87 protein-coding genes and 10 pseudogenes are annotated in these 103,922 nt (G+C 69.2%); 53 read left to right on the top strand and 44 right to left on the bottom strand.

The window, feature by feature from the left end; all coding sequences use genetic code 11:
• From ACGF8A_RS25790 to ACGF8A_RS25770, 5 genes and pseudogenes are all read left to right on the top strand, one after another.
• A partial coding sequence (locus ACGF8A_RS25790) for an alpha/beta fold hydrolase (RefSeq protein WP_393112058.1) occupies positions 1–631 on the top strand: 631 nt, incomplete at its 5' end.
• 176 nt (positions 632–807) lie between these two features.
• A complete protein-coding gene (locus ACGF8A_RS25785; protein ID WP_393112056.1) occupies positions 808–1,188 on the top strand; it encodes a Sec-independent protein translocase subunit TatB in 381 nt (126 codons plus the stop codon).
• A gap of 187 nt (positions 1,189–1,375) precedes the next feature.
• Positions 1,376–1,645: a Sec-independent protein translocase subunit TatA gene (gene tatA / locus ACGF8A_RS25780; protein WP_393112054.1), complete on the top strand. Its 270-nt coding sequence runs from the start codon at positions 1,376–1,378 to the stop codon at positions 1,643–1,645.
• A gap of 92 nt (positions 1,646–1,737) precedes the next feature.
• Positions 1,738–2,576: pseudogene (gene tatC / locus ACGF8A_RS25775) on the top strand (twin-arginine translocase subunit TatC).
• A gap of 82 nt (positions 2,577–2,658) precedes the next feature.
• Positions 2,659–2,979 (top strand): hypothetical protein, encoded by a 321-nt coding sequence (locus tag ACGF8A_RS25770; RefSeq protein WP_393112052.1) that lies wholly within the window; start codon positions 2,659–2,661, stop codon positions 2,977–2,979.
• On the opposite strand, the pseudogene ACGF8A_RS25765 reads toward ACGF8A_RS25770, so the two are convergent.
• Positions 2,967–3,122 (bottom strand): annotated as a pseudogene (locus ACGF8A_RS25765) (transposase); the annotation flags it as partial. The gene ACGF8A_RS25770 and the pseudogene ACGF8A_RS25765 sit on opposite strands and share 13 nt — an antisense overlap.
• 553 nt (positions 3,123–3,675) lie before the next feature.
• Here ACGF8A_RS25765 and ACGF8A_RS25760 point away from each other — a divergent pair.
• The 8 genes and pseudogenes from ACGF8A_RS25760 to ACGF8A_RS25725 all read left to right on the top strand — a co-directional run bounded on the left by ACGF8A_RS25760 (position 3,676) and on the right by ACGF8A_RS25725 (position 10,456).
• Positions 3,676–4,875: an NAD(P)/FAD-dependent oxidoreductase gene (locus tag ACGF8A_RS25760; protein WP_393112068.1), complete on the top strand. Its 1,200-nt coding sequence runs from the start codon at positions 3,676–3,678 to the stop codon at positions 4,873–4,875.
• Between the two features lie 257 nt (positions 4,876–5,132).
• Complete coding sequence (locus tag ACGF8A_RS25755) at positions 5,133–6,029, top strand: RNA polymerase sigma-70 factor (RefSeq protein ID WP_393112050.1); 897 nt, start codon at positions 5,133–5,135, stop codon at positions 6,027–6,029.
• A 227-nt stretch (positions 6,030–6,256) separates the two neighbouring features.
• Positions 6,257–7,000: pseudogene (locus ACGF8A_RS25750) on the top strand (transposase family protein); the annotation flags it as partial.
• Between the two features lie 179 nt (positions 7,001–7,179).
• Positions 7,180–7,563, top strand: coding sequence for a hypothetical protein (locus ACGF8A_RS25745; protein ID WP_393112048.1), 384 nt, complete (start codon positions 7,180–7,182; stop codon positions 7,561–7,563).
• A 93-nt stretch (positions 7,564–7,656) separates the two neighbouring features.
• Complete coding sequence (locus tag ACGF8A_RS25740) at positions 7,657–7,998, top strand: ArsR/SmtB family transcription factor (protein ID WP_393112046.1); 342 nt, start codon at positions 7,657–7,659, stop codon at positions 7,996–7,998.
• 3 nt (positions 7,999–8,001) lie between these two features.
• Positions 8,002–8,508, top strand: coding sequence for an SRPBCC family protein (locus ACGF8A_RS25735; protein WP_393112044.1), 507 nt, complete (start codon positions 8,002–8,004; stop codon positions 8,506–8,508).
• The gene (locus ACGF8A_RS25730) at positions 8,508–9,128 is read left to right on the top strand and encodes a dihydrofolate reductase family protein (protein ID WP_393112042.1); all 621 of its coding nucleotides are present in this window, start codon (positions 8,508–8,510) and stop codon (positions 9,126–9,128) included. The genes ACGF8A_RS25735 and ACGF8A_RS25730 overlap by 1 nt, the downstream gene beginning before the upstream one ends.
• A 731-nt stretch (positions 9,129–9,859) precedes the next feature.
• On the top strand, positions 9,860–10,456 hold the full coding sequence (locus ACGF8A_RS25725; RefSeq protein WP_393112040.1) for a hypothetical protein: 597 nt from the start codon (positions 9,860–9,862) through the stop codon (positions 10,454–10,456).
• Between the two features lie 106 nt (positions 10,457–10,562).
• On the opposite strand, the gene ACGF8A_RS25720 is transcribed toward ACGF8A_RS25725, so the two are convergent.
• The 5 genes and pseudogenes from ACGF8A_RS25720 to aceE all read right to left on the bottom strand — a co-directional run bounded on the left by ACGF8A_RS25720 (position 10,563) and on the right by aceE (position 19,156).
• A complete protein-coding gene (locus ACGF8A_RS25720) occupies positions 10,563–12,920 on the bottom strand; it encodes a glycoside hydrolase family 65 protein (protein ID WP_393112038.1) in 2,358 nt (785 codons plus the stop codon).
• A pseudogene (locus tag ACGF8A_RS25715) lies at positions 12,917–13,650 on the bottom strand (HAD family hydrolase). Before ACGF8A_RS25715 ends, ACGF8A_RS25720 begins: the two are co-directional and overlap by 4 nt.
• A gap of 891 nt (positions 13,651–14,541) precedes the next feature.
• Positions 14,542–15,015 carry a VOC family protein gene (locus ACGF8A_RS25710; protein WP_393112036.1) on the bottom strand — a complete coding sequence of 158 codons (474 nt, stop codon included), beginning with the start codon at positions 15,013–15,015 and terminating at the stop codon, positions 14,542–14,544.
• A 738-nt stretch (positions 15,016–15,753) separates the two neighbouring features.
• A complete protein-coding gene (locus ACGF8A_RS25705) occupies positions 15,754–16,215 on the bottom strand; it encodes a MarR family winged helix-turn-helix transcriptional regulator (protein ID WP_393112034.1) in 462 nt (153 codons plus the stop codon).
• A gap of 238 nt (positions 16,216–16,453) precedes the next feature.
• Positions 16,454–19,156: a pyruvate dehydrogenase (acetyl-transferring), homodimeric type gene (gene aceE, locus ACGF8A_RS25700; protein WP_393112032.1), complete on the bottom strand. Its 2,703-nt coding sequence runs from the start codon at positions 19,154–19,156 to the stop codon at positions 16,454–16,456.
• 530 nt (positions 19,157–19,686) lie between these two features.
• Here aceE and ACGF8A_RS25695 point away from each other — a divergent pair.
• Positions 19,687–20,400, top strand: coding sequence for a hypothetical protein (locus tag ACGF8A_RS25695; RefSeq protein ID WP_393112030.1), 714 nt, complete (start codon positions 19,687–19,689; stop codon positions 20,398–20,400).
• A gap of 491 nt (positions 20,401–20,891) precedes the next feature.
• On the opposite strand, the gene ACGF8A_RS25690 is transcribed toward ACGF8A_RS25695, so the two are convergent.
• Entirely contained in the window at positions 20,892–21,629 is a 738-nt protein-coding gene (locus ACGF8A_RS25690; protein WP_393112028.1) for a nuclear transport factor 2 family protein, read from the bottom strand.
• A gap of 368 nt (positions 21,630–21,997) precedes the next feature.
• Between ACGF8A_RS25690 and ACGF8A_RS25685 the strand changes: the two genes are divergently transcribed.
• The 5 genes from ACGF8A_RS25685 to ACGF8A_RS25665 all read left to right on the top strand — a co-directional run bounded on the left by ACGF8A_RS25685 (position 21,998) and on the right by ACGF8A_RS25665 (position 28,562).
• Positions 21,998–22,132 (top strand): hypothetical protein, encoded by a 135-nt coding sequence (locus tag ACGF8A_RS25685; RefSeq protein WP_393112026.1) that lies wholly within the window; start codon positions 21,998–22,000, stop codon positions 22,130–22,132.
• Between the two features lie 131 nt (positions 22,133–22,263).
• Positions 22,264–22,863, top strand: a complete 600-nt coding sequence (locus tag ACGF8A_RS25680) for a hypothetical protein (protein ID WP_393112024.1) — start codon at positions 22,264–22,266, stop codon at positions 22,861–22,863.
• A 415-nt stretch (positions 22,864–23,278) separates the two neighbouring features.
• Positions 23,279–23,821 carry a hypothetical protein gene (locus ACGF8A_RS25675; RefSeq protein WP_393112022.1) on the top strand — a complete coding sequence of 181 codons (543 nt, stop codon included), beginning with the start codon at positions 23,279–23,281 and terminating at the stop codon, positions 23,819–23,821.
• Positions 23,822–24,883: 1,062 nt separating this feature from the next.
• Positions 24,884–26,383 (top strand): PepSY-associated TM helix domain-containing protein, encoded by a 1,500-nt coding sequence (locus ACGF8A_RS25670; RefSeq protein WP_393112020.1) that lies wholly within the window; start codon positions 24,884–24,886, stop codon positions 26,381–26,383.
• Between the two features lie 223 nt (positions 26,384–26,606).
• Positions 26,607–28,562 carry a multicopper oxidase family protein gene (locus tag ACGF8A_RS25665; protein ID WP_393112018.1) on the top strand — a complete coding sequence of 652 codons (1,956 nt, stop codon included), beginning with the start codon at positions 26,607–26,609 and terminating at the stop codon, positions 28,560–28,562.
• An 874-nt stretch (positions 28,563–29,436) separates the two neighbouring features.
• Here the strand turns inward: ACGF8A_RS25665 and ACGF8A_RS25660 are convergent.
• The 3 genes from ACGF8A_RS25660 to ACGF8A_RS25650 form a co-directional block, all read right to left on the bottom strand.
• A complete protein-coding gene (locus ACGF8A_RS25660) occupies positions 29,437–30,102 on the bottom strand; it encodes a DUF3152 domain-containing protein (protein WP_393112016.1) in 666 nt (221 codons plus the stop codon).
• Positions 30,103–30,753: 651 nt separating this feature from the next.
• Complete coding sequence (locus ACGF8A_RS25655; protein WP_393112014.1) at positions 30,754–31,500, bottom strand: hypothetical protein; 747 nt, start codon at positions 31,498–31,500, stop codon at positions 30,754–30,756.
• A 4-nt stretch (positions 31,501–31,504) separates the two neighbouring features.
• The gene (locus ACGF8A_RS25650) at positions 31,505–32,005 is read right to left on the bottom strand and encodes a SigE family RNA polymerase sigma factor (RefSeq protein WP_393112012.1); all 501 of its coding nucleotides are present in this window, start codon (positions 32,003–32,005) and stop codon (positions 31,505–31,507) included.
• 260 nt (positions 32,006–32,265) lie between these two features.
• Here ACGF8A_RS25650 and ACGF8A_RS25645 point away from each other — a divergent pair, with 260 nt between their 5' ends.
• Positions 32,266–32,529: a hypothetical protein gene (locus tag ACGF8A_RS25645; protein ID WP_393112066.1), complete on the top strand. Its 264-nt coding sequence runs from the start codon at positions 32,266–32,268 to the stop codon at positions 32,527–32,529.
• A gap of 7 nt (positions 32,530–32,536) precedes the next feature.
• Here ACGF8A_RS25645 and ACGF8A_RS25640 read toward each other — a convergent pair whose 3' ends face one another.
• Both ACGF8A_RS25640 and ACGF8A_RS25635 read right to left on the bottom strand, forming a co-directional pair.
• Positions 32,537–33,022, bottom strand: coding sequence for an RrF2 family transcriptional regulator (locus ACGF8A_RS25640; RefSeq protein WP_393112010.1), 486 nt, complete (start codon positions 33,020–33,022; stop codon positions 32,537–32,539).
• A 232-nt stretch (positions 33,023–33,254) separates the two neighbouring features.
• Positions 33,255–33,908 (bottom strand): hemerythrin domain-containing protein, encoded by a 654-nt coding sequence (locus tag ACGF8A_RS25635; RefSeq protein WP_393112008.1) that lies wholly within the window; start codon positions 33,906–33,908, stop codon positions 33,255–33,257.
• 60 nt (positions 33,909–33,968) lie between these two features.
• Here ACGF8A_RS25635 and ACGF8A_RS25630 point away from each other — a divergent pair, with 60 nt between their 5' ends.
• Positions 33,969–34,592, top strand: coding sequence for a TetR/AcrR family transcriptional regulator (locus tag ACGF8A_RS25630; RefSeq protein WP_393112006.1), 624 nt, complete (start codon positions 33,969–33,971; stop codon positions 34,590–34,592).
• 319 nt (positions 34,593–34,911) lie between these two features.
• Here ACGF8A_RS25630 and ACGF8A_RS25625 read toward each other — a convergent pair whose 3' ends face one another.
• From ACGF8A_RS25625 to ACGF8A_RS25600, 6 genes are all read right to left on the bottom strand, one after another.
• Positions 34,912–35,634, bottom strand: a complete 723-nt coding sequence (locus ACGF8A_RS25625; RefSeq protein WP_393112004.1) for a hypothetical protein — start codon at positions 35,632–35,634, stop codon at positions 34,912–34,914.
• A gap of 4 nt (positions 35,635–35,638) precedes the next feature.
• A complete protein-coding gene (locus ACGF8A_RS25620) occupies positions 35,639–36,139 on the bottom strand; it encodes a SigE family RNA polymerase sigma factor (RefSeq protein ID WP_393112002.1) in 501 nt (166 codons plus the stop codon).
• A 201-nt stretch (positions 36,140–36,340) separates the two neighbouring features.
• Positions 36,341–37,618 carry an ABC transporter permease gene (locus ACGF8A_RS25615; protein WP_393112000.1) on the bottom strand — a complete coding sequence of 426 codons (1,278 nt, stop codon included), beginning with the start codon at positions 37,616–37,618 and terminating at the stop codon, positions 36,341–36,343.
• Positions 37,619–37,794: 176 nt separating this feature from the next.
• Entirely contained in the window at positions 37,795–38,532 is a 738-nt protein-coding gene (locus ACGF8A_RS25610; protein ID WP_393111998.1) for an ABC transporter ATP-binding protein, read from the bottom strand.
• Complete coding sequence (locus ACGF8A_RS25605; RefSeq protein WP_393111996.1) at positions 38,529–39,989, bottom strand: peptidoglycan-binding protein; 1,461 nt, start codon at positions 39,987–39,989, stop codon at positions 38,529–38,531. Before ACGF8A_RS25605 ends, ACGF8A_RS25610 begins: the two co-directional genes overlap by 4 nt.
• Positions 39,986–40,924, bottom strand: a complete 939-nt coding sequence (locus tag ACGF8A_RS25600; RefSeq protein ID WP_393111994.1) for a hypothetical protein — start codon at positions 40,922–40,924, stop codon at positions 39,986–39,988. Before ACGF8A_RS25600 ends, ACGF8A_RS25605 begins: the two co-directional genes overlap by 4 nt.
• A 514-nt stretch (positions 40,925–41,438) precedes the next feature.
• Here ACGF8A_RS25600 and ACGF8A_RS25595 point away from each other — a divergent pair.
• Positions 41,439–41,585, top strand: coding sequence for a hypothetical protein (locus ACGF8A_RS25595; RefSeq protein ID WP_393111992.1), 147 nt, complete (start codon positions 41,439–41,441; stop codon positions 41,583–41,585).
• A 71-nt stretch (positions 41,586–41,656) separates the two neighbouring features.
• Positions 41,657–41,782 carry a hypothetical protein gene (locus tag ACGF8A_RS25590; protein WP_393111990.1) on the top strand — a complete coding sequence of 42 codons (126 nt, stop codon included), beginning with the start codon at positions 41,657–41,659 and terminating at the stop codon, positions 41,780–41,782.
• A gap of 147 nt (positions 41,783–41,929) precedes the next feature.
• Here the strand turns inward: ACGF8A_RS25590 and ACGF8A_RS25585 are convergent, their stop codons facing one another.
• The 3 genes from ACGF8A_RS25585 to ACGF8A_RS25575 form a co-directional block, all read right to left on the bottom strand.
• Positions 41,930–42,259, bottom strand: coding sequence for a hypothetical protein (locus ACGF8A_RS25585; protein ID WP_393111988.1), 330 nt, complete (start codon positions 42,257–42,259; stop codon positions 41,930–41,932).
• Positions 42,260–42,323: 64 nt separating this feature from the next.
• Complete coding sequence (gene msrB, locus ACGF8A_RS25580; RefSeq protein ID WP_393111986.1) at positions 42,324–42,791, bottom strand: peptide-methionine (R)-S-oxide reductase MsrB; 468 nt, start codon at positions 42,789–42,791, stop codon at positions 42,324–42,326.
• Between the two features lie 848 nt (positions 42,792–43,639).
• The gene (locus tag ACGF8A_RS25575; RefSeq protein WP_393111984.1) at positions 43,640–44,098 is read right to left on the bottom strand and encodes a cupin domain-containing protein; all 459 of its coding nucleotides are present in this window, start codon (positions 44,096–44,098) and stop codon (positions 43,640–43,642) included.
• A gap of 658 nt (positions 44,099–44,756) precedes the next feature.
• Between ACGF8A_RS25575 and ACGF8A_RS25570 the strand changes: the two genes are divergently transcribed.
• From ACGF8A_RS25570 to ACGF8A_RS25555, 4 genes and pseudogenes are all read left to right on the top strand, one after another.
• On the top strand, positions 44,757–45,737 hold the full coding sequence (locus tag ACGF8A_RS25570; protein WP_393111982.1) for an NmrA/HSCARG family protein: 981 nt from the start codon (positions 44,757–44,759) through the stop codon (positions 45,735–45,737).
• A gap of 105 nt (positions 45,738–45,842) precedes the next feature.
• A pseudogene (locus ACGF8A_RS25565) lies at positions 45,843–47,071 on the top strand (SDR family NAD(P)-dependent oxidoreductase).
• Positions 46,995–48,110, top strand: coding sequence for an amidohydrolase family protein (locus tag ACGF8A_RS25560; RefSeq protein ID WP_393111980.1), 1,116 nt, complete (start codon positions 46,995–46,997; stop codon positions 48,108–48,110). The pseudogene ACGF8A_RS25565 and the gene ACGF8A_RS25560 overlap by 77 nt, the downstream one beginning before the upstream one ends.
• A 358-nt stretch (positions 48,111–48,468) precedes the next feature.
• Positions 48,469–48,801, top strand: a complete 333-nt coding sequence (locus ACGF8A_RS25555; protein WP_393111978.1) for an ATP-binding protein — start codon at positions 48,469–48,471, stop codon at positions 48,799–48,801.
• A 33-nt stretch (positions 48,802–48,834) separates the two neighbouring features.
• Here the strand turns inward: ACGF8A_RS25555 and ACGF8A_RS25550 are convergent, their stop codons facing one another.
• The 3 genes from ACGF8A_RS25550 to ACGF8A_RS25540 all read right to left on the bottom strand — a co-directional run bounded on the left by ACGF8A_RS25550 (position 48,835) and on the right by ACGF8A_RS25540 (position 53,368).
• Positions 48,835–49,161 (bottom strand): IS3 family transposase, encoded by a 327-nt coding sequence (locus ACGF8A_RS25550; RefSeq protein ID WP_393111976.1) that lies wholly within the window; start codon positions 49,159–49,161, stop codon positions 48,835–48,837.
• Positions 49,162–49,257: 96 nt separating this feature from the next.
• On the bottom strand, positions 49,258–49,389 hold the full coding sequence (locus ACGF8A_RS25545) for a hypothetical protein (protein WP_393111974.1): 132 nt from the start codon (positions 49,387–49,389) through the stop codon (positions 49,258–49,260).
• Between the two features lie 457 nt (positions 49,390–49,846).
• Positions 49,847–53,368, bottom strand: coding sequence for a S8 family serine peptidase (locus ACGF8A_RS25540; protein ID WP_393111972.1), 3,522 nt, complete (start codon positions 53,366–53,368; stop codon positions 49,847–49,849).
• On the opposite strand from ACGF8A_RS25540, the gene ACGF8A_RS25535 reads away from it, so the two are divergent.
• Positions 53,367–53,774 (top strand): hypothetical protein, encoded by a 408-nt coding sequence (locus tag ACGF8A_RS25535; RefSeq protein WP_393111970.1) that lies wholly within the window; start codon positions 53,367–53,369, stop codon positions 53,772–53,774. The two genes, ACGF8A_RS25540 and ACGF8A_RS25535, sit on opposite strands and share 2 nt — an antisense overlap.
• 1,293 nt (positions 53,775–55,067) lie before the next feature.
• Positions 55,068–55,895, top strand: a complete 828-nt coding sequence (locus ACGF8A_RS25530; RefSeq protein ID WP_393111968.1) for a glycoside hydrolase domain-containing protein — start codon at positions 55,068–55,070, stop codon at positions 55,893–55,895.
• 416 nt (positions 55,896–56,311) lie between these two features.
• Here the strand turns inward: ACGF8A_RS25530 and ACGF8A_RS25525 are convergent, their stop codons facing one another.
• The 4 genes from ACGF8A_RS25525 to ACGF8A_RS25510 are packed head-to-tail and all read right to left on the bottom strand — an operon-like array spanning position 56,312 to position 60,626.
• The gene (locus ACGF8A_RS25525; protein WP_393111966.1) at positions 56,312–56,989 is read right to left on the bottom strand and encodes a hypothetical protein; all 678 of its coding nucleotides are present in this window, start codon (positions 56,987–56,989) and stop codon (positions 56,312–56,314) included.
• 12 nt (positions 56,990–57,001) lie between these two features.
• On the bottom strand, positions 57,002–59,146 hold the full coding sequence (locus tag ACGF8A_RS25520) for a glycoside hydrolase domain-containing protein (RefSeq protein ID WP_393111964.1): 2,145 nt from the start codon (positions 59,144–59,146) through the stop codon (positions 57,002–57,004).
• Positions 59,147–59,160: 14 nt separating this feature from the next.
• The gene (locus tag ACGF8A_RS25515; RefSeq protein ID WP_393111962.1) at positions 59,161–59,697 is read right to left on the bottom strand and encodes a hypothetical protein; all 537 of its coding nucleotides are present in this window, start codon (positions 59,695–59,697) and stop codon (positions 59,161–59,163) included.
• Positions 59,694–60,626 carry a hypothetical protein gene (locus ACGF8A_RS25510; RefSeq protein WP_393111960.1) on the bottom strand — a complete coding sequence of 311 codons (933 nt, stop codon included), beginning with the start codon at positions 60,624–60,626 and terminating at the stop codon, positions 59,694–59,696. The genes ACGF8A_RS25515 and ACGF8A_RS25510 overlap by 4 nt, the downstream gene beginning before the upstream one ends.
• A gap of 225 nt (positions 60,627–60,851) precedes the next feature.
• Here ACGF8A_RS25510 and ACGF8A_RS25505 point away from each other — a divergent pair, with 225 nt between their 5' ends.
• The 11 genes and pseudogenes from ACGF8A_RS25505 to ACGF8A_RS25455 form a co-directional block, all read left to right on the top strand.
• On the top strand, positions 60,852–61,880 hold the full coding sequence (locus tag ACGF8A_RS25505) for a MarR family transcriptional regulator (RefSeq protein WP_393111958.1): 1,029 nt from the start codon (positions 60,852–60,854) through the stop codon (positions 61,878–61,880).
• A 354-nt stretch (positions 61,881–62,234) separates the two neighbouring features.
• On the top strand, positions 62,235–62,807 hold the full coding sequence (locus ACGF8A_RS25500; RefSeq protein WP_393111956.1) for a hypothetical protein: 573 nt from the start codon (positions 62,235–62,237) through the stop codon (positions 62,805–62,807).
• Between the two features lie 141 nt (positions 62,808–62,948).
• Positions 62,949–63,473 (top strand): SigE family RNA polymerase sigma factor, encoded by a 525-nt coding sequence (locus ACGF8A_RS25495; protein ID WP_393111954.1) that lies wholly within the window; start codon positions 62,949–62,951, stop codon positions 63,471–63,473.
• 305 nt (positions 63,474–63,778) lie between these two features.
• Complete coding sequence (locus tag ACGF8A_RS25490) at positions 63,779–64,177, top strand: hypothetical protein (protein ID WP_393111952.1); 399 nt, start codon at positions 63,779–63,781, stop codon at positions 64,175–64,177.
• A gap of 339 nt (positions 64,178–64,516) precedes the next feature.
• Positions 64,517–64,755: pseudogene (locus tag ACGF8A_RS25485) on the top strand (cold-shock protein).
• Positions 64,756–64,972: 217 nt separating this feature from the next.
• Positions 64,973–65,503, top strand: a complete 531-nt coding sequence (locus tag ACGF8A_RS25480) for a (2Fe-2S)-binding protein (RefSeq protein ID WP_393111950.1) — start codon at positions 64,973–64,975, stop codon at positions 65,501–65,503.
• Complete coding sequence (locus tag ACGF8A_RS25475; protein ID WP_393111948.1) at positions 65,490–66,479, top strand: FAD binding domain-containing protein; 990 nt, start codon at positions 65,490–65,492, stop codon at positions 66,477–66,479. Before ACGF8A_RS25480 ends, ACGF8A_RS25475 begins: the two co-directional genes overlap by 14 nt.
• Complete coding sequence (locus ACGF8A_RS25470; RefSeq protein WP_393111946.1) at positions 66,476–68,692, top strand: xanthine dehydrogenase family protein molybdopterin-binding subunit; 2,217 nt, start codon at positions 66,476–66,478, stop codon at positions 68,690–68,692. Before ACGF8A_RS25475 ends, ACGF8A_RS25470 begins: the two co-directional genes overlap by 4 nt.
• Before the next feature lie 327 nt (positions 68,693–69,019).
• On the top strand, positions 69,020–69,904 hold the full coding sequence (locus ACGF8A_RS25465; RefSeq protein WP_393111944.1) for a GNAT family N-acetyltransferase: 885 nt from the start codon (positions 69,020–69,022) through the stop codon (positions 69,902–69,904).
• Between the two features lie 462 nt (positions 69,905–70,366).
• Entirely contained in the window at positions 70,367–70,618 is a 252-nt protein-coding gene (locus ACGF8A_RS25460; RefSeq protein ID WP_393111942.1) for a hypothetical protein, read from the top strand.
• Between the two features lie 65 nt (positions 70,619–70,683).
• Positions 70,684–70,821: pseudogene (locus ACGF8A_RS25455) on the top strand (hypothetical protein); the annotation flags it as partial.
• Between the two features lie 81 nt (positions 70,822–70,902).
• Here ACGF8A_RS25455 and ACGF8A_RS25450 read toward each other — a convergent pair.
• Positions 70,903–71,730: pseudogene (locus tag ACGF8A_RS25450) on the bottom strand (phosphotransferase enzyme family protein); the annotation flags it as partial.
• A gap of 176 nt (positions 71,731–71,906) precedes the next feature.
• A complete protein-coding gene (locus ACGF8A_RS25445; RefSeq protein WP_393111940.1) occupies positions 71,907–73,061 on the bottom strand; it encodes an aminotransferase class V-fold PLP-dependent enzyme in 1,155 nt (384 codons plus the stop codon).
• Between the two features lie 300 nt (positions 73,062–73,361).
• Here ACGF8A_RS25445 and ACGF8A_RS25440 point away from each other — a divergent pair, with 300 nt between their 5' ends.
• The 3 genes from ACGF8A_RS25440 to ACGF8A_RS25430 all read left to right on the top strand — a co-directional run bounded on the left by ACGF8A_RS25440 (position 73,362) and on the right by ACGF8A_RS25430 (position 78,221).
• Positions 73,362–74,426: a hypothetical protein gene (locus tag ACGF8A_RS25440; protein WP_393111938.1), complete on the top strand. Its 1,065-nt coding sequence runs from the start codon at positions 73,362–73,364 to the stop codon at positions 74,424–74,426.
• A 725-nt stretch (positions 74,427–75,151) separates the two neighbouring features.
• Entirely contained in the window at positions 75,152–75,451 is a 300-nt protein-coding gene (locus tag ACGF8A_RS25435; RefSeq protein WP_393111936.1) for a hypothetical protein, read from the top strand.
• A 1,045-nt stretch (positions 75,452–76,496) separates the two neighbouring features.
• The gene (locus ACGF8A_RS25430; protein WP_393111934.1) at positions 76,497–78,221 is read left to right on the top strand and encodes a VanW family protein; all 1,725 of its coding nucleotides are present in this window, start codon (positions 76,497–76,499) and stop codon (positions 78,219–78,221) included.
• Positions 78,222–78,320: 99 nt separating this feature from the next.
• Here the strand turns inward: ACGF8A_RS25430 and ACGF8A_RS25425 are convergent, their stop codons facing one another.
• Entirely contained in the window at positions 78,321–79,172 is an 852-nt protein-coding gene (locus ACGF8A_RS25425; RefSeq protein WP_393111932.1) for an NmrA/HSCARG family protein, read from the bottom strand.
• A gap of 375 nt (positions 79,173–79,547) precedes the next feature.
• Between ACGF8A_RS25425 and ACGF8A_RS25420 the strand changes: the two genes are divergently transcribed.
• Complete coding sequence (locus tag ACGF8A_RS25420) at positions 79,548–79,976, top strand: VOC family protein (protein ID WP_393111930.1); 429 nt, start codon at positions 79,548–79,550, stop codon at positions 79,974–79,976.
• A gap of 410 nt (positions 79,977–80,386) precedes the next feature.
• Here ACGF8A_RS25420 and ACGF8A_RS25415 read toward each other — a convergent pair whose 3' ends face one another.
• On the bottom strand, positions 80,387–81,256 hold the full coding sequence (locus ACGF8A_RS25415; RefSeq protein WP_393111928.1) for an alpha/beta fold hydrolase: 870 nt from the start codon (positions 81,254–81,256) through the stop codon (positions 80,387–80,389).
• Positions 81,257–81,477: 221 nt separating this feature from the next.
• On the opposite strand from ACGF8A_RS25415, the gene ACGF8A_RS25410 reads away from it, so the two are divergent.
• Positions 81,478–81,993 (top strand): CGNR zinc finger domain-containing protein, encoded by a 516-nt coding sequence (locus ACGF8A_RS25410; RefSeq protein ID WP_393111926.1) that lies wholly within the window; start codon positions 81,478–81,480, stop codon positions 81,991–81,993.
• A gap of 340 nt (positions 81,994–82,333) precedes the next feature.
• Positions 82,334–83,664 (top strand): annotated as a pseudogene (locus ACGF8A_RS25405) (APC family permease).
• Between the two features lie 120 nt (positions 83,665–83,784).
• Here the strand turns inward: ACGF8A_RS25405 and ACGF8A_RS25400 are convergent.
• The 5 genes and pseudogenes from ACGF8A_RS25400 to ACGF8A_RS25380 form a co-directional block, all read right to left on the bottom strand.
• Positions 83,785–84,573, bottom strand: a complete 789-nt coding sequence (locus ACGF8A_RS25400) for a DUF427 domain-containing protein (RefSeq protein WP_393111924.1) — start codon at positions 84,571–84,573, stop codon at positions 83,785–83,787.
• A 152-nt stretch (positions 84,574–84,725) separates the two neighbouring features.
• The gene (locus ACGF8A_RS25395; protein ID WP_393111922.1) at positions 84,726–84,995 is read right to left on the bottom strand and encodes a WhiB family transcriptional regulator; all 270 of its coding nucleotides are present in this window, start codon (positions 84,993–84,995) and stop codon (positions 84,726–84,728) included.
• Between the two features lie 316 nt (positions 84,996–85,311).
• Positions 85,312–86,175 carry an ABC transporter permease gene (locus ACGF8A_RS25390; RefSeq protein ID WP_393111920.1) on the bottom strand — a complete coding sequence of 288 codons (864 nt, stop codon included), beginning with the start codon at positions 86,173–86,175 and terminating at the stop codon, positions 85,312–85,314.
• Entirely contained in the window at positions 86,096–87,028 is a 933-nt protein-coding gene (locus ACGF8A_RS25385) for an ABC transporter ATP-binding protein (RefSeq protein WP_393112064.1), read from the bottom strand. Before ACGF8A_RS25385 ends, ACGF8A_RS25390 begins: the two co-directional genes overlap by 80 nt.
• Positions 87,029–87,078: 50 nt before the next feature.
• Positions 87,079–87,234, bottom strand: a pseudogene (locus tag ACGF8A_RS25380) (transcriptional regulator); the annotation flags it as partial.
• Positions 87,235–87,586: 352 nt separating this feature from the next.
• On the opposite strand from ACGF8A_RS25380, the gene ACGF8A_RS25375 reads away from it, so the two are divergent.
• Together ACGF8A_RS25375 and ACGF8A_RS25370 are read left to right on the top strand one after the other, a co-directional pair.
• Positions 87,587–89,206, top strand: coding sequence for a PP2C family protein-serine/threonine phosphatase (locus ACGF8A_RS25375; RefSeq protein ID WP_393111918.1), 1,620 nt, complete (start codon positions 87,587–87,589; stop codon positions 89,204–89,206).
• Positions 89,203–89,685 (top strand): B12-binding domain-containing protein, encoded by a 483-nt coding sequence (locus tag ACGF8A_RS25370; protein WP_393111916.1) that lies wholly within the window; start codon positions 89,203–89,205, stop codon positions 89,683–89,685. Before ACGF8A_RS25375 ends, ACGF8A_RS25370 begins: the two co-directional genes overlap by 4 nt.
• Before the next feature lie 29 nt (positions 89,686–89,714).
• Here ACGF8A_RS25370 and ACGF8A_RS25365 read toward each other — a convergent pair whose 3' ends face one another.
• The gene (locus ACGF8A_RS25365) at positions 89,715–90,734 is read right to left on the bottom strand and encodes a helix-turn-helix transcriptional regulator (protein WP_393111914.1); all 1,020 of its coding nucleotides are present in this window, start codon (positions 90,732–90,734) and stop codon (positions 89,715–89,717) included.
• Positions 90,735–90,870: 136 nt separating this feature from the next.
• Between ACGF8A_RS25365 and ACGF8A_RS25360 the strand changes: the two genes are divergently transcribed.
• The 3 genes from ACGF8A_RS25360 (at position 90,871) to ACGF8A_RS25350 (ending at position 95,544) form a co-directional block, all read left to right on the top strand.
• Positions 90,871–91,611, top strand: coding sequence for an NIPSNAP family protein (locus tag ACGF8A_RS25360; protein WP_393111912.1), 741 nt, complete (start codon positions 90,871–90,873; stop codon positions 91,609–91,611).
• A gap of 176 nt (positions 91,612–91,787) precedes the next feature.
• Complete coding sequence (locus ACGF8A_RS25355; protein ID WP_393111910.1) at positions 91,788–93,980, top strand: DUF4139 domain-containing protein; 2,193 nt, start codon at positions 91,788–91,790, stop codon at positions 93,978–93,980.
• A 4-nt stretch (positions 93,981–93,984) separates the two neighbouring features.
• Positions 93,985–95,544, top strand: coding sequence for a mucoidy inhibitor MuiA family protein (locus ACGF8A_RS25350; RefSeq protein ID WP_393111908.1), 1,560 nt, complete (start codon positions 93,985–93,987; stop codon positions 95,542–95,544).
• Between the two features lie 496 nt (positions 95,545–96,040).
• Here ACGF8A_RS25350 and ACGF8A_RS25345 read toward each other — a convergent pair whose 3' ends face one another.
• Complete coding sequence (locus ACGF8A_RS25345) at positions 96,041–96,478, bottom strand: OsmC family protein (RefSeq protein WP_393111906.1); 438 nt, start codon at positions 96,476–96,478, stop codon at positions 96,041–96,043.
• 775 nt (positions 96,479–97,253) lie between these two features.
• Here ACGF8A_RS25345 and ACGF8A_RS25340 point away from each other — a divergent pair.
• Both ACGF8A_RS25340 and ACGF8A_RS25335 read left to right on the top strand, forming a co-directional pair.
• The gene (locus ACGF8A_RS25340) at positions 97,254–98,966 is read left to right on the top strand and encodes a SpoIIE family protein phosphatase (RefSeq protein WP_393111904.1); all 1,713 of its coding nucleotides are present in this window, start codon (positions 97,254–97,256) and stop codon (positions 98,964–98,966) included.
• A 76-nt stretch (positions 98,967–99,042) separates the two neighbouring features.
• A complete protein-coding gene (locus ACGF8A_RS25335; RefSeq protein WP_393111902.1) occupies positions 99,043–99,579 on the top strand; it encodes an isochorismatase family cysteine hydrolase in 537 nt (178 codons plus the stop codon).
• A 162-nt stretch (positions 99,580–99,741) separates the two neighbouring features.
• Here the strand turns inward: ACGF8A_RS25335 and ACGF8A_RS25330 are convergent, their stop codons facing one another.
• From ACGF8A_RS25330 to ACGF8A_RS25310, 5 genes are all read right to left on the bottom strand, one after another.
• Positions 99,742–100,014 (bottom strand): DUF3253 domain-containing protein, encoded by a 273-nt coding sequence (locus ACGF8A_RS25330; RefSeq protein ID WP_393111900.1) that lies wholly within the window; start codon positions 100,012–100,014, stop codon positions 99,742–99,744.
• A gap of 78 nt (positions 100,015–100,092) precedes the next feature.
• A complete protein-coding gene (locus tag ACGF8A_RS25325; protein WP_393111898.1) occupies positions 100,093–100,995 on the bottom strand; it encodes an aminoglycoside phosphotransferase family protein in 903 nt (300 codons plus the stop codon).
• 206 nt (positions 100,996–101,201) lie between these two features.
• Positions 101,202–101,507 carry a hypothetical protein gene (locus ACGF8A_RS25320; RefSeq protein WP_393111896.1) on the bottom strand — a complete coding sequence of 102 codons (306 nt, stop codon included), beginning with the start codon at positions 101,505–101,507 and terminating at the stop codon, positions 101,202–101,204.
• A gap of 405 nt (positions 101,508–101,912) precedes the next feature.
• Positions 101,913–102,125: a hypothetical protein gene (locus ACGF8A_RS25315; protein WP_393111894.1), complete on the bottom strand. Its 213-nt coding sequence runs from the start codon at positions 102,123–102,125 to the stop codon at positions 101,913–101,915.
• A 223-nt stretch (positions 102,126–102,348) separates the two neighbouring features.
• Entirely contained in the window at positions 102,349–103,584 is a 1,236-nt protein-coding gene (locus ACGF8A_RS25310) for a BtrH N-terminal domain-containing protein (protein ID WP_393111892.1), read from the bottom strand.
• Positions 103,585–103,922: the final 338 nt, after the last annotated feature.

The following is a 103,922-nucleotide window of genomic DNA, read 5'->3' as shown; positions in this document are numbered from 1 at the left end:
GGACGCACTCGGTCACGACCGGTTCGCCGTGGCCGGCCACGACACCGGAATGATCATCGGCTACGCGCTGGCCGCGGACCACCCGGACCGCGTCGAGTACCTGGCCGTCGCCGACGTCCCCGGCCCGCCGAGCACCGAGGCCTCGCCGAAGCTGTTCGAGAAGGCGCCGCTGAACAACAGGCTCTGGCACATCCCCTTCAACCGGGTCGACCACGAACTGATCGAGCAGCTCGTCAGGGGCCGCGAAGAGGCCTTCTTCACCTACGAGTTCGACATCCAGGGCGGGGAGCGGCTGCCCGAGTACGCGCGGGAGTACTACATCCGCCTCCTCTCGGAGCGCGAGTCCCTGCGCGGCAGCTTCGGCTTCTACCGGGCGTGGGACGCCACAGTCGATCAGAACGACGACCGCGCGAAGACCAAGCTGACGATGCCCGTCCTGGCGATCGGCGGGGAGAAGAGCTGGGGCGCGTGGGTCGAGGGCGGCATGAAGCCCCTCGCGAACGACGTGCGCGGTGTGGTCATCCCCGGCGCCGGCCACTGGGTCGCCGAGCAGGCACCCCAGCAGATGCTGGCCGCGCTGACCGAGTTCCTGGCCCCGTACCGCTCCAAGGCATCCCGGTCGGCTCGCTAGAGCCGTAGCAGGCACCGGCTGAAGACGCCCGGACGTCGGGCCGTCCCTGACCCGTGGCTCACGTCCGGGCAGGACCTGCCCCCCACTCCCCCGGCGGGCGGGACCCAGACCGGTACGACCCGCTCTCCCGCGGGTCGTACCGGGACGGCCCTTTCACCACCAGACGGGAGTCTTAGATGTTCAACGACATCGGGCCGCTCGAAGTCGTCACCCTGGTCGTGCTGGCCGTCATCGTGGTCGGGCCCGACAAGCTCCCCAAGCTGGTGTCCGACGCGGCGCGTGTCCTGCGCAGGGTCCGTCAGCTCTCGCACAGCGCTCAAGCGAGCATTCGTGACGAACTCCCCCCTGAGCTGAGGGATCTGGATCTCCAGGACCTCAACCCCAAGACCCTCCCCAAGCAGCTGCTGAACGACGAGAGCCTCAGCCTCGACAATCTCGGGGCCGACCTCGAACCCGACGGCAACACATCCCGCCGCGCGGCGTCGAAGGCCCCCGCGAAATCGGCAACCTCCGCCGGACCGGGCTCGGTCGCCACGAACGGCGACCGGCAGCCCTGAGAGTCCCGCCACTGAGCACCCACCGGCCCCGCCAACACAGGGGCCACACCATCGCCACCCCACGGGGCCGGCATCTCCGTCAACGGACGGATCACCCACCACGACCGGGCCGCCGCATCCTCCGGCAGCCGGGCCGACGGCGCGGGAGCGCCGCTCCCGCGCCGTCGTCAGCGGAAAGGAAACGCCCATGTTCGGCAGGCTCGGAGCCCCCGAAATCGTCCTCATCCTCGTCGTCGTGATGCTCCTCTTCGGCGCCAAGCGCCTTCCCGGGATGGCCCGTTCCTTCGGTCAGTCGGTGCGGATCCTGAAGAGCGAGACCCAGGCCCTGCGCAAGGACCACGCCGACGAACCGCAGGCCGACACGTACGCCGCCGCCCCCACCCCTGCCCTTCAGCCGGAAAGCGCCCGTCAGCCGGCCCCCGAGGCCGCTGAAGCGGACATCCCGCACCGGCGCTGAGGCGCCGTCACCACCGGCCGGCACATGTGCGGCCGGTGCCGCACTTGAAGGGACTGTCCATGCCCAGCCGTACCTCGCACGACGCCGCGCGAATGCCTCTGGGGGAACACCTCCGCGAGCTGCGCAGCCGACTGATGAAGGCCGTCGGGGCGATCCTGCTCGTGACGATCGCCGCGGCCTTCTTCTACAAGGAACTCATCGGCTTCCTCATCGATCCCCTGCCCGGCTGCGCCCCGGGCGGGCTGACCGGTGGCAGCGACGGGGGCGCTGCGGTGTGATCTCCCTCAACGGCCTGCTCTCGCCCTTCTCCCTCGCGCTGAAGGTGGCGATCACTGCGGGAGTAGTGGCCGCGAGCCCGGTGTGGCTGTACCAGTTGTGGGCGTTCGTCGCGCCCGGTCTGCACCGGAAAGAGAAGAAGTACACGCTGATCTTTCTCGGGGTCGGTGTCCCGCTGTTCCTCGCGGGTGCCGCCGTGGCGTACGGGGTGCTGCCCACCACGGCGCAGGTGCTGATCTCCCTCACCCCGGACGGGGCGACCAACCTGCTGCCGGTCGACGACTTCCTGAATCTCGCGACCCGAATGGTGCTCGTCTTCGGTCCGTCCTTCGAACTCCCCGTCCTCCTGGTGCTGTTGAACTTCGCGGGTGTGCTCACCGCGCACCGGATGATCGGCTGGTGGCGGGCGATGTTCCTGGGCATCGCCGCGTTCGCGGCGCTCGCCACGCCGAGCACGGATCCGCTCAGCATGGTGCTGCTGGCCGTGCCGATCTGCCTGCTCTACCTGGGCGCGTACGCGGTCGCCTGGTGCAACGACAGACGCCGTCGGCGCCGCCGCGACTCCGAGCCGGACGCGGGTCTCCAGGACACGGAGGCCTCCCCCCTGGAGCTGACGCCGGTCGCTGCGGCGTCCGCCGCCGGTGACCTGCCCTGACGTGCGATGACCTGCTCGCTGGTAACCGTCCGTAACCAGTTCGGCATGGATCCGCAGGACACCGTAGGTGTGGCGGGAGGCGATGTGCAGCACGGTGATTTCATGTGCGAGCCGTCGTCGGCAGCCTGCCGAGCGGGCGGGCGGCCTCGCCGTCACGCCAGGCGTAGCAGGAGGAGCGGGCGACCTTCAACACCCGGCACAGCAGGACGATCGGGTTGTCGCCTTCTCCGTATGGAAGAACCGGTACAGCTCGCTCACCGGTCGTTCTCCTTCACGAAGAAGGCGGTCGGCCTTTCAGGATCTCGATCGTCTGCTGCTGTTCCTCGATCGTCTGCTGCTGTTCGCGGACCTCCTTGCGCAGCCGCTTGAGCTCCTCACGCTCGGCGCCGGTCAGCTCACCTGACTCGCCCCGCCCCGGTCCACTTTCATGCGGCGGTACCAGCCACGCAGGGACTCGGAACTGATCCCGAGTTCACCGGCGACGGCGGTGACCGTCCGGCCCGAGGACTCGACGAGAGCCGCTGCGTCCCGCTTGCACTCTTCGGAGTACCGCTTCGTGCACTTGACTTCCCACCTGGTGCTACTTCCTCTGGAACCTCAAGATCCCCGTCTCCAGGTTGTCCACCATCAAGGGGAAGCTTCATCGGGCACCACCACCACACTTACGGACTCGAGTCCTACCTTGAGCCCCGGGCCATCACCGTCTGCCTCATAGTGCGGATCCGCTTGCACAGCGCATCCGCTGGCATGAAACGGGCACTGGTCCAGCTCACGCGGAAGCCGAAGGCGAGCTGGATCAGTGCTGTGCGACTCCGCCATGAAAGGGGCCGGCGCCACGTCGTGCCCCTCGGCTCCATGAATGTCGCCCGCACGGCCACCACCGTGCCATGTCAGGCCGGCTACAGCGAGCCGGCCCACTCGCCCGCCACCGCGAGACTCCCCCGCCCCTGCCCGACCTCATCAGGGTCGCCGTTACGCCATTCGCGGAGGGGAGACGGCGTTTCACGGCATCTGATGTGTGCTACGTCTCATCCGCAGATTGTTACGCCGGACGGGCAGCTGGTGTCTCCATGTCGAGTCCACAGCACGAGGAGACATGATGAACGGAAACGTCGAGGTAGTCGTGATCGGCGGAGGGTACGGGGGTGTGACGGCGGCCAATCGCCTGGCTCGGCGCGATGGCCTGTCGGTGACCGTGATCAATCCGCGTCCCGAGTTCGTCTCGCGGATCCGCCTGCACCAGCTCGTGACCGGCTCCGATGACGCCGTCGAGGGCTTCGACAGGGTCATGGGCGGGAACGTCCGGCTGGTGGTCGACACCGCGACACGGATCGACGCTGCCGCGCGTCAGGTGTCGCTGGCGGGCGGTGCCACGGTCTCCTACGACTACCTCGTCTACGCGGTGGGCAGCGGCGCCACCGATCCCAGCGTCCCCGGAGCGGCGGAGTTCACTCACTCGGTGTCGGACCTCGAAGGGGCGCAGCGACTGCGGTCGGCGCTGGATACGACGCCCGCGTCGGCTCCGGTGACCGTGGTCGGGTCAGGACCGACCGGCCTGGAGACCGCCGCCGAGCTGGCGGAGGCGGGCCGCAAGGTCACCCTGGTCTGCGGCAAGGTGCTGGGCCCCTCCCTGCACGCCCGAGTCCGTCGCCCGGTCGCCCGCCGGCTCGCCCAGCTGGGTGTGACCGTCCTCGAAGGGCCCGGTACGAAGGTGGCGGAAGTGACTCCCGACGGCGTACGGCTCGGCGACGGCCGAGAGCTGCCCAGCGCGGTGACGATCTGGACCGCGGGATTCCGTGTCCCGGACCTGGCCACCCGCAGTGGGCTGCGCACCGACGCCGAAGGCCGTCTGGTCACCGACACGACGCTGACCAGCGTGGACGACGAGCGCATCGTCGCCGCCGGGGACGCGGGAGTGATGCCGGACCACCCCTTCCGGATGAGCTGCCAGGCCGCCACGCAGTTGGGCCCGGCAGCCGCCGACACGGTTCTGCGCCGGATCGCGGGGAAAACGCCCGCTCCCGTCCGGATGTTCTTCGCCGGGCAATGCCTCAGCCTCGGCCGAAACCAAGGCGTCACCCAGTTCTCCTACCCGAACGACAAGGTGAACGCGCTCCGCATCAGTGGGCGGACCGGTGCCGGCGTCAAGGAGATCGCCTGCCGGTTCACTCTCAACAAGTTGGTGTCCGGGGCACGCAAGGCCAGTGCCCGTGGATCCCACGACGACAGCACCGACCGCCTGGAAACACGTCAGCCCGAACACGCCACGACGCCGCCCGGCACCCGACGCGCGACCTAGTCGCCAAGTCCGTTCTCGGGCCGGATCAACCGGTCCTGCCCAAGAAGGTCCGAACCGGAGTGGCCAGCACGCAACGCCGCGGTCTCGTAGGCCATGTCCGGGCGCCAGGGCGCGCCATCCCACCAGCCCCCCCACCCCCCCCGTGGCCTGATCCGCGGGGAGACTGCTGCCGACACCCCGTCGTCGGGACCGGTACATGTTCTTCACGGCCTGCTTCCGGCACACGGGGCCAAACAGGAGAGAGCGAAGCGCACGACATGAACGACCACGTCACCGACCCCGCGACCGAGGCCTTCGTCGCCCACCGCGACCTGCTGTTCACCGTCGCGTACGAGATGCTCGGCTCGGCGGCGGACGCCGAAGACGTCCTCCAGGAGGCATGGCTGCGGTGGGTGAAGGTCGACCTCGACCAGGTGCAGGACCAGCGCGCCTACCTGGTACGGGTGACGACTCGTCAAGCACTGAACCGGCTGCGCACCCTCAGACGGCGCAAGGAGGCCTACGTCGGCCCCTGGCTGCCCGAGCCCCTGCTCACCGCGCCGGACGTGGCCGAGGACGTCGTGCTGTCCGAAAACCTGTCGCTGGCACTCATGTTCATCCTCGAAACCCTCTCACCGACCGAACGTGCCGTCTTCGTGCTGCGCGAGGTCTTCGACATCGGCTACGAGGACATCGCGGCCGCAATCGGCAAGAGCCCCGCCGCCACACGCCAGATCGCCTACCGCGCCCGCCAGCACGTCGAGGCTCGCCGGCCGCGCATCTCGGTTTCCCCGGAGGAAACCCGGGCAGCGTTGGATTCGTTCCAGTCCGCCCTCGAAACCGGGGACCTGCAGAGGCTGCTCGACGTACTCGCCCCGGACGTTGTCTTCGTCAGCGACGGCGGCGGCCTCAAGCTGGCGGCCCTGCGACCGGTCGTCGGCGCCGACAAGGTGCTCCGTTACATGGCCGGCAGTGTCGAGAAGGCCAGCGGAACCTTCACCAGTGAGCCCATGACGGTCAACGGCAACCCCGGGCTCGTCCTGCGCGTGGACGGCGTGATCGACGGCGTACTGGCCTTCCGCGTGGAGAACGCCCGCGTCACGGGTCTCTACTACGTTCGCAACCCCGAAAAGCTCACCCGCGTCGAGTCCGAGACCTCCCTCACCTCCCGATGACCGTCTCCCCGCGACACGGCCGACCGAGGGCCAGTGGCCCCGTTGACAGCTCAGTGGCTCGTCTCCGCGTTCGTCAGGACGAGGAGGGCGCAGGAGGATGGTGGCGTGCCGCTCGTTCAGGCGGAGCCTGGTGGATCGGGTGACGGGATCGGTGCCCGCAACGCACGAGGCTCCTGTGCTGTCGGGGGAGGTTTTCGAAGTCTCAACCCACAGGCACCGGAGCCGCGTTGGTTCCGTGCTCCGCCGCACTCGACCTGCCCCACGCCCCGGTCGAGGGGGGCACCATGCTCATCGTCACCCGCGGGGACGACCGTCGCCGCAAGCTCCCACCGCACCAGCGTGCCCTGGTCGGCCTCGGGTACCTGCGCCGGCACGACACCCTCACCCAGCTCGCTGCCGGTCCCGCATCTCCCTCGGCACCGCCACTCCTAGACGACAGCCGTCGACGACCTCCCCGCCGACCGAGCTCACGGCCTGCTGCATGCTCTGCGCAAGGCGGACCCGGACTACTTCCTGCTCGACGGCACTCCGGCAACGTACGATCGGGCCGGCGACGGCCGGGCCGACATCTCACACAAGCACCACCGACACGCGGTGAACGTGCAGATGGTGACCCACCCGCCGGACGGCAGCTGTCGCTCCCGCCGACGACGCCCGCCCCCGCGGACGATCTCACTGCGGCCCGCGCCCACCGCATCATCAGGATCTGTGAACGCCAGGCCATCCCGATCATCGCCGACCGCGCCTGCATCGAAGCCCGCCCATGGGTGACAACACCCCCTGACACGCCCGCCCGGCCATGACCTCACCCCCGACCCAGCCAACCGACAACCGAGCGCCGGACACAGCGCGGGCGCCGATCGAGCGCGCCGTCGCACGCGCTGAAGTCCTGGCCGATCTACAAGTCCCAGCGCAGTCCGAGCCGAATGCCATCAATCCCCGCGGCCGTGCTCACTCTGGAGCGGCAGCGCTCAAAGAGCTCACTGAGTGACATGCCTCGTGAAATCGCAAGGTACGGGTCTCGTGCGAGTGACGATTGGGGGACTCGTGCCCGTCGGTGGCTGTTGTCTGTGCCGTAGATCATCGGGCAGGTCCAGTTCCGACGGTCGGCCGGGTTCGGCTACGCCCGTGGCCGAACCCCACGCCTGAGATGCGCGGGCTCGGCGGCACGCAGTTGCAGGTCGAGCGGGAGGATCTGGCGATCGCGGAGCGTGTCGAATCGTTGGCCGAGCAGGCCCGTGCCGAGGTCGAGGCGGTCGCTCCGGTATCGGAGAAGGTGGCCGGTCGGGCGGTACCGCCGCTCCCGCACCGCAGCGACGCGGCCGACGAGGGTGCGTTGCCGGGCCATTACCGCAAGGCCCTGGCGATCCTGCCGGAGGCGTTCGGCCGGTGCAGGTCAGGGCGGTTGGCGAGCGGCTGGGCCTGGACGCGTCGGTGCGCGGCTGATGGAGCCGCTGCGGATGAAGATGACCAAGCTCGCCGACCGCGGCTGGTGCACAAGCGCCCTGCCGGGCGGTTCACCGCACGTCCATAGCTGAGCGGGGCCGGGCCTGCAATCGCCGTCCGACAACACTCGCCCGATTCCCAACCGCTTGACACATTCCGATATAGGCATATGATGGCCGCCATGGCACGAGCAGCGACGACGTCGGACGCGTTCAACGCGATCGCCGAGCCGCAGCGCCGGGACATCCTGGCGCTGCTGCGGGCGGGTGAGCGGCCGGTGACCGACCTCGCCGAGGAGCTGGGGATGAGCCAGCCACGGGCGTCCAAGCACCTGCGGGTGCTCCGGGAGGTGGGGCTGGTCCAGGTCCGCGAGGCGGGCAAGCAGCGCCTCTACGGCCTGGACGCCCGCGGGCTGCGGCCGATCCACGAGTGGGTCGGCGGATTCGAGCGGTTCTGGAGCGAGAGTCTCGACCGGCTGGACACCTACGTGCAGGACCTCAAGCAGACACGCCAGGAGGAATGACCGATGGCAGGGGCAAGGCAAGAAGCGGGGGCGGAGTCGGCGACGGCCGACCGGGAGATCGTGATCTCCCGGGTCATCGACGCCCCGCGAGAGCTGGTGTTCGAGGCGTTCACCGAGGTCCGGCACCTGTCGCGGTGGTGGGGTCCGGAGGGGTTCACCACCACCACGCGGTCCTTCGAGTTCCGCGAGGGCGGGGAGTGGGAGTTCGTGCTGCACGGGCCGGACGGGACCGACTACTCCGAGTGGATCCGCTGGCTGCGGATCGCCCCGCCGGAGCGGATCGCCCTGCTGCATGGTGAGTCCCGCGACGACCCGAACGCCTTCGAGACGGTCCTGACCTTCGTGCCGGACGGCGCGGCGACCCGGATCGTGATGCGCACGGTGTTCCCCACCAAGGAACTGCGCGACGAGGCGGTCGAGAAGTACCACGCGATCGAGGGCGGCCGGCAGACCTTGAGCAACCTGGCGGCCTACCTCACCGAGGTCGTTCAGAGGGGGGCGGAGGGCTGATGGCCGGGAAGGTCTTCTTCAGCGTGTCGATGTCGCTGGACGGGTTCATCGCGCCCGAGTCCCTCGGGGACTTGATGGGGCAGCAGTGGATGGAACTGCAGCAGTGGATCTTTCCGCAGCGGTTCTTCCGGGAGAACCTGAAGCTCGGAGAGGGCGGCGAGGAGGGTCGCGACAACGACATCGTGCGGGAGACGTTCGAGCGAACCGGTGCGAGCGTCATGGGCAAGCGCATGTTCGATGCAGGCGCACAGATGTGGCCAAATGAGGCGCCGTTCCACACCCCGGTCTTCGTCGTGACGCACACCAAACGTGATCCCTGGGAGCGGCCGGGTGGGACCACGTTCCACTTCGTCGACGACGGCATCGAGACCGCGCTCGACCAGGCCCGCGAGGCCGCCGGCGACCGCGACGTCCGCATCGCGGGCGGCGGCGCAACGATCCTGCAGTACATGAACGCCGGCCTGATCGACGAGTTCTCGATCGCGCTGTCGCCCGTGCTGTTCGGCTCCGGAATCCGCCTGTTCAATGCCGTCGACGCGTCCAGGGTCGCGCTGGAGCAGGTCCGTTCGGAGCCGTCGTCGAGGGTGACGCACCTGACCTACGCCGTGCACCCACGGTAGCCGCGCCACCACTCCACCCGAGCACCCACGGCGCACACACTTGAAGCAGCAAGCCACCACGGCGAACTGCGCGTAGCGGCGTGACTGGCATGCCCCAGACGGCAGTTGAGCTTGGTGTGAAGAAGGCAGCGGCCTCACCGACCGACCTGATACGCGACCACCTGAAGAAGATCGGCTCGCGGGGGCGGGCCCAGCCCGTGGCGCACTACGGCGTTGTGGTGAGGACGACCGCGGCCCGTGTCCTGACAAGGCCCGGTCCGGTCTGAGCACCACCAGGGGCCTCGTCCCGCGCCCTCGTTCCGCAAGGCAGGGACGGCAGGCAGCCGTCAGGAAGCGTGCCCGGACCACGACTGCCCCCCCTTTCGCCCGCGAGGTGAGGTGAGCCGCCACCGCCGGGACTTGGTGTCGACGACCGCGCCCCTCACTGCCGGCAGCCGGCCAGCGAGCAGGCCGCACCGAGCGCGAAGCGGACCGTGCCCGAGATCCGCCCTCACGCTGCACGTCTGGGCGCCCCAGGAGTCTCTGATGCGACTGGGCTGCGCGCTCATTTGGCGGCGCCACCTCGGGACTACATGGCTTCAGGACCTCTCACACCACCGGCGGGCCTTTCCGAACTCGTCGACCACTGCGGTCACACTCGGGGGATGAGAGAGCTCAGAAGTGTTGATGCCGGGAAGCCGCATGCGCAATTTCTGGCGGCTGAACACTGGAGTCTGCTGTCGACTCGAAGCATGACGTGGCAGGAGATCTTCAGCCGGACTGGGACGTATCTGACGGTGCTGTCGGCCGCGGTGGTGGCGCTGTCGCTGGTGGCCAACGCAACCCGCTTCGGGTCCGGGTTCACGACGTTCGCCTTGCTGGTGCTGCCGGTCGTCCTGCTCGTCGGGACCGGGACGTACTTCCGGCTGATCGAGGCCGACATCGAGGACACCTGGCTGATCATCGGCATGAACCGGCTGCGGCACGCATACGTCGAGCTCGCACCGGAGCTCGAGCCGTACTTCATCGCGAGCCATCACGACGACCCGCCAGGGATCTGGACGACCTACAGCTTCCGCCGACGGATCGGGGTGACGCACTGGCTGTCCGGCTCACCCGTAGTCATCGGCGTCATCAACTCCGTCGTCACCGGCGTGTTGGCCGCGGTGGCCTGCGCGGCCGTCGGCGCCGGGGACATCCTGCGCATCCTGGTCGCCGCCGCCACGGCCATCCTGAGCGCGGTCGTCCTCGGCTTTCTCGGCCTCCGTAAGGTGCACGAGGTATCCCGCAGCTATCAGCCGCGCTTCCCCAGTGCCGAGCAGGACGGTCGGCGGAATGAGCCGTCCTGAGTCCTGTGGGAAGGCCGGCCGCCCCCAGGGAGGCGCCGGCCCAGGCAGGGATCAGACAGGGACGCCGGTACGTGTCGTGGAACCGGGCACCGGCCGGGGACCACCGTCACTCCCGTCGGGGGCTGCCCCGCCCAGGTCGGCAGTTCGGCGGCCGGTCCGGCGACGGGGGGACAGGTGCGTCGGGTATCGGGCACCGCCTGGGCGAGCCGGGTGCGAGCATGACCACTTGGCCGTGGTGGCAGATCGGCATCGGCTCTCCTGCGAGCAGAAGGTACGTTGCGTCTTCGTCTGTGATCTCCACCCGCAGGCAGCGGCCCCAGATGTTGATGTGGAATGCCAGGCGGCTGAGCTTTTCGGGAAGCCTGGGTACGAACGTCAGGGTGTCCTCGTTGTGCCGCATGCCTCCGAAACCGCCGACCAGAGCCATCCACGTGCCCGCCAGCGACGCGATGTGCAGGCCGTCCCGAGTGTTCATGTGAAGGTCGTTGAGATCTATGAAGGCTGCTTCGACGGCGTACTCGTAAGCCATACGCTCGTTGCCCACCTCCGCTGCGACGACGGCCTGGCAGCAGGCGGAGAGGGAGGAGTCACGCACGGTGAAGGACTCGTAATATTCGAAATTGCGCGATTTGTGCTCCATGTCGAAGCAGTCGCCGCACATGTACATGGCCAGTACCAGGTCCGCCTGCTTGACCACCTGTTTCCGGTAGATGTCGAAGTAGGGGAAGTTGAGCATCAGAGGGTACTGGTCAGGGCGAGTGGCGGCGAAGTCCCACGGCTGGCGTTCGGTAAAGCCGGCGTGCTGTTCATGCACTTCCAGGTCGTCGTTGTAGGGGATGTGCACCGACTCTGCGGCGGCACGCCATGACGCGGCCTCCCGTTCGTCCGCGCCCAGCGCCGCCGCTTCTTGGGGGTATCGGTCGACGGCGTCGGCGGCCCCGCGAAGATTCCGCGCCGCCATGAGGTTGGTGTAAATGTTGTCGTTGACGATCGCGCTGTACTCGTCCGGTCCGGTGACGCCGTCGATATGGAATGCCCCTCGCCGGTCGTGATGGCCCAACGACATCCAGAGCCGGGCGGTCTCCACGAGCAGTTCCACACCGCTGTGGCGGGCGAAATCCTCGTCGCCTGTCGCAGAGACATAACGTACGACCGAATCGGCGATGTCGGCGTTGATATGGAAGGCAGCAGTACCGGCCGGCCAATAGGCGCTGCATTCCGAGCCGTCGATGGTCCTCCAGGGAAACGCGACCCCGCTGAGTCCGAGTTGGCGTGCACGGTCGCGCGCTGCAGGCAGCGTGTTCTGCCGCCATCGCAGCGCTTCAGCGACAGCGCCGGGCGCGATGTACGTGAGCAGCGGCAGCACAAAGGTCTCCGTGTCCCAGAAGGTGTGACCGTCGTACCCCGTGCCCGTGAGTCCTTTGCCGGGGATGGCGCGCCGCTCGGCACGCGCGCCGGCCTGCAGCACATGGAACAAGGCGAAACGAACGGCCTGCTGCAACTCGTCATCGCCGTCGACCTCGACGTCGGCCCGTGCCCAGAAGTGCTCCAGGTAGGTCCGCTGTTCCTCTGCCAGGCCCTCCCAGCGCGTGCTGCTCGCCGCCGCGAGCGCCGCTTCGACCTGGTCCCGCACTGCCGGAAGCGACCGCATGCCCGACCAGCCGTAGGCGACGATCTTTTCGATCCGCAGTCTCTCTCCGGCCGCCAGCTGCGACGTGACGGTCAGGCGTGCGACATCTGCGGTACTCTCGCCGCTGGTTCGTGTCCCGGCGGGTCCGTCGACGGTGTGGTCGGCCGCCGTCGCCACTCGGAGCTTGCTGCGGCGCGTGGAATGGACCAGCAGCAGCCGGTTGCCCGACGCGCGGTGCTCCTCGGACTCGAGCGGCGACTCCAGGCTCGCGGCTGCGCGTGGATCACCCGAGACCGCCGGCAGTTGTTCGTTGGCGATGAGTTCCGACTGGACGACGACGCGCACGGGGGCGTCGACGGCCTCGACCTCGTAGGCGACAGCTGCGACCGCACGCTGAGTGAAGGAGACCAGCCTGGTGGAATGCACACGCACCGTGGAGCCGGCGGGCGAGGTCCATTCGCAGTGGCGGCACAACAGACCGGCACGCAGGTCCAGTGTGCGCTCGTGGCTGTGGAGCCTGCCGTAGCGCAGGTCGAACGGCTCGTCACCGACGAGCAGCCGGATCACCTTGCCGTTCGTGACGTTGATCGCTGTCTGACCGGACTCCGGATAGCCGTATCCTCCTTCCGCGTACGGCAGGGCGTGTGCCTCGTAGAACCCGTTGAGGTAGGAGCCGGGTATCCCGTGCGGCTCGCCCTCGTCGAGGTTTCCCCGCCAGCCGAGGTGACCGTTGGAGAGCGCGAACACCGATTCGCTCTGCGGCAGCAACTCCAGTTTGAGCGGTGTCTCCTTCAGACTCCAGCGGTCCACGGAGAAGCAGGACTCAGTGATCATTCCCAATCCACCAGTTCCGAGAGGTCCCGCACGACGACGTCCGCGCCGTGGGCGCGCATGGCGTCCCCCTGACCCGCCCGGTCGACACCGACGGCGAATCCGAAGCGGCCCGCCCGGGCGGCATCGATGCCCGAGAGCGCATCCTCGAAGACGGCCGAGGTCGAGGCCGTGGAGCCGAGGTCGTGGCTGCCAGAAACATGTCGGAATGCGGTTTCCCGGGCAGTCCCCCTTCCGCGCCGACGAGCCCGTCGATGCGGACGTCGGACAGGTCCTGCGCCCGTATCGATCGCAGCACTTCGCGGCAGTTGGCGCTGGAGGACACCACAGCGGTCTTCAGTCCGAGCCGCCTCACCTCGCCGATGTAGCGCAGGGTGGTGGGATACGGCTCCACGCCCTCATGGCGGATCTTCTCCAACAGCAGTTCGTTCTTGCGGCGGCCCAGGCCACGGACCGTGTCCTGCTGCGCGCTGTCGCCGGGGAGGCCCTCCGGGATCTCGACACCGCTGGAGGCGAGGAAGCTCCGTACGCCGTCCGCGCGCGGTCTGCCGTCCACGTACTCGGTGTAGTCACTCATTTCGAACGACCCGAAGTCGGCTCCGTTCCGTCGGCGCAGGAAGGTGTCGAAGGCCTCCCGCCAGGCGGCCTGATGCACCGCGGCGGTCCTGGTGATGACACCGTCCAGGTCGAAAAGGCACGTACCGATCGTTTCCGGCAAACCGAGCTGCGTCATGGTGCGGCCCTCCCTCGGAGCGGGAGAGCCGGCATCCAGTGGGCAGAGACGAAGGACCGACCGCCGATCCGTCCGAGCGCCTATCCCACGATCCTCCCGACTGCGATTCGCCGCAACAGAGGAGGGAAGATCGCCAGAGCCGTCCGAGCGCATCGGTCGGCTCCCTCGCAAAAGGGGAGCCGCGTCCGGATCCGGCACGCGGCCGAGACCGCGCAAAGGGGCTCGGTCGGCGAAGCAGGTCACCGTCACCGGTTGAATCGCGACCTCAGTGTCTGGGCGAGAACCACCCACGCAAGTCGCGCCCATCGATTCGCAACCATGCCGACACCGGGACCGGTGCGCTGGACGGTCAACCGGCACGCGGCTCGTCTCGTGCGCCCGTGGTCGGCGATCGCCCCGACAGCCGGTCCCCGAACGCCGCGTGCATCGCCTTTGGGGAGTGCCACGTCCTAAGAGGCGGCGGTCACACCCCGGTCGTTCGTGCTACGGCAAGATCCGTTCGACGACGGACCCCAGTGTCCTGAGTCATGGATTGTCGGCAGTATGCGGCGACCTTGTCGAGGATCTGGTCGGCGCTCCTGGTCCAGAGCAAGGGGCTGGGGTGGTCGTTCCAGTCTGCCGGGCAGGTGCGGATCTCTGGTTCCAGAGCCTGCACGGACCGGTGGACACCGCGGCGCAGAATCATGCAGGTCGGCTCGGTGGACGAGCGCTCGACCAGGTGCAGCCAGGGTGCCCCGGTCGGCGAGAAGTGCCGGTGGAAGCATGGATGGACAGTCAGCCACTTCCTGACGGCTGGAGTCCTGTGGGTGACGTAGGCGTCCACAGGATCAGGATTCAAGTCCCCAGGGCTGAGCCGAGAACCACTGTGCGATGCCTTGCCGGTGGCGGCAGTCAGCGGCCAGGGAACCGTTCCGTGATCTCCTGCAGGACCCATCCGTTGCCGTCCGGGTCGGCGAAGGAAGCGTAGGAGGAGTAGGTATTGCCCTCCGGATGCCGGCCAGCCAGCCGTTCCTGGCCCGGCAGGGAATGAGTGACGTCTCCGCCCTCGTGGCCGTGGAACAGCACGCCGTTGGCGTCGTGGAATACGTCGCTGATGTCGATTCCCCGGTCCGCGAGCCCGGCGCGAGCCGCGTCGATGTCGGAGACGATGAGGTACAGGCCCTGCACTGAACCGGGCTCGGCGGCGGTCATCCCTTCGCCGAACATGATCGAACATCCTGAGCCGGGTGGGGTGAAGTGCACGCCCCGGAAGCCGTTGCCGGGACCGGTGTCGAGGTCCAGCCGGAAGCCAAGCTTTTCGTAGAAGGCTTTGGCCCGATCCGTATCAGAGACGGGCAGGACGAGCACTTCGAGCTTCAGATCCACGGGGTCGTCCTCTGTGTGTATGGGGGGGGTGTGGAGCTGTCCATACCGTGACCGACCGCCGCTCAAACTGCGACTCAGCCAATGACCGCGGCGGCGCACCCGCCCTCACCGCTCGGGGCGGGCCGGGCAGGGCCGGGCCGGTCGCTGTGCCGGCACTCACTCGAATGTCGCTGACCGCAGCGCGTGTTGCACCGGTCGGAGGACCGGTGTCATACGTGTGCGCTCTGCTGCCATGCCGGACTGGTCGCATGCAGACGCTCGATCGGGACCGCCACTGCAGGCCCGGGTGGGGGTGCGGATGCTGGTCGGTGGCGACACTCTTGAGCTCCCGGATCACTGGGCCCGAGGTCCAAGTTTCTGGCGCTCTGGTCAAAGCGCGACCGAAGCTTCGAGGCCGTCGACGCGACGACCTTCGGTACCGCCGCGGTCACACCGGCTGCCGTGCTACGTCTTGTGGAACCCCCCGATCGGCCGAGCGGGACTGCTCAGGGACGCGAGTGACCCGCGACACTTCACGTGCTGGATGCTTCTGGCGTCCCGGGTAACGCGTACAGACAAGGTGCTCCCCCACGGCACGCCGAACCAGTTGGCGCTGTCTGCGGCAGATCACACGCGGCAACAGCAGACACCCACGTTGCCTGACGTCGTCGGCCGCGGCCGCGATCTTCGCCAACGGCCGGCGCTGCGCGAGGGACCATGCCGCCCAGCGGATGGCGGCGCAGCACATCAGGATGCCGATCAGGGTTTAGGGGCTATGCGCTCCAGCACTACTGTCGCAGCTTCGAGGTCGCACCCCTCCAGGCGCGAGAAGACATGTCGTCGCATGCTGGCGAGGTTCGACGGCCACGCCTGCCTGAGGCGCGTCCATCCCGAGCCGGTCAGCACGGCGAGCCAAGCCCGGCCATCGTCGGGGCATTTGACGCGCAGCACGAGCCTCTGGCGCTCCAAGCGCTGCACCACTCTCGTCATGCCACTCAGCGACAGGCCGCACATGGATGCCAGCTCACTCATCCGCAACTGATTGTCCGGCGCCTCCGACAGATGGACGAGCGTCATGTACTCATTACCGTTTATTTCCTGCTCCGCCAGCATTTCGGCATCGACGACACGAGGCAGGAGACTCATCACCCGCCCCAGAGCCCGCAGGAATTCCTCCTCGTGGGGGTGAAGGGGCTCGATCGTCTCGGCATCGTCAGTCATGGGCACAGTGTAATAGGCCTCCAAGTGGACCAGTCCGGGCGCCGACCTCGGTCCGGAGACGTGTCCCACGAACGGCGATCGTCCGCGTTGCTCATGTACTCCTCAACGCCCGGCCTGGTCCTGCCTGCGAAGGCAGGACAGCTTGTTCGTTCAAGTGCCAAGAATGGCGCTCCGGGGAGCGTCCTCGATTCGGCAAGGAAGGCCTTCGGCCTCAGACGGAACATGCCACTCATCCGTCTCACGCGCCAGCTGGTGTCTCCTGGTCACGCCCGTACCGTGCTCGCGCTTCCCGTACAGTGTCCGGCTTGACCTGACCGTCGGCAGCGAGAGCGACAAGCGCCGCAATCACGATCGATTCGGGGTCGACTCCGAAGTGGCGGCGCACTGCTTCCCTGGTGCCGGACAGCCCGAATCCGTCCGTGCCCAGCGAATGCCACGGCTGCGGCACCCACTGGCTGATCTGGTCCGGAACCGTTCGCATCCAGTCACTGACCGCGAGCACCGGACCCGGGGCGCCGGCCAGTGCCCGTGTGACGTACGGCGTGCGCTCCTCTCCTCGCAGCCGAGCGGTGTCACATTCCAGGGCATCGCGCCGCAGCTCGCTCCAAGACGTGGCTGACCAAATGTCGGCGGCCACGCCCCACTCCTCGGCGAGCAGCCGCTGGGCTTCCAGTACCCAGTGGATTGCGGTGCCGGAGGCCAGGAGTTGCAGACGCGGGGCGTCGGCCGGATGGTGCGACTCGGCCTTCCGGAAGCGATACAGCCCCTTGATGATGCCTTCTTCCACGCCGGGTTCGCGTGGCATCGGGGGTTGGATCCTGGGCTCGTTGTAGACGGTGAGGTAGTAGAAGACATCTTCAGGGTCCGCCCCGTACATGCGCCGCAGCCCCTCCCGGACGATGGTGGCGATCTCGTAGGCGAAGGCGGGGTCGTAGGCGACGGCTGCCGGGTTCGTGGAAGCGATGAGGTGTGAGTGGCCGTCACCGTGCTGCAGGCCCTCGCCGGTCATGGTGGTGCGGCCGGCAGTGGCCCCTACGAGGAATCCGCGGCCGAGTTGGTCGGCCAGTGCCCACATCTGGTCGGCCGTGCGCTGCCAGCCGAACATGGCGTAGAAGATGTAGAAGGGGATCATTGGTTCGCCGTGCGTCGCATAGGACGTGGCGGCGGCCGTGAAGGAAGCCATGGAGCCGGCCTCGGTGATGCCCTCGTTGAGGACCTGGCCGTCCCGAGCCTCCTTGTAGTGCAGCAATTGGTCGCGGTCGACGGCCTCGTAGTTCTGGCCGACCGGGGAGTAGATCCCGAAGGCGGGGAAGTACGACTCCATACCGAAGGTGCGGGCCTCGTCCGGGATGATGGGCACCCATCGCCGTCCGGTGTCCGGTTCCCGCATCAGGTCCTTCACGAGACGCACCAGAGCCGTGGTCGTTGCGACTTCCTGGTTCTGGGAGCCCTTTGCCGCCGCCGTGAAGGGCTTGTCACTCGGGGAGGGCAGGGCTACGGGGAGGAACCTGCGGACGGGAGCGGGACCGCCCAGTGCCGCCCGGCGCTCGTGGAGATAGCGCACCTCGGGAGATTCGGTACCCGGGTGGGCGTAGGGCATCAGCTCGGTGTCGAGCTCGCCGTCCGGGATCGGAAGGTCGAGCAGGTCACGCAGCGCGCGAGCCTCCCTGCCCGTGAGCTTCTTCATCTGGTGGTTGGCGTTGCGTGACGCGAACGAGTCGCCGAGTGTGTGGCCCTTGACGGTCTGGGCGAGCACCACCGTCGGCGCGCCGTGGTGCCGCATCGCCGCGTCGTACGCGGCGTGGACCTTGCGCGGCTCGTGGCCGGCACGCGAGGTGTGGAAGCAGTCGATGATCTGTGCGTCGGTCAGCACCTTCGCCATGTCGGCCAGCGCCGGATCACCTTCGAAGAAGTGCCGCCGGATGTAGGCGGCGTCTCGGGTGGCGTACGTCTGGAACTGCCCGTCGGGCACAGCGCGCAGCCGCCTCAGGAGCGCACCGGTGGTGTCCAGGGCGAGGACATCGTCCCAGGCGGTGCCCCACAGCGCTTTCACGACGTGCCAGCCCGCGGCGCGGAACTGGGCTTCCAGCTCCTGGACGATCTTGTGGTTGGCTCGCACCGGTCCGTCGAGTCGCTGAAGGTTGCAGTTGACGACGAAGGTGAGGTTGTCGAGTCGGTCCCGTCCCGCGAGGGCCAGAGCGGCAGTCGACTCCGGTTCGTCCATCTCACCGTCACCGAGGAATGCCCAGACATGCGAGGCTGACGTGTCCTTGATGCCGCGGTGATGCAGGTAGCGGTTGAATCGTGCCTGGTGAACGGCGGACAGCGGACCCAGGCCCATGGACACGGTGGGGAACTCCCACAGCCACGGCAGCCGACGGGGGTGTGGGTAGGAGGGCAGGCCATCACCGTCCGGTTCCTGCCGGAAGCGGTCGAGTTGCGCCGCGGTGAGTCTGCCGTCCAGAAACGCTCGGGCGTAGATGCCGGGCGAGGCATGGCCCTGGAGGAAGAGCTGGTCGCCAGAGCCGTCCGCGTCCTTGCCGCGGAAGAAGTGGTTGAAGCCGGTCTCGTAGAGCCATGCGGCCGACGCGTAGGTCGCGATGTGGCCGCCGAGCCCGTAACGGCTTCCGCGGGTCACCATCGCAGCGGCGTTCCAGCGGTTCCACGCGGTGATGCGCCGCTCGATCGCCTCGTCGCCCGGGAAGGACGGTTCGGCGGCCGTGGGAATGCTGTTGACGTAGTCGCTCTCCAGAAGCCCGGGCAGGAGCAAGCCGGCACGCTCGGCCTGTTCGAGGGTGCGTCGTATGAGGTACGTGGCTCGGCCTGGGCCGGCGGCCGCGACGACGCCGTCGACGGACTCCGCCCACTCGGCCGTCTCCTCGGGGTCGCGGTCGGGGATCTGGTCGAGTTCGCTCGGCTGGCCCTGGTTGTCTTCGATCATGTCGAACTCCTTCCTCATGCTTCTTACAGCACGGCCCCCCGCATTTCTGGATGATGTCTATCCAGATTCTGATCCGCAACAGGTGCAACGGGAGTCAGACCAAGTCTGACGCGAGCACATGGCGCCGCCTCTTACCGCACGGCGACGTGCTCCGCTGCCTCAAACCGCAGCGCGAGACCATCACCCATTGCCATATCTGGATGGTAAGACTCCAGATTTAGACCGTCAAGTGGCATCTCCTGACGCACACACGGAGGGACGCCCACCACTCTCTGATGGACCGGGCCTCACGTTCTGTCACTCGGGGACCACATTGACATTATCAATAGCTAATGAATACATTCCCCTACACGGTGACCACTCGGCCGTCCGTTCCGTCGCCACACCCCTTGGCTCACCGCGGAGCCGGTCACCTCATCCCGCTGTCCGCGAGCCGGGGCTCAACGCCGCGATCGAAGGCGACCTCAGTCGTGGCCACACCTACCTCAACGAACAGCTCTGCGCCTCAACCAGCACTTGGACGCTCCAGCATGACGACGCCACTTGATCACTACTTCCAGATCGTGGACTCGGCGCACATTGCCGGGTCCGCGCTTGACGCGCTGGCCGACATCTTCACCGAGGATGCGGTGGTGACGCACAGCGGAGAGATGGCCCGAGGCTGGGGGGAGATCATCGACCTGCATCGAGCACATGCGGCCAACTGGGCGGAAGTCGCGCTGCATTGGACCACCGCGCCCCCAGAAGCCGGCGGCTCCCTCAGTGGACGCTGGAGGCAGGAGGGGCAGGACCCCCTGGGCAGGGCATGCAGGGGCAGCGGCGGCATCAAGGTAGCGTTGGCCCCCGACGGGCGAATCTCCCGTCTCCACCTCACCCTCACCGATGGATCTGATCGAGCCCGGGTAATCATCGCCAAACACCTGGAAGTCTGGATGATCGTGGATCCGGGCGAGCGCGCCGAAGCGATGGAGGGCATCTACACCGAGCACGTCAGGTTCATGGAGCCGGACAACGTTTTCGTGGGCCGTGATGCCCTCAACGATTACGTCGATGCCGTGCAGCGTAAGGCTCCGCACCTGGGTGGTCGTGTTGTCGTGCATTCCCAGAACAGAAATTACATCCACTGGGTGGGGAGTTTTGCCTTTTCAGGCGCCATGACAGTGGTCGGGTCGGAGGTGCTCCGTCTCAACGGAGATCTGATCGATGAGGTCGTCGTCTTCGGTTCCGACGGGACGTCGTTGTAAACGGGCTGAGTGAAGGGTGCGTCCACCGCCCACACGCACCGCCACTCCTACACGACAGCCGTCGACGACCTCCCCGCCGACCGAGCTCACGGCCTGCTGCATGCTCTGCGCAAGGCGGACCCGGACTACTTCCTGCTCGACGGCACTCCGGCAACGTACGATCGGGCCGGCGACAGCCGGGCCGACATCTCACACAAGCACCACCGACACGCGGTGAACGTGCAGATGGTGACCCACCCGCCGGACGGCAGCTGTCGCTCCCGCCGACGACGCCCGCCCCCGCGCACGATCTCACTGCGGCCCGCGCCCACCACATCATCAGGATCTGTGAACACCAGGCCATCCCGATCATCGCCGACCGCGCCTGCATCGAAGCCCGCCCATGGGTGACAACACCCCTCACACGCCCGCCCGGCCATGACCTCACCCCCGACCCAGCCAACCGACAACCGGCGGCCGTGCTCACTCTGGAGCGGCAGCGCTCAAAGAGCTCAGTTGACGCGGGTGGCCCCTGCGACCAGTTCGTGGTCCGGGCTGAAGACGACGACCCTCTCGATCAGGTCTCCGGATGTATAGAGAACTTCCCATCCGGTAGCAGTGCTGTCGTCCGGGAGGATCGCGGTCCACTGAAAGAGAACCGTATTCTCATTCTGATAGCAATCACCCACCTCCATACCCGAAAGCGGAGTCCTGTTTTGCGCGGCGTCGATGTAGTGGTTCAACTCCTCCCGCCCTTGAAGGACGCGGTCGGGTTCAGGTTCCATGAAAGTGATGTCGTGGGCGTAGATGCCCTCCATCGCGACGCCGCGTGCACATGGGTCCGGGATTGTCCAGACCTGCATGTGCTTGGCCGCGAGCAGCCTGGCTCGGTTCGAGGCACTGGTGAGGGAGAGGTTGAGGTAAGAGATTCGACCATATATGTCCAGAATTGTCACGACTTGACCGCAGGCGAAGGATCGCCCGTCTCGCAGGTCGAGCCGTTCTTCGCGCCACTGACCGGCGATGGCGCCCCGATCCCCCACCGAGGCCCAGCACGAGTACGTGCCGCTCCCGCTCTTTCTCGCTTTTCGTTGCAGGAACGCAACTGCTCGCTCCTTGCCCTGCACGAACTCTCCACAGTGCATGATCAAGACGTTCTCCGCCAACATCTCGAACACGTGACCCATGCTGGACCCATCGCTGTCGGCTCGGTTCAACGCGTCGAAGTAGTGATCGAGTGGCGTCGTCATTCGATCTCCGGGTGTCCTCTGCTATGGCTGCATGGCATCGATCCTGTCACCGCGCCGTACGCAATTCTATTTCGACCGGCGATGGCGAACGGTGCCGCCACTTTGCTTGTTGCGTCAATGTTCGAACCTTTGGGAGTATATACGCACAATGATGGCCGGTGTCGATACCCGCGCTTCTCGGCGCACCGTGCCGCGGATCGTTCGCGTCGCGTGGAAGCGCACTCCGCCGCGGACGGAGCCGAGGTCTACGTCGACCGTGGCGGCGACGCGGCGGCGAGCGGTCCTTGCGCCACCGCGGGAAGTCAGTCGCGAGAATGCCCGACAGTCGCGTCCACGTCAAAGGCTCTGGCGCTGCCTACGGCGCGCGGATGCAGCTACGTTTCTCCGCCGGCGACTGCATTTACACCGCGGCCGGCCTGACCGGGCAACCACACGACTTCGACCACTCCGGCCGGGGCGCGGTGGCCGGCAGTCAGCACGTCGAGTACTGCTACACGCCTTGACGCCGATCTACTGCTGCTTGACCGGGCTGACGGATGCAACCCCGGCCACCCAGGCCTGCCCGGGGCATCCGCGAAGTCGACCAGCCTCGCTACGATGCGAGGCATCATCGATATCAAGGGAGTGACCGGTTGTGCCCAGCCAATCAGCCGCCTCGCTCCGATCGCGGTACGTCGAGCAGGCCGCGTCGGACCTGGAGAAGAACCGTCGCCTGCAAGGGGAACTGGCAGAAAAGATAAGGGTGCTGAAGCAGGAGGAGGCCTTGCTCGTCGACATCCTGACTCTTGCGGAGCGTTATGTGGATTCCTCGGACGCGTCACCACACCGGGAGAGGGCGGACACAGAAGTCGCAGCTCCTCGGCAGGAGGCGGTGAGTGAGGACATGCCCGCCGGCGTCGGCGAGTCCCCCGACCATGCACCCACCAAGCGGAGAAGTGGCGGAGGCACCTCTGGCTCCAGCGCGGTGAGCAGGAATCGTCGACCTCCGCTCGGTGACATCTTGGCGGAACTGCTCAGCAGTCATGACGAACCGCGGCATGCGAAGGAACTACGGGACGAACTGCTGGAGAAGCATCCTGGGAGGACGCCCACGCCCCAGGTCGTACGGAATACGTTGGAGTCGTTGGTCGCCAAGGGGAAGATCAGGCGTTACAAGCAGAAGCGGTCGGTCCTGTACACACTCGCTGAGTCCCATGTCCGGAAGGCCGTCACCGCGTCGGTCGGCGACACCTGACACTTCATGGCTCTGCGCTCGGGCCGACGGTTGCCCGTCCGGACCCGGCGTCCGAGCGCAGAGTCAAGTCGCCGCACCTGCGAGTGCCGATGGCGGGGGCCTCCTGGAGTGCCCACTCCATGGCCGGCCATCGCTCGATCCCCGCAGGCGGCACGGGGAGAGGCCGCGGCCGTTCCCGACGGTGCGGCAGCGACCGCCCACCCGGGCTTCGGCCGGGTACAGATGGCGACACAAGCGCATCCTCACCGGAGACCTCGGGCGTTCGCTTCGCTCGGCCGGTGCCATCGGCACCGGCCCTGACACTGTTTGGCCCTCAGGCTCGTAGACAGCTCGTCTGAGGAGAGCTGACGCGAGCAGCCGCTGCCCCCGGGGCTGGATCGTCGGAACCTCCGCGTTGGTATGCAGCCTGGATACGATGCCGTGCATCATCGATTTCAAGGGAGTACCGGTTGTGCCCCATCAATCAGCCGCCTCACTCAGGGCGCGGTACGTCGAGCAGGCCGCAGCAGACTTGGAGGAAAACCGCTGTCTGCAGGGGGAGTTGGCAGCGAGGATCAAGGCCCTGCAGCAGGAGGAAGCCCTGCTGGTCGACATCCTGGCGCTCGCGAAACGTCATGCTGGTTCCACTGAGCAGCGGCAGGAGATCGCTGGTGGGCGAGGCAGCGAGCAGGGCGCCGATGCCGGGGTGCGGAACAGGTCCGGTCAGCCTCTCCTGGGGGACATCCTGACCGAACTGCTCGGCGAGTACGACGAACCGCGGCATGCGAAGGAACTACGGGACGAGCTGCTGGAGAAGCATCCGGGACGGGCGTCGACGCCCCAGGTCGTACGTAACACGTTGGAATCCCTCGTCGCCAAGGGCAAGGTCAGGCGCGACAAGCAGAACCGCTCAGTTCTGTACGCACTCATCGTGCCCGCTGCTCCGAAGGCTGCCAGCGCGTCGATGAGCGACGCCTGACGTCTCTGCCCTTCGTCGCTCGCACCGAGCCGACGCAGCGCGAACGGGCCGCCTACAGCGGCGGGAACACGGCAGGCCGCAGCACCACTCACAGCAACAATCCCGAAGGTCGTCGAACGACCCCGACCCGTAGGCGCTGCGCAGGGGTGGCGCTTCTACCAGGGTGCCCGGTATCGAGTTCAAGCACGCGGCCGCTACCGCTCCGCTTGTCACGATCACGGCGACGGCGGCGGATACGTGTGGGGTACGCACCCGAGCGGACTCCGGGGCCGGAAGCGCGGCATGACCTCACAAACAGCCCGAGAGTCTGGTCGTGAGAAATCCGCGCCTTCTCGGGATCGGCTTCGTACAGCGCGGCCGCACCACGAGGTCGTCATCAGATTTGCCCTCCAGTTCTGCGAGCGACAAGCCCTCGGCCGCACCGGTGCCGTGGAATACACCGCGGCGGCTCGGTCACAGCCAATGACCACGTTGCGGCGGTCGTTATCAGGATAAAATCATATCCAGTTTTACATATGCCGACGCACACCCTCAGGCGTATACCCCACGGGTGAGGGAGAAGGGTTGCGGCCGTGTGTCGCGCCACGGCCCGGCGCACCTGGCGCCGCTTGCCCATCAGAGGGGAAGAGTACCCGCACTCAGTGGCACGTCCTGCCGACGCGTCACCTGCTTGACATGTCAAGTATTCATGGTGATGATCGAGTCAGCACGTCGGAGATCGGCACGCTGATGTTCCGCCTGAGCGCTCGCAGCATGTGCAACGTGCTGAATCTGGACATCCCTCGACCAGGGTGGCCAGATACGTGTCTATGTTCGTACTGCTTCCCGATGGCTGCCGTGTGTGAAGCCTCAGCCTGGGTGCTCGCCACCACCCCCGGCGACGAACAGAGTTGTCTCACATCCGACCCATCTCACACCCGATCCATCTCACACACACGTGGCAGCCCGGCACCACAACTGCCTCGCCCGTGCCGCGCCCTATCGCTTGACGAGGCGCCAAATCGTTGACATCGCGCAGCGACCGCGCTCCAGCGCGACGTGCGCCGAACTGGAAATCCACGCATGCCTTCCGCGCAAGAACACGTGCCACAAAGCTACGCGCATCAACCTGTGGCGGCCATCGCCGACAGCACCGACCCGGCCAGTAATACTCCGCTCCCCTCAGGAGACGGGCAGCCTCCCCGCCCACGTCGTTCGTGGAAGGGAGCACGGGCACTCCTCGTCCGACTGCACTTCTACGCCGGCGTATTCGTTGCACCCCTGCTGCTCGTGGCAGCGCTCACAGGGCTTGCCTACACCTTCACACCACAACTCGACCGACTCGTCTACGACGAGCAGCTCCGCGTCGAAGAGGTGGGTACGACGCCGCGACCGCTGGGCGACCAGATCATCGCCGCCCGGGAAGCCCATCCTGACGGCACCTTGTCCTCGGTCGTCACCCCGTCCGGCCCAGAGGACACCACACGAGTGGTGCTGTCCGTTCCGGAACTGGGCGAGAAGCAACGTACGGTCTTCGTCGACCCCTACACCGCTGAGGTGCAGGGAGAACTTACCACCTGGTACGGATCGACGCCTCTCACCACTTGGCTGGACGATCTGCATCGCAACCTCCACCTCGGTGAGGCAGGCCGGCTCTACTCCGAAACCGCGGCGAGCTGGCTGTGGGTGATCGTCGCCGGGGGTCTGCTCCTGTGGCTGGGACGCGCCCGTGGACGGCGGACCGGATCCGCACGGGGAATCTTGCTGCCCGACCACGGCGCTCGCGGAGTTCGGCGCACGCGCAGTTTGCACGCAGCCACCGGAGTATGGCTCGCCATCGGGCTGTTCTGCCTCAGTGCCACCGGCCTGACATGGTCCCACTACGCCGGGGATCGATTCGGAGACTTCCTCGACGCGACCGGCGGCCGTCCTCCGGCACTGGTGACGACACTGCCGGGTGACGCTCGAGCAGAGGAGGGCGATCACGCGGAACATGCCGGGCACGGCGCATCAGGTGCGGAAGTGCCGGTGAACCCCGCTCACTTCGACTCGGCGCTTGCCGCGGCCCGTGCCGTCGGCCTGAGCGGCAAGGTGGAGGTCACTCCGCCCGTTGACGAGGCGAACGCCTGGACGGTCGCCCAGGACGACCCGCAGTGGCCGGTGCACTACGACCGGGTCGCCGTGGATGCCGTCACTGGGCAGGTCACCTCCGAAAGCCGGTGGGCCGACTACCCCGTGTCAGCCAAACTCAGCAAACTCGGCGTGCAAGCCCACATGGGCCGGCTGTTCGGTGTCGCCAACCAGATCGTGCTCGCTCTGATCGCACTCGGTCTCGTCTTCGTGCTCCTCTGGGGCTACCGGATGTGGTGGCAGCGCCGACCCACCCGTACCAGACGGCTTGGCCGAGCACCGGCGCGCGGCGCGTGGCGGCAAGTGCCCCTGCCGCTGCTGCTGACAGGCGTGCCGGTCGTGGCCGCTGTGGGTTGGGCCCTGCCCGTTCTGGGGGTCACCCTGCTGGGCTTCCTCGTCGTCGACGTGGCGGTCGGCGTCATCCTGCGCACGCGGACGGACACAGCAACGTAGCAACTGCCTCGGCCGCGGGGTGCCTCCGCAAACCGCGCACCCAGCCCCGGCAACAGCCCGCTCCCGCGGTATCACGCCGCCCTCCTCGACCCACTCCGACCACAGTTGGCGCACCTGATCAAGGCAGCGCCGCCACCTATCAGCAACCGCCCATAGCCGCAGGCCGAAACGGTCGCGCCGGGTTCACCCGCCCAACACATCCCAGAACCAGGACACATATTCCATGGCAGAACACTCCAGGCGATCAGTCCTCGGCATAGCGGGCATCACCACAGCCGCCATCGCCGTCGGCGGCGCCGCGCTCGTCAACAGCAACAGTGCGACGGCGCAGAAGGTGCCCGCCGAGACCCTGGACGGGGTCAGCAAGCCGACCCATTCGCGCCTGACCCCCTTCAAGGACCGGTTGCGGGTTCCTCCGACGCTGCGTCCCCACTCCAGCGACATCCTGGACATCGACCTGGTCGACACGTATCAGCGCCTGCACTCGCAGATGCCGGCGACTCGACTGTGGACCTATGACGGCCACTTCCCCGGCCCGACCATCGAAGTGCGCAGCAAGCGCAAGGCACGCGTCTCCTGGAACAACAGACTGAGCGGCACTACTCCCGTCAAGGCCGTGTGGGTGCACCCCGAGGGCCCCGGGCCGGGCCTCCTGCCGTACAACCGCCCCGGGTCGGAGGGCGGGTTCCCCAGGCCGGAGATCGACAGCCTGACCGCCTGGACATCGGTCCACGTACACGGCGGCCACCAGAACGCCCTCAACGACGGTGCGGCGGAGTTCGGAGTGACTCCCGGGAACTCGCAGTTGGGCGAACTCGCCAACGACCAGGCAGCGGCGCACCTCTTCTACCACGACCACGCCATGGCAGTGACAGCCCTGAACGTGGCTGCCGGACTGATCGGCAACTACCTGGTGCGCGACGAGGAAGAGGAGCGGCTGCGTCTCCCCCGAGGGAAGTACGAGATCCCCCTCATGATCCAGGACGTCAACTTCGAGACGGACGAGAGGGGGCGACTCACCGGACAGATCCTGGCCAAGCGGATCATCCCCGGCGAGGGAGCACCCGAGCCGGACACCATTCCTCCGGCGCTGGCGAGCCTCAACCCCTTCACCATGGTCAACGGAGTGGTGTGGCCCTACCTCGACGTGGAGGCACGCGCGTACCGACTGCGCGTGGTGAACGTCTCCGGCGCCCGCGCCTACCGTCTTGCCGTCGTCGACGAGGAGACCGGCAAGATCGTCAAGGGCGCCATGAAGCTCGTCGGAACGGATCTTGGCCTGCTCGGCAAGCCGCAGACCATCGACGAGGCGCTGTCGCTCTCCCCGGCTGAACGCGCCGATGTCGTCATCGACTTCGCAGCTCTGTCCGGAAAGCGGCTGAAGCTCGTCAACACCATCCCCGGCCAGACTCCGGGCCTGCCCCTGCCCGACTTCGCCATGCCCTTCCCTGAAGTCATGCAGTTCCGTGTGGAGAAGCGGCGCGGCGCCGCGTACTCGCTGCCCGCTACTCTTGCGTCTTCCTTCCGCAAGATCACCGCCGGTGATGTCCCGGACAACGCCACCGAGCGTTTCGTCGTCCTCGGCTTCGACAAGACCGGCGCCATGCCTCAGATGTGGGAGATGGAGGAAGTCGATCCCAAGGTGGGGACGCGTGAGGGAATCGTCCAGATCGAGATGCCGAGCGGAATGAGAACGCTGCGCCGCACCGGCGTCATGTTCGAAGACACCACCACCTTCTTCGCCACGGCCGGCACCTGGGAACGCTGGCACTTCATCAGCGCAGCCCCGGCAGGGGTGCCGATCTACCACCCCATGCACGTCCATCTGATGGACCTGCAGGTCATCGACCGGCGCGCCATAGACGGTTCCGGTCTGGACTTCACGGAGGGCTACACCAAGAAGCCCATCACCCTGGGGGCCGCGCTTCCGGTCGCGCCTGAGGAATCCGGCTGGAAGGACACCATCACCGTCCACGCCAACACTCTGGTCACGGTGGCCGGACGGCTCGCCAAGCAGACGGGCAAGGTGGTGTACCACTGTCACATCTTCGACCACGAAGACGAAGGCATGATGCGTCCGTTCGTCATCATGCCCGCCTCCATCCACAAGGTCCATCACATGATCATGGAGATGAACGGCGCCATGAGTGGCGGGCACCCGGGGCACCACCAGGGGTGACGCGGTAGTCCGCGCCGCCCTGGAGCGCACCCCGGGGCGGCGCGGAACGAAGGCGGGGCCGGCCTTGCGCCGGCCCCGTTCGCATGCCCCGCGGCGTCGTGTGGCGGCGGGCCGCCGCCTCACGACACGCCGACCCGGCGGGCCCCTACGAGGCGACTGCGCTCGTCTCTCGGAGAAGATCGACAACCAGGCGGCTGATCGCAGCCACCTGCGGACCATCTCCGAGGAGCAGGGCGAGCGTAGGCTGCCCCCACACGACATGCCCCGTCGCGCTCCGCCCCGGCACGCTGCCGAGGGCGGTTTCCCGTGAGGCGGAACCGAACGTCCTGGAATGACAGCCCCTTTGGACGCCCTCCTGGAGCTGCCGGAGATCGGCTGCCCGGTCGGGTACTCCGGGGCGGACCGCCCTCGGCATTCGGCCGGCGGTGGTCGAGCCGCGCGTCGCGGCCGCGGACCGCCGGGGGTGCGCACCCGCGGGACCGGCCGAGCGCCTCACCCGGGCCGAGCCCCCCTTTTGTGCCCCGGCCGCATGCTCACGGGCCCGCACGCTGGTCGAGTGGGGACACACGAACGTGCAGTCGACGGCGCCGACGGCATCGGAGTGCTGCTGGACGTGGGCCGGGAGGCCGGTCCCCGGTGCCGTCGGCCGAGCAGCGGCAAAAGCGTTCGTAGTCCGTCGTCCACGGCACGTACCGCTCGGGCAGGTGCCGCCATTCCGCAGGATCCCGTAGACCACGTGACTGACGGAGATCCCGGACCAGGCGGTCCATCCGCTACGGAGTCACCACGGGCCCCGGACCTGTTCGACGTGTGGCAGAGCGGCGCGAACCCTCCGCCTGGTGGCCGTCCCGAGGTTGACGTCAGAATGCGCCCGTCACTGCACAGGCGGCCCATCGACGTATCTGCCGTGCTCGTCGTACGGCCAGGCGTTGGACACGCAGCCATTCAGTCCCTTGATCTGCTGCATCATCACCGGCGCCGGCTTCCCCGGACCAGGGCAGCCGAGGTGTGTGCGGATGCCGATCTCGTGACCGACTTCGTGGTTGATGATGAGGTGGCGGTAGTCCGCCGGAGTCCCGTCGAACTGCGGCGAGCCCAGCGCCCAACGGCGCAGGTTCACCACCACGCCTTGCGACGTCTCACAATTGAGCTCCCCGCGGGTGTCGAGACCTTCCGCCAGGCAGAGTCGGTCAGCCGTGGCGGGTGTGGCGATCTTGATGACGAAATCGGCGTCGGAGGAGACCAACTGGAACGAACCGCGGCCGTGAGCGGCCCAGCTTCGCTCGTGAGCGAGGATGGCCTGAATCTCCGCGGCGGCGCCTTCGGCGGATATGTCTACGCCGTCCTCGACTTGGACGCGGTACCGGTACAGCGGCCCTGAGCCGACCGGACTGCCGGAAGCCTGAGCCGTGGTGAAGGTGCCGGGACCCTCGGCAGGAAGGCTGGGCGGCGGCTTCGGCCGTGGGCTCCTGGTCGGCTGTGACGACGAAGGCGAGGGGCGAGCGGCGCGCTCGGAGTCAGCGGTCGTGGACGAGGCCATGCCCGTTGCGGACGTCGCCGGGACACGTATGGCTGCCGCCTCCGCGCCGGGCTGAAGGGCGTACCGGATGGCCAGGACGCCTCCCCCGGCGATCGTGCTCACCACAAGGGCGGCCAGGGCGACCCGCCGGTATGGGGAGCGACGACTGGCCTTGCGGTGCCGTGTTGCGCGCCGTGGCCGTGCTGTGGTGGGCCTAGGCACGGCGATTGCCTCCGTCCCGCACGGATGCACCGGCTGTCCGGCTCCCGTTCGGTACGGCGAGACAGGTCAGGTCGGCCGACGCTGAGGTGAGCACCTCGGCGGCGGCGACGGCTTGGGGCGGATGCCGATGGGTTACGGCCATGAGGAAGTGCGACTGCCTTTCGGTGAGAGAAGGACGACCACCGACGCAGCAACGTGCGGATCGTCTCGGTCCAGGTCGCGTGGCGCGAGGCGTTCTGGGTACGGTCGCCCCACGTATGCCAGGAGGGGGATCGGGTTACTGCGCAGGTGATCTTCCACCGCGGCCGCTGCCTGCCGGCATGCGCGGGTACCGCCCGTGCGGCAGGCCAGGCCGGTTGACCGGGCGGCGATGGCTGCGGGGGCCGGCACGGTTCACGGAGAGCCCAGGGCGGCCGACCGGGACTCTTGCTGCGACGCCACGGATCCGGTTCAGGATTCCGGGGGGAGAGCCTTGCTGAGAATCAGCATCACCCTTCTGTTGGCCTCTTCGGTGAGCTCGCCCACGCATGCCACGCCGGTAAGGACGGCGTCCGGGTGCTCGGCGCCGACCGGCCGCTGCAGCTTGTACATCTTGGTCCCGGACAGGGAGCGGCAGGCAGGGGATGCCTCGACAAACCGCGGCGTGGAGTCAGTCGTGGCCCTGGCCGCCGCCGGGTCGGTCTCGATCTGGAAGGCCATCAGTGCGCCGATACCGGGGCCGGACACGGGCAGGCAGGCCGACTCGGCCCAGTCGTCGGCTTCGAGGTCGGGACAGGACCTCTCCGGCCTGGCGAGCGGGTTCGTGGAGATGAAGCGCACCGAAGAAGCCTGGTCGCTTCCTGCGGCGATGGTGAGCTGGTTCCAGTCAGGCGGAACAGGCAGGTCCAGATCCGCAACGTCCGGCAGGCTCGACGACGCCGGGTCGGTGGGTGGTGACGCGGGCGGTCGCGTCGTCCGGCCTGCCACATCGGCCGTTCGGTCCGTAACCAGCTGAGGGGACAGAACGACGGCCAGCGCGACGGCCAGCGGCATCGCGGCCGCCGTGGCCGCCGCGGCCTTGAGCCGACGGGTCCGGTGGAACCGCTTGCGTATCCCGGCCATCCGGTCGGGTGGTTCCGGGAGACTCACCTGCCGGTCCAGGAGTACCGCGCGCAGCAGCTCGATCTCCGGGCCGTGATCGTCCTGACCGATGCTCATCCGATCACCTCTGCGGACCGACGGGTTGCGGCAGAGTGCCGCGCAGCGTACGCAGCGCCTTGGCTGCCTGGCTTCTCACGGTTCCGGTGGAGCAGTTCAGAAGGGCCGCGGTCTCCTCCACGCTGCGGTCCTCCAGATACCGAAGCACCACCACGGCACGCTGCCGGGTCGGCAGGCGCCGCAGTGCCTGCCGCACCAGTCGTTCCAGATCGACCTCGCCGTACCGGTCCTGCGGCACGGCGAACTCGGGCAGCGACGCGTGCGGTACTTCCCCCCGCCAGCGCCGCCGCCACCAGGAGGCGTGCACATTGATCATCACACGCCGTACATACGCCTCGGGTTGCTCGTCGTGGATGCGCCGCCACTTGGGCCACGTGCGGGCCAGGGCCGTCTGCAGAAGATCCTCTGCGAGGTGCGCGTCGCCGGTCAGCAGCCAGGCCGAGCGGAGCAGTCGCGGTCCGCACTGACCGACGAACTCCTCGAACTCCGTCCAACCGCTGCGCATGCCGCCCTCGTACCGTCGTGTGATGTGTGCCGGGTGTTTCCACGTTTCCTGAACCGTTCGGCACATCGAAGACGTTGCCCGACGTGGGACACATCACAGGTACCGCACGTTTGCCGCTTGCGGGTCGGACGACCAGACATGACGTGTGAGCCAGGAGGAGTTTCGCTCGACTACCAGTTCACCCCCAGACCCCGCCACCGCCATCAAGATCCAAAGCTGGCTCGACGAACGGACCGTCCCCTGCACCAAGACCCGGCCCCCTGCTCCTGCTCAAGGGCGACCAGGACTCCTCCGTCAAGACCGCCGCCACCAAGCAGGCCGTCCACAACCCCCGCGCCGCCGGCACCCACGCCGACTTCATGCTCTACCCCGGCGAAGAACACTCCGTCCGCGGACCCCGCAGCCAAGGCGGGTCCGGCACCGACGCATCACTGGCTCCACCACAACCGCCGGCCCACGCAACGCTCACTGACCGCGGCAGAGTTCCGGCGACGAGCGCCCGGACCCTGAAGGTCTCCGGGTGATCCGCCTTCAGGTGCGACCCAGTGCCCGGCGGGCGTGCTGCGCGACGCTCGGAGCGTTGGCCAGGGCCACGGCCTGCACCTCGGCGAGACTCTGAGTCGCCAATGTTTTCCTCCAGGCCGCCTCGGCCTCCCCCATGGCGGACCGTACCGCACACGGGAGGGCGAAGCTGCTCTCGGGAACGCGCTCGCCCACAGTGCCGCACTGGCGGATCTCGGCACAGCGAAACAGCGGTTTGTCTCCCTCGACGGCCAGGACCACGTCCAGCATCGACACCGCATCCAGAGGGCGGGCCAGCCGAAATCCGCCCCGCGCCCCAGGGAGGGACTGGAGGATGTCCGCTCGCACCAGCTGCTGGAGCACCTTGTTCAGATATGAAGGTGACATGTCATGGGCTGCTGCGAGCTGCGCGGTTGCCACCGGCTCGTCATCTGGCAGCCATGCCAGATTGAGCAGTGTGTGGACCGCCCACTCGACGCCCTTACTCGTTTGCATCACTGGATACTAAACATCCAGATTCGAGCGGGCAATGCGGAACAAACGTGAGCTGGGCCCTCGCGGGCGGGCGCAGGATCACAACGGTGGTGCGGGCATCCTGCCAGAGCCACGCGTCCCACGCGGCTCAGAGGCCGAAGCCCGTCTCCAACACGCTGTCGGCAGCAGCGCGGAGTTGGGCAGCCGGTCCGGGCGGGCCCTCACAGTACTCCGACCGTGCCACTTGACGCGGTCAGGAGCCGAAGCCCCGCAGCAGGCGCAGGTCGACGGCAGCCTGCGCACGCATCGCCGGAAGGAGGGCATGCACCGGCTCCGGAATGCCTGCGAGCACCAGTTCCACCTCAGCGTGCGTGCCCACCTCGTCGAGGAAACCGACCATCAGGTGTCCGGCCACGGGCGGCGTCGTCGCGATCACTCGCTGGGCGAACTCCGTCCATTCCGCCGCGCTGATGTGGTCGCGCAGCGCGGGGAAGAGAACCGGCTCCTCGTGAGCCAGGTGTTCCAGCACCGTGTCACGCACCTCAGCGGCCGCGTCGCGTAGCTCGGGCCTGACGCCTTCGTCGTCGCCGATCGACACCGCTGCCAGTCGGTCCAGGGCCACATCCAGGTGTTCGTGTTCCCCGCTCAGACTGTCGAGCGCCTGCTGCACGTCCGGTGCGGAGACGAGAATCCGGGGCCACAGATCGTGATCCTCGGTCTCATGGTGATGGCGCAGGTTCGCTACGAGGAAGTCGCGGAGCGAGGCCAAGGTGTCCAACGGTACCGACGGGTGAATGGCTGCCTCGGCCAGCAAGCTGGTTCCGACACGGTGCACGGCGTGGGCGAGGCGGGTCTCGACGACGGCCGGCGGTTCGGTGAGAGCTTGATTTGTCATAGCAGTGAACATATTCATTAGAACTCTACATTGTCAATATGGTGACTGCTTGTGAGGGGATATACTGCGCTGGTGAACAGCCGGAAGTACCACTCCCCCCGACGCACCCATTCGGCGGCCGCCACGCGCGAGGCCATCCTGGGCAACGCGCACGCGCTCTTCCTGGAACGGGGGTACGCCGGCGTCACCGTCGGGGAGATCGCGGAGGCGGCGAACATCGCCGTGCCGACCGTCTACGCCAGCGTGGGAAACAAGCCCAGCATCCTTACGGCCCTGTTGGAGCCGGCCATCAGCGATCCCGCCATCGCGAGGAACCTCGCCGCCGTCGAAGCCAGCGACGACCCGCGCTCCGTGATCGAACTGACAGCCGAAGGAACGCGGCAGACACACGAACGCCACTGGGATCTGGTCTACGGGCTCTTCTACCGGAACCCCCCTGGGGAGCCGGCCGTGCAGGCGGTTCTGAACAGAGGAGCGGACGACTACGTCCAGGCCCTGACCCGGGTCGCCGCGCGCCTCGTGGCACTTGACGGCCTCCGCACCGACGTTCCGCCCTCGGAAGTCCTCGACGTGCTGTTCTTCTACCTCGGCCCACATGCCTGGATGACCCTAGTCGGGGAGCGCGCATGGTCTTTCGACCGTGCGGAGGCATGGATTGCCCAGTCCGCCTGCCAGGCACTGCTGAAGACGTGCTGAGCCTCCCTCTCGGTCCTCCTCGCTCTGCCGGCCCCGTACGATCGGGCGGGCGCGCCGCGCGCGGGCCTGTGTGGCCATGACCACCGCGAGCACTTGCCGAGGGGCCTGGAGGGATCGCCGCGTCTCGCCACCAGGCTCCAGCGGACCGACACTTCCCGCGAAGTGTCGGTCACACGTGTCTCGTTCCATGCCCGGCTTGCGGCCGGCCTAGATCAAGAGAAGGCCGGCGCTCCCGTCGCCGCACATGCCTGCCCGGCCGGGAGGCCTGCCTGCCGTCTTGCCTTTGAGTGGGGCACCGGTCCTCAACTCGCTTCCCAGGTCAGGACGGAGAGGCGACGAAAGCCTTGTCAAGGATGGTCAGCAGCTGGCTGTGAGCCTGCGGGGTGAGCTCACCCACGCATGCCATCGCGTTGAGCACCGCGTTCGGATCCTGGGGACCCGCTGACCGTTGCACCTTGTACATCTTGGTTCCGGACAGGGAGCGGCAGACGGGAGAGACCTCGATCGGTTGCGCCGCGGTATGGCGCCCGGCCTTGACAGCTGCCGCCGGGTCGTCCTCGATCTGGAAGGCTAGGAGGGCTCCGAGATCGCGGCCGGACACGGGAAGACAGGCTGGGTCGGTCCAGTCGCCGGCCTGGAAACCGGGACAGGCCTTTTCCGGCGTGCTGAGCGCATGGGTGGAGAGGAAGGCCACCGATGAGGTCCCGTCCCGCTGTGACGGAACGGTGAGCCGGCTCCACTGAGGCGGAACAGGCACTTCCAGCCGTCCGTAAAGGCTCTGCAGGTCCGTCCTCGGCGGCGACGCAGGTGGAGCGGCGACGCCTGTGGTCCGGTCCGGACCCAGCTGATGCGGCAGGAAGACGGCCGCGAGCAGCGCCATCGGCACCGCGGTCGCCGCGACGCGTAGTCGGCGGGTGCGGCGAAACCGGTTGGCTACCGTGGTCATGCGGTCGGGCGGTGCGGCAAGATCCACTGGTTGGTCCAGCAACACCGCTCGCAGCAGTTCGACCTCCGGCCCGGGCTCGTCCTTTCCGGTACTCACTTACTCACCTCCGCAGATCGGCGGGATACGGCAGAGTGCCACGCAGCGTACGCAGGGCCTTTGCCGCCTGGCTCCTGACCGTTCCGGCGGAGCAATCGAGCAGCGCCGCGGTTTCCTCGACGCTGCGGTCCTCCAGGTAGCGCAGTACCACCACGGCCCGCTGCCGGGCTGGAAGACGGCGCAGTGCCTGCCGCACCGTGCGTTCCAGATCCACTTCTCCGTACCGGTCCCGCGGCACCGGGAACTCGGGCAGCGACTCGTGCGGTACCTCTCCCCGCCAGCGCCGCCGCCACCAGGAGGCATGCACGTTGATCATCACCCGCCGCACGTATGCCTCGGGGTGCTCGTCGCTGATGCGCCGCCATTTGGGCCAGCTCCGGGCCAGGGCGGTCTGCAGCAGATCCTCCGCGAGGTGCTGGTCGCCGGTGAGCAGCCAGGCCGAGCGGAGCAGCCGCGGTCCGCACTGGGCCACGAACTCCTCGAACTCCGTCCAACCGCTGCGCATGCCGTCCTCGTACCGTTCGTCGATGTGCGCCGGGTGCTCTCACGCCGGCTGAACCGTCTCGCGCACCCGGGATGTTGCCCGTCGTGGCGTACCGCACAGATTTCCGGCCCTCGGCGTGGATCCGGAGCATTCGCCGAACCGGGACGCGGCGGCACACGCATTCCCGCGGATCTCGATGGCCCGAGCCTCGCGCCTGGCGGATCACGAGGGTGCCCTCAGTGCGTCCACCGGTTCCATGCGGGCGGCGCGCAGTGCGGGGTACAGACCCGCAAGGAGTCCCACGAGCGCCCCGGCCACCGGGGCACCGAGGGCGAGGCGCAGGTCCAGTACCGGGGTCCATTGCCTGACGCCGGCGACGCAGACCACCACGACGATGCCGAGGGCCGCGCCGATGACTCCGCCGAGCAGACCGATCATGCTCGACTCCGTGAGGAACTGACCTGCCACTTGACGTCTGGACGCGCCGAGGGCGCGCCGTAGCCCGATCTCGCCGATCCGTTCCATCACGGTGACGAGGGTGACGTTGGCGATGCCGATGGCGCCGACGACGAGAGAGACAAGTCCGAGCACCAGGAACAGCCCGTTGACGTCGCCCTGGACGCCTTTCCTGGCCTTGGACAGGTCCGGTGGGGCGATGACGGTCAGCGCGTCCTCGTTCCCGGGAGACAGGGCGATGGGCGCCTGCCGGGCAACCTGCTGGGCCGCCCCGAGGGAGGTGTTGACCAGCACCTGGGTCACATGCTCGAGGTGCATCCGGTCCGCCGCAGTGGTCGGCGGCAGGATCACCGACGTGGAAAGGCGATGCTCGCGCCGGAAGCCGTCGAGCACCCCGATCACGGTGAAGGACTGGCCGCGGAAGAAGACGGCGGGCGCGTCGCGGACGTCGTCGATACCGAGAAGACGGGCCGCCTGGTCCCCCAGGACCGCCACCCGGTCGTGACGGGCGATGTCGCCCGCGTCGTAGAAGCGACCGCTGACCATCGTGCCGCGGACCGCCTCGGGCAGGGTGGGGCCGGCCGCGACGACCGCCAAGGTCGGCGAGGTCAGCTCTCCGGGCGCGACCACGTCGTTGGCCCGCACCTGGACGTTCGCGGTACCTGCCGAGTCGGCGAGCGCCGCGGCCGAGACGACTCCGGCAAGGCGCTCGACCGCTGCGACACCTGCCCAGTCCACCAGCGGGGGACTGTCCGACTCGGGACGCGGGGGCGGCACCGTGACACTCACCGAGGTAGCGGTGAGGGCGTCGAACCGGCCGACGATCTGGTTCGCCGCCGTCGATGCCACGCCGATCGTGATCACCAGGGTGCCGATGCCGAGCACGGTGCCCAACGTCGTCAGTGCCGAGCGCACCGGGCGGGCGAGTACTCCGGCCAGCGCTTCCGACCACAGGTCCCGCGGGTCGATCCGCGGGCGCTCCGGCTGGTCCCCGCGGCGTGACCGGCGGTGTTCGCCGCGATGGCGTCCTCGGGGCGGCTGCACCCCTTCCGTCCCGCCGTCCGGGCGTTCGGGACCTGCGGATCGATGCGCGGTACCGGGTAGGGCCGGCTGTTCCGCATCCGCACTGTACCGAGGGTGTACCGGCGCTGCGGGAGGGTGCTTCGCGCCGGGCTTGCGCGGCTGCGCCCCCGGGTCCTCGACGCGACGGGTGGCCTTCCTCATACGGTCTCCTGACTGAGTCGGCCGTCACGTATCCGTACGCGCCGGGACGCCCGGCGGCTGACGGCATCGTCGTGGGTGATGACCAGCAGCGTCATGCCCTGCGACTGCAGTTCGTCGAAGAGCGCCAGAACCGAGTCGGTGTTCTCGGTGTCGAGGTTGCCGGTCGGCTCGTCGCACAGCAGCAGGGCCGGCTCGCCCATCAAGGCACGGGCGATGGCCACCCGCTGACGCTCGCCGCCGGACAGCCGACCGGGCAGGAAGCCGCAGCGGTGTCCGAGACCGACTTGTACCAGCGCTTCCCGGGCACGCTCGGCCCGGGTGGAGCGCCCGCGGCCCGGCCGGGGAGCCCGGTACGTCTCGGCCAGCGTGACGTTCTCCTCCACGGTCCGGTACGGCAACAGGTGGAAGGACTGGAAGACGAATCCGATACGGCTGCCGCGCAGAGCGGTGCGCTCCAGGTCGCCCAGGGCGTTGGTCAGCACTCCGTCGAGCCAGTAGCTTCCCGACGTCGGCCGGTCCAGCAGGCCCAGGGTGTTCAGCAGCGTGGACTTCCCCGACCCCGACGGACCGACGATCGACAGGTGCTCGCCTCGACGGACCGTCAGTTCCACGTCCTGCAGCGCGCGCACGGGCGGTTCGGCATCGAAAGTCCGGCAGACCGATCTGAGTTCGATCACCGTGTCCGCGTCCGGTGGCTGTTCGAGCGTGGCCGCCACGGCGCTACGTGGCCTCACTGTCCGACCACCACCTGGTCACCCGCGGCCAGCGAACCGCCGTCCGGGGTCACCTCGACGAGGCCGGCGGCGGCGATACCCACCCTGACGGGCACGGTGACAGTCCTGCCGTCCCGCCGCACCTGCACGCGGGCCTTGCCCTCGGTGGATGTACGCACCGCCGCCGCGGGCACCACCAGGACGGAGTCCTCGGAGGCGCCCACCTCGATGGTCACCTTGGCGACGCCCCCCACCTGGTTTCGCAGGGGCCCAGGATCGGGCACCGAGATCTCCAACGGCACCGGTGCCGACGGGTCGGCCGGGTCCGATCCGGCGCCGGCCTCCCCGTCCCCGCCGGACTCCTCGTTCCCACCGGACGGCTCCCCGTCCGTGCCGCCCTTGCCGTTGTCCCCCGAGGCGGCACCAGCCTGGTCACCACCCTGACCGGCGCCCGTACCGCCGATCCGTGACACGACGCCGCGCACCTCACGGCCGTCGGCTGTCTCGACCCGCGCCTCCATACCCTCGCGCAGGGCTGCGCCGTCCGCTCCGGGGACCGTCGCCTGCACCAACACGTCGGAGGACGTCACAGTGACCACCTCGCCGTCCAGGGGGCCACCCAGTGCGACCTTGACCTTGTCGACACGCACCGGAAGGTCGGGGAGGAAGACCACCTCACCCGCCGGGACCTTGGTGCCGTACGTGGCCTCGAACGCGTTCAGCGCGGCATTGGCCTGGTCCAGCTGCCGTCGCGCGGCGCGCAACCGCAGTTCCGCGGCCTCACTCGACTCCGGCGCGGTCGCCGTGCCGGAGTCCGTGCCGTCGCCCCCGCCCGACTGCAGATCGAGCAGGGCCAGTTGGGCCGACGACACCGCCGCCTCCAGATCGGCACGCTGCTGCTGGTCGGCGACGCCGGGACTCTGCGCCTCGTAACCCTTGCTGCCGTACCAGCGGCCCACCGCGGCCGCGGTGCCCCCACGGTAATTGCCGCTGACGGCACCCGGGTCGTGGCCGAGCCTGCGCAGCGCGCTTTGCAACTGGCGTACGTCCTCGCCCGAACTGCCCGGGCCAAGGGAGCGGTACATCGGCACCGGGCCTCGCAGCACGAACACCGGACGGCCGCTGACCTGCATCAGGACGCTGCCCTCGTCGAGGGTCGCCCCCTTGGTCGGCAGTCTGGTGACCCGTTGGGTGGTCTCGTCGTCCCCGGAGGAGCCCACCGGACCCGACAGCGAGATGCCCTGCGGTGCCCCGAACTCCACGGCGCCCTGGGCCACCACGGTCGCGGTCAGCTTCTGGCGTGCCACCGCGACCGTCACGGGACCGGCCTTCGGCGGCTTGCGCGCGGCGGCGGCATCGGCGGGTGACTGCATCTGCGTACCGGTGAACCATCCACCCACGCCCACCGCGGCCACCACACCGACGATGATCGCCACCTGCTTGCTGCGGCGCGACGGGCCGCTCCGGACGCCGCTCATCCGCCGAGTCCGGTGAAGGGGTGCTTGGCCAGCTTCGGGAAGTACGCAGCACGGAACGCCTTGCCGCACTCCAGATCCGCCAGGGCCACGTTGATCTCCTGGGCGAGCTTGGTCCTCGCGGTCTCCTTGTCCAACTCGTCCACGTTGCCGCCCTGGCTGTTCACCTGGAACTTCACCATGTCACCGATGGAGGTCGGCTGTGTGGTGGTGACGGCGATCCCCTCACCACGGAGGCAGGACGCGAAGTCCTGCGCCAGTGATACCAGCTTCGGGTCCCCGTCGAGGGCCTGCTGAGCCGCTCGGTCCGCTTCCCGGGCGACGTCCGCCTCGCGGGCGAGTTCGGCGGTGGACTTCCGCGGCCCGTAGGCCTTCAGCTGAGCTTCCGTGCGGCAGCCCGGCAGCTCCGTCTTCTTTCCGTCCACCATTGCCAGCTCCCCGAAAGCCTTCTCGTAGGCCCGCTGCTGAGCCGGGGAGAGCGACTCCCGATACGCCTGGTCGGGGCTCGTTTCGTACTTCTCGGTGTAAGCCCGCGAGCCGATGGCGTTGACGTCGTTCGGATAGACGACCCGGGCGTAGGTGACGCCGTACCCGTACTTTCCGCGGTACTCCTTCGCCAGCTCGTAGTCCTGACCGTCGAACGGGAAGGGCTTTGCCTCATCGCCCTCTACGTGCGGTGTGTAGGTGAAGCCCTTCGCACGCATGCAGACGGCGAGGGCGTTCTGGTACAGGTATGCCTTCTTGGTCTCCTCGTCAGCGTCCTGGGGAATCGTCAGTTCACCGTTCACGGCAGTTGCCGGGGCCGTGGGCGAGCCCGCCGAGGCAGCTGCCTGGGGTGAGGTGCTGCCGCTCCCGGAGCACCCGGTGAGCACCAGCACCCCGGTCGCGGCCGCGGCAACAGCCGGCAGGGCGGGGCGCAGCTTGAATAGAGAAGTCACGTCGTTCCATCGTGTCGATCGGACATGGCCGTGCGGGGCGAAAAGATCCCGTCGACTTCCTCAACCCGGTGGACCCCCATGCAGAGCAGAGCCTGCGAGCCAAAAGTGACCCACGTCACGTTTCAAGATCGATGCGCGAACCGCACCAACGGTCCCTGCGGCCGGCCCCCGCTGACTTCCTCCATCGACCAGGTGTCACCAGGGTCGGCGAAGCCGAGCATGGCGATGGCGTCGTCGACCGGCGGATACATCCACTCGCATTGATCTGCTGCTTGAGCGCCTTCTCCTGCTCGCCGGCCCGCTCCCCGGCCCGGCCCCTCCCGTGGTGGCCAACCGCGCCGGCGGGTCCGAGGTCCAGACACGTGTCGCACGGTTCGGGGCGAAGGGCACCGATCTCCAGCCCGAGGACATCGGCGGCCACGTTGTGACCCGCGAACTTGCTCAAAGGAGTGGCGTGCCGGCTCTGTTCACGAGTCGTGGTTCTGGTCCACCTTCTGTGATGTGCCTACTCCCTGTGACTGACGGCCTTGCCATGGATCTCGGCGAGATCGTCCGGAACCCGATGGTGCCGACCCCGTTCGGGCTCATGGTCCGGGCTGTGCGCGACGTACTCCCGGCCGGGCCGCCGGCGAAGAACGCCCGGACGCAGGGCCGCCCCTGACCCGTCCGCCCGTCTACGTCGCCGGCCCCTGTCCAGGCCGCGGTCCTGTCCGGGCGGCGGCGCGATGCCATGTGCACGCCGCCGGGCAAGCCGCCCAGTACCTGTGCGGCGGGCTCGCCCTCGACGAGTTCGATCCGTCCCGGCTCCAGACCGAGCCCCGCCCGGTGGGCCTGTCGCCGACCGTCGCCACCAGGTAGAGGGCGAGCCCGCTCAACGAAGGGAGCACAGCGCCGAGGCCAGGTGAGCTCCGCCCCGACGATTCTGCGTGAAGCCGACCAAACCCCGGGGAGTCCTCCATGTCCTTCGTCAAGGCATCCCCCGGCCTCAGGCACGGGCGCCAGGGGTCACTGGTAGCGGCCGTCGAAGCGGACTCCATGTCTGAGGTCCGTGAACCGGAGGCCGACGATCTGCTCTTCCTCCACTACCCAGTGGAGATCGTAGGAGGCCCGGTAGGAGGGGGGCCAGAAGGAGCTGAAGTGCCCGCTCTCGTCGACGGACCACATCCCTTCCGTCCGACGCCCCGCCTCGAAGTAGCGGGTGGACCCGTCGGGGTCGAAGGTCTGCGTCGCACCGTCGCTGTAGACGAGACTTCCGGCGGTGACGGCGGCCGGGATTTGCTCGGTCGGCACTCGTGCGCCGTCCTGAGCGGCCATGCCGTCGAGTTGTCCGGTCACTGTGCGTTACTCCTGTCGGCGTGACTCTGTGATGGTGGGTGTCCGAGGCCGTTCGAGAGACGCATCAGGCTTCGGTGGCCCCTTCGTCCGGCGAATCGAAGAGGCTCAAGAATGCGCCGTAGCCCTCCTGCTCAAGCTCCCCGACGGGGATGAAGCGCAGGGACGCTGAGTTGATGCAATACCGCTGCCCGCCGCGGTCGCTGGGCCCGTCGGGGAAGACGTGCCCCAGGTGGCTGTCCCCCTGAGCCGATCTGACCTCGACGCGGACCATGCCGTGGCTGGTGTCCGAGCGCTCGACGACGTGGCCGGGATCCAGCGGCTTCGTGAAGCTGGGCCACCCGGACCTGCTGTCGTACTTGTCCACTGAGGCGAACAAGGGCTCCCCGGACACGATGTCCACGTAGATCCCGGGCGCCTTGTTGTCCCAGTAGGCGTTGGCGAAGGCGGGCTCCGTCCCGTCCTGCTGAGTCACGCGATACTGCTGGTCCGTGAGCTGTGAGAGACGCTCCGGGCTCTTGCGGTACTCCGGCATGGCTACCTCCCTGGGCGGCCCACCGCGTTGAACGCGAGCCCGGCGACGCCCGTGCTGGTGTGGCGGGCCGGTCGCCCGCCCGAGCGCCACCGCACGAGGGCGCCCGGCGCGCACTGCGAAGGCTGCTGACTCAACAATGACGTCGAGGGTGGGAGATCACGGGCCGGGGCCGCGCGACGATCCGAGGGACTTTCGCAGCGCGCATGGAGCCGTTGCGGCAACGCCTACTCCCAACAGGCTACCGCTGCTCGCCCCGGCCGTGGAAACGGGCGCGCCCCACGGCAATCACCATGGCCACGGCTCTTCCTTAGCGGCCTTGAGTCGATCGCGAAATGTGGCAGCCGCCGACGTGAAGCAACATGACGACCCTGTCGAAGCCGCAGGGCCGTTCGCGGCGCCGACATCGGTTCCGCGAGCTGGTCGCCCCGCTGAGGATGGTGGCCTTGACTCCGCGGCTGCGCAGGTAGGCGCGGAAGGAGCGGGCCGAGTAGCCCTTGTCGGCCACCAACCGCTCCGGCCGGGCGGGGCCGTCCCGGCCCGGGCTGCATGACACGGATCTTGCCGATGACCGACTCGGCCTGCGGGTCGAAGGTTCCGTCGGCCGCCCGTCGGGCGAAGTGTACGTGCACCGTCCGCCAAGCCCGAACCGCGGCAGCAGGTCCCTCTAAGGCACACGAATTCGACATTTGAGCACGATGCCCTCACGGCGTCGGCAGCAGCCGGCGTGGCGGTCCACCCCACCGCAGGGGACAGGGCCGGAAGAACCCGACAAGCGGCCGGAAACAGTTTACCGACACTGACACGCCGCTGACCGTGCATGGATTCCTCCGGCCCGGCCCACCCCGTTCTCACCGGTCAGGGGTCTTGAGCTCGTCTCCCGTGTTGGAGATGAAGATGACCAGCAGCTTCGCCGGTTCTGTCTTGCTGGTGTTCTCTGTCAGCACGTGATGGACGCCCGGTTCCTCGACCCAGTGCTCACCCTCGTTGAAAGTGCGCACCGGCTCGCCCTCAAGCTGGCTGCGCATGGTGCCGTCGAGTACGTAGGCATAGAGGAACGCGTCACCGTGGCGATGCGGCACCGCGACTGCGTCGGGCGGGAAGTCCACGATTGCCGAGGTGAACGTCTTCCCCTTGACGTTCGGAAGTTCCTGTTCGAGCACAGGCGTGAGCGTCTCGGACGGTCGTTCCGTGGTCGCCGCGGCGACCGGCATCTTGACGTTCGCACGCTTCTCAGCAGGGGCGCATGACAGCGCCACGGCCGCCAGACAGGCGGCCAGAAAGCCACACAAGAAACGTATTCCGATCATCACTGCTCTCCCGTTCAGTCTTCATGAACCGAATGACCGCCGTGCCTGAGCTGAGACCTCCGGTCGGGAGCGAACGCGGCAGGCCCTCGGCAAATGGACAGCACCAGCCCCGCGACATGCCGGCCCCACACCGTGCCGTACGGCAGGCGACCGCTGTGCAGGGGTGGCGACCTGCGAGTTCCTCCGTGCGGCTGACCCACTGCAGCCACAGAGCCTCGCTGTCGGGCCCGAGAGGAAGAGGGCCGCCTCCCTTGTACGCCCCGGCAACGCGCGCAGCAACACCCCACACCCATCCAGCTCGGCCCGGCCGCGGTGTGGCGACAGTGAGAGCCGCACGGCACCGTCGCCCGGTACAGCACGCACAGCACAACCGTACGACCGGACCGGCGAGCCCGCGCGGGAGCGCCCCTTCATCGGCACGGCTCCGCACCCCCCTGTCGATGGCACGGCGCAGGCTTGGACATGGTCGGCTCCCGCTCCGACAGGCGGAGTTTCGGGGCGAAGCGGACCTTGCCTCGCAGCCGGACGCAGCGGCCACTCCACCCGGGTCCCGAATAGCTTGCTCGACAGACAGGAGCACGATATCCCGACCCAGATATTTGACGCGTCAACTGTTCAATGCTCTACTTTCGGCATTGCTCTCGATCAAGGAGTGTCCATGAGCGACAAGAAGATCATTGCCGTCGTAGGCGCCACGGGCCAGCAGGGCGGCGGCCTCGTACGCGCGATCCTGGCCGACCCCGACGGCCCCTTCGTGGCGCGCGCACTGACTCGTAACGCCGACTCACCCGCGGCTCAGGAACTCGCCGCGCAGGGCGCCGAGGTCATGGAGGCCGACCTCAACGACGAAGCGAGCCTGCGTGCGGCCTTCGACGGAGCCCACGGTGCTTTCGTCGTCACCAACTTCTGGGCGGAGCTGACTCCCGAGCAGGAGGCCGCGAACCTGACGCGCCCGCAGATGGAACTGAACCAGGCCGCCGCTGCCGCGCGTGCCGCGAAGAGCGCCGGCCTCCGGCACGTCGTTTGGTCCACGCTGGAGGACACCCGCCCGCACTTCCAGAGCCTCGGCAGCGAGCTGCCCACGCTCATGGACGTCTACAAGGTTCCGCACTTCGACGCCAAGGGCGCGGCGAACTCGTACTTCACCGAGGCCGGCGTCCCCACGACGTTCCTGGAGACGACGTTCTACTACGAGTCGCTCCTCGCGGGCCTGGGCCAAGGCCCCCAGCGGGACGACAACGGCGATCTGGTCCTGGCGCTCCCGATGAGCGACGCCGTCATGGCCCTCGTCGCCAGCGAGGACATCGGCCGTACCGCCTACGGTGTCTTCCGCGCCGGCGCCAAGTACGTCAACCGCACGGTCGGTGTCGCCGGCGCGCACGCAACCGGGACCGAGCTCGCCGAGATGCTGACGAACGCCCTCGGTGAAAAGGTCACCTACCGCCCGGTCGACCACGACGCAATGCGCGCCGCCGGTGGCTGGTTCGTCAATGAGATCGCCAACATGTACCAGTTCTACGCGCAGGCGTCGGAGAACTTCGTCGCCAACAGGAACCTCGACCGCGTGCGCGAGCTCAACCCGCAGGTGAAGCCGCTCGACGAGTGGCTCGTCGAGCACAAGGACCAGTTGATCGGCTGAACGCTGCACTTTCCACAGGTGGGCCGCCCCGTGAGGACGGCCCACCTGTTGCCCTCACAGACCCCGTTGTCGCGCCACCGTTCCAAGATCTGAAAGGCATATGCCGTGACCGGACAACTTGCGCAGAGGACAGCGCTGGTGACCGGTGGATCCCGAGGAATCGGGGCCGGCATCGCGAAGAGGCTGACCGAGGACGGCACGCAGGTCGCCTTCACCTGTGTACCGGCCGAGGAAGAGGCTCGGGCCCCTGTCGAAGCGGTGGAGGCCACCGGCGGCCGTGCTACGGCCGTCCAAGCCGACAACGGCGACGTCGGGGCGGTCCGGAGGGCCGCCACGGAGACCGGACATTCGGCGGGCTGGACATCCTCGTGAACAACGCCGGTTACGGCGAGGGACGGTCACTTGCCGACCTCTCCGTCGAGGATGTCGACCGCGCCGTCGCGGGTAACGTCCGAGACGCGTTCGTGGCCGCTCAGGAAGCCCTGCCGCATCTACGGCAAGGCGGACGCTTCGCCAACATCCGCAGTGTCTTCGCCGACCGCCTTCCGGTGTTCCCGGGAGGGGGCTTCGCCCTGTGCAGCCTGACCAAAGGGGCCGTCGCCGGCTGGACACGCGGGCTCGCGGGCGAGCTCGCCCCACGCGGAATCACCGTCAACGACATTCAGCCCGGTGTGATCGCCACGGACGTTCTGAACGGGCCGGCGGCCGAGATCATGGTGCCACCGACGCCTGCCGAACACGCACCGGAGAACCGGCCGACATCGCCAGCACGGTGGCATATCTGGCGAGCCCGGAGACATCGTTCGTCCACGCGCCACCTGGACCATCGACGGCGCCTACCCCACCTGATCACCGGCCCTACCACGTCGACACGATCGCCCCTTCAGAGAAGTCCTCGCACCGGACCACGCGTGGACCAGTACGCATCTGCCGACCCACCAAGGCGAGCAGCACCGACCAGTTTGCAACGGAGTGACGCACCAGGCCGACGCCTCGTACGACCACGGGGGACCGCGCCATCACGACCCGCACAGCAGCCTGACCCCGGCGTCGAACGCGGGGCGAGCTGTTGCGGAGCGGCTGCTTCATCGGCTCGGGGGCTCCTGGCAGCGCAAGGCCCTGGCTACGCGGCGCCCTCGACCAACGCCCGCGACAACCACACGAGCACGTCTACAGATCGGACATCCCTCGATGACTTCCTATGCCATACACGCCGGAGCGCTGTTCGACGGACGCAACTTGTCAGGCCCCGCCACTGTGCACATCACGGGCGACCGCATCGTAGGTGTGGACCGCAGCGGCGCACTGCCGACCGACGGCACAGAGGTCATTGACATGGGGCGCTCGGCCTGCCTCCTGCCAGGCCTGATCGACACCCACGTCCACCTCGCCTTCGACGCGGGCCCGGACCCCGTGACCTCTTTGGCTGCCACCTCCGACAGCGCCCTTTTGGCGCACATGCGGGCTGCGGCCCGGTCCGCTCTTCTGGCCGGTGTCACCACCGTCCGCGACCTCGGTGACCGTGGCTACCTCTCGCTGGCCCTGAAGACGGAGCTGGCCCAGCACCCCGAGCAGGGTCCGGAGATCCTTGCTGCCGGCCCTCCGCTGACCACCCCCGGCGGTCACTGCCATTTCCTCGGAGGCGAGGTCGAGGGCGCCGACTCACTGCGCGCCGCAGTCCGCGAGCGTCACGCCCGAGGCTGCTCCGTCATCAAGATCATGGCGAGCGGCGGACACATGACACCTGACTCCATGCCGGCGCATGCTTCGCAATACAGTCTGGACGACCTGCGAGCGGTCGTGGACGAGGCGCATCACCTCGGGCTACCGGTGGCAGCGCATGCCCACGGACTCCAAGCCATCAAGGACGCGGCAGAAGCGGGCGTCGACAGTCTTGAACACGTCTCGTTCCTCACCGCCGATGGTGTGGCCTCCGACCCCGAACTCGTCGATGCCCTCGTGCGGAAGGGAACCTTCGTCAGCCTGACGCTGGGCCTCGCCCCGGGCGTGACGCTGCAGTTGCCCGAGGGCATGGCCGAGCAGGTCGAAGCTCTCCTGGACACCTACAGCCACCTTCAGAAGGCCGGTGCCCAGGTTGTCATCGGATCGGACGCCGGTGTGGCGCCTTGGAAGCCTCACAACGTCCTTCCCTACGCCGTGGCCGACCTGGCGCGTCTGGGTGTCTCGCCACTGGTGGCGCTGACCTCCATGACCAGCCAGGCAGCCCGACTTTGCCGAATGGAAGACCGCAAGGGTCGCATCACCGCGGACGCTGACGCCGACATCCTGGCCGTCGACGGCGACATCGCGCATGACCCCGCAGCCGTCCTGAACGTCCGGGCGGTCTTCCGCGCCGGGATCCGCGTGCGATGACGCGCTGTCGGGGGACAGCCGCTCCCGCCCTACGACGCGTCCGTGACGACATCGGGATGTGGTTCCGCCGCTGTCGTGCTTACTGGCCCTGGCAGTGCAGACGGTCCTGGACAGCGAAGCGGGCGACTACTACGTCCGAGCGCTCACCAACGTCGCCGACCGCCTCGTGGGCTTGACGGTTTGCGCGCCGAGGTGACCCGAGAAAGGCTGACGACCACGCCGGTCACGGCAAAGGGCTGTCCGGGCCGCCCGGGATGACCGCTTTCCGGGTGGACGTTATCGGCCGGAGCAAGTGCGTCCGGCCAGGGCCTCGGTCTGCGAGGCTCCGCCGCCCAAAGCACCGTGGAATGAGGCAAATATGGCCAGAACCGGTGCTCCGCCAACCGGCCATGGGAGGCACTATGCCGTACGGCAATCTTGTCGTCGTTCGCCGTCACCCCGGCCTTCGCGGCCTGCCGGGCGAGCTATCTGCTTCACCGGCCTCGACGACACGGTCCACCACCTCGAAACCGCCGAGGACCAGGGCCGGCTGATCAGCAAGCTCACCACCTGTCTCCGGCCCAGCGTCCTGGTGGCCGACGAAGTGGGACAACCAGCCGCTGGAACGAGCCAAGGCGAACCTGGACTTCCAGGTGATCTCGAAGCGTTACGAGAAGGGCTGGAACCTCCTGACCTCGGGGTGGGCAGGTAGGTGATGTCGCCGACCGGCCTGGTCCCGGGCCGTTCATGCGTGGAAGTCGCAGCCGATCAGGTCCGGGGCCGGCGTCACCTTCGGGTCCGGCCGGGTCAGCGAGCGGTGCGTGCGTCGGGTGACACCACGGATGTCGCGCTCGCGCATGACGCGGGCGATGCGTTTGCGGTTCACCCGTCGGCCCAGACGCCGCAGCTCGGCGTGGATGCGCGGAACGCCGTGGGTCTTGCGGGAAGCAAAGGTGCAGCACGGTGATCTCGTGCGCGAGCGTGTCGTCGGCCGCCTGGCGGGCTCGGCGGACGGCCTCGCCCTCGCGCAAAGCGTAGTAGGAGGAGCGGGCAAAGCTTCAGCACCCGGCACAGCAGGGCGATCGGGTAAATCGCCTTCTCCGTATGGATCAGCCGGTAGAGCTCGATCACCGGTCGTTCTCCTTCACGAAGAAGGCCATCGCTCCTCTCAGGATCTCGACTCCTGCTGTTCACGGACCTCCTTGCGCAGCCGGCGCAGATCCTCGCGCTCGGCACTGGTGAGCTCACCGGGCTGCCCCTCCCCCCGGTCGGCCCTTGCCCGGTGGTACCAGCCGCGCAAGACTCGAAGTGTTGCCGAGTTCCCAGGCAACCGCGGCGATCGTCTTGCCCGAGGCGTCGAGGACCACGATCGCGTCCCGCTCGAAAATCCACGGTGTACGCCTCGTGTACTTGCTTCCCACCTGGTGCTACTTCCTCTGGAACCTCAGGATCCCGGTCTCCAGGCCCGTCAGGTCGGACAAATGCTGCAACGGTGTGTGGGCATCGGCCGGTTCGATGGGGTCGCAGACGTGGTGCTCCGCGGGCCGACTTCAGCGGCTGGATGGCTGGCTCGAGCACGAGGAACTGCACACGTCTCCCGGCGAGTGAGCGGTGAGCGGTGAGCGGTGAGCGGTGAGCGGAGCGTCCGGGCAGACGGGAGATCCGGAGCGCAGCGGGCACGGCGGGTGCCGAGGCCTTGGGCCCTCGGCACCCGCCGTGTCGCGGCCGAATGGTCAGCGCTGCGGTGACCGTGCGGTTCAGGCGCCTTGATGCTGGTAGGCGCGGTCGACCCGCTGCTGGACGCTGTTGCCGGCCGCGTCGGTCGCGGTCACGCGCAGCGTCACGTACGCGTCGCCGTGGACGCGCCAGGGCCGCTCGACGGTAGCGGTGAAGCCGCTGCCCTTGCGGGTCGTCGTGGCTCGGCTCCAGTTCCTGCCGTCGTCGTACGAGGCCTCGACCTTGACCGTCACTCCGCTCGGGGCGGCCAGGCCGTCCTGCATGCGCACGCCCAGGCCGAGGGTGTGCTTGCGCTGTGAGCCCACCGCGTTGTGGACGTCCACCGGTACGTCGTAGTCGAGCTGGAGCATCGGCAGGACGGTCTTGGCGGTTGTGGTGTCCGAGCGGAACGTCCACGAGGTGTGCGTGCGGGTACCGAAGTGCCAGTTGTCGGACGTTCGGCTGGTGGCCAGGTCCAGACGGTATTCGGCGTCACCCGCCGGTACCTCGAAGTTGGCCCAGGCTCCCTGTACGGACTCCGCGATCTGCTTCCCGTTGCGGTGGAGCACCGCCTCGGACCGGTCGCTGACGCTGCCGAACTGACTGTGCGACCAGTGGACGGTCTCGGAGGAGTCGTTGAAGTCCGACACGCGCACCGACAGGTTGTCGCCGTCACGCACCGACGGCAGGTGCCCACCGCGCGGGATGGACGGGCGGACCACCGCTCGGTACCAGTCCTCCGTGGTGCGCTGCCCGGCCCGATAGGTGTGCAGGTCGTCGCGCATGCCGCCCTGCAGCGGCGAGGCGAACTGGTCGACGGGGCCGTAGGCGACGGCGTGCTGCCACTGGGTGTCCCCGGTGCTCACGTACTCGACACGTTCCTGCCCCACCGGGACGAAGCGGTCGTATCCGTAGAACGCCACGTTCTGGTACGGCCGCCAGGCGAAGCGCTGCTCGCTCGCCCAGGACGCGGCACCGGTCCGGGTGTAGGCGCTGCGCACCTGCGCCGTGTCCTGCTCCGAGACGGTGAAGACGTCCTGTTGCGGAATCGAGGTCTTGGCGATCGCCAGGTCGTACATGTAGGGGCTGCGCACGGTGCCGGAGAACTCCACCTTCGTGGTGCCCCTCCTCATACGCTCCAGCAGGGCCGCGCCGTCCGCGGCGGAGGCACGCAGGACCGGCAGGGCCAGCCGCTCCCCAACCGGCGACCAGTGGGTGCGGTGGTTGACACCTGCGGGCCACACCACCAGGAGCGCCTCGGCGCCCGCGTCCACCGCGGCGCGTTCGAGTGCGGCCGCGTCATAGCCGCCGGAGTAGTCGTCCCGTACGACGGCCAGCTTGCCGCGGACCCCGCGGAAGCGGGGCGCCTGCGCCGTGCCGGCGTCCGCGGCGGTGAGCCGAAGGCCCTTGTTGCTGAAGGGCGGCGACGTGGGCTCATAGGCGGGGGCGAACTCCAGCGCACGGCCGGGCACCTTGGCCCGGAGCTCCGGGGCCTTCATCTGGGTACGCAGGCCGAACTCGAAGGCACCGTCGGTGACCGGGGCGGTGGCGGTGGTGTAGTAGCGGTCCGAGGGCCAGACCATGGTGCCCACATTGCGGACGTTCCCGTCGATCTGGCGGTAGTAGACGGCGTCGAGGATGCCGTACCGCTCGGCGGGACGAGGCGTGCGGACCTTGACCTCGCGGGCCTTCGCGGCGTCGAGCGTCACCGTCATGTCCTTGGTGACCTTGATCTCGGGCACGACGACGTCGCCGACCCTGGCGGTTCCGTCGTCGCCGGGCTCCTGGAAGCTGCTGCTGATCTGGTACGTGCCCTCTTCCACCTCGGCGACGCCCGCGTGGGGATCCGAGTAGTCCACCTCGCCGTCGGCGCCCCAGATCTGCGGGGTCGCGCCCGACACGACCTCGCCGGCGCGGTCGCGCAGGACGACGGTCAGCCGGTGCTTGGGGGCGTGCACCGCGAGGGAGAGGGTCGTGTGGGCGAGCACGGTGCCGTCGGCGGACTTCGCGGTGACGTAGCCGAAGTACCGGCCGCGGACCGCCTGCGCGGGGTCGGTGTGCAGCGGGACCTGCGCCGTCGTCCCTGGCGCCACCTGTACGGTGCCGGAGTCGAGGCCGACCACGCCGTCCGCGAGCGAGCGGCCGGAGTCGGTCGCCAGCTTCACCGACAGGGACAGCGTCAGCGGCTTGTCGCCCGTGTTGGTGTAGCGGACGGTTGCCGCCTGCCGCGGTCCGTTCGCCTTGCCCAGGTCCACCGGGGGCAGTGCCAGCGAGCCGGTGGCGGTGAGCGGGCCCGTGGCCGCGGCCAGGTCGACGCGGCCGCCACCCTGCTCCGTCACCTTGGTGCCGGCCACCGTACGGGAGGTGCTGATCAACGCGTCCTTGAGTTGCTGTGCGCCCCAGTCGGGGTGCTGCTGGGCCAACAGCGCAGCCGCGCCCGCGACATGCGGGGTGGCCATCGACGTGCCGTCGAGCGCGATGTAGTCGGCGTTGACCGGGGTGCCCAGCGAGGTGCCGGCCGCGCGGGCCGCGACGATCCCGACGCCAGGGGCGGTGACGTCGGGCTTGACCGTGTCGTCACCGTAGCGGGGGCCGCGGCTGGAGAAGGGAGCGAGGGTGTCGCTGCGGTCGACGGCACCCACGGTGAGGGCGGCGTCGGCGGCGCCGGGCGTGCCGACGGTGTACCGGCCGGGGCCCGAGTTGCCGGCGGCGACGACGAACAGCGTGTCGGTGGACTCCGTCAGGGCGTTGAGGGCGACGCTCATCGGGTCCGTGCCATCGGTGCGGATGTCCGCGCCGAGGCTCATGTTGACGACCTTGGCGCCCTCGTCGGCGGCCCACTCCATGCCGTCGATGATGCCCGACTCGGATCCGTAGCCGTTGTCGTCGAGCACCTTGCCGATCAGCAGGTCGGCCTTGGGTGCGACGCCGCGTCGGGTTCCGTCGGAGGCCGCGCCGGTGCCGGCGACGGTCGAGGCGACATGGGTGCCGTGGCCGAAGTGGTCACCGGTGTTGCCGCTGCCGGAGAAGTCCTTCGCCCCGGCGACACGGTCGGCGAGGTCCCGGTGCTCGGCGTCGATGCCGGTGTCCAGCACGGCCACCTTGACGCCCTGGCCCTCGTAGCCGGCCTTCCACGCGGCCGGTGCGTTGATCTGCGCGGTGCTGCGGTCCAGCACTGCCCGCACCTTGCCGTCCAGCGCGATCCGCGGGGTGACCTCGGCGCGCGCGGCGTCCGACTCCCCGCCCGCAACGAGTGCCCTCCACAAGGCAGACAGGTCGTGGCCGGACACCCGCACCGAACGGGCGTCGATACTCTCCAGGTTGCGCGCGGGCGCCTTCCCGGCGTTGAGCGCAACGAGGCGGTCGGCGGTCGCCGCCGCTGCCTTCGCCGCCCGGGCGGTCACCCGGGCACCCGCTCGCGAGGGCTCAGGCCGAGACGAGACGATCAGTGGCAGAGCTGTGGAGCGGCCCTCGTCGAAGCCGTCGGCGATGAGGCCGGTCACGTCGAAAAGGCGACGGTCCAGGGCCCCGGCCGTCACGAGGGCCTCCGCGTCGAAGGGCATGACCGTCAGGGCATTGTCGTCGCCTTCGACGCGCCTGAAAGGCATGTGTTCGCGGCCGGGTCCGGGCTCGACCGACACGGCGCGCCGCCCGCCGGGCAGCGTCGTCACGGTCACCCGGTCGCCGCTGATCAGCCGTACCGTCGCCGAGGAGTCCCTCGTCGAGGAACCTTTGGTCGCGGCGGCCGGCCGGGCGGCTCCACCCGCAGAAGTCGGCTGTGCCGTGGCCACAGCGGGCACGCCTGCGGCAGCCAGCACCAACCCCGCAGCTATTGCCGCCCTGAGGCGGCTTCTTGAAGACATCAGCCAGAACCCTTCGTCCACCTGCAATTCACAACCTGGCCGATCATGTGTGGAACAGTTCGAAGGGGTCTACGAATTGGGATGGCGCAAACACGACATGGCCTAACTCCGACACGGATCGCCTCCGTGGCCGCCTGGCCCGTTGCAGCGTCGCTGAATCGGGAAGCTGTGCGGTGGGCTGGGGTAAGAGCCGTCGGGTCGGTCTCCGGAGGCAGCGGCCCGACCTGCCCGGCGGAACACGGCGAGAGCAGCTATCCACCGTCGTACGCCACTATCGGGGTGTTTCGTCAGCGGCTCACCAACCCCCCGGAAAGTGCATCGCGGTTCCTGGGCGGGCCGCGAGCTGCCGTCGTCTACGGCGACGGCAAGGAGACATCGGTCCTGCCACACGCGCCCGGTCGCCTGAGCGGGCGGGACCCCGGCACCGGTCGGCGTCGGATCAGGCCCATCCTCTGGACCAACAGAGCGGTCTGGAAGCGGTGTTCGAGTCGGGCTTGCCGAGCTGGTCGAGCAACGTCCGTGCTTCCCCGCGCCGGCCGGGGGCGGGGCGCCTCCAGGCCGGACTTCACGTTGTGACGATCGTCGGCCGTCAAGCTCGCCGTCCCTGTGAAGCGGCAGGAGGACGGTTGGCGCATCGCCCACTATCAGGTCGCGCGTTCCGACTAGGCCCTGTCAGGCGGATCTCGCGACCGGTGGCCGTGGTTCCGTGGCGTGGCCGTAGCCTCCTCGGTCGTGATCGAGCGCTCAGTCGGCGAGCGGAGGAAGCCGTCGGCATTGTCCAGGATGGCGAGTACCGGGAGTCGGTCTGGAGTTCTACTACCGGGAGCGGCCGGACGTGGTCAATGCATGTGGAGAGGCCCCGAGCCCTCCTGGAGTGTGTGTGGCCTTGGCCGGCCGGTCCCCTTCCTTTCCGTACGCATGGGCGAGGTCGGGACGGCCGCAGCCGAGCCGGCGTCGATCAAAAGGCCCTCCGAGCCGGGACGAACTCAAGGAGACCGCAAGATGACCAGCTTTCGCCTGCCGATCGTCCGGTCAGCAACCGTCGTGGTGAGGGAACAGCATGGCGTCGAGTCGTGATCGACGAAAGCGACGTCGAGCCCCCACGGAAGCGGAAAACGGCTGGGTGACCATCATGTGATGACAAATCAGGCCCTCTGTCACGCGGACCTGACGGCCGACCCGAGTTCTGCGCCCCCTGTGATCGACACCGGCGGGACAAGCGAGCGTCGTGACACGAGGCTTTGGATAGGCTGCGGTGCGCTCCGGCTGCCGGAGCTCAACTGCGCCGCTGTGGAGAGCGACGGGTGCTGCCGCCACACCCCAGGTGTGGCATCGCCCTCGCAGGCTACCGCCGGTGCACAGGTGTGGCCGCGAGCCGCGATCCGAATGGGGTGGGGAATTGTCCAGTCACCGGCTGACCAAAAGAGGCCGTTACATCGCCTGGGCCACGACGGGTGTCGTCGTTGTCGCGGGCGCCGGCATCGCGGCGCAGACCTCCATGGCCGCACCGAGCTGGCCGGCACAGAAGACGTACACGGGGCGGGCGTTCGACACCTGCACGGCGCCCTCACTCGCCGCGATGAAGGCCTGGAACACCGGCTTCTACGGGGCAGTGGCCGTCTACGTGGGCGGCAAGAACCGCGGCTGCGCCCAGCCCAACCTCACCGCGTCGTGGGTGAAGTCGGTCAGCGCCGCCGGATGGAAGCTGATCCCGCTCTACGTCGGAGCCCAGCCGCCCTGCCAGACGAGCAGGAACCCCGAGAGGTTCACCGCCTCCACCGCAGCATCCGTCGGGGTGAGCAACGCCAACGACGCCGTCGCCAAGGCGTCCGCCCTCGGCATGAAGCCCGGTAGTCCCATCTACCTCAACATGGAGTCGTACGACATCACGAACAAGGCGTGCAACGACGCCACCCTGACGTACGTGCGCTCCTTCACCAAGACCCTGCGGGCCAAGACGTACCGCGCGGGGTACTACGGCTTCTCCAGCTCCAGCGCCAAAGCCATCGCCACCGCCGCCAACAGGACCGATCTGCCGGGCAACCTCTGGTACGCGCTGTGGAACAACAAGAACACCACCACCGCCGACTGGCCCTGGGACCCGAAGCTGTACACCAACCACAGCCGCGGCCACCAGTACATGGTCAACAGCAAGGAGACCCGCGGCGGCCACACCATCACCGTCGACCGCAACGCCTGGGACGCCCCGGTCGCCATCACCGGCTGAGAGACCGGGCCCTCACCAGCACTTCCCCGACCAGCTCGACCACCCGGCATGGTGGCGGCCGCGTACCAAGACGGCCGCGGCCTTGACCGGTGGTGCGGCGGTCGGGCTGAGCACCGAGTCGGGCGGTTGGCCGCCGCCGGGCTCGGCACCTTCTCTGAGGCCGGGAGACGCCACCCCCGACGGGGGGGGGGGGGGGGGGGGGGGGGGGGCCGGCCCCCCCCCCCCCCCCGGGGGGGGGGGGCGGGGGGGGCGCCCCCCCCCCCGCCGCCCCCCGGGGCGCCGGCGGGGGGGGGGGCGCGCCCCCCCCCCCCCCCCCCCCCCCCCCCCCCCCCGCCCCCCCCCCCCCCCGCCCCCCCGGCCCCCCCCCCCCCCCCCCCCCCCCCCCCCCCCCCCCGCCGCTCGGTGTCTTTCCGGGCTCAGGCGCCCCTAGCCCGGCGCAGGCGCCTGGCCTTGGCCCGGCGGTGCGGGGCCGCCGGGTCGGCGACCGTGCCGGCCGTCTGGGTGCGGGACACGGCGGTTCGGCCGGTGTCCAGCCGGGCCGCGACCCGCGCCAGGGCCCTGTCCCCGGGACGGGCGGCGATGTGGAAGTGCGAGACCTTCACCGGGGTCAGGTCATCGCCCCACACGACCGTCCCGTCACAGTCCGCGAGGATGTCCCGCACGATCGCCTCCTGGTGCGGCCACAGCCCCTCGCTCCCCTTCAGCGGATAAGCGGTGGGGTGGAGCGCGATCGCGGTGCCGGACAGGTGGTTGGACTCGAAGTCGGCGCCGATCGTACGCCGCGTGGTGTAACCGGCGACACCGCCTCCCTCACCCGTGTCGATCGCGGCGATCTCGTAGTGCCAGCGCCGCGCGACGTGCAGCAGCACCGCCGCGACCGCGCCGCGCCGCAGGCCGAGCGACGCGGCGGACCCCTCGACGTGGTGGACGCTGACAGCGGCGGCATCGATCCGCCAGCCGTTGGCGGAGGCGTCACCCGCCCAAGGCCGCGTGCGCGGCGCGGCCGCCGCTGCGGGGGTGGCCGAAGCGCCCGACGCCACGGCCAGCACGCCCGTGCCGACGGCGGCTCCCAGGAGACCGCGTCTGGAGATCATCGGCTTCCTCCCTCACCCTCGGCCGACGGCGGAGACGCCGGGATCGCCGCCGTCGCGCCAGATGTTGTGGTCCAGGCCCCAGCCCGCCTGGAACTCGTACTCATGGATCTGGTTGAACGACCAGTTCTCCGGCAGCGGGAAACCGAGGTTCCCCGAGAAGCCCCAGGACATCCCGGACACGAACGACCAGCGGGCGCCGGCGTCCTTGGACACCCGGATGCACACGTTGCGGGAACCGTAGACGCCGAAGGTGTAGCGGCTGCCGAGCTCGGCGAGAGCGGCCCTGACGCCGTTGAAGTACGGCACGACATGGCTGGTGATCTCCTCGTCCGTCGCGTCGTAGTCGACCCCGAAGTAGATGCACGTACCGGCGCCGATCCCGTGTTCGGCGGCCTTCGCGTGAGCCTTCTTCCCCTGGTCGTAGCCCTTGTCGTAGGTGAAGTTGCCGAGCACCGTGCCGTTGTACTGGAAAATCGGGAAGAACCTCAGCCCGGCGTTCAGAATGGCCTGCGGCTCGCCGGGCTTGAGCGCCTTGCCGAGATAGCCCTCGTCGCCCGGGGCGAGATGCTCGTCCAGATAGCGGCCGACGATGTGGTAGCCGTTGGCCTTGAGCAACTGACCGCGCTGCGGGGTGATCTCCGTGATGCAGTCGCAGCCGGTGGCGTCCCGTGAGGTGTCACCCGACGACACGAGGAGCTGCGCCCAGGTCGCGTAGTCGTTGTGGCCCGTGACGGGGAGCTGGGAGAACCTCTGGAAGGCCTGGAGCCACCCCACGTGCGTGCCCGTGCGGGCGTCGGTGCCGATGTCCGCCGGAAGGTAGTGCGCCTGTCCGTTCGCCGTGTATGTCGGTGAGTTGACGTAGCACGCGGCGCGGAACAGGTACCGCAGATCGCCCGTGAGGGTCTCCGATCCCCGTCCCTTGAGGGCTGCCTGCGTGCCCGGTCCGAAGTACCCGTTGATCGAACCCAGGGCTGTCCCGATCTCGTACTGGATGGCCATCACGAGCCCCTGCTGGACATCGCGGGAGTAGATCCCGTCGCAGGGCACCAGGCTCATCGCGGGAATCTTGATGCCCGCGACATAGCGGGAGTTCAGCCGCTGCTGGATCGCCCGGACGTGGGGGTCGCCACCCGGCACGAGCCGGAACTGGTCCATGCGCAGCAGCGACTTCAGGACGTGCGGCCACATGGCGAGGCGCTGCCCTGCGTCGGCATGGTCCAGGCCCATGTCGGCGTACAGCTGCCGCAGGGATGCCCCGGACTCCTCGCCCCATCCGCCGAGGAACTGGGAGGCCCAGTAGCCCTTGCACCACAGCGCGCCGTTGTACAGGCGCAGCAGATTCTCGTTCCGCTCGAACTCCGGCACCAGCTCGCGGTTCTTCACCGCGTCGAACGTGCCGGGACCGAAGTTCTGGACGGTGGGTGATATGCCGAGTTCGTGCTGAAGCCCCTGGGTGAGCGCGAGCACGGTGTTCCAGCCGGTGTATCCGGTCTCGGAGCAGATCACGTACCCGGGTGCCGTGTCGTAGGTCTCGTTCACCCACTTCTGCGTCCGGTACACGTAGATGTCGGCGGGTCCCCGCCATGGCGCGGATGGGTCGATCGTCGATCCCGGCCGCGCGTACATGTGCAGGTTGCCAGGGCATTCGGTGTCGTAGCCGAAGGAGTGCGGGAGGATCTTGTTCCCGGTCTTGCGTGTGGCGGTGTGACGCAGGTGATCGATGAGGTCCCTGATCCCTCGCAGCGTTGCCTCGCTTGCGACGTCCTGGGAGCGGATCATGCCCACGATCGAGTAGAAGCCCTCGTTGCGCCCCACGTTCTCGATGGGTTCGGCGTCGCCGGCGTTCCCTTCGCCGCGTTCCTCTCCGCGCCCCTGGTAGACGTGGCCGTGCGGACAGACGAGGTAGTTGTAGGCGATGTCTCCTTCGAATTCGCCGCCGGTTCCGTGGTCCACGTAGACGTCGGCGATCGCCTTGCGGCAGTCCTCTTCCGTCAGAAGGTCGCTGGTGCTGCCGGCGCCGAGGTAGTGCAGGAACACACCCATGTGACCGGTCCAGCGGGGATTTTCACTGGCCTCGGGACCGTTACAGGCGTGCGCCTGCAGGTGCCGGGGGGCATACTGCCCCCAGGTGGCGCGCAGGTTGATGGTGACGGGCATGGTCCTCGCTCCGGTCAGCAGGCGTAGTGCGGGTCGTGGATGTAGTCCGCGTCGTCGGTGAACCAGCGGTGACCGCTGATCGCGTTGTCCGCCCAGCCGCCGTCGAGGAACTTCTCGTAGCCGAGGGACAGGTCGGCGTAGTAGTTGCCCGCCTCGATGCAGAACGACGACTGGTTCGTGCTCGGGTTCACGTCACGGCGCAGCGCGACCTCGCTGAACAGGCCGGGGAAGCCGTTGTTCCACACGGAGGTGGCGCGGTCGTTGAAGTTGCCGCAGTCGTTGCCCCACCACTCGTCGTCGCGGTCCCACCGGCACCAGTCACCGCGGAAGTTGGGCAGGTCGTAGGCGTACAGATAGCCGTCCGCCCCGTCGGCCGCGGCCAGTGCGCCGAGGTCGGCGCCGGGCCGTACCGGGGTCGGCGCGCCGGGGGCGGCGCCGGCCGCCGCCGGCGCGGACGGTCCGGTGTCCGAGTCGGCCATCGCGGGGCCCGCGGTGGCGACCAGTCCGGTCACGGCGGCCGTGGCCAGGATGCTGCGTACGTACTGCTTCATCTCGTGCCTTCCTTGTGGCTGTTGAGCCGCGACGGGTCTTCGTCGCGGACGATCCGGTCCGCCTCCGGCAGTGCGGCGAGCCGCATCCGGCGGGCGTTGATCACGTCGGCGAGGTACCGCTCGCGCACCTGCGCGAGGTGCCGCTCCTCGACGTCCGTGGCGACCTCCGCGAGGCCGGAGCCGACGGCGCAGGCCGCCTCGGCGACGGCGTACTCGATCTCCTTGGCCTTGGGAGCCGAGTCGCCCAGCGCGGCCCGCAGCCGCTGCGGGGACTCATGCGGCAGCCCACGTCCGGCCACGCAGTCCGACCAGCCCCGCACGGCCTTCGTGAACGCCGGGTCCGCCTGCGCCCGGCTCATGGCCAGCGCCGTGACCCCGCGGTCCACGGCGTCCGCGCCGAACCAGGTGCGGAAGTCGCCGTACAGCTCACCTCGCGCCTCGCTGGTGCAGCCGCGGGTGCTCCGCCCGGTCGTCATCCCGCCGGGGAGGGTGACCTCGACGGTGTCGACGCCACCGCCCTGCCAGGCGCGCAGCGCCTCGGCGCGCCGCTCGGGCGTCAGGGCCCGGAGGCGGTCACCTACTGGGTCGTCCGCGCGCAGCCGGGCGGTCTCCTCGGGGGTGCGGACGCGGGTGCCGTAGCCGTGCTCGCGGGCCCAGGCCACGTCGGCCAGGACGAGCGCCATCGGTGGCGGCTCGGGGCCGGTGCTGGCCGGCTGGGGTGCCGCCGGCAGGTCGAACCCGGCGCGGGCCATGCAACGGCGCTCCAGGATCTCCTCGGCCCTGCGCAGGGTCGCGAGTTCCTCGGTGGTGGCCTCGCGTGGGAGCGTCGCATCCGGCTCGGGGCTCGCGGCCGGCGCGCCCGGGTCGGCTGGTCCACAGGCGGCGAGCGTTGCGATCAGCAGCAGTGACAGCGCGGCGAATCTGCGCACCAGGTCTCCCCCACACCCGTACGTCTCCGGTCGCCTTCGGGGTGTCCGGGAGGCCGACCGTCCTCGGTCGCCTTCAGGGTGTCCGGCAGGCCGAACGCACCGCACCCACTTTCGGTCTCACCCGAAAAGCCCTGCCGCACGGGGCCGTTGTGAAAGAGGCGACGCAACTGCCCCGCCCCTGCGTCCCTCTTATCTCACAGCCAGTCACCTCGGGGGGTTTCGCCTGTGCTGAACATTCATTTCTCTTCCGACGACCTGGGCCGGGTCCGTCTCGCCACCGCACCGGACCCGTCCTGGGAGATGTTGCTGAGCCTGCACGCGCTCGGCGGCTCACCGGACCACATCGTCTTCGGGCCCTGGCGGGCCACGGCCCTCAATCCACTCGATCCGTCGCTCGCCCTGCTGCGCCGGCTGGCACCGCCACGCGGCTACTCGCCCGATTTTCTGACGCCGGGCGTGGGCATCGACCTGGAGTCCGCCGTGGACGCCGTCCTGAGCGTCGGCCGCGCGCGCCTGCGCGGCGAACTCTCCCTGCTGCCCGCCGGGCGCCACGCCGATCCGTGGATGCGCGGGCTGGCCCTGGGCGAGCCGGAGACGATGCACCGGCTCGGCGGGGCCATGCGCCGCTACCACCAGCGGGTCCTGGCACGCCCGTGGCCCCGCATCCGTGCGGTGATCGACGGCGAACGTGCCCTGCGTGCGCGCGACCTGCTGGACGGCGGCGTCGAGCGGCTCCTGGGCAACATCCATCCGCTGGCCCGCTGGGAGCCGCCGGTGCTCAAAGTGGACTACCCGGTGCCCCAGGACCTCTTCCTCAACGGCCGCGGACTGCTGCTGATCCCCTCGTACTTCTGCTGGCGCCGCCCCATCACGCTGCGCGACGGGGAACTGGACCCGGTGCTGGTCTATCCCGCCAACCGCGGCCTCCATCTCCTCACGGAAGACCCCGGGACCCCTCAACTGACCGCGCTCGCCCGCCTTCTGGGCCGCACCCGCGCGGCGGTCCTGGAGGAGATCGCGTCGTCCAACGGCACGACCGGCGGGGAGCTTGCCCGGCGGCTTGGCATCTCGGCCGCCTCGGCCAGCGAGCACGCCGCGACCATGCGGGACGCGAACCTGATCATCAGCCGGAGGGTGACGAACACCGTCTGGCACACCCTGTCCCCGCTCGGCCAGGCGCTGCTCGAAGGGCGCAGACCGGACGACGCGCCGTACGCCCCGGGCCTGGCCCGGATCGACGCGCGGTCGGCATGACCCGGCGAACGGCGTGCTCCCGGTCTGGCGGCGGGGTGTCGCTCCGCCGGCCGTCGAGAGGAACCCCGCACCCGCCCCAGCTTGTTCGACCGTCTCGGCGGTGATCGTTCCCAGGTCCACCGCGAAGTCCCCAGGGAGGGCAAGCGGACTCCCGGCATGCGCTCCGAGGCGACCGTCCGTCGTGTGAACCTCGCGAGCGCAGCCCGGCGGCCTGCCGTTCGCGATCCGGTGGTGTCGTCGGGCAGTGGGTGGCGGATCGTGTCATCGGGATGGTGAGCGGGCGGAGTTACAAGGGGTGGAGAGGGCGCCCTCCACTCTGTTTGCTCGCAACGATCGGCAAGGAGTGCCACATCCATGACTCGGATGACGACAACGAAGAAGTGCGCGGCCGCCGTGGTGGTCGCGGTCGCGCTGGCGGGAGCGCCGGCGGCGGCCCAGGCCGTCGCGCCGCAGCAGGTGCCGGCCGCCGCGGAGGACCACGGCCGGTCCATCGAGGCGACCGGACACGCGGCTGGGGCGGTGCGGGTGGTGGCGCCGGGTGAGCGTGTCGAGGCCGGGGCAGGCGTCGAGCTGTGGCTGACCGGGGAAGGCAAGCACTGGTCGACACCTGAGATGGACCACCAGTTCCGTAGCGTGGTCGACGGCAACATCGACCTGGGCAGTCCCAGCATCGGCCTGATGTCGGAGCCCCTGGGCGACCGCTACTTCCTTTCCGGGATCTACGTGGCCAAGAACGGCTCGGTCCGGGTCGTCGTCGACACCAGCGACGGCAAGGTCACTGCCTCTGTCGTCCGGCTGGCCGGCAAGCCCGGCTGGGGCGTCTGGTACATCGACGTCCCCCTCCACGACGACCTGACCATCAACAGCGTCACCCTGTACGACAAGCACGGAAAGAAGATCGCGTCTCTCGCCCCTTCCCACCCGTAGCCCGCCCCGGGCCCTGACGGCTCTTCAGAGGTGACCTCCTGGCTGGGCGGGGGCCGGACCCTTCCGGCCCTCGCCCCGGCCCCAGCCGCCCCGTTCCCGTCCCTGTCCCCGGCTCCCCCCCAACTTCAAGGATCCGTTGTCGTGACGCACGAGAGCCACGCCGACTTCACCGAGTTCGCCACCGTGGCCTGGCCCCGCCTGGTGCGTACGGCTCATATGCTCACCGGTGACTTCCACGAGGCCGAGGACCTCGTCCAGACCACGCTTGCCAAGGTGTACGCGCGGTGGCGGAAGATCCCGCGTGACGAGGTCAATGCCTACATACGCCGGGCTCTGGTCAACAACAACATCAGCCGGGTGCGCAAGAAACGTATAGGCCACCTGCTCATGCCGTTCCTGCCCGAGTCGATCCACCGGTCGCACGGCGGGCACGCCGATGCCGTCGAGCGGAGTGCCGTACTTGTCGAGGCCCTCGCTGTCCTGTCCGCCCGCCAGCGTGCCGTCGTGGTGCTGCGCTACTGGGAGGACATGAACGAACAGGAGATCGCCGAGGCGCTGAACTGCTCCGTCGGGACCGTCAAGACGCATGCCCGGCGCGGGCTGGAGGCCTTGCGCACCCATCCCCACCTCATCCTCCACCCCGCCCACCAGGAGGCGAAGCGCTGATGTCCCCGAACTCTGGGCCCCTCTCCGAGCTTCGGCACGAAGCCGAACGACTGCATGACGCATTCAGCGAGGTGGCCGACGCCGTCACGCCTTCTCCCGTACCTCTGGCCGCCATCGAACGGGCGGGGCGTGCCAGGCGGCGCCGACGCACCGCGGGGCCGGCGATCGTTTGCTGCCTGCTCCTGGCTCCGCTGACTGTCGTCACGGCCCGCGCCGTCCTCCCCGATCACAATCCTCCGGAACGGACCAAGGTCACCTCGCGCCCAACGCCCTCGGACACAACGGCCGAGCACACGGTGCGGGTCGTGGCACCAGGCGAGCGTGTCGAGGCCGGGGCAGGCGTCGAGCTGTGGCTGACCGGGGAAGGCAAGCACTGGTCGACGCCTGAGATGGACCACCAGTTCCAGACCGTGGGCGACGCCGACGCAGAGCCTCGCCAGCCGCACGTGGGGCTCAGAACAGAACTCCTCGGCGACGGCTACTTCCTGTCCGGGATGTACCAAGGGACCGACGACGCCGCTCGTGTCGTCGTCGACACCAGCGACGGCAAGGTCACCGCCTCTGCAGTCCGGCTGGCCGGCAAGCCCGGCTGGGGTGTCTGGTTCACCGAAGTCCAGGCCCACGACAACTTCGCCGTCAAGAGCGTCACCGTCTACGACGAGCAGGGGGAGGAAGTCGCCAGCATGACCCCCGCCCGACCATGACGACCGGCGCCCATCGGTGTGTGCGTCGGCGCCTGACTTGTCAGCAGCCGCGTCGTCGGGCGGCGTCGGGCGGCCAATCGACGGAAGCCACAAGCCGTTGACGCTTGCACGCCACACCCGGCTCTTCTGGGTGGGAGGACCATCCGAAGGACACGCGCTGTCGCGGAGGAGAACGCCGGAACGTCAGGAGTGCCGACGACGACCAGCGCCCTGCCTATTGCCTTTCGCTCTGTCCCGCTTCGTAACCGCTCCGGCGTCATTCCCGCCAGCCGATCCAATCCCATCGTAAGAGTCCCCGAACGGGGATGATCAACTCGTGGGCATTCCTCATGCCCGAACCTGACGTATGGAAACCGAAGGAGCAGACGTGTCTCACGACAGAGTGGCACCGTGAAGTGGTTCAACGAAGAGAAAGGATTCGGCTTTATCACCCCGGAGAGCGGGCCCGACCTTTTCGTGCACTTCCGGGCGATCCAGGGCACCGGCTTCAAGAACCTCCGTGAGGGACAGAAGGTGACCTTCGTGGCGGTGCAGGGCAGAAGGGAATGCAGGCGGACGAGGTCATCGCCGAAGGATGAGCGAGTCGGCTCACCTCCGCTCGAGCGGAGGCGGAGGTGAGCCGCTGCCCGCCAAGCACGGCGGGTTACGTATAGCCGCACGGAAGATTGAAGTGGCGTCCGTCGATGCCATGAATGGCGAGGCCCGGTGGGCCGTTTTACCATCAACGAACGGCGCTTCGCACCACGAGGCGCCCCCTCATACCGCCATGGCCAGGACCGATCGGATCGAGGCGCTATGAAGCAGGAAAAGACCAGGACACGCCGCGGCGAAGCAGCGCCGGAGTTCCCTGCCCTGAGCGTCACCCTGGAAGTCAACGGCGACTCCTATCGTCTGAACCTGGACTCACGGGTGACGCTCCTGGACGCTCTGCGTGACCATCTGGGACTCACCGGAGCCAAGAAGGGCTGTGACCAGGGAGCCTGCGGTGCCTGCACCGTGCTCGTCGACGGGAAGCGCATCGTTTCGTGTCTCGCGCTCGCGGCCCAGTACGACGGTCGTCGGATCACCACGATTGAAGGCCTCGGAGACGACAGTGAGCCACACCCGATGCAACGGGCCTTCGCCCGTCACGACGCGTTCCAGTGCGGTTACTGCACGCCCGGGCAAATCATGTCCGCCGTGTGTCTGCAGGCCGAGGGCCGGGCAGGCACGGAGGAGGACATCCGTGAGTTCATGAGCGGAAACATCTGCCGCTGCGGCGCCTATCAGAATATCCGTGCCGCTATTCGCGAAGTCGTTGCGGAGGGTAACGATGCGTCCCTTTGAGTACCTCCGGCCGACCGAATCCGACCAGGCCGTGGCGGCCGTGACCGCGGATCCGCAGACGTCCTTCCTCGCCGGTGGCACCACGCAACTGGATCTCATGAAGGACGGCGTCCTCAACCCCGATCGGCTGGTCGACATCACCAGACTGCCGCTACGGGGCATCATGCACACCACCACGTCGGTGCACGTCGGTGCCCTCACGACGATGGAGGAACTCGCGGCGGACACCGTGCTGCGCGAGCGGCTGCCGTTCGTCCGGGAGGCACTGCTGCTCGGTGCCTCCACCCAGCTGCGGAACATGGCCACCATAGGCGGCAATCTCCTTCAGCGTGCGCGGTGCCGCTACTTCCGCGACCCCACCGTGGACGCCTGCAACAAGCGCGACCCCGGCTCGGGCTGCGCGGCCATCAACGGTATCCAGCGCATGCACGCCATTCTGGGCACGAGCGAGCACTGCATCGCCCTGCACGCCTCCGACGTGGCGGTCCCCTTCGTGGCGCTCGACGTGATCGTCCACGTACAGGGGCATGACGGCCACCGGACCATTCCGCTGACGCGGTTCTATCTCCCGCCCGGTACCACTCCGCACATCGAGAACGTCCTGAACCACGGTGAGCTGATCACCGAGGTGGAGATCCCGCTGCTGCCGGAAGGGACCAGGTCGCACTACGTCAAAGTACGTGATCGCGTGTCCTACGAGTTCGCCCTGGCCTCGGCCGGCGTCGCCCTGGAGATGCACGGCGACACCATCCGCGAGGCCCGGATCGGCCTCGGCGGAGTCGGAACGATTCCGTGGCGGGCCTGGGGAGCCGAAGAGGTGTTGCGGGGGGCCGTGACCGGCGGCGACGCCTTCCGGGCCGCGTCCGAGGCGGCCCTCGAAGGCGCCCGGACACTGCCAGGCACCGCGTTCAAGGTGGAACTGGCCAAGCGCACCCTGGTACGCACCCTGGAAATCGTCGCGGGAGCCCAGTCATGACCACCGTCGAAACTCGCCCGCCGCTGATCGGCGAAGGCATCGACCGCGTCGACGCCCCACTGAAGGTCACCGGGACGGCGAACTACCCCAATGACTTCAGCTACCCCGGCATGGTCCACGCGGCCCTGGTCGGCAGCACCATCGCCGCCGGACGCATCCGCAGCATCGACGCCTCCGGCGCGCAGGCCGCTCCGGGCGTCCTCACCGTCATCACGTACCTGACCGCCCCTCACTTGGAGCGCGGACCGATGACGCTGCTCGGGCCGTCCGTACCGGCGCCGATGCAGGACGACCGGATCCTGCACTACGGCCAGCACGTGGCGGTCGTCGTGGCCGACACCCCTGAACAGGCCCGGCACGCCGCGTCCCTGGTGCGCATCGACTACGAGCCGGCCGCCGAGGCGCTGCTCGACACGGAGGACCCTCGCGCGCAGATCGTGGAGGACCCGTGGGACATGGACCATGAACGCGGCGACGTCGAGGCGGGGTTCGCCCAGGCCGACGTGGTGATCGACGAGCGGTACACCACTCCGGACAACACCAACAACCCACTCGGCCTGATGGGCACCATCGCCGCCTGGCACGGCGACTCGGTCACCATCCACGACTCCACGCAGTGGCCACACAACGTGCGAACCTCCATCGCGCAGATCTTCGGGATCCCGGAGAGCGGAATCCGTGTCCTGGTCCCCTTCATCGGCGGCGGCTTCGGCGCGGGCCTGCGCGTGTGGTCCCACACCATCCTCACCGTGCTGGCCGCTCGCGAGATCAGGCGCCCGGTGAAGCTGGTACTCACCCGGCCGCAGATGTTCACCTCGGTCGGGCACCGCCCCGACAGCGTGCAGCAGATCAAGATCGGCGTCACCCGGGACGGTGACCTCACCGCCATCGAACACCTCAGCATCTCGTCGTTGACCATGGACGACGACGACTACGAACCGGTGGCGTCCGGCACAGCCGTCGCCTACGCCTGCCCCAACGCCCGCACACGGGACCGGCAGGCACGGCTGAACATCCCGTGTCCCGGCTCCATGCGAGCGCCTGCGGAGGCACAGGGGAACTGGGCCCTGGAGTCCGCCATCGACGAGGCGGCCCACGCCATCGGCATGGATCCGCTCGCCTTCCGACTGCACAACTTCGCCGAGGTCCATCCCGTACTGAATCTGCCCTGGTCGAGCAACGCGCTGCGTGAGTGCTACACGTTGGGGGCGGAACGGTTCGGCTGGTCCATGCGCACGCCGGAGATCGGTTCCATGCGTGACGGCCGGTGGCTCATCGGGTGGGGGATGGCGGCCGGGGCATTCCCCTTCTTCCAGGCCCCGTGCCAGGCACGGGCGTCGCTGCGCCACGACGGCTCGGCCTACGTGCGCAGCGCCGCCGCCGACCTGGGTACCGGCACCTACACGGTCATGACCCAGCTCGCGGCGGAACTCCTCGGCCTGGAGATCGGCAAGGTCCGCTTCGACCTCGGCGACTCCGACATGCCGTACGCGCCCATGGCCGGCGGGTCAGGTCTGACCGGGGCACTGTCGGGCGCGGTCAAGATCGCCTGCACCAAGCTCATCCAGGAGTTCCTCGACGTCGTCCGCGACGACGATGCCTCCCCGCTGCGCGGTGCCGGACCGGACGACGTGACGGTGGGCGAAGGCCGGCTGTTCCTCATCGACTCGCCGGACCAGGGCGAAACCTTCGTCGACATCCTCGCGCGGCACGGCCTGGAGGAGCTCAGCGCGGACGGCCGCAACACACCGCCCGTGGCCGAGAAGATCAGGATGGCCCCGGCCGGGGCCTTCGGCGCAAAGTTCGTCGAGGTGCGCATCGACCCTCAGCTGGGACTGCTGCGAGTGGCTCGCGTGGTCACGGCCATCGACGGCGGACGCATCCTCAACGAGAAGACCGCCCGGAGCCAGATCATCGGCGGGACTGTCGGTGGCATCAGCCAGGGCCTGTTCGAGGAGACCGCGACCGACGCCGGCACGGGTCGTATCGCCAACGCCACCTTCGCCGACTACCTGATGCCCGTCAACGCTGACATCCCCGACATCGAGGTCATCTTCTGCGGCGAGCCCGACCGCGCATCGAAGGTCGGCACCAAGGGCGTAGGGGAGGTCGGACTCGTCGGCCTGGCCGCGGCTGTCGGCAACGCCATCCACCACGCCACCGGCCGCCGGCTGCGGTCCCTGCCGCTGACCATCGAACAACTGATGCTCTGAGAACGGCCTCCCGCACGGCCGCCCTGTCCGCGGTCGTGCGGGAGGCCTGCCTCAGCGGTCACGGTCGCAGTGGTCGTCACGTCCACGAGCTCGGACGACGACCGGTCCCGCGTCCGCAGTTCAGCACCCATCAAGCCGCGCGCCGACTGGGCCGGGCGCGGTTGGCGTGGACGTGCGATGACCCGCGTCCACAGGGGCCCGGGGCCACCCGGTGTCCAGGTACAACTCAGTTGAGGCCAGGCGGGATTGGCAGGGCCGAGGGTGATGACCCAGGCTCGTCTTCGGGTACCCGCTCCCCACCGGTGGTGCGATGCGGGATCATGCAGCATGCACTCGGATGCCTGGCGTCTCTCCGAAGACCTCGACGACCTTCTCACACGAGCCGAAGCCTTCCTCCGCTCGCGCCCCGTCCTGCACAACACGCCGCTCACCGTGCTGGAGAAGTGGCGCACCAGCCCAAGCGCCTACACCCCTGGCACAGTCCTCTTCGGCCGGCTTGAGTCGGAGGGCGAGACCCATGCGATCTTCTTCCGCCCGCCGAGCCGCCGCCTGACGCTCACTCCCCTCTCCCCCGGGCAAGCCGAAGCTCTGGCCGCCGAATTGGCCGCCCTGGGCCATACGCTCGCCGGCGTCACCGCGGACCACGACACCGCCACAGCCTTCGCCGAGGCCTGGCACAAGCACACCGGCGCGACGCCGACGCTCCGGGTACGGATGCACCTTCACCGCCTCGGCACGCTCACACCGCCCGAGCCGCACCCAGAGGGACACGGCCGGGTCGTGGGCGACGAGGACCACGAGCACCTCATGCAGTGGTGCCGTGAACTCGCCGCGGATCTCGGGGAGACCGTCACCATCGACGCCGCTTCCTGGGAGAGCACCCGCTTCGCCGAGAAGCGGTACACCTTCTGGGAGACTCCCGACGGCACCCCCGTCTCCATGGCCGGCGTGAACCCGATGGTCGCCGGCATGGTCCGCGTGGACCCCGTCTACACCCCTGCCGACCTCCGCGGCCGCGGCTACGCGGCCGCAGTGACTGCCGAGGTCACCCGGGCCGCGCTCACCGCGGGTGCCAAGGAGATCGTGCTGTACACGGATGCGGGCAACCCCACCAGCAACGCCCTCTATCAGCGCCTCGGGTACCGTCGGGTCGCCGATTGGGCCCCGTACGACTTCGCGTACTCCGAACCGGCAGCCCCCGTGAGAACTTGAGCAGGCAGGCAAGACCTCCTCGACGCCCCGGGTCGGCCTGCGGCATCGCGGTGCCGACGTGACCCGGGCGTCGGGGTGGACGGCACAATCTCGGCGAGGGCGAAGGGCGCGGTGGACGAGGGCCTGGGTGGGCGGCCTGAGCGGCGCGTAGCCGGCTGGGCGGCATGGCCGCGTAGCCGCGGGGCGGGCCTGGCAGGCCCGTAGCCGGGTGGGCGGCGCGTCGTCGGCTGAGCGGCCTGGGGCCGCACAGCCAGACGTCGGCCGGGAATGTGCGGGACCTTCGATGCTTTTGCCTCACGCGGCCTCGCGATGCGAACCTCGGCAGGCGATCGCCACCCGGCTACGCGCGCCTGCACGCGGCCCCCGCCTGGGGCGATCTCACCGTCGTACCACGCAGCAGCCGAAGTTGCCGATTCCCTGGCAACCAGGATTTCCAGCAGTTCCCGCCTCCGCAACCGGTCAGTGGACAGCACGCTGGAGACGCACAACGCCTATACCGAGGAGTCCGCCGTGTCCCTCGCCTTCACCGACCTGACCTCCGTACTCACCGGCATCTTCGACGCGCCCTGGTGGGTGTCCGTGCCCTGTCTCGGGGCGGCCGCGGGACTGTCAGCACTGCGAACCGTCTTTCCGCAGAACTCCGCAGACCGGCTCGCCTGGTGGCGGGACCGCCGCCGGCATCAGGAGCGCCGTACACGGGACGACGCGCAGTGACGGGAGCCGGGAGGCGAGGCGCACCGCGTTGAGTCTCGCAAGAACGGCGCGATCCGCGGCAGCGTATACGTCGCCGGCGACGCGAGGCAGCTATCAGTCAAACCCTGTCGACCGCCTTCGCCGCGCAGCGAGGCCTGGACGGCGGCCGGCGCTCCGGTGACCTCCTGGAGTTCGCCACCGTCGATGCCGCCCAGTCGTGCGGGCTCGACGCCCGAACGGGCAGCCTCGCGCCCGGCAAGGACGCCGACATCATCCTGCTGCGCGCCGACGACATGCGGGCCGTTGCCGTCGACTGCCGCTCGGAGCCGGCTGAGCCACTCCGTGCCAAGCCGGCGCCCGTTGGGAAGCTGGTCGTCTCGATCCCAGCGCCAAGTTGTGATCATCGCCAGTACGAGGAGCCGGCACTCGCGCAGCAAGTCCCGATCAATACCCGGATAGTGCTCGCTGACTTCGTCGGGCGCATGGACGAGGTCGAATTCGACGGGCCCACGGCAACACGTCTCGAGGTCTATGAAGAGCAGTCCGTTCTTCGTGGTGAGGACGTTACCCGGGTGGGGCTCGCCGTGCAGCAGCTGCTCGACGCCGCCGCGCTCGCCGATCGCTTGTCGCAGGTTTCGCAACGCGTCGCCGAGCAGCTGACGGTCCGCATCGGCAAGCGCCGGGGTGTGCTCGCGGTTCGCCAGCAGTTGTTGAGCCTGCTCGACCCGCACCGTGAAATGCGGCGCCGCGACATCGAGCTCGCGCAGGCCGGCATGCAGCCGCACAAGCGCGTCGGCGTAGCCGGTCGGGGAGATCTCACGTGGTGTCAGGGGCTCGTAGTAGGTCCACAGCGTGGCCACGAAGCCGTCACGCTCATGGACGCGTGGCTCCACCCGAGGCTCGAGAGCAGCCACAGGGCAACCGGATTCGGTGAGCCGCTGAGCAAGTTCGATCTCGAACTGTGCGACCTGATGCGCAACAGGGGCCACCCGGGCCAGGACGTCACAGGGCAGAAGACGCAGAGTGAGCTTGTTCGAGTCCTGGAGAACGATCGCGTTGTCGACCATCAGGCCAAGTGATGAAGCGATCGCCATGGCCACGCCCACCGCACGCGAGCGCTCCGATGCCTGCATCGTCGCCAGGCCCCTCTCCTCCGGGTACTGCCGGGACTCTCCAAGCGGTGCAACCTGCGCACCCAACCAACGACGAAGGGGTACCTCACCGATTTCGGGAAGGGTCCCTCCGACGGCATACCACAAGCCACCTCGCACCCACCCGGCCACGAGCAGTTGGAGGCGGGCCGTTCCGGTCAGCTCCGCAGTGACAACAGCGCAGCGGCGACTCGCTCGGTCGCCTCCGGCGGGGTCGAGGCGTGCGGGGAAAGCCTCAGCGAGTCGGTACGCACCGTCGCGGTGACCCCCTCGTCCTGCAACGTCTTGGCGACGAGGACGGGGTCCTGATCCGGTAGCGCGAAGGAGAGGATGCCCGCGCGCCGTGACGGCTCGGCCGGGGACAGGACGCGGCCGCCGGACCGCTCGACGACCTCGGCGAGTTCGGCGATCCGCGCCGCGATCACGGACTCGATCGCCGCGACGGAGTGCCGTTCCACGAGCTCCAACGCGGCGGCGAACGCCGCCGCCGCAACCGGGCTGAGGTGGGTGATCGACCAGCGCCGGGCGTCCACGGCGGGCGGATGCTCGGTGCCGTCGAACAGGCCGGTCTCCTCGACTCCGGTCCAGCCGGTGAGAACCGGCTCGAGGGAGTCAAGCGCGCGGTCGGACAGGGTCGCGAAACCTGTGGACCAGCCCGCGCGCAGCCACTTCTGGCCGCCCACGACCAGCACGTCGGCCGCCTCCCATGCCATGTGCGTCACGCCGAACGCCTGGATGGCATCCACGATCAGCAGCCGATCCGGCCCGATCGCCTCGCGCAGTGCCGCCAGGTCGGCACGGTATCCGGTGCGGAAGTCCACAGCGCTGACGGACACCGCGACGGTGTCGTCCGTCAGCGCGGCGCGGACCAGGTCGGGGCTCATGCCCTCGCCGGGCGCCGGGTCGAGCCAGCGAGGCGTGACCCTGCCCAGGTCCGCGGCGCGGCGCCACGGGTACTGGTTGGAGGGGAAGTCGGTGCGCGAGGCGAGGACGACGCCCTCGCGGATGCCAAGGGCCGCGTGGAAGAGGCCGGTTGAGGTGTTCGGCAGGAGCACGGTGTGCTGGGCGTCGGTACCCACCAAGCGGGCTGCGCTCTCCCGCGCCGCCTGATCAGCCTGCATGAGGCCGTCCACGGTTGTGTGGTCGGGCCGGGCGGACTCCTCCGTCGCACGCGCGGTGGCCGCCACGACCTCCCGCGACGGCGGCCCGAAGCGTGCGAAGTCCAGGTACCCGGCGGGTGCGTCAAAGTGAGCTGCGTACGACGTGAGCACAGGGCTCTTCCTTCCGGGACAGACCTTGATCGGGCGGAGCATGGGGCTACCGCATCGGGCCATGGTCTCGATACGTGCACCGGCTCACCTCACCGGCGGCGAACGTGCCGCCCCACTCCCCCGTACGGTACGGCCCTCGAGTGCGAAGCCATCGGTATCCCCCTGGAACCACCTTGCACCGGTCATGGTGGATGCCGGCTGGCGCTTGCCGGCGTCGGCGGCATGTGGCGTTGTTCCGCGGGCGTCACGGTGAGGCAACACCACGCCGACGCCCGCCGCTGGAGCGCCAAGACCGACGCATCATGTGAGTCCGGGAGGACGACGCGACGGGGGGCCGGGGCAATGGAGTTCACAGTCGGACGGATCAGACGGCGGGGGCAGCTCTGTCTGACAGCGGGGTTCATCGGGCTGGCCGGGGCGCTGGTGTGGTTCGTCGTCGGCGACAGCGTCGACGGCCCCCTGGGCGTGACGCTGTACGGGGCCGTCGCGTCGCTCACGGGGGCGGCGTACCTGTGGAAGGCGCGGCGGCCGTTCCGACTGCGCGTCGACGGGATCGGGATCACACTCCACGACGCGGAACTCGCCTGGGAGCAGATCGACCGGGTTGCCCTCTGGCATCCGCCGAACACCGGTGAGGACAGCGTGGACACCAAGCCCCCGAAGCCGCATCTGCAACTCTGGACAGCACCCGGCGTGACACTGCACCGCAGACCCGATCACACCCTCGACGGGCCGCCCCGGTACACGATCGTCAACTGCGCTGACCTCGACCAGAGTGTCTCCGCGCTCACTGCCGCCCTGGCCCAGTACGGCGGCGCCCGCTTCGAGACCGCGCCGCGCAACGTCCGGCCGCCCAGTCCGGTGACCCGGTCAGGCCCCGGGCGCGGCGTCCCTGGCCGCGAGTACCGCTTCGTCGCCAGGAGCGGGGCAGGGATCTGGACTGTGTTCTGGGCGGCGTCGGCCGCCGTGTGCAGCTTCGTGCTCATCGCGTCCGTCGTCGGCGATCGCCTGATCGGGCCCTTCGCCGTCCTCCCGGTCGCGACGATGGGCGGGTTGCTGTCCTGGCCTCTCGCGATACGTTGCTTCCAGCAGTGGCGCAAGCCGCTTCGGCTACGCGTCGGTCCGGCGGGCATCGGGATGCGGAAGGTCTCCGAGCGCGAACTGTTCCTCTACTGGGACGAGATGGCCGTGGTGACTGTCGGGCCCGAACCCTTCGGCAAGGACCACCGGCCCTGGCTTGTGGTGTGGCTCCTTCCAGGCTCCACCGTCCGCGCCGCACCCACACACCTGGTCGACGGACATCAGGCGTACGCCCTGGTCCGCCTGGACCGGCTGCCGGGCGGCGCGGAGGCGGTCGTCCCGGCGGTCCGGGCCTACGCCGGGGAGCGCTACGGCGAGGCCGTGTGAGGACTCCCGCAGGTCCGGCTGCGTGCCATGAGCACTTCGTCGCCTGCGCCCGGAGCACCCACCCCCCTCATAGTCTTCATTCGGTCCTGCAACAGGGGCACCTGCCTCCGGGCCCGGCATGACTGTGTCCCCCTGTCGAAGGCATGACCTGGGGGCGGTTTCACCGGGCGCGGAAGGCGCCGTCGGAGACGCTGATGAGAGGTCCGGCCACCGCCCGGTCCGGCGCAACGCCGGACAGCTCGCGGGGGGCAGGTCTGCATGACGTGGATGCACACATACGACACCGATGCCGAGGCCAGAGCAACAACTGTGTTGAGTTGTCCAGGCTCAGTGCCGGCCGGCTGGGAGCTGGCGGTGTCCAGGACCTCAAGGAGGGCAGTGCGGAGGGACGAAGACCGGCTCCCCGCGCGCCCAGAATGATTCCGGGGCGCCCGCGTGGATCGACGCCAGGCCCCGCGTTGAAAGGCCGGGACGGCGCCGGACCCGGTCGTGCCGAGCCGTGCGAGGGGGTTCGTCCCCCAGGTCGGCCGCGTCCCCCAGGTCGGCGGTCGCGTAGTTCGCCAACGCGGGCACCAGGACGTCGGCCAGATCCCGGCGGTCTGCATGATGCCGAGTGTGGCTGTTGAGCAGTTTGCGTTGCTGAAGGTTTAGCTCACAGATGGTCGGCCGTCCCGACTGACCTTGCGGCGGCACTCCGGTTCCTTGCCAGGGTCGGGTCGTCACCAGTGCAGTGGTTCAAGAGGAGCGCGGCCGTTCTGGCTGTAGTAGGCACGTACCAGCGAGATGCCGGCGACTCGGCCACTTTCTGCGACTGCGTGCTCCGCGGCCTTTCGCCCGGTGAAATTCCGCCGCTCTCGTTCGTACTCTTCGACGCCCTCGAAGTTGAAACGGCTCGCATCATCCAGGAGACGAAGCTCGCCACTGCCCTGGACCAGCGTGACGATGAGACGGTCGTGACTCTGGGGATCGCGGTACTCGTACCGTTCGGACGTAGAACCGCAACTGGAGGCGACCGGTGCCCGTGAGCCGATCCATCGGTCCTCGCCGAGGCCTTTCCCCATGCCTCACCAACCGTCCGCAGGTCGCCGTCGAAGGTGACAAACCGCTCCAGCCGCCACTGGCAGCTGAGTGGGCCAGGCTCCTTTGGCATGGCGTCTCACCACCCATGTGCGGGCAGGGGCGCGGCACTTCGGGTCGTGACAGGACAGGGCTCGCTTCCCTGAACCGAGACTGCGACCGGGAATCGGGAGATCACAACGAACGACGGCAGGCTCGCTAAGCCGTTGCGGCCAGGAAGGCCCGTAGGCACGTGCCAACCCCCGGCTTCGCTCGGAGTGGCCGCCAGCCCCTCGGCCCGTTGCCCCAGGATCTCGTCGGCCCGGTGGCCGAGGAGGTGCTGGGCGGTGTCCGTCCAGCGGCTCACCACCCCGTTCCGACCGACAACCGCCAGTGCCGCGCCGGCGCTCCCATGCGCCGAACCGGCACGGGACGCGGCGGCGACATCCGGCACCTTCTTACGCTAGGGCTGCCGTCCTGCGCTGCGGAGCGGCCCAGGGTGGCGCGGGCCACGCTGCGGGCCCACAGCCCCCGGTTACAGCCCGTAGTCCGACGATGACGGATTCTCTTGATCCGCAGCCTCGCAGGGCGGTCATGGACTTGCCGGGCGGACTGAAGCCGGCCCGGGACACCCGGACCGCAGGCGACCCCCCGTGCGCTTCCATGACCGACGAGGGGCTCAGGGGACCTGCGACCGAGAGTGAAGCGGAGATCGCCGGCTGGAGCAACGTCCTGATCGGAGCGCCGGCCTGACGACGGGGGCATCGCGGACCGGGGTGGGGCGGGCCGACGCGGAGCGGGAGGAGCAGGCGGAGCGGTCCCGACATGGCGACCCCTTTCGGGCGACTGAGCATGCCAGGTGCCGTTGCGCTCATAGATCACGCCTATCACCCACAAGGTCCGACGTGACATGCGATATACCCTTTGGCGCCCGGTGGCGCGTAACCTGGCCGACTGCCCTCGCACCCAGCGCAGCGGCATCGGGGCACGTCACATCGATCGTTCAGGAGACCCATGCAACCCCGGATAGCCTCCCTCCGGCCCGTCGCCCTGGCGGGCGGTGCCCTGACCGTCGGCATCGGCGGGCTGTATCTCACCGCGCTGCTGCTGACCGGCGGCGAGATAGAGGCGGGCACGACGGTGCGCGGCGTGGACATCGGGGGCCTGACCCGCGCGGAAGCCACCGAGAAGCTGGAGCGGCACCTGCCGGGGACCGGTCCGCGACAACTGGCGGTGAAGGTCGGCGAGCGCAAGGGCGCGGTCGACCCGCAGCAGGCGGGGCTCTCGTTCGACATCCCGGAAACTCTGGATCGGGCGGCGTCCACCGGGCATGATCCTTTGAGCCTGTTCGGCGGGCTGTTCCGCTCGGGCGGTGACGTCGAGCCGGTCGTACGGGTCGACGAGGACAAGGCCCGTGCCGCCCTCGGAAAGCTGGCCACCACGCTCGACCAGAAGGTCAGCGACGGCGCCGTCTCATTCGACGGCGGCCGTGTCGAGCAGAGCGCGCCGCGCACGGGTTACGCGTTGGACGTGGACGCCGCGACAGGTGCCTTGCGCGCCCCGTTCCTGCACGGCGCGGCGGACTCGGTCACGGTGCTTCCCGCACGCGAGACCAAGCCGAAGGTCACGGCGGAAGAGGTACGGCGGGCGGTGCGCGCGTTCGCGCAGCCGGCGATGTCGGCACCGGTCACGCTCACAGCGCACGGCAAGCGATTCACGATCACCCCGGCCGTGCTGGGCGAGCACCTGACGATGCGGCCTGACAAGTCCGGCAGGCTCACGCCGGCACTCGACAGCAAGGGCCTGCGTGCCACGCCCGAGGTGGCCGGCGCCCTGAACGCCCTCCCCGCCACCCCTCAGAACGCCCGGCTGGGGCTTGACGGCGACAAGGTGGTGGTGGCGGCCGACGCCGCCGTCGGCGTGGAGGTCACCGACAAGGCGCTGGGCAAGGCCGTCCTGCCCCTGCTCACCAAGTCGGGCGCCGCCCGCGCCGGCGAGGTGGAGGCACGGGTAATCCAGCCGGAGGTGACCCGTGAGAACGCGGCCGGTCTGGGACTGACCGAGAAGTTGTCCTCCTTCACCGTCAACTTCGAACCCGCCGCCTACCGCACGACGAACGTCGGGCGGGCCGTGGAACTCATCAACGGCTCCGTCGTCATGCCGAACGAGACATGGAGCTTCAACCGCACCGTCCGCGAGCGCACCGAGGCCAACGGATTCGTCGACGGCATCATAATCCTCCACGACAAGTACACCAGGGCACCCGGCGGCGGGGTCTCCGCCGTGGCCACCACGGTCTTCAACGCGATGTTCTTCGCGGGTGTCAAGCCCGTCGAGCACGGTGCCCACTCCTTCTACATCGAGCGCTACCCCGAGGGCCGCGAGGCGACGGTCGCCTGGGGAAGCCTCGATCTGAGGTTCACCAACGACTCCGGTAGGGCCATCTACATCCAGGCCGAGTCCACTGACACCTCGGTGACCATCAGCTTCCTCGGCACGAAGAAGTACGACGAGGTCACCTCGGTCCAGGGTCCGCGCACCAACGTGCAGCAGCCCGACAGAAAGGTGAGCACCGACGAGGCGTGCGTACCGCAGACCCCGCTCGAGGGCTTCGACGTCACCGTGGAGCGGGTCTTCCGTGACAACGGCCGGGAAGTGCGGCGGGAACCGTTCCGCACGCACTACACCCCTCGTGACGAGATCGTCTGCGAGGCGGCCGCCGACCAGGATGCGGACTGAGCCTCGCCGCGTTCCCTCACTCGCCGGGCACCGGTGCCCATGCGGGCCCCTTGGAGTTCCAGGCCTGGCATGCCTTCGACGGTGATCAGTGATCGTTGATCAGTGGGCACCAGGGAACGCGCTCTCCGCCCACTCGGCGAAGCTGGTCCAGGCGATCCCCGGATGGGCCGCATGCAGAGCGTGGACGTCGGCCTGGTAGCCAGGTCCGTTGAGAAACGTCCACATCGCGCGCATGTCCGGATTGCCGATCTCCTCCAGCGGTACCTGCACATTCCGGACTTCCCGTCCCACAGCTGCACCCAGGGCGGCTGCCATCTGCGCCGGGGTGGGAGCATCGCTCGCCAGCTCGATTCGCTGCCCGACGTATGGGCCGGGGTTGAGCAGCAGCTCGGCGGCGAAGGCACCGTGGTCGGTACGAGCCAGCTGCTGCAAGGGCCGCTCGGAGGGGAGAGGCAGGTCGAGCATCCCGGCGAGGATGCGTTCCGCCCCGCCAAGGGCGTTGTCGTAGAAATACGTCGGCCCCAAGATCGTATGAGGAACTGTGCTCAAGGCCAGCTCCGCTTCGATTCGAGCCTTACTGTCGAAATGCGGTACGCCGCTTCCTTGGCCGGCGCCCGCTACCGAGCTGAACACCAGATGCGGTACGCCCTTCTCGCCGGCGGCAGCCACGATTGCCTGCCCCTGGGCAACCTCGGCGTCCAGGCCTGCCTCGAAAGGCGTGGTGTACGCGAAGACCCCCGCCACGCCATCCATCGCGGCGGCGAGGCGTCCACGGTCACTCAAGGAACCCGCCACAAGCTCGGCACCCTGATCGGCCAGCCGGCGCCCGGAACTCCGCTCGGGGTCCCGGACCATCGCCCGCACCCTGGCGCCGCGAACCAGCAACGCCTCAGTCACGGCCCTTCCCTGTCCACCGGTGGCGGCGAGTACCAGAACAGGCGCATCACTCATGAGAGACTCCTCCATCCCCGGTCCGCAGTTGTGGACCGGCAGCGGACACACCCAACGGTATTGGGTCATGGCGGGCAGCCCGCGCATTGCGCGACGGGCCCTTGTTCGCGGTCGGGGATGAGACGTCTGTCGGCCACCGGCACCGGAGGCCCCCCGTGTGGCTGGTACCTGCGACGTCAGGTCAGGCTACGGCGCGTCCGGGTCAGCAGCCGCCGGCTGAGGCAGCCTGCGGCTCCGGGGATGTCGACGTGAGCCCGGTCGTCATACCGCTGCCCTTGGCGTCCGCTCTGTTTCGCAGCCGTACCCTCAACCAGGTGTCCAAGCCGGCCCAGGGTTCGGCGGGGAGTGGCTGAGTCCCCTTGGTAGGGTGCGCCGATGTCATCGATCAGGCAGTTCCAAGTCACCTTCGACTGTGCGGAACCTGAGCGTCTCGCTCGCTTCTGGTGCGAGGTGTTGGGGTACGTCGTATCACCGCCACCGAAGGAGTTTGCCACTTGGGACGATTACCAGGCATCGCTGCCACCTGAGCAGCAGGACGCATGGTTCGCCTGCATCGATCCCTCAGGGGTGGGCCCGCGGCTGTACTTCCAGCGCGTGCCCGAAGGGAAGGCCGCCAAGAACCGGCTCCATCTTGACGTGCGGGTCGGTACCGGACTCGTGGGCGAAGAGCGTCTCGCCGCACTGGAGGCCGAGTGCGCGCGACTTGTCCCGCTCGGCGCGGTACACGTGCGAACGCTCTATGACGGCAAAGATGCGTGCATCCCGATGCTGGACATCGAGGGCAACGAGTTCTGTCTGGACTGAGTACCTTCCGAGGTGTGGGGTGGGGAGAGCGGGCGGCCTTCTGACGTGGTCGCCCACACCTCACCAGGCCCCGTAGTGACCGCGAGCCCGTCGGGCGATGGCGGAGGGTCGTCCCGGAGCACCACCTCGCACCTGCGTGATGCGTCACCGTTCCTGGAGCGAGACGTGGAGCGGTCCCTGGCTCTGCAGGCCGCCGGCGACTCGTCGCCGTTGCCGCTGTCGGGTGAGCGCGCCGCCCGACAACGGTCGTCGTACGGCCGGGCGCGGGCCCGGGGCCGGCCGGCGAAGTGGGCGCGGGCGAGACCGACGCACGTCCGGGTCTCGCCCAGGCGGGCGTTCGCCTCGCGGTATCGGCGATCGGCCCGCCGCCCTCGCTCAGCGGCACACGCTGCTCCCACCGCCCGGCGCGGTCAGGCGGGACAGCGGCCGAGGAAGGCGCGGATGTGCTCGGTGATGGTGTGAATGTGGCTCTCCAGGGCGAAGTGCCCGGATTCCAGCAGGTGGATCTCGGCGTCGGGTAGATCTTGCTGAAAGGCCCGGGCACCCGCGGGGCCGAAGATCTCGTCGTTGACGCCCCAGACCGCCAGAAGAGGGACCTGTGAGTTCCGGAAGTACTGATGTACCTGCGGGTAGAGGTCCAGGTTCGTGGCGTAGTCACGGAAGAGTTTGAGCTGGATCTCGTCGTTGCCGGGGCGGTCGAGCAGCGCCTGGTCATGGACCCAGTTGTCGGGGCTGATCAGACTGGGGTCGGGTACTCCGTGCACGTACTGCCAGCGGGTGGCCTCGAGGGTGAGGGCGTCTCGCATGGGGCCCTCGGTGTCCGGACCCGGGTTCTTGGCGTAGGCGAAAGCGGCGTCCCAGAAGGGCTGGACGAACCCTTCTTCGTAGGCGTTGCCGTTCTGGGTGATGATCGCGGTGACCCGGTCGGGGTCCTGGAGGGCGAGACGCCATCCGATGGGGGCGCCGTAATCCTGCACGTACATCGCGAACTGGTCGACACCCAGCTCCTGGAGCAGGCCGGCGGTGATCCGGGCCAGGGCGTCGAAGGTGTAGGGGAAGTCCTCCATGGCGGGCATCGCGCTCTGGCCGAACCCGATGTGATCGGGGGCGATCACGTGGTAGCGGTCGGCGAGTGCCGGAATCAGGTGGCGGAACATGTGCGAGCTGGTCGGGAAGCCGTGCAGCAGGACGACGACGGGTGCTGTGGGGTCGCCTGCCTCCCGGTAGAAGACGTCAAGGCCGTCGATGCGGGCGGTGCGGTGGTGGACTGCGAGAGTCATCCTTCTAACCTTTCTACTTGCTTTCACTGGTTACTCATCCAGTCGAGCACATCGACCACTAACCAGTCAACTGGTTCATGGAGGTTAGATTCACCCTCGACACCGGACAGCCGGGCGCCGGAGGGAGGCCGGATCGGCTAACCGTCGAAGGACTTTTCTGTGGTTAGCCTGCGCTTCACTCATGTAACCTGTCAAGCGCAACAAAAGGGTTAGGAGGCAGCGTGGTGGCCGATCGAGAACAGCAGGACGCCCTGCTGGAACTCCTCAACAGCACGCCGGTGGTCAACGGCGGTGTGCATGATGAGCTGGAAGATCCAGAAGCGGCCCGGTCCTGGCAGCGCAGTCACGGCGGGAGCGGCACCGCCGCCGAGCGGAAGCAGTTGATGGAGGTCCGCGAGGCGTTGCAACAGGTGGTCCGTGGGGACCGGCCGGCCACCTCACTGTCCCCGCTGCTCAAGGGCGTCACCTCTCATCCGCGCATCACCGCGGAAGGCGTGTCCTGGGAGCCGAATCCCCCCGCAGACCGCCGGATGGCGGTGGAAGCGGTGCTGACCTGGGGCGCGCTACAGCAAGGCATGCCTGGCAGGCTGCGCCCCTGCGCCAACCCCGAGTGCCGGCTGTTCCTGCTCGACCGCAGCAAGACGAACAAGGCCCGCTGGTGCTCCATGGCACTGTGCGGCAACCGCATGAAGGCCAGGCGCCACTACCAGCGCACCCGTAAAGCAGCCGCTGACTGACCGAAGGAACGGCGGAGGGCGAACGCGCCGGTGTGGACGCGGACGCTGGAGCGGCCGTCCAGAGACAGTCGGTTGTTGCTGTCATGGACCTGTGCGAAGACGGCGTACACAGCTGTGGCCCCTGCACATAGCCCTCGGATGCACGGGCCACACCCCGCAGCCCACTGCGCCGCAGCGGCAGGCCACCGGATCCCGCCCTCAGCGCTCCCCCGAAAGTGAGCAACAGGCCACATACGACTCACCGCCTCGCCAGAGGAGTACGGGGCGGCACCCGTGGACTGTGCCCGGCCCACCGCGCGTCGTTCCGGGTGTTGCCGGGCCGCAAGGGTAGTCAGGTGCGGTGACCACCCCCTTCGCACCTACGCCTGGCGGCGCGCCCGAGGCCGAGGCCCCGGCGCTCAAGAAGGCGCTGACGACGCCTCTGCTCTATTTCTTCATCCTGGGCGACGTGCTGGGCGCCGGCGTCTACGTCCTCGTAGGCCAGGTCGCGCGAAGTCGGGCGGCGCCGTGTGGGTACCGCTCCTCCTCGCCCTGCTGCTGTCGCTCCTGACGGCGGCGTCGTACGCCGAACTCGCGACGAAGTACCCGAAGGCCGGCGGGGCCTCCCACTATGCGACCCTCGCCTACGGCCCGCTCACCGGGTTCCTGGCCGGATTCTGCATGCTTGCCGCGGGCATCGTGTCGGTCGCCGCACTGGCACGTGGTTTCGCCGGCGACTACCTGACCGCCTTCGTCAGCCTTCCCGTCCTCCTGGTCGCGGCGATCTTCCTGTGCGCGCTGGCGCTGCTCAACGCCCGAGGCATCAGGGAATCCACCGGCGCCAACGTGGCCGCGACACTCGTGGAGGTGGGCGGTCTCCTCCTCGTCGTCGGCCTCGGCGTCCGGGTGCTCGTACGCGGCGACGCGGGCGGGCTGGTGAACCCAGGCACTGCCGACACGGGCGTGGTCACCGGGGTCCTGAGCGCGACGGTGCTCGCGTACTACTCCTTCGTCGGCTTCGAAACCTCCGTCAACGTCGCCGAGGAGACCCGGGATCCGCGTCGCTCGTATCCGCGGGCACTCTTCGGTGCCCTGGCGACGGCCGGTGCCGTCTACGCCCTGGTCGGGATCGTCGCCTCGGCCGCCGTCCCCACCGAAACGCCGGCCCGCTCCAGCGGCCCCCTGCTCGAAGTGGTGAAGGAGGCGGGCGGGGTTCCGCCGAAGCTGTTCAGTGCCGTCGCCCTCGTCGCCGTCGCCAACGGCGCGCTGCTCACCGGCATCATGAGTTCCCGTCTGGCCTACGGGATGGCCCGGGACGGTCTGCTCCCCCGCTTCCTGACCGCGGTGCTTCCCCGGCGCCGCACCCCGTGGGCCGCCATCGCGGCCACGACCTCGCTGTCCTTCCCGCTGGCGCTGACGGGCGACGTGGCGACCCTCGCTTCCACGCTCGTGCTGCTGCTCCTCGTGGTGTTCTTCATCGTCAACACCGCCGTCCTCGTCCAGCGGCGCGACCGCCCGGCCGCGCCGCACTTCCACGCGTACACGGCCGTGCCCGTCCTCGGCGCGCTCTCCTGCGTGGCGCTCGCGACGCGGATCGACAGCGGCGTATGGATCCGCGGACTGATCGTCATCGCGGTCGGCGTGGCCCTCGGCGCCGTCGCCGCCCTGCACCGCCGCAAGGCGTCCTCCTGACCGGCACCGCCCGGGCCGGCACGGCTCCGACCCGACGCACGCTCAGTCCCTTCACCTCTCCGGCTGAGGGCTCAAGCAGCTCAGGCGTGCCGAAGCCTGCGCGGTGTTCCTCCCGGCCCGCTACTTCGCAGTCACGCCCGTACGGCCGGTGGGCCTCGGCAGCAGGGCGTCGTCGACGTACAGATCGACGTGCTCGTTGTAGAAGGCCGTCATGCCGGCGATGCCGTGGGCTGGGACGGTCGGGAAGTCGTACATCCAGGCGATGTCTTCGTAGGACGTGGTGCCGCTGTCGAACGACCAGTAGCTGCTCGTCGTCCCCTTGTACGGGCACTGCGTCACCGTGTCCGAGCGCCGAAGCCGTGTCCAGTCGATGTGCGTGCGGTCGAGGTAGTAGCGGGTCGGCAGACCGGTCTCGAAGAGCTTCACGCAGTAGGGGGCATCCGCCAGCACGACCCCGTCCAGCTCCACTCGCACGCTGCTGGACGAGCGCAGAGCGTCTACACGGGAGTACGGGCTCCTGGGATGCACGAAGACCGGCTCGTCCTCCTCGAACCAGGACTCCAGCGCCTCCCATTCGAAGCGCACCGTCCCGTGCAGGGGCCCCGGGGCACCCTCACCCCAGACCCACGCCGCGCCTTCACGGACCTCGGGGCCGACCTGCAGGGTGTGTCGGTGCGCCGGGCCCGGACCCAGTTGCCCGGTGTGGCCGTCGTCGACAAGCACGCCGTCGACCAAGTCCTTGACCGGGATGCAGAACTGGGGGTAGGCCTGCCGCTCCCAGACGTACAGGGCCCGGCGTGTGTCGAACACGACGCGGCCGTCGATCATGCCCCGGATGCGCCGCGGCACGGGCTCGACGTGGCCGATCGGGACGATCAGGCTCGGATGCAGAACACTTTCCGTTGCCATGGGACACCTGCGTTCGAATCGCCGACTGTGCACTCGCTGAGCCCTGTACCTGCGGGTGCCGGGACGACCACGCACCCTCGGGCCAACGGCCCTCATCCACGCCCGATGCTAGCTGTGCGGACCAGTGGCCCGCAGCGTGGTGTGCCTGGCGGTCAGGCTGCTCTCCCGTTCGTCTTGCGGGGCTGGTGTATCAGACGCTGCCGCATGGCTCGGCGTTCGTCCGCTGTTGTGCCGCCCCATACGCCGTCCGGCGGATCGGCTGCCAGCGCCCAGCTCAGGCACTCCCGTATGACCGGACAGCGACGACAGACGGTCTTCGCCAGAGCTGTCTGGGCCTCGGTCGGACGGCTGCTCGTGTCACCTATGGGGAAGAACAGATCAGGATCGGCGCCCCCACAGAGCGCCTGTTCACGCCAGTCCACGGCGCACCTCCTCGTGGCAGATTCATCAGGGCCGAAGTCTTGAGGTCCCGAATCTCGCAGATATGACCGAACACTCGGCGCTGCTGTGACACGTTCCTGAAGCCGTCGGCGCTGGCCGACGTGGGCCGGCGACCAGGATTCGCTGCGCCGGCGGCGGCCGCGGGTGTCCCCGGCGATGCCCGATGCATCGGGCCGACGCGTCGCGGACGACCGGGCTGCCGGCCCGACGGCGGTCAAGGCGGGCGCGGTGCGGAAGCCTCCGGGTCGCCGCACGGGCGCCGCGACCGGCCCCGACCGCCTTGCGGTCACGGGTTCCCTACGGCGCCGCTCCGCTCTGTGCCGCCTTGCGGTGCCGTGCGCAGAGGCGGGAGCCGGACTCGCGGCGGGCGGCGCGGCGCAGGAGGGGTACTGCGAGGAGGAAGCCCAGGGCCGCCCAGGCGGTCAACACCAGAGCGACCATGGGAAGTTCCCACGAGCCGGCCACCTCCGCGGCCCGTGCCGCGTCCGGGAGCAACGCCGAACGCAGGCCCTGCGCCATCCACTTGAGCGGGAAGGCGGCCGCCACCTGCTGGACCGGCACGGGCAGCGACGTGATCGGGAACACCGTCCCGGAGATGACCAGCAATCCCATCGTCGGCAGCATGATCAACGCCAGCGCCTCGCGGGGGTTGGGCAGGACCGCGCCTATGGCCGCACCCAGCGGTACGACGGCCAGCAGCCCCAGCGTGGTGACCCACAGCAGCGTCAGCCAGTCGCCCGGCCCGTGCGGCAGTGGCCCGTCCACCAGCAGTGCCGCGGCCCCCAGGAGCAGGGCCAGGGTGCCGACCGCCACCACGACGACCAGCAGGCACTTGGCGACGAGGTAGGCCGGTATCCCGCCGGGCGTGGCACGCAGCCGCAGCAGGGCGCCCTCCTCCCGCTCGGTCACGAGGATCTGCGGGAGGTTGACCATTCCGATCTGGAACAGCAGGTAGGCGGCGAATCCCGCCAGTACCAGATGGGCCATGGGGGTCCCGGTGCCGGGCACGTCGTCGCTGACGTAGCCGGCGACGAGCAGCGCGACGACCACGTTGGTCAGGTGGCCGAACATCTCCCTGCCGTTACGCAGGAGGTGCCGCAACTCGATGCCGCCGCGCTGGAGGCCCGCACGCCAACTCTTCGTCAGGAGCGTCACGTTCATGCGGCCTGTGTCTCCTCGTCCGCGGTCCCGTCCGTCCCGTCGGCCCCCCGTGCACCATGTGCAGGTAGGTGTCCTCCAGCGTCGGGCGGCGGACCTCCAGGTCGGGGATGGGGCCGTCCGTGCTCCGGTGGAGTTCCCAGACCAGGCGTGAGGGGTCTTCGGTGCGTTCGCGGCGGGGCGTCCCGTCGTCGGCGGTCCAGCGGACCTCGGCCTGGGCGGCGGCCCGCCGGGCCAGTTCCGCGGGCGTGCCGCAGGCCCGGATCCGGCCGCCGACGAGCATGGCGATGCGGTCGGCGAGGCGGTCGGCCTCCGCCAGGTCGTGGGTGGTGAGCAGCACGGTGACGCCCTCGTCGCGGGCCAGCTGTTCGACCAGGGCGTGGAACTCGTACCGCGCCTGCGGGTCGAAGCCGGTGGTCGGCTCGTCCAGGAAGAGGAGTTCGGGGCGGCCGACGATACCGAGCGCGACGTCCAGCCGCCGGCGCTGGCCGCCGGACAGCCGGTCCACCTGTCGGCCTGCCTGGTCCGTGAGGCCGACCAGGGCGAGCAGCTCGGCCGGGTCGCGCGGGGCTGGGTAGTACGTGGCGAAGTGCTTCAGCAGCTCCGCCACCCGCCAGCGGCGGTGGTCGCGCCAGGACTGCAGGACCAGTCCGATCCGCCCGCGCCAGGCGTCGTCGCCCCGCTCCGGGTCGGTACCGAGGACACTCACCTCCCCGGAGGAGCGGCGCCGGAAGCCTTCCAGGATCTCGACGGTGGTGGTCTTTCCGGCGCCGTTGGGTCCGAGCAGCGCGAAGACCTCGCCGCGGTGGATGTCCAGGTCGACGCCGTGGAGGACGTCGATGTCTCCGTATGTCATCGTCACGTCGCGCGCGTGAACGACGGGCTGGGCAGGTGCGTGCTTGGGCGTCATCGTGCCGTCCCCGAGTTGTGTCGCTGTGGTGGTGCTTCGGTGTCCGCCGCGGTACCGGCGGCCTCGACGATCGCCCGTAGAGCCGCGACGTGTCCCTCGAAGGCGGTGCGGCCGCGGTCCGTCAGCCGCACCCTGGTGCGCTTTGACTTTCCCGGTAGGCAAGTCGGCTCGGGCCCCGCGCCGCTGCAGGTTCACCCCCTGCGCCGTAATGGCGCCTCGGCCGGCAGCCTCGCCGGAGAGCGACGAGGGGACGACCGCGCTGCCGGGCTGCCGCTCACCCCGCGCACATGTGGATGAAGTGTGAATCTTGGCACGGTCTCAGCACGGCGCCGGCAGCCAACACCCCTTGTTTCCCAGGGCAGTCGAAGCTCGTTGCGAGCCGCTGACACCTCCGGGCGAGGTGTGGTGGTTGCGTGGCGACATCGGCCTGCGGGATTGTTGACTTCCGGCAACTGTTCTTCTTCGCTGAGTGAGGTGAGGGTCCACGCGTAGGGGCCCCGTTGTATGACTTCTTCCCCGGCCCGCCCCCGCACCGGTGCTGTCAGCACGGTGAGCGCCGAGACCGCCCCGTACCCCGTGGTGGTCATAGGCGCGGACGGGCACGTCGAGGAACTCAACGGCGCGGCCAGTGATCTTCTGCCTGCCGCCCGCCCCGGCCGGGCGCTGCCGTCACCCTGCTGGCTCGCCACCGCCGGGAGCGCCGATGTCCCCGGCCCCGCCGCCGGTGCGGTGGACGGCCGCTTCTTCTCGGCGCACCCCTCCGCCCTGGCGGGCGGCGGTACGGCGTGGTGGCTGGTGGAGGAGACCGACTATCAGCTGGCCGTGCAGGAACTCGAAGCCGAACGCGGGCGCACGAGGTTCCTCACCGAGGCTTCCACGGCGCTGCTGGCCTCGTTGAACCTCGACCGCTGCATGGAGGTCACCGCGCGCCTGGCCACCGAGCATCTGGCCGATGCCGCGCTGGTCATCGCACCCACCGCAGCCAAGAAGCTGCCGGTGATCGTATGCGACCACCGCGGCGAGGTCTCTCGTGACACGGTCGCCGTCACGCCGGACGCCATGCCGGGCTTGGCCGAGGCCTTGCGCGGGTTCCCGCCCGTGCCCTCCCGCTGGATAGACCCCGCCGCGGCTCCCGACTGGGTGGTCCCTGAAGGGTTCGGTGAGGTCGGTTCGCTGGTGATCACGCCGCTGCCGGGGCACGGCGTACCCGCGGGCGCGCTGATCCTGCTGCGCCGGGTGCAGCAGGCCGCCTTCACCGACGCGGAGGAGGCACTGGCCGGGCTGTTCGCGGCCCGGTCCGGCGCGGCGATGTCGGCCGCGAGGCTGTACGCGGAGCAGAACACGATCTCCGACATCCTGATGCGTGAACTTCTGCCGCCCACCCTGCAGCAGGTGGAGGGGGTGGAGTTCGCGGGCGGCTACCGGCCCAGCAAGGACACCGAACGCGTCGGCGGTGACTTCTACGACGTGCATCCGCCCGGCGACGACTCCCCCGAGACCCTCGCCGTCCTCGGGGACGTGGCCGGCAAGGGACTGGAAGCCGCGGTCCTGACCGGCAAGATCCGCAACACGCTGCACGCCCTGCTGCCCCTGGCCGGGGACCACGCCCACATGCTCCGCCTGCTGAACAACGCCATGCGCACCAGCCATCACACCCGCTTCGCGACCCTGGTCGTGGCCTCGGTGCGCCGTGAGGAGGGCGGCGTGGCCCTCCGGCTGACTGCGGCGGGGCATCCCGCGCCGTTGATCGTGCGCCGCGACGGGACTGTCGAGGAGGCCGACACCGGGGGAACGCTGATCGGTGTCGTGCCCGCGATCACCTCCCGCACCGCCCACGTCCGGCTCGCCCCGGGGGAGACGTGCGTGCTGTTCACCGACGGTGTCACCGAAGCCAAGGGCGGTCCGCTGGGCGACGCCTTCTTCGGGGAGCGGCGCCTCAAGCGCGCGGCGGCGGAGTGCGCCGGCATGCCGGCCGAGGCCGTCGTCGAGCGGATCCAGATGCTCATCTCCCAGTGGATCGGCGACGGACGGCACGACGACATCGCCGTCATGGCCATCACGGCACCCCGCGGTGCCCACCTCAGTGCGGTGGACGGGACGACCCGGGGCAGGTACACCGCATGAGCACCCACATCACCGGCACCACCGCCGAGGGGACGGGCCGGCACAGCGTCGGCGCCCGCCCCGTCTCGCCGTACGGCGACAGGCGGGCCGTGCCGTGGGCGGACAAGCTGTGGGTCGCCGTACGGGCCGCGGACGAGTACTCGGCCGTCGACGTCGTCGCCGACGCCCTGGCGGCGGGGCTGGACGCCGAAGCCGTGCTGCTGGACGTGATCGGCGCCGTCCAGCACAAGGTCGGCATCGAGTGGGCCGCCAACCGTATGAGCGTGGCCGACGAGCACGCCGCCACCGCGATCAACGACCGTGTCATCGCCACGCTCCCCACCCGCAGACCCGCCACATCGCGGGGCCGGATCACGGTCGCCTGCGTCGACCAGGAGTGGCACGCCCTGCCCGCGCGCCTGCTCGAACTCACGGGCACCTACGAGTACCTCACCACACCCCGGCAAGCCGACCCGCCGCAGGGGAACCGCCCCAGCTGAGAGCCTGGTGGCACTTGTGCGGGGCTGGCTCACGTGACGTCGCCGGCGCGCGAGCCGTCGCCGGTCGTCATCCGGGCGGAGCCGTAGGCCCGGGCGAGTACGCCTACCGTGTCGGCCATGGCTCGGCGCAGTTCGCAGGGGGCGACGACCTCGACGTCGACACCGAGCCGCAGCAGTTCGCCGCAGGCGTGCTCGATGCTCTCGGTCGGGATGACCGCCTCGACCCATCCGTCGTCGCCGACGGCGGCCGAGGTGGAGTCGACAGCCCGCACCACCTCGGGCGGGAAGTTGTCGGGCAGGCGCCGGCGTCCGCGCGGCGACAGGCGGATGGTGGCTGTGCCGGTGTGGCGGCGGGTCTGGAAGTCGTCGAGGTAGGAGGTCCAGTACGCGCCCAGGTCGAAGTCCGCGGGCCGCTCGAAGCGCTCGTCGCACGGGGCCGCGTCGAGGACCTGGGTCACCCGGTAGGTCGCGATCCGGTTCCTGCCGGCCGCCACGAGGTACCAGACACCGGACTTGAGTACCAGGCCGTACGGCCGAAGGCGGCGACGCACCTCTTGCGGCGCGCGCCACCGGCGGTAACGCACGTCCACCGCACACCGGGTGAGCACGGCGTCGACGAACAGGGTCAGATACGGCGTCTGTTCGCGCTCCCGGTACCAGCCCGGGGCGTCCAGGTGGAAGACCGCCGCGGTCCGTGCCGCCTCCTCGCGCAGTCCCGTCGGCAGCGCGGCCAGCAGCTTCAGCCGCGCTGCCGTCACCTCCGCCGCGAGTCCCAACTCGGCGGCTGGTCCGGGCAGTCCGGCGAAGAACAGCGCCCGCGCCTCCCCCTCGCTCATTCCTGTCAGGCGGGTTCGGTAGCCGTCCAGCAGTTGATGGCCGCCACGTCGTCCCGGCTCCGCGTAGACCGGGACGCCGGCGTCCTGCAGACGCGCCAGATCGCGGTAGGCGGTCCGTACGGACACCCCGAGTTCGTCGGCGATGTCTCGCGCGGACATGCGGCCCCGGGCTTGCAGCAGCAGCAACACCGACAACAGTCGACCGGCAGACATGGACGCATTCTCCCCGGAAAACCCTGACAGCACCTGGCACAAGGCTCCCTTAGCGTCGGTTCGCGCCCGCTCCGCGACCGGACCGGGCCCGGCGTCCGCCACCCGCCGGAGAAGAGAACTGAACAGGAGTTCCGCCATGCCCCCTGCCGGCCCCGTCCACCGCCCCGCCGTGATCGAACTTCGGCAGTACACACTTCGCACCAAGCGGCGCGACGAGTTCATCGAACTCTTCGACCGGGAGTTCGTCGAATCCCAGGAAGAGGCCGGGATGGTGGTGCTCGGCCAGTTCCGGGACCTCGACGATCCGGATCGCTTCGTCTGGCTGCGCGGGTTCCGGGACATGACGGGACGGCACCGCGCGCTGACGGCCTTCTACGGCGGCCCCGTCTGGGCCCGGCACGGCCCTGAGGCGAACTCCACCATGCTGGACAGCGACGATGTACTGCTCCTTCGTCCCCTGACGGACGCGAGTGGCTTCTCCGTCGTCCCCTCCCGTCGCCCCGAATCCGGTGGGCCGGCATCGGCCCGCTTCATGGCCGTCACCGTGTGGTCCTTCCCTCCTGGGCGGCACGACGGCATCGCACTGATCCGGGACCGCCTCCTGCCGGTGCTCCGCGCCACGGGACCCGCGCCGCTCGCCGCCCTGACCACCGAGACGGCACACAACACCTTCCCCAGGCTGCCGGTCCGCACCGGGGAGAGCGTCGCAGCGGTCTTCACCCCGTACCCCGATGAGACTGCCCACCGCCGGCACCTCGCCCAGGTCGAGGCCCAACCCCTCGTACGGAACGTGATACTGCCGGGCATCGAGCGCCAACAGACGGCGGAACCCCGGAGGTTGCGGCTGGCACCCACAGGCCGCTCGCTCCTCCCCTGACTGAGACAGCCCCGCCGCGCCGCCGTTGTCGCCCCTGGGGGCCAGCGCCCGCGTCTGCCGGGAGCGAGGTGAGGCCCGATGCCATGCCGTCTGCCGCGCCGGCCTCTGTGCCGGCCCCGCCACCGGCCGTTGCCCGGCATAGAGTTGACCCGGCACTGACACGGCATGGGGGGCACATGAGGGCGGAGACGGTCCCGAGCTGGGCATCGGCACTCGACTCGGTGGTGGTGTACGCGCAGGGCGCACTCTGCCGTCGGCTCGCCCGCGGCCGGGTGCCGGCCGACGGGCGGGTGCGGGTGACCGGCCTGCCTCGGTCGATGGACCCGGGTTCCCTACGCGTACGGGTCGTCGGTGTGTCCGGCGTTCGTGCCACCGAGGCCAGGACACAGGTCGACGCCGAACCGCTCGGCACCCGCCCGCTCGGCGAGCTGCGGCGTGAAGTCGAGCGGCTCCGTGACGCAGCCCAGGCCGCCCAGGCCCGCCGGAACCGGCAGCGGAAGCTGATCGAGGAGGTGGCGGCCCTGCGCCCGGTGCCGCCGCCCCGGAACAAGGAGGACCCCCACCGCCGTACACCCGTCGACGCGTGGCTGGAGCTCGCTGATTTCGTCGACGCCCGGTTGACCGTGCTGCACTCCCGCCTTCGTGAGGCGGAGGAGGAGTTGAAGGGCGTCGAGCACGAGTTGGACATCGCCTCCGACAAGCTCGCCCGCGCCTCCACCGATACCGCCGCACCGCACGTGGAGACCGCGATGTGCGCCGTCGTGACCCTCACCGGCGCCCAGGGCCCGGACACCGAGGTGGAGTTGGAGGTGGAATACGGTGTGCCCGGCGCGGTCTGGGCACCGGCGTATCGCCTCACCCACCGCCAGGGCGAGGGCGACGGACGGCTGTTGCTGCGGGCGGCGGTCGCCCAGCGCACCGGCGAGGACTGGACCGGCGTACACGTCTCGCTGGCCACGGCGGACCTGCGGCGCCGTACCGACGCGCCCCGGCTCCGTTCCCTCCGCATCGGACGCAGCCAGCCCGCCCCCGCGCCTTCGGGCTGGCGCGAGCCCCCGCGGGGGCTGACCGATCTCTTCGCCGGATACGACGCGGCAGGACCACGCCCGGCGATCGGCCCTGTTGCGGTGCCCGCCGCGGCCGTCAGGACGCACGAGGCCGGTACTTCGTCCCACCCCGTTCCTTCCCCGCCACCGCCACCGCCACCGCCACCGCCACCGCCACCGCCACCGCCACCGCCACCGCCACCGCCACCGCCACCGCCACCGCCACCGCCGGCAAGCTACGGCGCGCCTTCCGCCGTTCCGCCGGCGCCCAGCGGCGCGGTGCCGGGCCCCGGGCCCGCGGCACCGTCCGCACCAGCCGGCGGCGGCCACGCGCCACCCGCGTTCGGCCGTGACAGCGCTCCGCGAACCGGCGCTCGGCCCACCGCGGCACCTGCCATGGCTCCGGCGGCACGCGGCCGGGCCGTACCGCCACCGGCAGCCGCTCCTCAGCCGCCGTCGGCCCCGCCGACTCCTCTCTCGCCGGGCCCACCGCGACCGAGCGCAGCCGAACTCGACTACACCGCACTGGTCCTGTCCGGCCCCGAAACGCAAAGGGAGCGCCGGGGACGGCTGTTCCCGGGCACGGCATCCGACCCCCTGACGTACGAGTACCGCCGACGTGCCGAGGCTGTCGCGGCGCTGCCCCTCCCCGGGAGTGCCCGGCGTCCCCGCGAGTCGGCCGGCTCCTTCGACCTCCGCTACGACGCGGTCGCCCGCGCCGACGTACCGTCGGACGGTACGTGGCACACCGTCACCGTCGGCGAGGTGCCGGTCGGTCTGCGCACCGAGTACCTGTGCGTCCCGTCGGTGGAACAGGCCGTCTACACGACGCTGGTGTTGTCCAACGCCACCGATCAGGCACTGCTGGCCGGTCCGCTGGAGATCGCGTCCGACGGGGACTTCCTGCTGACCACCTCACTGCCCACGCTCGCTCCCGGCGGTGTGTGCCGGGTGGGCCTCGGGCCGAACGAGGCCATCGGGGTGACGCGCCGTACGAGCATGCGTGAGTCGACCTCGGGGCTGCGCAACAACGTCACACTTCTCGATCACCACGTCCATGTGGAACTGGCCAACCGGCTGACCGTTCCCGTCACCGTGGAGGTGCGCGAGCGGGTGCCGGTCACCACCGAAGCGGACGTGAAGATCGAGGAGAAGGCCGGCTGGAAGGCACCGGCGGACGGCAAGGACGCCGAGCGGCACGCGCCGGGCACCCGACTGTGGCGGATCGAGCTGCCGGCCCGCACCACCGCCTCACTCGACGGTGGCTACGTCATCCGTATCCCGGCCAGTGCGGCTCTGACCGGCGGCAACCGCAGGAGCTGACCCCATGTCCACGAGCCCCGAACCGATCGCCCTGCCCGTCACCGCCGTCACCTGCCTGGAGGACCGGGCCTACGTCGAGCGGACCGCCGTGCTCGACCTGGAAACCGGCACCCAGCGGCTGCGCCTCGGGCCGGTCAGCGCCCTGACGGTCGACCGCAGCCTGCACGCCGAGCTGTCCGCCGATCACCCGGTGACCGTGCTGGACGCCAGGGTCGTACGTGCGTGGACGCCGCGGGGGCCGGGCCCCGCCGAAGACGATTCCGCGCTGCGCCACCGGCTGACCGCCCTGAAGGAGGAACAGCGCTCGCTGGGACAGCAGCGGGACCGCCTGCACACCCGCGTCGACCTCCTCAGCCGTCTCGCCGCCGATCTGCTACGGGAGATCGGCGAAGGCGCCGGCCTCGGAGAGGCCGAGAAGGATCGCTGGAGCCGCGAACTGGACCGAGCCGACGACGAGCGGGACACCTTCGGCGAGCGGCTACGTGTGGTGGACGCCCGGCTGACCGCGCTCGCCGCCGAACTCTCCGCCGCCCAGCGAGCCCTGGAGCTCGCCGAGACGGAACCCACCGAGCTGGCGGCCCATGTCGAACTCACCGTGCGGGCGGACGCCGCCGGTCCGGCCGGGCTGCGCCTCACCCACCTCACCCCGTGCGCACTGTGGCGGCCTGCCTACCGGGCCGTACTCGACGGGGACTCGCTCACGCTGGACACGGACGCGATGGTCTGGCAGCGCACCGGCGAGGACTGGTCGGACGTACGGCTGACCCTGTCCACGGCCCGCTCCGCCCGGGCCACCGAACCTCCCCGGCTCGGTGAGGACCGGCTGACGCTCCAGGACCGTTCCACGGCGGAACGCCGCACCGTCCACGTCGAGTTGCGTGAGGAGGAGGTCGCGGATCTCGGACCAGCCCCCGTGCAGGGCCTGCCAGGGGTGGACGACGGTGGCGAGGTCCGTGTCCTGCGGTGCGACGCCTCGGTCTCCATCCCCTCGGACGGACGGGCCCACCGCGTGCCGATCTCGTCCTTCGCCACCCCCGCGAGCAGGGAGTACGCCTGCGCGCCCGAACTGTCCCCGCTGGTCAGCCAGGTGGTGCGGTTCGAGAACCGTGCCGGCCACGCGCTGCTCGCCGGGCCCGTGGACCTCGTCAGCGGCGGTGGCTTCATCGGTCGCGGCGCGCTGGATTTCACCGCTCCCGGCGCTCCCGCCGACCTCGCCTTCGGCAGCCGTGACGACCACCGGGTCCTGCGGCACACCGAGGAGACCCGTGACACGGTCGGCCTCAGCCAGCGCACCGTACTCACCCGGACCGTCCGGCTGCACCTCTCCCGCTTCTCGGCCCCCGCCGAGCGGGACGAGCACATGGTCGTCGTCCGCGAACGCATCCCGGTCTCGGAGACGTCGGCGGTCGAGGTGGGCCTGCGCAGGGAGAGCTGTTCGCCCGTTCCCGACGAGGTCGACGCGGACGGCATCGTCCGCTGGAACGTCTCCCTGCCCCCCGGAGGCCGGCGCACCGTGACGCTGGTCTACGAGGTCATGGCGGACGCCAAGGTGAAAGGCCTGTAGACCACGGGGGGCGGGATCTGGGCGGGCACGACGCGGGCACGTCGTGGCCCGCGCCACGGCGGACCGAAGCCGGGAGGAGTGGGCGCAGGTGTTGGCCCGGGTGGCGGAGCCCGCGCCGACGCACGGCCCGGTGGTCTGCGGTCCGTCCGCCGGCGCGTACGTGCCGGCCACCTACGGCGACCAACGGGGCGGAGACGCCTGCCATTGCGCACGCGCCGGCGATTGCGCCGCGAGGCAGTTGGTCCGTCTCCGGCTTCCTCGCCCGTGGCGGCGGGCTTGTCAGGGGCCTACGCCTTCGTCGGTGGCGTTGAGAACGGGACACGCCGAGTCGTTCTCCTGGCTCGGCTCGCCCGGGCAGTCGAAGAGCTGCAACTGGATCCTGCCCCGGCGTTCGTCACGACTTGTCGATACGCAGCTCGAACGGGAAGGGCTGCGGTCGTGACAGGGCACGCCGCGTCACCTCGTCGGTGACGCGGCCGGCGGAATCTCCCGGTACTCAGGCGTCCCTGATCGTCACGCTCACGGGCGTGCCGATCTCGACGGTTCGGCTCACCGTGCAGAGACGGTCGTGGGACGTCTTGACCGCGCGGGGCAGGATCGCGCGAGCGCGATCCGCGCCCTCGCCGTCCGGAAAGGCGACGGTGAAGGTGACCATAAGGTTCGTCATGCGATTGCCCAGGTCGTCGCTGATCTTGTCGCCGGTCACCGCCACGGAGAATTCGGCGGGCTCGGCGTGCCGACCGGTGGCGACATCGACATCCGCGGCCGTGCAGCCCCCGATCGCGGCCAGGAACAGCTCGACCGGCGTGAACCCGGTGCCCTGACCGTCCGGGACCGTGCCGAAACTGATCGACCCGCCGCGGGCGTTGGTCGCTACGAACTGGCCGCTGCTGGTGCGCTCGACGACGACGGAACGCTCGGTACTTTCGCTCATGCCGTCGACCCTAGTCGCGCCGGCGCGACTGGGCCTCGGCGGCCGAGGCGGACGGCGCCCTGCGATCAGCCGGGACAGCCAGGACGCCGGTGCAGGGCATCGTGCACAGGGAAAACGCCGCTGACCACACCTCGGTGCAGGAGCCACGCCGTGGCGTTCGGCCCAGGGCCGCCGCATACACCTGTTAGTCAAATTTGACCACTTCGACCAGGGGTGCACCTCCGTCCTGCAATCGCGATCCCGCCCGCCGGGCTCCACCGCCGCGGAAACACCTGCCTGCCGGGCCGAGAAGGTGTGACCTGGGCAGTAACGGTCCGATTTGCCCACAATGAGGGGAAGAGGCGCGCACCTCGCCCACCGATCCCACGGCGGCCGGGCCACCTGCACGCCTTGAGCGGAAGGATCAACCTGTGCGAGCTGTTCGATCGGAGACCGAGGGGAATCCGGGTCCGCTCCGGTCGGAGCCCGGCTCCCTGCTCGAACACGTGTCCGTAGCGGTCTTCGGTATGGACGACGCGGACCGGATCTGCGTCTGGGGACCCGGCGCGCAGGACCTCTCGGGCACGACCCTTCGGCAATCCTGTCCCAGCCCGCGGCCGTCCTCTTCCCCGGTCCGCCCCGCGGAAGCCCGCACACGGCCGAGAAGCTCGCGCAGCACGCCCGGACCCTCGGGTACTGGCGCCAACGGCTGCCGACGCTGCATCGTGACGGCACCGTCTTCCACTGCGGGTTCCGCGTCTTCCCCGTCACCGGCGCCATGGGGCGATCGGTGGTCATGGGTCTGGCTGCCAGCGGCGACGAACTCGACCGGGTGAAGACCAATCTCGCCTTCCTCGACGCCCTCTTCGAGACGTGCCCCATCGGCCTGGTCATGCTCGACGAGAACCTTTGCTACGTCCACCTCAACCAGGCTTTGGCCGAGATGGACGGCCTGGCCATCGAGGGCCATCTCGGGCGGTCCGTGGACGACGTCATGATCACGTCCGACGGCGGGGAGTTCCGGCGCATGCTGCGTTCCGTCGTCGCCAACGGCCCGCCGGTCGTCGGCACGCTGGTCGGACTGCGCACCCCGGGGCAGCCGGACCGTGACCAGGTGAGATCGGTGAGCCTGTTCCCGCTCAGCCGGGCGGTCGGCACGCGGCACGGGCTCGGCGGCCTGATGATCGATGTGACCGACCGGGAACAAGCGATCCTCGAGGCCACCACCGCCCGTCAGCGGCTCGCGCTGCTCGACCGGGCCGCCGCCACGATCGGCACGTCCCTCGACGTCCGCGTCACGGCCCAGGAACTCGTCGATGCCGCGGTCCCGGACTTCTCCGACGCGTCCTTCGTGGAGCTCGTCGGCCGGATGGACGTTCCTGAGGTGTTCGACGCGCACCGGCCCCTGGTCACCCACCGGATCGCCTCCGGCACCATCCTGCCGCCTCCCGCCATCGAACTCGTCAGCGGCCTGGAGACCGTGACGTACCCGCCGGGTTCCAGAATCCACCAGGCGCTGCGGACGGGCCGCCCGATCAGCTTCAACATCGACGAACACTTCGCGGCGACGACCGTCCTCCAGCAGGCCCGCGCACAACTCCTCCTCGACAGCGGTCTGACCTGCGTCACCATCGTTCCCCTCATCGCCCGGGGCACGGTCCAGGGGCTGACCATGTTCGGACGCTCCGCCGCCCGCCCGACCTTCAGCGAAGACGATCTGAGCCTGGCTTCCGAGCTGTCGTCCCGCGCGGCCCTCTGCCTGGACAACGCGCGCCTCTACAGCCAGGTCCAGGACATCGCGCTGACACTCCAGCGCGCGCTGCTCCCTTCCGCCCTGGCCACGAGTCCCCACGTGAAGGTCGCCCACCGCTACGTTCCCGGCAGCCATGTCACGGAGGTCGGCGGCGACTGGTACGACGTGATCAACCTCTCCGACGACCGCGTCGCGCTCGTCGTCGGCGACGTGATGGGGCACGGTGTCCAGGCCGCCGCCAACATGGGCCGGATGCGCATCACGGCCAAGGCGCTCGCCAGGCACAAGGAGGATCCGGCCGACCTGCTCGCAGAACTGGACGCCTGCGCCGAGGAAGCGGGCATCGAGCTGGCCACCTGCCTCTACATCCAGTACGACCCCTGGACCGGACGGGCCCGCATCGCCAACGCCGGTCATCCCCCACCGCTGGTACTCCACAGCGACGGCACTGTGGAGACGATCGGTGAAGTGCTCGGCGTGCCCTTGGGTGTCGGTGGCCAGCCCTTCGAGACGACCGAGGTCGACCTCCCCGACGGTGCGACCCTCGCCCTCTACACCGACGGCCTGATCGAGACCCGCGGCCAGGACATCGACGAGGGCGCGCGGCGCCTGCGCACCGAGCTGGGCCGCGCTGCGGGCCCGCTGGAGGAGGTGGCCGACCGCATCCTGGTGCGCCTGCTGCCCAACCCTCCGGATGACGACACGGTGCTGGTCCTGGCCAACGTCCGGCGAGCGCCCGTGCGGCCGGTGCCCTGAACCGTGCCGCCGTTCAGCCCTGGCCGGCACCGGCGGCGAAGGCACCCTCGCGTCGCTCAGTGGCACCCTGGGTCACATGGGCAAGACCGCGCTGATCGTCATCGACATGATCAACACTTACGATCACGAGGACGCCGAGTCGCTGATCCCCACCGTGGAATCCGTACTGCCGCAGCTGATCGGCCTGCTGGAACGGGCCCGGGAGCACGGCGTACCGGTGATCTACGTGAACGACAACTTCGGCGAGTGGCGCTCACACCACGGCGAGATCCTGGACAACGCCCTGTCGGGACACCACTCCCACCTGGTGGAGCCGCTACGGCCCGACGAGTCCTCCCTCTTCGTGGTCAAGGCCCGTCACTCGATCTTCTACGAGACACCGCTGAGCTATCTGCTCCACCAGCAGGGCATCGACCAGGTGGTGCTGTGCGGCCAGGTGACGGAGCAGTGTGTGCTCTACTCCGCCCTCGACGCCCACATCCGCCACCTCCAGGTCGTGGTCCCCCGGGACGCGGTCGCGCACATCCATGCCGACCTCGCGGACGGGGCGCTGCGCATGATGCAGCGCAACATGGGAGCACAGGTGTGCGACAGCGAGGAGTTGTGGGCGTGAGGCGATCCGCGACCGGACGGGGCCGGGCGAAGCCACCGCGTCAGCCTTGAGCGCATGCCCGTCGCGTTTCGGCGACCGGCGACGCCACGGGCGGGCTGCCGGCCTCTCCACGTCGAGGCACGCACCAGGGACAGCTACGTCGTCTGCCACCCGTGAACCGGGTCAGCGGCAACGGCGAATACGAATGGGCCCGCGGACCTCCGTCGACGCGACGGGACGGCCGCCCTGGGTGATCTCGACCTCGCCGGCCGTCACCAGCTTCCCGGCCGCCCGACGGGCCGGTTCCAGCAGCGTCCGCCAGCCGTCGTCGCCTCCTTCGTACACCGCCCTGGCAGCGTCGGAGGGGCAGATCGACGCCGTGGGGCCGCGTCGCTCCAGCAGGTCCAGGATGGCCCGTTCCAGGCGGCGCTCCGTCCGGCCTTCCCCGTCCGTCACCCTGTCAGTGTCGCACCATGGGAGTCAGCGCGGCACGAGCCATCAGGCGCAGGGCGGGTGAGGCCGATGATGCCGTCGTCATCGGGTCGCCAGGGTCATGAGGAAGCGGGTTTCTGCGTCGTCCCGCCCGGCGCAAAGCCTGGGGACAGCGTTGAGGGCGGCTTGGGCGCGACACCAAGCCCATACTCGTTCGGGCGACTGGCCGGGGACCATCGAGGCCAGCCATCCGATCCTCCGCCTCAGCACGGTGAGGTCCGAAACTCCGCCGAGTACCCAGTCCACCGCGTCGAAGTCAGGGTCACCCCACGTGGGCCTCGGGTCGATGGCCACCAGGCGGTCACCGGGACCAGACAGCACGTTGGCCGGGTGGAGATCGCCATGAACGAGTGTCACCGACCCACTGCGGCACAGCTCCATGGACGCCGACCAGGCACGTTCAAGCACCGCCGCGTCGACCCGCCGGCCTCCGTTCGCCGCCGCCAGCCTGCGCTCCGCCAAGGTGAAGAGGAACTCGATCCGCTCCGACAGAGGGCGCAGAGCCGAAGTCTCCGTCGGAGGCGGAGAGCACTCCCGCAGTTCCTGGAGCAGGACTGCCACATGTGGCAATCGCCGGTCGGGTTGTTCGACCGGCTGACCAGGTGTCACGTCCTCCAGTAGCAGGGCTCCGACTGCGAGGTCCTGAGCCAGCAGATTCACGACAGAGGATGTCCCGGACCAAAGGGACAGCGCTTCCGCCTCCTCTTCAGCGATCACCGGATCCGGCGTGACCTTCAACCACACCGTCCTGCCCACGTCGCCCAGCAGGCAACGGAAGACGCGCGAGGTGCCGCCGCCCTGGGACTGCACAGGAGTGAGCTCCCAGCGAGCGGCGAGCTCGCTGACGAGAGTCGGCAACGCATCGCACCACCCGACCACTTCGGGCCCGAAGCGTACGGCGAGCCGATCCCGGACCAACTGCGTCATGAAGGCCAGCTCGCTCACACGTCCCCCAGGTTCTCGGCACCTCGCCAAGCCTACGAACCCTGAATCGAACATGTCCCACTTTCCTGGAACCCACAGGTGGGCCGAACCACCGCCGGAGCGGCGCACCGTTCACCAACGAGGTGACGGCGTGCTCCAGCGGTGGCGATGCTGTTGGATTCGCGCCTGGGGTCCGCCCGGAGCGTCTCCCAGGCGGACCCTGTCCCTCATCCTTCGGCGGCCTCGCGGATCAGCGGCTCGAACTCATGCCGCACGTAGGCGTCGAACGGCTCCGTCAGCGCACCGTCGATCACCCGCCGCACCCTGCACCTCGTCGCCAACTCCTTGAGCTCCGCGCGGGAGTCCGGACCCACACCCCCGCCGATGATCAGCACCCCGAATTCCCCCGTCTCCAAGTGCTTCCGGGCCTCCTCGTCGGTGCTCACCCCCTCCGCGTCGAAGCCGTCCGCGCGCAAGGTGGTGAGCACCGCCGCCACCCTGGCGGGCGTCCTTCCCAGCACCAGTGTTCTCATAGCCGTTCCCCTCCAGCACATCGACAACAGCGCACCCGACCCTAGAGCCTCGAGCGGACCCTGCTGCGCAGTCATGCGGCCGGGCATCCGCCTGCGGACGCACGTCCAGCGCCGACGCAGGTCGCGTCGGCGCTTGCGCCCCCGAGAGGGCCCTGCTTCATATGCGTAAGAAATGCGTTCCCTGTGGCCTTGTACGCAGCACCGGGCAACGAAGTCGGCGAGCCCGGACGCGTCGGTGCAGCACCGACGCGCGACCGGGCCCCTTCGCCATGGGGGTCACTCGGCTCGCCGCTGAACAGACCGGCCCGGTACGCGTCCAGGCGTCGCGGCTCCGGGACGTACAGCTGGCTTCCGAGGTGGGCAGACGCTCAAGTTCGAACCGAAAGGCTGTATCCCGGTACGTCCTTACTCGCCTTCGTCCTCGTGGTGCTGGCCGTGGTCCTTCTCGGGCTCGACGACGAAGTCGCCCCCGACAGCCGTGGCATTGGCCGTCGAGTAAGCCTCGGCGACGACCGGCGGAACCGATTCACCCTCGTCGGCGACGCCCACGCCGGCGCCGAAGGCGGACAGCCCCGCAACCGTCACGGCCACGACTGCGGCACGCTGAAACTTGAACATGGATGACCCTTTCTTACCCAGGCGTGATGCCCGGCTTGACTACTCGCTGTGATGATATGCACATACTTCGTCAAAGCCGGGGATCTGCGTCGCAGGTGTCGCGTCGCCCCCATGCCGCACCGGCTTCGGCCGCACCGGCCAGTGCGACGCCCCGCACACCGGGCGAACAGGCGGCCAGGCAAGCGGATCCGGGGCCCAGGCCATCGGCGGGGTGCCGCCCGGGTCACAACAGTTCCAGGGCTCGTCGTTCGAGTACTGCGCTGCTCTCGACGATCTCGGCGAGACGATCGAACAGTTCCCTGCGCTGTGCGGCGTCGGGTGCTCCGTTCTCCTCGGCGAGCGCGTCGGCCCGCTCCCCCAGGGTCCGAATCTCTTCCCTGGCTTCCTGACCGCCGGACATCATCAGCCGCGTCTGCTGCTCGCAGACCGCCGTGTACGCGCCCAGGCCGGACACCGACTCCAGTGCGAGGGCAGCGACTCGTTCCCATCCACGGGCCGACTCGCGGAACAGGGCTGCCGCATCGGGGCGGCCTGCCAGCTCCAGGAAGTCGGCGTACAGAGGCCGGCTCGCCGCCGGTGCCGTGTACTCCACCTCAAGGCACTCGTGCAGCCTGCGCAAGCCGTGGAAGAAGGGCACGGGCTTCCCGAAGCGCCGCTCCCACCCCGTCTTCGTCCTGGCGTCCCGCAGTTGCGTCGCGAGCTTGTCCATCCCGGAGAATCCGAAGTTGACGTCGAAGTTGTTGCCGAGGACCGGCCCTGTGAGATGACCGGCGGTCGCGGCGATCGCACCGTCGATGTCGGGAGCACCGTCGGCCGGACCGGTCGGCACGATCATCTGGTGGCGACCCTTCCTGTAGGCGGACCACGCGGCGCCGAACTCCTCGGTGCTGATGGCGTGCGGTACCGCCGACTCGTCGTCGACATGGAGGATGTCCCCGTCGTGGCCGGCGACCACGACCGTGTAGGGGTCCGTCCCGAAGCCCGGCTCCATCCCGTGCCAAGGGAGCCGTGACCTGTCCACGGTGCAGAACACCGGATGACCCGCGTCCAGGGCCTTGCGCAGTTTGGCCCACTGGGGCTTGCCGCTGCGCTGGATGTCGTACGGCACATGCAGCCGGTCCAGGGCCGTCTGGACCCAGGGCTCAGGATGGTGCTGGGCGACGATGGTCAGAAGCGGCGGCAGGCCCTGGTACTCGAAGACGAAGTACATGAAGCCGATGCCCCCGGCCAGCCCGGCGATCAGCGCCTCGTCGTACACACTGCCGAGCGCGTGCCGGATCAGGGACGCCTCGTGATGCTGGTCGGTACCGAACTCCGCATAGGCCAGTCCGGCGGGAACCGCGGGCATCGGCGCCCCGGCCGCCTTGGCCAGTACATGGCGGCGAGCCGTGGTGTAGGACTCCCCGGTGCGTGACATCCGCTCACGCACCAGCTTCTTGAATGCTCGCTGCTCCGTCACTGTCGGTCCCCTCAGGGCGGTCGGCACGGGCCCTCACGCAGACCGTCACCGTCACCCGGAAGGAAGGACAACGAAGGGTGCCACACCTACGACGACAGAGAAGATCACCTTTGCCCCTGCGGGGCCGGGTGGCGTGAGCACCCGGTTCAGGGGTCGGGCGGGTAGGAAACGCCGCCGACAGGCTATCCCGCCGCTGCGGAGGCGACAAGCAGGCCGCAGCCCGGTGTGACGCCGCTCCGACGCCACCCCCACCTGAAGTGGGCGGAGGTGGCGCAGGGGGGGTGGGCGGCGCGCGGCAGAACCCCACAGGGCCCCCCGCCCCCCCCGCCGCCCCCCCC

Source organism: Streptomyces sp. NPDC047706 (genome assembly GCF_043204795.1).
Lineage (GTDB): Bacteria > Actinomycetota > Actinomycetes > Streptomycetales > Streptomycetaceae > Streptomyces.
The sequence above is the reverse complement of the archived record's forward strand: the minus strand, read 5'-3'. Positions and strand labels throughout refer to the sequence as shown.

Bases quoted from the DNA above. Each gene is read 5' to 3' on its own strand.
- ACGF8A_RS25755 (WP_393112050.1), top strand. From the start codon at position 5,133: ATGAACGACCACGTCACCGACCCCGCGACCGAGGCCTTCGTCGCCCAC.
- ACGF8A_RS25660 (WP_393112016.1), bottom strand. From the start codon at position 30,102: ATGGCCTCGTCCACGACCGCTGACTCCGAGCGCGCCGCTCGCCCCTCG.
- ACGF8A_RS25570 (WP_393111982.1), top strand. From the start codon at position 44,757: ATGAGCGACAAGAAGATCATTGCCGTCGTAGGCGCCACGGGCCAGCAG.
- ACGF8A_RS25515 (WP_393111962.1), bottom strand. From the start codon at position 59,697: ATGAAGCAGTACGTACGCAGCATCCTGGCCACGGCCGCCGTGACCGGA.
- ACGF8A_RS25685 (WP_393112026.1), top strand. From the start codon at position 21,998: ATGCAGCTACGTTTCTCCGCCGGCGACTGCATTTACACCGCGGCCGGC.
- ACGF8A_RS25520 (WP_393111964.1), bottom strand. From the start codon at position 59,146: ATGCCCGTCACCATCAACCTGCGCGCCACCTGGGGGCAGTATGCCCCC.
- ACGF8A_RS25605 (WP_393111996.1), bottom strand. From the start codon at position 39,989: ATGAGCGGCGTCCGGAGCGGCCCGTCGCGCCGCAGCAAGCAGGTGGCG.
- ACGF8A_RS25525 (WP_393111966.1), bottom strand. From the start codon at position 56,989: ATGATCTCCAGACGCGGTCTCCTGGGAGCCGCCGTCGGCACGGGCGTG.
- ACGF8A_RS25315 (WP_393111894.1), bottom strand. From the start codon at position 102,125: ATGTTCAAGTTTCAGCGTGCCGCAGTCGTGGCCGTGACGGTTGCGGGG.
- ACGF8A_RS25665 (WP_393112018.1), top strand. From the start codon at position 26,607: ATGGCAGAACACTCCAGGCGATCAGTCCTCGGCATAGCGGGCATCACC.
- ACGF8A_RS25430 (WP_393111934.1), top strand. From the start codon at position 76,497: ATGCAACCCCGGATAGCCTCCCTCCGGCCCGTCGCCCTGGCGGGCGGT.
- ACGF8A_RS25440 (WP_393111938.1), top strand. From the start codon at position 73,362: ATGGAGTTCACAGTCGGACGGATCAGACGGCGGGGGCAGCTCTGTCTG.
- ACGF8A_RS25785 (WP_393112056.1), top strand. From the start codon at position 808: ATGTTCAACGACATCGGGCCGCTCGAAGTCGTCACCCTGGTCGTGCTG.
- ACGF8A_RS25375 (WP_393111918.1), top strand. From the start codon at position 87,587: ATGACTTCTTCCCCGGCCCGCCCCCGCACCGGTGCTGTCAGCACGGTG.
- tatA (WP_393112054.1), top strand. From the start codon at position 1,376: ATGTTCGGCAGGCTCGGAGCCCCCGAAATCGTCCTCATCCTCGTCGTC.
- ACGF8A_RS25500 (WP_393111956.1), top strand. From the start codon at position 62,235: ATGACTCGGATGACGACAACGAAGAAGTGCGCGGCCGCCGTGGTGGTC.
- ACGF8A_RS25695 (WP_393112030.1), top strand. From the start codon at position 19,687: ATGACGACGCCACTTGATCACTACTTCCAGATCGTGGACTCGGCGCAC.
- ACGF8A_RS25735 (WP_393112044.1), top strand. From the start codon at position 8,002: ATGGCAGGGGCAAGGCAAGAAGCGGGGGCGGAGTCGGCGACGGCCGAC.
- ACGF8A_RS25350 (WP_393111908.1), top strand. From the start codon at position 93,985: ATGTCCACGAGCCCCGAACCGATCGCCCTGCCCGTCACCGCCGTCACC.
- ACGF8A_RS25760 (WP_393112068.1), top strand. From the start codon at position 3,676: ATGAACGGAAACGTCGAGGTAGTCGTGATCGGCGGAGGGTACGGGGGT.
- ACGF8A_RS25445 (WP_393111940.1), bottom strand. From the start codon at position 73,061: ATGCTCCGCCCGATCAAGGTCTGTCCCGGAAGGAAGAGCCCTGTGCTC.
- ACGF8A_RS25655 (WP_393112014.1), bottom strand. From the start codon at position 31,500: ATGAGCATCGGTCAGGACGATCACGGCCCGGAGATCGAGCTGCTGCGC.
- ACGF8A_RS25720 (WP_393112038.1), bottom strand. From the start codon at position 12,920: ATGATCACTGAGTCCTGCTTCTCCGTGGACCGCTGGAGTCTGAAGGAG.
- ACGF8A_RS25650 (WP_393112012.1), bottom strand. From the start codon at position 32,005: ATGCGCAGCGGTTGGACGGAGTTCGAGGAGTTCGTCGGTCAGTGCGGA.
- ACGF8A_RS25370 (WP_393111916.1), top strand. From the start codon at position 89,203: ATGAGCACCCACATCACCGGCACCACCGCCGAGGGGACGGGCCGGCAC.
- msrB (WP_393111986.1), bottom strand. From the start codon at position 42,791: ATGCCGGAGTACCGCAAGAGCCCGGAGCGTCTCTCACAGCTCACGGAC.
- ACGF8A_RS25480 (WP_393111950.1), top strand. From the start codon at position 64,973: ATGAAGCAGGAAAAGACCAGGACACGCCGCGGCGAAGCAGCGCCGGAG.
- ACGF8A_RS25690 (WP_393112028.1), bottom strand. From the start codon at position 21,629: ATGACGACGCCACTCGATCACTACTTCGACGCGTTGAACCGAGCCGAC.
- ACGF8A_RS25340 (WP_393111904.1), top strand. From the start codon at position 97,254: ATGGGTCTGGCTGCCAGCGGCGACGAACTCGACCGGGTGAAGACCAAT.
- ACGF8A_RS25415 (WP_393111928.1), bottom strand. From the start codon at position 81,256: ATGACTCTCGCAGTCCACCACCGCACCGCCCGCATCGACGGCCTTGAC.
- ACGF8A_RS25335 (WP_393111902.1), top strand. From the start codon at position 99,043: ATGGGCAAGACCGCGCTGATCGTCATCGACATGATCAACACTTACGAT.
- ACGF8A_RS25575 (WP_393111984.1), bottom strand. From the start codon at position 44,098: ATGATCGGAATACGTTTCTTGTGTGGCTTTCTGGCCGCCTGTCTGGCG.
- ACGF8A_RS25730 (WP_393112042.1), top strand. From the start codon at position 8,508: ATGGCCGGGAAGGTCTTCTTCAGCGTGTCGATGTCGCTGGACGGGTTC.
- ACGF8A_RS25355 (WP_393111910.1), top strand. From the start codon at position 91,788: ATGAGGGCGGAGACGGTCCCGAGCTGGGCATCGGCACTCGACTCGGTG.
- ACGF8A_RS25400 (WP_393111924.1), bottom strand. From the start codon at position 84,573: ATGGCAACGGAAAGTGTTCTGCATCCGAGCCTGATCGTCCCGATCGGC.
- ACGF8A_RS25675 (WP_393112022.1), top strand. From the start codon at position 23,279: ATGCCGTGCATCATCGATTTCAAGGGAGTACCGGTTGTGCCCCATCAA.
- ACGF8A_RS25320 (WP_393111896.1), bottom strand. From the start codon at position 101,507: ATGAGAACACTGGTGCTGGGAAGGACGCCCGCCAGGGTGGCGGCGGTG.
- ACGF8A_RS25385 (WP_393112064.1), bottom strand. From the start codon at position 87,028: ATGACATACGGAGACATCGACGTCCTCCACGGCGTCGACCTGGACATC.
- ACGF8A_RS25365 (WP_393111914.1), bottom strand. From the start codon at position 90,734: ATGTCTGCCGGTCGACTGTTGTCGGTGTTGCTGCTGCTGCAAGCCCGG.
- ACGF8A_RS25740 (WP_393112046.1), top strand. From the start codon at position 7,657: ATGGCACGAGCAGCGACGACGTCGGACGCGTTCAACGCGATCGCCGAG.
- ACGF8A_RS25470 (WP_393111946.1), top strand. From the start codon at position 66,476: ATGACCACCGTCGAAACTCGCCCGCCGCTGATCGGCGAAGGCATCGAC.
- ACGF8A_RS25390 (WP_393111920.1), bottom strand. From the start codon at position 86,175: ATGAACGTGACGCTCCTGACGAAGAGTTGGCGTGCGGGCCTCCAGCGC.
- ACGF8A_RS25540 (WP_393111972.1), bottom strand. From the start codon at position 53,368: ATGCCCTTCGACGCGGAGGCCCTCGTGACGGCCGGGGCCCTGGACCGT.
- ACGF8A_RS25770 (WP_393112052.1), top strand. From the start codon at position 2,659: ATGTGCAGCACGGTGATTTCATGTGCGAGCCGTCGTCGGCAGCCTGCC.
- ACGF8A_RS25475 (WP_393111948.1), top strand. From the start codon at position 65,490: ATGCGTCCCTTTGAGTACCTCCGGCCGACCGAATCCGACCAGGCCGTG.
- ACGF8A_RS25425 (WP_393111932.1), bottom strand. From the start codon at position 79,172: ATGAGTGATGCGCCTGTTCTGGTACTCGCCGCCACCGGTGGACAGGGA.
- ACGF8A_RS25705 (WP_393112034.1), bottom strand. From the start codon at position 16,215: ATGACTGACGATGCCGAGACGATCGAGCCCCTTCACCCCCACGAGGAG.
- ACGF8A_RS25535 (WP_393111970.1), top strand. From the start codon at position 53,367: ATGACCGTCAGGGCATTGTCGTCGCCTTCGACGCGCCTGAAAGGCATG.
- ACGF8A_RS25640 (WP_393112010.1), bottom strand. From the start codon at position 33,022: ATGCAAACGAGTAAGGGCGTCGAGTGGGCGGTCCACACACTGCTCAAT.
- ACGF8A_RS25745 (WP_393112048.1), top strand. From the start codon at position 7,180: ATGCGCGGGCTCGGCGGCACGCAGTTGCAGGTCGAGCGGGAGGATCTG.
- ACGF8A_RS25555 (WP_393111978.1), top strand. From the start codon at position 48,469: ATGGCCAGAACCGGTGCTCCGCCAACCGGCCATGGGAGGCACTATGCC.
- ACGF8A_RS25620 (WP_393112002.1), bottom strand. From the start codon at position 36,139: ATGCGCAGCGGTTGGACGGAGTTCGAGGAGTTCGTGGCCCAGTGCGGA.
- ACGF8A_RS25345 (WP_393111906.1), bottom strand. From the start codon at position 96,478: ATGAGCGAAAGTACCGAGCGTTCCGTCGTCGTCGAGCGCACCAGCAGC.
- ACGF8A_RS25635 (WP_393112008.1), bottom strand. From the start codon at position 33,908: ATGTTCACTGCTATGACAAATCAAGCTCTCACCGAACCGCCGGCCGTC.
- ACGF8A_RS25360 (WP_393111912.1), top strand. From the start codon at position 90,871: ATGCCCCCTGCCGGCCCCGTCCACCGCCCCGCCGTGATCGAACTTCGG.
- ACGF8A_RS25420 (WP_393111930.1), top strand. From the start codon at position 79,548: ATGTCATCGATCAGGCAGTTCCAAGTCACCTTCGACTGTGCGGAACCT.
- aceE (WP_393112032.1), bottom strand. From the start codon at position 19,156: ATGATCGAAGACAACCAGGGCCAGCCGAGCGAACTCGACCAGATCCCC.
- ACGF8A_RS25465 (WP_393111944.1), top strand. From the start codon at position 69,020: ATGCACTCGGATGCCTGGCGTCTCTCCGAAGACCTCGACGACCTTCTC.
- ACGF8A_RS25670 (WP_393112020.1), top strand. From the start codon at position 24,884: ATGCCTTCCGCGCAAGAACACGTGCCACAAAGCTACGCGCATCAACCT.
- ACGF8A_RS25725 (WP_393112040.1), top strand. From the start codon at position 9,860: ATGACGTGGCAGGAGATCTTCAGCCGGACTGGGACGTATCTGACGGTG.